Annotated in this window: 106 protein-coding genes and 3 tRNA genes (1 of these 109 cut by a window edge); 52 read left to right on the top strand and 57 right to left on the bottom strand. The window is 69.7% G+C overall.

From position 1 onward, the window contains the following. On the top strand, nt 1-1,252 hold the 3' portion of the coding sequence (locus tag MICNX66_RS00535; RefSeq protein WP_187662868.1) for a long-chain-fatty-acid--CoA ligase. Its footprint begins 455 nt before the window's first position; the window shows 1,252 of its 1,707 coding nt (coding positions 456-1,707); its start codon lies beyond the left edge, outside the window; it ends in the stop codon at nt 1,250-1,252. Nucleotides 1,253-1,261: 9 nt separating this feature from the next. On the opposite strand, the gene MICNX66_RS00530 is transcribed toward MICNX66_RS00535, so the two are convergent. Continuing rightward, nucleotides 1,262-1,561, bottom strand: coding sequence for a chorismate mutase (locus MICNX66_RS00530; RefSeq protein ID WP_025104206.1), 300 nt, complete (start codon nt 1,559-1,561; stop codon nt 1,262-1,264). Nucleotides 1,562-1,623: 62 nt separating this feature from the next. Here MICNX66_RS00530 and MICNX66_RS00525 point away from each other — a divergent pair, with 62 nt between their 5' ends. Beyond that, the gene (locus MICNX66_RS00525; protein WP_187662867.1) at nt 1,624-2,853 is read left to right on the top strand and encodes an AI-2E family transporter; all 1,230 of its coding nucleotides are present in this window, start codon (nt 1,624-1,626) and stop codon (nt 2,851-2,853) included. A 159-nt stretch (nt 2,854-3,012) separates the two neighbouring features. Here MICNX66_RS00525 and MICNX66_RS00520 read toward each other — a convergent pair whose 3' ends face one another. The 11 genes from MICNX66_RS00520 to MICNX66_RS00470 all read right to left on the bottom strand — a co-directional run bounded on the left by MICNX66_RS00520 (nt 3,013) and on the right by MICNX66_RS00470 (nt 14,981). After that, the gene (locus tag MICNX66_RS00520; RefSeq protein WP_187662866.1) at nt 3,013-3,933 is read right to left on the bottom strand and encodes an ABC transporter substrate-binding protein; all 921 of its coding nucleotides are present in this window, start codon (nt 3,931-3,933) and stop codon (nt 3,013-3,015) included. 34 nt (nt 3,934-3,967) lie between these two features. Continuing rightward, nucleotides 3,968-4,687 (bottom strand): ABC transporter permease, encoded by a 720-nt coding sequence (locus MICNX66_RS00515; RefSeq protein WP_025104209.1) that lies wholly within the window; start codon nt 4,685-4,687, stop codon nt 3,968-3,970. Continuing rightward, nucleotides 4,684-5,367: an ABC transporter permease gene (locus MICNX66_RS00510; protein WP_025104210.1), complete on the bottom strand. Its 684-nt coding sequence runs from the start codon at nt 5,365-5,367 to the stop codon at nt 4,684-4,686. Before MICNX66_RS00510 ends, MICNX66_RS00515 begins: the two co-directional genes overlap by 4 nt. Then, the gene (locus MICNX66_RS00505; RefSeq protein ID WP_187662865.1) at nt 5,364-6,224 is read right to left on the bottom strand and encodes an ABC transporter ATP-binding protein; all 861 of its coding nucleotides are present in this window, start codon (nt 6,222-6,224) and stop codon (nt 5,364-5,366) included. Before MICNX66_RS00505 ends, MICNX66_RS00510 begins: the two co-directional genes overlap by 4 nt. A gap of 52 nt (nt 6,225-6,276) precedes the next feature. Continuing rightward, nucleotides 6,277-6,579, bottom strand: coding sequence for a DUF427 domain-containing protein (locus tag MICNX66_RS00500; protein ID WP_187662864.1), 303 nt, complete (start codon nt 6,577-6,579; stop codon nt 6,277-6,279). Between the two features lie 135 nt (nt 6,580-6,714). Continuing rightward, a complete protein-coding gene (locus MICNX66_RS00495) occupies nt 6,715-8,151 on the bottom strand; it encodes a dihydrolipoyl dehydrogenase family protein (RefSeq protein ID WP_187662863.1) in 1,437 nt (478 codons plus the stop codon). 478 nt (nt 8,152-8,629) lie between these two features. Then, nucleotides 8,630-9,208, bottom strand: coding sequence for a biotin transporter BioY (locus tag MICNX66_RS00490; protein ID WP_187662862.1), 579 nt, complete (start codon nt 9,206-9,208; stop codon nt 8,630-8,632). A 75-nt stretch (nt 9,209-9,283) separates the two neighbouring features. After that, a complete protein-coding gene (locus MICNX66_RS00485; RefSeq protein ID WP_187662861.1) occupies nt 9,284-10,675 on the bottom strand; it encodes an MFS transporter in 1,392 nt (463 codons plus the stop codon). Between the two features lie 66 nt (nt 10,676-10,741). Further along, entirely contained in the window at nt 10,742-11,845 is a 1,104-nt protein-coding gene (locus MICNX66_RS00480) for a lactonase family protein (protein WP_187662860.1), read from the bottom strand. A gap of 5 nt (nt 11,846-11,850) precedes the next feature. Next, nucleotides 11,851-13,137: an adenylosuccinate synthase gene (locus MICNX66_RS00475; protein WP_060922320.1), complete on the bottom strand. Its 1,287-nt coding sequence runs from the start codon at nt 13,135-13,137 to the stop codon at nt 11,851-11,853. A gap of 704 nt (nt 13,138-13,841) precedes the next feature. Beyond that, the gene (locus MICNX66_RS00470; RefSeq protein WP_187662859.1) at nt 13,842-14,981 is read right to left on the bottom strand and encodes a hypothetical protein; all 1,140 of its coding nucleotides are present in this window, start codon (nt 14,979-14,981) and stop codon (nt 13,842-13,844) included. A gap of 221 nt (nt 14,982-15,202) precedes the next feature. Between MICNX66_RS00470 and MICNX66_RS00465 the strand changes: the two genes are divergently transcribed. Further along, the gene (locus MICNX66_RS00465; protein WP_187662858.1) at nt 15,203-15,886 is read left to right on the top strand and encodes a Pr6Pr family membrane protein; all 684 of its coding nucleotides are present in this window, start codon (nt 15,203-15,205) and stop codon (nt 15,884-15,886) included. A 79-nt stretch (nt 15,887-15,965) separates the two neighbouring features. On the opposite strand, the gene MICNX66_RS00460 is transcribed toward MICNX66_RS00465, so the two are convergent. After that, the gene (locus MICNX66_RS00460) at nt 15,966-17,327 is read right to left on the bottom strand and encodes an NAD(P)-binding domain-containing protein (RefSeq protein WP_187662857.1); all 1,362 of its coding nucleotides are present in this window, start codon (nt 17,325-17,327) and stop codon (nt 15,966-15,968) included. Nucleotides 17,328-17,541: 214 nt separating this feature from the next. On the opposite strand from MICNX66_RS00460, the gene MICNX66_RS00455 reads away from it, so the two are divergent. After that, nucleotides 17,542-18,516 (top strand): DMT family transporter, encoded by a 975-nt coding sequence (locus MICNX66_RS00455; RefSeq protein ID WP_232089140.1) that lies wholly within the window; start codon nt 17,542-17,544, stop codon nt 18,514-18,516. On the opposite strand, the gene MICNX66_RS00450 is transcribed toward MICNX66_RS00455, so the two are convergent. Further along, complete coding sequence (locus MICNX66_RS00450; protein ID WP_105948988.1) at nt 18,443-19,708, bottom strand: MFS transporter; 1,266 nt, start codon at nt 19,706-19,708, stop codon at nt 18,443-18,445. The two genes, MICNX66_RS00455 and MICNX66_RS00450, sit on opposite strands and share 74 nt — an antisense overlap. Further along, a complete protein-coding gene (locus MICNX66_RS00445; protein ID WP_187662855.1) occupies nt 19,705-20,823 on the bottom strand; it encodes a HesA/MoeB/ThiF family protein in 1,119 nt (372 codons plus the stop codon). The genes MICNX66_RS00450 and MICNX66_RS00445 overlap by 4 nt, the downstream gene beginning before the upstream one ends. A 391-nt stretch (nt 20,824-21,214) precedes the next feature. Between MICNX66_RS00445 and MICNX66_RS00440 the strand changes: the two genes are divergently transcribed. The 10 genes from MICNX66_RS00440 (at nt 21,215) to MICNX66_RS00395 (ending at nt 32,594) form a co-directional block, all read left to right on the top strand. Further along, nucleotides 21,215-22,222: an AAA family ATPase gene (locus tag MICNX66_RS00440; RefSeq protein WP_370428279.1), complete on the top strand. Its 1,008-nt coding sequence runs from the start codon at nt 21,215-21,217 to the stop codon at nt 22,220-22,222. A 31-nt stretch (nt 22,223-22,253) separates the two neighbouring features. Next, a complete protein-coding gene (locus MICNX66_RS00435; protein WP_187662854.1) occupies nt 22,254-23,141 on the top strand; it encodes a DUF58 domain-containing protein in 888 nt (295 codons plus the stop codon). Continuing rightward, complete coding sequence (locus MICNX66_RS00430; RefSeq protein WP_187662853.1) at nt 23,128-23,616, top strand: hypothetical protein; 489 nt, start codon at nt 23,128-23,130, stop codon at nt 23,614-23,616. The genes MICNX66_RS00435 and MICNX66_RS00430 overlap by 14 nt, the downstream gene beginning before the upstream one ends. Beyond that, complete coding sequence (locus MICNX66_RS00425; protein WP_232089139.1) at nt 23,607-24,593, top strand: VWA domain-containing protein; 987 nt, start codon at nt 23,607-23,609, stop codon at nt 24,591-24,593. Before MICNX66_RS00430 ends, MICNX66_RS00425 begins: the two co-directional genes overlap by 10 nt. Beyond that, entirely contained in the window at nt 24,590-25,642 is a 1,053-nt protein-coding gene (locus MICNX66_RS00420) for a vWA domain-containing protein (RefSeq protein WP_187662852.1), read from the top strand. The genes MICNX66_RS00425 and MICNX66_RS00420 overlap by 4 nt, the downstream gene beginning before the upstream one ends. A 216-nt stretch (nt 25,643-25,858) precedes the next feature. Continuing rightward, the gene (locus tag MICNX66_RS00415) at nt 25,859-29,398 is read left to right on the top strand and encodes a PKD domain-containing protein (RefSeq protein ID WP_232089138.1); all 3,540 of its coding nucleotides are present in this window, start codon (nt 25,859-25,861) and stop codon (nt 29,396-29,398) included. A gap of 131 nt (nt 29,399-29,529) precedes the next feature. Next, entirely contained in the window at nt 29,530-30,279 is a 750-nt protein-coding gene (locus MICNX66_RS00410; RefSeq protein ID WP_187664061.1) for a hypothetical protein, read from the top strand. Continuing rightward, entirely contained in the window at nt 30,273-31,376 is a 1,104-nt protein-coding gene (locus MICNX66_RS00405) for a DUF4064 domain-containing protein (protein WP_187662851.1), read from the top strand. The genes MICNX66_RS00410 and MICNX66_RS00405 overlap by 7 nt, the downstream gene beginning before the upstream one ends. 24 nt (nt 31,377-31,400) lie before the next feature. Next, nucleotides 31,401-32,099 (top strand): phosphotransferase family protein, encoded by a 699-nt coding sequence (locus tag MICNX66_RS00400; RefSeq protein WP_187662850.1) that lies wholly within the window; start codon nt 31,401-31,403, stop codon nt 32,097-32,099. 87 nt (nt 32,100-32,186) lie between these two features. After that, on the top strand, nt 32,187-32,594 hold the full coding sequence (locus tag MICNX66_RS00395) for a pyridoxamine 5'-phosphate oxidase family protein (protein ID WP_187662849.1): 408 nt from the start codon (nt 32,187-32,189) through the stop codon (nt 32,592-32,594). An 18-nt stretch (nt 32,595-32,612) separates the two neighbouring features. On the opposite strand, the gene MICNX66_RS00390 is transcribed toward MICNX66_RS00395, so the two are convergent. Then, on the bottom strand, nt 32,613-33,320 hold the full coding sequence (locus MICNX66_RS00390) for a ZIP family metal transporter (protein WP_187662848.1): 708 nt from the start codon (nt 33,318-33,320) through the stop codon (nt 32,613-32,615). 116 nt (nt 33,321-33,436) lie between these two features. Here MICNX66_RS00390 and argG point away from each other — a divergent pair, with 116 nt between their 5' ends. Beyond that, nucleotides 33,437-34,882: an argininosuccinate synthase gene (gene argG, locus MICNX66_RS00385; RefSeq protein ID WP_187662847.1), complete on the top strand. Its 1,446-nt coding sequence runs from the start codon at nt 33,437-33,439 to the stop codon at nt 34,880-34,882. Between the two features lie 42 nt (nt 34,883-34,924). On the opposite strand, the gene MICNX66_RS00380 is transcribed toward argG, so the two are convergent. Continuing rightward, nucleotides 34,925-35,632 (bottom strand): GntR family transcriptional regulator, encoded by a 708-nt coding sequence (locus MICNX66_RS00380; RefSeq protein WP_187662846.1) that lies wholly within the window; start codon nt 35,630-35,632, stop codon nt 34,925-34,927. 202 nt (nt 35,633-35,834) lie between these two features. On the opposite strand from MICNX66_RS00380, the gene MICNX66_RS00375 reads away from it, so the two are divergent. The 5 genes from MICNX66_RS00375 (at nt 35,835) to MICNX66_RS00355 (ending at nt 42,641) form a co-directional block, all read left to right on the top strand. After that, the gene (locus MICNX66_RS00375; protein WP_187662845.1) at nt 35,835-36,461 is read left to right on the top strand and encodes a TetR/AcrR family transcriptional regulator; all 627 of its coding nucleotides are present in this window, start codon (nt 35,835-35,837) and stop codon (nt 36,459-36,461) included. After that, the gene (locus MICNX66_RS00370; protein ID WP_187662844.1) at nt 36,458-37,237 is read left to right on the top strand and encodes a hypothetical protein; all 780 of its coding nucleotides are present in this window, start codon (nt 36,458-36,460) and stop codon (nt 37,235-37,237) included. The genes MICNX66_RS00375 and MICNX66_RS00370 overlap by 4 nt, the downstream gene beginning before the upstream one ends. After that, nucleotides 37,234-39,069, top strand: a complete 1,836-nt coding sequence (locus MICNX66_RS00365) for a YhgE/Pip family protein (protein ID WP_187662843.1) — start codon at nt 37,234-37,236, stop codon at nt 39,067-39,069. The genes MICNX66_RS00370 and MICNX66_RS00365 overlap by 4 nt, the downstream gene beginning before the upstream one ends. Before the next feature lie 135 nt (nt 39,070-39,204). Beyond that, nucleotides 39,205-41,844 (top strand): penicillin acylase family protein, encoded by a 2,640-nt coding sequence (locus tag MICNX66_RS00360; protein ID WP_442922895.1) that lies wholly within the window; start codon nt 39,205-39,207, stop codon nt 41,842-41,844. A 35-nt stretch (nt 41,845-41,879) separates the two neighbouring features. Beyond that, nucleotides 41,880-42,641 carry an alpha/beta fold hydrolase gene (locus tag MICNX66_RS00355; protein ID WP_187662841.1) on the top strand — a complete coding sequence of 254 codons (762 nt, stop codon included), beginning with the start codon at nt 41,880-41,882 and terminating at the stop codon, nt 42,639-42,641. A 42-nt stretch (nt 42,642-42,683) separates the two neighbouring features. Here MICNX66_RS00355 and MICNX66_RS00350 read toward each other — a convergent pair whose 3' ends face one another. The 7 genes from MICNX66_RS00350 to MICNX66_RS00320 all read right to left on the bottom strand — a co-directional run bounded on the left by MICNX66_RS00350 (nt 42,684) and on the right by MICNX66_RS00320 (nt 50,219). Then, nucleotides 42,684-43,163: an endonuclease domain-containing protein gene (locus tag MICNX66_RS00350; RefSeq protein WP_187662840.1), complete on the bottom strand. Its 480-nt coding sequence runs from the start codon at nt 43,161-43,163 to the stop codon at nt 42,684-42,686. 701 nt (nt 43,164-43,864) lie between these two features. Beyond that, on the bottom strand, nt 43,865-44,254 hold the full coding sequence (mnhG, locus tag MICNX66_RS00345; protein ID WP_071328007.1) for a monovalent cation/H(+) antiporter subunit G: 390 nt from the start codon (nt 44,252-44,254) through the stop codon (nt 43,865-43,867). Then, nucleotides 44,251-44,520: a monovalent cation/H+ antiporter complex subunit F gene (locus tag MICNX66_RS00340; RefSeq protein WP_187662839.1), complete on the bottom strand. Its 270-nt coding sequence runs from the start codon at nt 44,518-44,520 to the stop codon at nt 44,251-44,253. The genes mnhG and MICNX66_RS00340 overlap by 4 nt, the downstream gene beginning before the upstream one ends. Further along, nucleotides 44,517-45,110, bottom strand: coding sequence for a Na+/H+ antiporter subunit E (locus tag MICNX66_RS00335; RefSeq protein ID WP_187662838.1), 594 nt, complete (start codon nt 45,108-45,110; stop codon nt 44,517-44,519). The genes MICNX66_RS00340 and MICNX66_RS00335 overlap by 4 nt, the downstream gene beginning before the upstream one ends. Further along, nucleotides 45,107-46,660, bottom strand: coding sequence for a Na+/H+ antiporter subunit D (locus MICNX66_RS00330; protein ID WP_187662837.1), 1,554 nt, complete (start codon nt 46,658-46,660; stop codon nt 45,107-45,109). Before MICNX66_RS00330 ends, MICNX66_RS00335 begins: the two co-directional genes overlap by 4 nt. Then, nucleotides 46,657-47,247, bottom strand: a complete 591-nt coding sequence (locus MICNX66_RS00325) for a Na(+)/H(+) antiporter subunit C (RefSeq protein ID WP_232089137.1) — start codon at nt 47,245-47,247, stop codon at nt 46,657-46,659. Before MICNX66_RS00325 ends, MICNX66_RS00330 begins: the two co-directional genes overlap by 4 nt. Then, on the bottom strand, nt 47,247-50,219 hold the full coding sequence (locus MICNX66_RS00320; RefSeq protein WP_187662836.1) for a Na+/H+ antiporter subunit A: 2,973 nt from the start codon (nt 50,217-50,219) through the stop codon (nt 47,247-47,249). Before MICNX66_RS00320 ends, MICNX66_RS00325 begins: the two co-directional genes overlap by 1 nt. A 120-nt stretch (nt 50,220-50,339) precedes the next feature. Here MICNX66_RS00320 and MICNX66_RS00315 point away from each other — a divergent pair, with 120 nt between their 5' ends. Further along, nucleotides 50,340-51,842: a hypothetical protein gene (locus MICNX66_RS00315; RefSeq protein ID WP_187662835.1), complete on the top strand. Its 1,503-nt coding sequence runs from the start codon at nt 50,340-50,342 to the stop codon at nt 51,840-51,842. A 13-nt stretch (nt 51,843-51,855) separates the two neighbouring features. Here MICNX66_RS00315 and MICNX66_RS00310 read toward each other — a convergent pair whose 3' ends face one another. Continuing rightward, complete coding sequence (locus tag MICNX66_RS00310; RefSeq protein WP_187662834.1) at nt 51,856-52,917, bottom strand: LacI family DNA-binding transcriptional regulator; 1,062 nt, start codon at nt 52,915-52,917, stop codon at nt 51,856-51,858. A gap of 60 nt (nt 52,918-52,977) precedes the next feature. Here MICNX66_RS00310 and MICNX66_RS00305 point away from each other — a divergent pair, with 60 nt between their 5' ends. The 4 genes from MICNX66_RS00305 to MICNX66_RS16965 all read left to right on the top strand — a co-directional run bounded on the left by MICNX66_RS00305 (nt 52,978) and on the right by MICNX66_RS16965 (nt 55,744). Beyond that, complete coding sequence (locus MICNX66_RS00305; protein ID WP_187662833.1) at nt 52,978-54,216, top strand: MFS transporter; 1,239 nt, start codon at nt 52,978-52,980, stop codon at nt 54,214-54,216. A gap of 346 nt (nt 54,217-54,562) precedes the next feature. Continuing rightward, a complete protein-coding gene (locus MICNX66_RS00300; RefSeq protein WP_187662832.1) occupies nt 54,563-55,183 on the top strand; it encodes a hypothetical protein in 621 nt (206 codons plus the stop codon). A gap of 14 nt (nt 55,184-55,197) precedes the next feature. Continuing rightward, nucleotides 55,198-55,557: a hypothetical protein gene (locus tag MICNX66_RS00295; RefSeq protein WP_187662831.1), complete on the top strand. Its 360-nt coding sequence runs from the start codon at nt 55,198-55,200 to the stop codon at nt 55,555-55,557. A gap of 58 nt (nt 55,558-55,615) precedes the next feature. Beyond that, nucleotides 55,616-55,744, top strand: coding sequence for a hypothetical protein (locus tag MICNX66_RS16965; protein ID WP_269474808.1), 129 nt, complete (start codon nt 55,616-55,618; stop codon nt 55,742-55,744). Nucleotides 55,745-55,746: 2 nt separating this feature from the next. Here the strand turns inward: MICNX66_RS16965 and MICNX66_RS00290 are convergent, their stop codons facing one another. Together MICNX66_RS00290 and MICNX66_RS00285 are read right to left on the bottom strand one after the other, a co-directional pair. After that, nucleotides 55,747-56,391, bottom strand: coding sequence for a response regulator (locus MICNX66_RS00290; protein WP_187662830.1), 645 nt, complete (start codon nt 56,389-56,391; stop codon nt 55,747-55,749). Next, nucleotides 56,388-57,584 carry a sensor histidine kinase gene (locus MICNX66_RS00285; protein WP_187662829.1) on the bottom strand — a complete coding sequence of 399 codons (1,197 nt, stop codon included), beginning with the start codon at nt 57,582-57,584 and terminating at the stop codon, nt 56,388-56,390. Before MICNX66_RS00285 ends, MICNX66_RS00290 begins: the two co-directional genes overlap by 4 nt. 115 nt (nt 57,585-57,699) lie before the next feature. Between MICNX66_RS00285 and MICNX66_RS00280 the strand changes: the two genes are divergently transcribed. After that, nucleotides 57,700-58,551 (top strand): GAP family protein, encoded by an 852-nt coding sequence (locus tag MICNX66_RS00280; protein WP_187662828.1) that lies wholly within the window; start codon nt 57,700-57,702, stop codon nt 58,549-58,551. 35 nt (nt 58,552-58,586) lie between these two features. After that, on the top strand, nt 58,587-59,282 hold the full coding sequence (gene nucS / locus MICNX66_RS00275) for an endonuclease NucS (RefSeq protein WP_187662827.1): 696 nt from the start codon (nt 58,587-58,589) through the stop codon (nt 59,280-59,282). A gap of 2 nt (nt 59,283-59,284) precedes the next feature. Here nucS and MICNX66_RS00270 read toward each other — a convergent pair whose 3' ends face one another. Further along, on the bottom strand, nt 59,285-59,521 hold the full coding sequence (locus MICNX66_RS00270) for a hypothetical protein (protein WP_062637647.1): 237 nt from the start codon (nt 59,519-59,521) through the stop codon (nt 59,285-59,287). Between the two features lie 144 nt (nt 59,522-59,665). Between MICNX66_RS00270 and MICNX66_RS00265 the strand changes: the two genes are divergently transcribed. Further along, on the top strand, nt 59,666-60,331 hold the full coding sequence (locus MICNX66_RS00265) for an HAD hydrolase-like protein (RefSeq protein ID WP_187662826.1): 666 nt from the start codon (nt 59,666-59,668) through the stop codon (nt 60,329-60,331). A gap of 91 nt (nt 60,332-60,422) precedes the next feature. Here the strand turns inward: MICNX66_RS00265 and MICNX66_RS00260 are convergent, their stop codons facing one another. Continuing rightward, nucleotides 60,423-60,629: a cold-shock protein gene (locus tag MICNX66_RS00260; protein WP_017203899.1), complete on the bottom strand. Its 207-nt coding sequence runs from the start codon at nt 60,627-60,629 to the stop codon at nt 60,423-60,425. Nucleotides 60,630-61,110: 481 nt separating this feature from the next. Between MICNX66_RS00260 and MICNX66_RS00255 the strand changes: the two genes are divergently transcribed. Further along, the gene (locus MICNX66_RS00255) at nt 61,111-61,932 is read left to right on the top strand and encodes a shikimate 5-dehydrogenase (protein ID WP_187662825.1); all 822 of its coding nucleotides are present in this window, start codon (nt 61,111-61,113) and stop codon (nt 61,930-61,932) included. A 15-nt stretch (nt 61,933-61,947) separates the two neighbouring features. On the opposite strand, the gene MICNX66_RS00250 is transcribed toward MICNX66_RS00255, so the two are convergent. Beyond that, nucleotides 61,948-62,385 carry an SRPBCC family protein gene (locus tag MICNX66_RS00250; protein ID WP_187662824.1) on the bottom strand — a complete coding sequence of 146 codons (438 nt, stop codon included), beginning with the start codon at nt 62,383-62,385 and terminating at the stop codon, nt 61,948-61,950. A 148-nt stretch (nt 62,386-62,533) separates the two neighbouring features. Here MICNX66_RS00250 and MICNX66_RS00245 point away from each other — a divergent pair, with 148 nt between their 5' ends. From MICNX66_RS00245 to MICNX66_RS00230, 4 genes are all read left to right on the top strand, one after another. Next, complete coding sequence (locus tag MICNX66_RS00245; protein WP_187662823.1) at nt 62,534-63,862, top strand: cytochrome P450; 1,329 nt, start codon at nt 62,534-62,536, stop codon at nt 63,860-63,862. A gap of 103 nt (nt 63,863-63,965) precedes the next feature. Then, complete coding sequence (locus tag MICNX66_RS00240) at nt 63,966-65,150, top strand: zinc-dependent alcohol dehydrogenase (RefSeq protein WP_187664060.1); 1,185 nt, start codon at nt 63,966-63,968, stop codon at nt 65,148-65,150. 69 nt (nt 65,151-65,219) lie between these two features. After that, entirely contained in the window at nt 65,220-65,465 is a 246-nt protein-coding gene (locus MICNX66_RS00235) for a hypothetical protein (RefSeq protein ID WP_187662822.1), read from the top strand. Next, complete coding sequence (locus MICNX66_RS00230) at nt 65,462-66,439, top strand: SRPBCC family protein (RefSeq protein ID WP_187662821.1); 978 nt, start codon at nt 65,462-65,464, stop codon at nt 66,437-66,439. The genes MICNX66_RS00235 and MICNX66_RS00230 overlap by 4 nt, the downstream gene beginning before the upstream one ends. Nucleotides 66,440-66,447: 8 nt before the next feature. Here MICNX66_RS00230 and MICNX66_RS00225 read toward each other — a convergent pair whose 3' ends face one another. Both MICNX66_RS00225 and MICNX66_RS16960 read right to left on the bottom strand, forming a co-directional pair. Continuing rightward, nucleotides 66,448-66,759 carry a hypothetical protein gene (locus tag MICNX66_RS00225; RefSeq protein WP_187662820.1) on the bottom strand — a complete coding sequence of 104 codons (312 nt, stop codon included), beginning with the start codon at nt 66,757-66,759 and terminating at the stop codon, nt 66,448-66,450. Nucleotides 66,760-66,908: 149 nt separating this feature from the next. Further along, nucleotides 66,909-67,043, bottom strand: a complete 135-nt coding sequence (locus MICNX66_RS16960) for a hypothetical protein (protein ID WP_255218720.1) — start codon at nt 67,041-67,043, stop codon at nt 66,909-66,911. 361 nt (nt 67,044-67,404) lie between these two features. Here MICNX66_RS16960 and MICNX66_RS00220 point away from each other — a divergent pair, with 361 nt between their 5' ends. The 5 genes from MICNX66_RS00220 (at nt 67,405) to MICNX66_RS00200 (ending at nt 70,542) form a co-directional block, all read left to right on the top strand. Continuing rightward, nucleotides 67,405-67,671: a hypothetical protein gene (locus MICNX66_RS00220; RefSeq protein ID WP_187662819.1), complete on the top strand. Its 267-nt coding sequence runs from the start codon at nt 67,405-67,407 to the stop codon at nt 67,669-67,671. Further along, on the top strand, nt 67,668-67,982 hold the full coding sequence (locus tag MICNX66_RS00215) for a hypothetical protein (protein WP_187662818.1): 315 nt from the start codon (nt 67,668-67,670) through the stop codon (nt 67,980-67,982). Before MICNX66_RS00220 ends, MICNX66_RS00215 begins: the two co-directional genes overlap by 4 nt. A 27-nt stretch (nt 67,983-68,009) precedes the next feature. Then, nucleotides 68,010-68,483: a MarR family winged helix-turn-helix transcriptional regulator gene (locus MICNX66_RS00210; RefSeq protein WP_187662817.1), complete on the top strand. Its 474-nt coding sequence runs from the start codon at nt 68,010-68,012 to the stop codon at nt 68,481-68,483. Further along, the gene (locus MICNX66_RS00205) at nt 68,480-69,283 is read left to right on the top strand and encodes an SDR family oxidoreductase (protein WP_187662816.1); all 804 of its coding nucleotides are present in this window, start codon (nt 68,480-68,482) and stop codon (nt 69,281-69,283) included. Before MICNX66_RS00210 ends, MICNX66_RS00205 begins: the two co-directional genes overlap by 4 nt. Before the next feature lie 122 nt (nt 69,284-69,405). Beyond that, nucleotides 69,406-70,542, top strand: coding sequence for a calcium:proton antiporter (locus tag MICNX66_RS00200; protein ID WP_232089136.1), 1,137 nt, complete (start codon nt 69,406-69,408; stop codon nt 70,540-70,542). 6 nt (nt 70,543-70,548) lie between these two features. On the opposite strand, the gene uriT is transcribed toward MICNX66_RS00200, so the two are convergent. Next, nucleotides 70,549-71,958, bottom strand: a complete 1,410-nt coding sequence (uriT, locus tag MICNX66_RS00195) for a uridine transporter UriT (protein WP_187662814.1) — start codon at nt 71,956-71,958, stop codon at nt 70,549-70,551. Nucleotides 71,959-72,089: 131 nt separating this feature from the next. On the opposite strand from uriT, the gene MICNX66_RS00190 reads away from it, so the two are divergent. Next, nucleotides 72,090-73,091 (top strand): LacI family DNA-binding transcriptional regulator, encoded by a 1,002-nt coding sequence (locus MICNX66_RS00190; protein WP_187662813.1) that lies wholly within the window; start codon nt 72,090-72,092, stop codon nt 73,089-73,091. A 3-nt stretch (nt 73,092-73,094) separates the two neighbouring features. On the opposite strand, the gene MICNX66_RS00185 is transcribed toward MICNX66_RS00190, so the two are convergent. Beyond that, nucleotides 73,095-74,027, bottom strand: a complete 933-nt coding sequence (locus MICNX66_RS00185; RefSeq protein WP_187662812.1) for a nucleoside hydrolase — start codon at nt 74,025-74,027, stop codon at nt 73,095-73,097. Nucleotides 74,028-74,076: 49 nt separating this feature from the next. Here MICNX66_RS00185 and MICNX66_RS00180 point away from each other — a divergent pair, with 49 nt between their 5' ends. Continuing rightward, complete coding sequence (locus tag MICNX66_RS00180; RefSeq protein ID WP_187662811.1) at nt 74,077-74,937, top strand: ribokinase; 861 nt, start codon at nt 74,077-74,079, stop codon at nt 74,935-74,937. Between the two features lie 24 nt (nt 74,938-74,961). Here MICNX66_RS00180 and MICNX66_RS00175 read toward each other — a convergent pair whose 3' ends face one another. From MICNX66_RS00175 to MICNX66_RS00155, 5 genes are all read right to left on the bottom strand, one after another. Further along, a complete protein-coding gene (locus MICNX66_RS00175) occupies nt 74,962-75,429 on the bottom strand; it encodes a hypothetical protein (RefSeq protein ID WP_187662810.1) in 468 nt (155 codons plus the stop codon). Nucleotides 75,430-75,494: 65 nt separating this feature from the next. Then, nucleotides 75,495-75,842: a DUF7507 domain-containing protein gene (locus tag MICNX66_RS00170; protein ID WP_442922889.1), complete on the bottom strand. Its 348-nt coding sequence runs from the start codon at nt 75,840-75,842 to the stop codon at nt 75,495-75,497. Next, complete coding sequence (locus MICNX66_RS00165; protein ID WP_187662808.1) at nt 75,776-82,228, bottom strand: DUF7507 domain-containing protein; 6,453 nt, start codon at nt 82,226-82,228, stop codon at nt 75,776-75,778. Before MICNX66_RS00165 ends, MICNX66_RS00170 begins: the two co-directional genes overlap by 67 nt. Nucleotides 82,229-82,349: 121 nt before the next feature. Then, a complete protein-coding gene (locus MICNX66_RS00160; protein WP_187662807.1) occupies nt 82,350-82,811 on the bottom strand; it encodes a hypothetical protein in 462 nt (153 codons plus the stop codon). 87 nt (nt 82,812-82,898) lie between these two features. Next, nucleotides 82,899-82,981, bottom strand: a tRNA-Leu gene (locus MICNX66_RS00155). 145 nt (nt 82,982-83,126) lie between these two features. On the opposite strand from MICNX66_RS00155, the gene MICNX66_RS00150 reads away from it, so the two are divergent. Genes MICNX66_RS00150 through pknB form a run of 7 tightly spaced genes read left to right on the top strand, consistent with a single transcriptional unit; the run spans nt 83,127 to nt 92,002 of the window. Then, nucleotides 83,127-83,852, top strand: coding sequence for an FhaA domain-containing protein (locus MICNX66_RS00150; protein ID WP_025102897.1), 726 nt, complete (start codon nt 83,127-83,129; stop codon nt 83,850-83,852). Then, a complete protein-coding gene (locus tag MICNX66_RS00145; protein ID WP_187662806.1) occupies nt 83,849-84,367 on the top strand; it encodes an FHA domain-containing protein FhaB/FipA in 519 nt (172 codons plus the stop codon). Before MICNX66_RS00150 ends, MICNX66_RS00145 begins: the two co-directional genes overlap by 4 nt. A 7-nt stretch (nt 84,368-84,374) precedes the next feature. Then, nucleotides 84,375-85,679, top strand: coding sequence for a PP2C family protein-serine/threonine phosphatase (locus MICNX66_RS00140; protein ID WP_060922719.1), 1,305 nt, complete (start codon nt 84,375-84,377; stop codon nt 85,677-85,679). Further along, the gene (locus MICNX66_RS00135; protein WP_187662805.1) at nt 85,676-87,061 is read left to right on the top strand and encodes an FtsW/RodA/SpoVE family cell cycle protein; all 1,386 of its coding nucleotides are present in this window, start codon (nt 85,676-85,678) and stop codon (nt 87,059-87,061) included. The genes MICNX66_RS00140 and MICNX66_RS00135 overlap by 4 nt, the downstream gene beginning before the upstream one ends. A 1-nt stretch (nt 87,062) precedes the next feature. Next, entirely contained in the window at nt 87,063-88,517 is a 1,455-nt protein-coding gene (locus tag MICNX66_RS00130; protein WP_187662804.1) for a peptidoglycan D,D-transpeptidase FtsI family protein, read from the top strand. Further along, a complete protein-coding gene (locus MICNX66_RS00125; RefSeq protein WP_232089135.1) occupies nt 88,514-90,265 on the top strand; it encodes a serine/threonine-protein kinase in 1,752 nt (583 codons plus the stop codon). The genes MICNX66_RS00130 and MICNX66_RS00125 overlap by 4 nt, the downstream gene beginning before the upstream one ends. Before the next feature lie 45 nt (nt 90,266-90,310). Further along, nucleotides 90,311-92,002, top strand: coding sequence for a Stk1 family PASTA domain-containing Ser/Thr kinase (gene pknB / locus MICNX66_RS00120; RefSeq protein ID WP_187662803.1), 1,692 nt, complete (start codon nt 90,311-90,313; stop codon nt 92,000-92,002). A 19-nt stretch (nt 92,003-92,021) separates the two neighbouring features. On the opposite strand, the gene MICNX66_RS00115 is transcribed toward pknB, so the two are convergent. The 3 genes from MICNX66_RS00115 to MICNX66_RS00105 are packed head-to-tail and all read right to left on the bottom strand — an operon-like array spanning nt 92,022 to nt 93,626. After that, entirely contained in the window at nt 92,022-92,654 is a 633-nt protein-coding gene (locus tag MICNX66_RS00115; RefSeq protein ID WP_187662802.1) for an anthranilate synthase component II, read from the bottom strand. After that, nucleotides 92,651-92,806 carry a DUF4175 domain-containing protein gene (locus MICNX66_RS00110; RefSeq protein ID WP_136051341.1) on the bottom strand — a complete coding sequence of 52 codons (156 nt, stop codon included), beginning with the start codon at nt 92,804-92,806 and terminating at the stop codon, nt 92,651-92,653. The genes MICNX66_RS00115 and MICNX66_RS00110 overlap by 4 nt, the downstream gene beginning before the upstream one ends. Before the next feature lie 25 nt (nt 92,807-92,831). Further along, nucleotides 92,832-93,626 carry a class E sortase gene (locus MICNX66_RS00105; protein ID WP_187662801.1) on the bottom strand — a complete coding sequence of 265 codons (795 nt, stop codon included), beginning with the start codon at nt 93,624-93,626 and terminating at the stop codon, nt 92,832-92,834. Between the two features lie 104 nt (nt 93,627-93,730). Between MICNX66_RS00105 and MICNX66_RS00100 the strand changes: the two genes are divergently transcribed. Beyond that, entirely contained in the window at nt 93,731-93,970 is a 240-nt protein-coding gene (locus MICNX66_RS00100) for a cell division protein CrgA (RefSeq protein WP_025102888.1), read from the top strand. 151 nt (nt 93,971-94,121) lie between these two features. Here MICNX66_RS00100 and MICNX66_RS00095 read toward each other — a convergent pair whose 3' ends face one another. Next, a complete protein-coding gene (locus tag MICNX66_RS00095) occupies nt 94,122-95,015 on the bottom strand; it encodes a rhomboid family intramembrane serine protease (protein ID WP_187662800.1) in 894 nt (297 codons plus the stop codon). 21 nt (nt 95,016-95,036) lie between these two features. Continuing rightward, nucleotides 95,037-95,594, bottom strand: a complete 558-nt coding sequence (locus MICNX66_RS00090; RefSeq protein ID WP_187662799.1) for a peptidylprolyl isomerase — start codon at nt 95,592-95,594, stop codon at nt 95,037-95,039. A 146-nt stretch (nt 95,595-95,740) separates the two neighbouring features. Between MICNX66_RS00090 and MICNX66_RS00085 the strand changes: the two genes are divergently transcribed. Continuing rightward, nucleotides 95,741-96,238 (top strand): hypothetical protein, encoded by a 498-nt coding sequence (locus tag MICNX66_RS00085; RefSeq protein ID WP_025102885.1) that lies wholly within the window; start codon nt 95,741-95,743, stop codon nt 96,236-96,238. After that, nucleotides 96,235-96,717 carry an aminoacyl-tRNA deacylase gene (locus tag MICNX66_RS00080; RefSeq protein WP_232089133.1) on the top strand — a complete coding sequence of 161 codons (483 nt, stop codon included), beginning with the start codon at nt 96,235-96,237 and terminating at the stop codon, nt 96,715-96,717. Before MICNX66_RS00085 ends, MICNX66_RS00080 begins: the two co-directional genes overlap by 4 nt. A gap of 11 nt (nt 96,718-96,728) precedes the next feature. On the opposite strand, the gene MICNX66_RS00075 is transcribed toward MICNX66_RS00080, so the two are convergent. Beyond that, nucleotides 96,729-97,151 (bottom strand): NUDIX hydrolase, encoded by a 423-nt coding sequence (locus MICNX66_RS00075; RefSeq protein ID WP_187662798.1) that lies wholly within the window; start codon nt 97,149-97,151, stop codon nt 96,729-96,731. Nucleotides 97,152-97,287: 136 nt separating this feature from the next. On the opposite strand from MICNX66_RS00075, the gene MICNX66_RS00070 reads away from it, so the two are divergent. Next, a complete protein-coding gene (locus MICNX66_RS00070; protein WP_187662797.1) occupies nt 97,288-97,734 on the top strand; it encodes a DUF1801 domain-containing protein in 447 nt (148 codons plus the stop codon). 51 nt (nt 97,735-97,785) lie between these two features. Further along, nucleotides 97,786-98,907 (top strand): M24 family metallopeptidase, encoded by a 1,122-nt coding sequence (locus MICNX66_RS00065; protein WP_187662796.1) that lies wholly within the window; start codon nt 97,786-97,788, stop codon nt 98,905-98,907. Nucleotides 98,908-98,925: 18 nt separating this feature from the next. Here the strand turns inward: MICNX66_RS00065 and MICNX66_RS00060 are convergent. The 12 genes from MICNX66_RS00060 to dnaA all read right to left on the bottom strand — a co-directional run bounded on the left by MICNX66_RS00060 (nt 98,926) and on the right by dnaA (nt 112,297). After that, nucleotides 98,926-99,001: transfer RNA gene (locus MICNX66_RS00060), tRNA-Ala, on the bottom strand. Between the two features lie 26 nt (nt 99,002-99,027). Beyond that, nucleotides 99,028-99,101: transfer RNA gene (locus MICNX66_RS00055), tRNA-Ile, on the bottom strand. 86 nt (nt 99,102-99,187) lie between these two features. Further along, on the bottom strand, nt 99,188-100,093 hold the full coding sequence (locus MICNX66_RS00050; protein WP_187662795.1) for a DUF4097 family beta strand repeat-containing protein: 906 nt from the start codon (nt 100,091-100,093) through the stop codon (nt 99,188-99,190). After that, entirely contained in the window at nt 100,090-100,779 is a 690-nt protein-coding gene (locus tag MICNX66_RS00045; RefSeq protein WP_187662794.1) for a LuxR C-terminal-related transcriptional regulator, read from the bottom strand. The genes MICNX66_RS00050 and MICNX66_RS00045 overlap by 4 nt, the downstream gene beginning before the upstream one ends. Beyond that, complete coding sequence (locus tag MICNX66_RS00040) at nt 100,767-102,119, bottom strand: sensor histidine kinase (protein WP_187662793.1); 1,353 nt, start codon at nt 102,117-102,119, stop codon at nt 100,767-100,769. Before MICNX66_RS00040 ends, MICNX66_RS00045 begins: the two co-directional genes overlap by 13 nt. A gap of 163 nt (nt 102,120-102,282) precedes the next feature. Next, entirely contained in the window at nt 102,283-102,687 is a 405-nt protein-coding gene (locus tag MICNX66_RS00035; RefSeq protein WP_025102877.1) for a DUF3566 domain-containing protein, read from the bottom strand. Next, nucleotides 102,684-105,239: a DNA gyrase subunit A gene (gene gyrA / locus MICNX66_RS00030; protein ID WP_187662792.1), complete on the bottom strand. Its 2,556-nt coding sequence runs from the start codon at nt 105,237-105,239 to the stop codon at nt 102,684-102,686. The genes MICNX66_RS00035 and gyrA overlap by 4 nt, the downstream gene beginning before the upstream one ends. Nucleotides 105,240-105,311: 72 nt before the next feature. Next, nucleotides 105,312-107,393, bottom strand: coding sequence for a DNA topoisomerase (ATP-hydrolyzing) subunit B (gene gyrB / locus MICNX66_RS00025; RefSeq protein WP_187662791.1), 2,082 nt, complete (start codon nt 107,391-107,393; stop codon nt 105,312-105,314). Between the two features lie 118 nt (nt 107,394-107,511). Then, on the bottom strand, nt 107,512-108,021 hold the full coding sequence (locus MICNX66_RS00020) for a DUF721 domain-containing protein (protein WP_187662790.1): 510 nt from the start codon (nt 108,019-108,021) through the stop codon (nt 107,512-107,514). Further along, a complete protein-coding gene (recF, locus tag MICNX66_RS00015) occupies nt 108,014-109,228 on the bottom strand; it encodes a DNA replication/repair protein RecF (RefSeq protein WP_187662789.1) in 1,215 nt (404 codons plus the stop codon). The genes MICNX66_RS00020 and recF overlap by 8 nt, the downstream gene beginning before the upstream one ends. Nucleotides 109,229-109,277: 49 nt before the next feature. Continuing rightward, the gene (dnaN, locus tag MICNX66_RS00010) at nt 109,278-110,420 is read right to left on the bottom strand and encodes a DNA polymerase III subunit beta (protein ID WP_187662788.1); all 1,143 of its coding nucleotides are present in this window, start codon (nt 110,418-110,420) and stop codon (nt 109,278-109,280) included. A 485-nt stretch (nt 110,421-110,905) separates the two neighbouring features. After that, complete coding sequence (dnaA, locus tag MICNX66_RS00005) at nt 110,906-112,297, bottom strand: chromosomal replication initiator protein DnaA (protein WP_187662787.1); 1,392 nt, start codon at nt 112,295-112,297, stop codon at nt 110,906-110,908.

Below are 112,297 nucleotides of genomic sequence, written 5' to 3'. Positions count from 1 at the left end.
GAGCGTCGACCTCACGGCGGCGATGCCCCTGTCGAAGCGCCTCCTGCTGCGACTCCCGGTCCCGAAGGCCCGGGCGTCCCGGGCGAAGCTGACCGGCACGCCGCGCGCGCGGCACCTGACGCCGTGGAAGAAGCTCGTGTCCCACCGGCGGCTTCCCCGACGGACGCCCGCGCCGTCGCTCGGCGACACCGCCGTCCTGCAGTACACGAGCGGCACGACAGGGATTCCCAAGGGGGCCATCCTCACCCATGCGAACCTGCGGGCCAACGCGATGCAGGGGCGGGCCTGGGTGCCCGGGCTCCGCGACGGCGAGGAGACCTTCTACGCCGTGCTTCCGCTCTTCCACGCGTACGGCCTCACCCTGTGCCTCACGTTCGCCCTGAGCATCGGGGCCAAGGTCGTGCTGTTCCCGACGTTCGACCTGGGCCTCGTGACCGACGCCGCCCGCACGAGCCCGCCGACCTTCCTCCCCGCCGTCCCGCCGATCTACGATCAGCTGGCGCGGGCGGCGGGACGCGGCACCGTCGACCTGGCGAGCGTCCGGTTCGCGATCTCCGGGGCCATGAGCCTCCCCGTCGAGACCGTGCGGCGCTGGGAGGAGGCGACCGGGGGGCTGCTCGTCGAAGGCTATGGGATGACCGAGGCCTCCCCCGTCGCGCTCGGCAACCCGATGGGTCCGACCCGGCGGCCCGGCACGGTGGGAGTGCCGTTCCCGAGCACCGAGATCCGCGTCGTCGATCCCGACGACCCCGACGCCGACGTGCCCACGGGCGAGCCCGGCGAGCTGCTGCTGCGCGGACCGCAGGTTTTCCAGGGCTACTGGGGTCGGCCGGGGGAGACGGCCGAGGCCCTGTTGCCGGACGGCTGGCTCCGTACCGGCGACATCGCGGAGGTCTCACCGGACGGATTCGTCACCATCGTCGACCGCCGGAAGGAGCTCATCATCACCGGCGGCTTCAACGTCGCGCCCAGCGAGGTGGAGAACGCGCTCGAAGCCCACCCGGACGTCGTGGCGGCGGCCGTCGTCGGGCTGCCCCGGTCGAGCGGCGGCGAAGAGGTCGCGGCGGCCGTGGTGCTCCGTGAGGGCGCCGCCGAGGACATGGAGGGGCTCCGCGACTTCTGCCGTACGCGGCTGACCGCCTACAAGGTGCCGCGGCACATCACCGCCGTCGACGACCTCCCGCGGTCGCTCATCGGCAAGGTGCTGCGGCGCGAGGTGCGCGATCGGCTGCTCGCGGCGCGCGGGGCCTGACGAGCGGAGTCAGCGTCCCTCGGCGGCCTCGGTGTGGTGCCGGATGACCTCGGCGACGACGAAGTTGAACCACTTCTCCGCGAACTCCGGGTCGAGGTGGGCGTCTTCGGCGAGCGCCCGGAGCCGGGCGACCTGCTGCTCCTCGCGGTTCGGGTCGGACGGCGGCATCGCGTGCTCGGCCTTCAGGTGTCCCACCTGCTGTGTGGCGCGGAACCGCTCCGCGAGCAGGAAGATCAGGGCCGCGTCGATGTTGTCGATGCTCGCACGCAGCCGGAGCAGTTCGGCCTTCGGATCCTCAGCGGCAGTCATGCCCCTACTCTAGAGCCGCAGATCACCCTGCCCTCGACGAGGGGCACCGCTATCGTGTGCTCATGAGCAACGACCAGTCGCCGGCCTCCGCTCCGCAGGACGACCAGGGCAGCCGCGCCCCGGAATCCGCCCCCGTCGATGCCGCGCTCGTCGGCGCCGCGGTGGAGGCGCCGGGAAACACGCCGATGGCGCCCAGCCCGCCCCGGCCCGTGGTGATCGAGCCGACCACGCCGAGCCGCTCGTTCTGGACGCGGATCGATCGGCCGTTCGTCTTCGGGTTCCTCGTGACGCTCGGCGGCCTCGGGGCGCTCGTGATCGGCAGCGCGCTCTACAACCTCTCCACCGTGCTCATCTACATCGCGCTCGCGCTGTTCGCCGCGCTCGGCCTCGACCCGGCCGTCCGCTTCCTGGAACGCCGCGGGCTGTCCCGCGCGCTCTCCGTCGTGGTGACGATCCTCGCCCTCATCGTCGTCGTCGGCCTCGTCCTCTGGATGATCGTTCCCATCGTCGTCGAGCAGATCGCGGGCTTCGTGAAGTCGGTCCCCGGCATGATCCGGGACTTCACGAAGTCCGACATCTACGCCACTCTCAACGACCAGTTCGGCGACCAGTTCCAGGACCTCGTATCGGAGGTGGAGAAGTTCCTGTCGGACTTCGGCAACCTCGCGACGATCGGCGGAGGCGCGCTGCAGGTCGGTGCGTCCATCGCGAGCGGCATCTCGGGCGCGATCGTCGTGCTCGTACTGACCCTGTACTTCGTCGCGACGCTCCCGGCCATGCGCCAGGGGCTGCTGCGCCTCGTCCCGGCCCGCGACCGCGGCCGCGCGGACGACATCTCCCAGCAGATCACCGACTCCGTGGGTGGTTACGTGATGGGGATGGTGGTCCTCGCCTTCTGCAACGCGACCCTCGCCCTCATCCTCTACACCGTCCTCGGACTGCCGTTCCCGCCGCTCATGGCCGCCATCGCCTTCTGCGTCACGCTCATCCCGCTGGTCGGCTCGGTGCTGTTCTGGATGATCGGCACCATCCTCGCGCTGTTCACGAACCCGATCGCCGCCCTGATCTTCGCCGCGATCTACCTCGTCTACATGCAGATCGAGGCGTATGTGCTCACGCCGCGGGTCATGAACAAGGCCGTCGCGGTGCCGGGCTCGCTCGTCGTCATCGGCGCTCTCGCCGGCGGCACGCTCCTCGGCCTGCTCGGCGCCCTGGTGGCGGTGCCCGTCACCGCCTCGATCCTCATCATCGTCAAGCAGGTGGTCGTGCCGAAGCAGGACTCTCGCACCTGACCCCGCCCCGTGCACAACTCCGGAGATTCGGGGCGACACGCCGTCAGCCGGGGGTCCTCCGCGGCGTGTCGGGCGAGATCTCCGGAGCTATGCACGCCGGCGGTCGAGAACGACGAAGCGCCCGGACCCTGAGGGCCGGGCGCTTCGCGGGGAGACGACTCAGATGAGGTCGTTGTCCGTGAGCCACTGCTTCGCGATGTCCTCCGCCGACTTCTGGTCGACCGTGCTCTGCACGTTGAGGGCGACGAGCTCCTCGGCGGTCAGCTTGGCGCTGATGCCGTTGATGACGTCGGCGATCTCGTCGGCCACGTCGCTGGACGCGATCGGCACGACGTTGGAGGCCAGGATGATGTTCTCCGGGTCCTCCAGCGCCACGATGTCCTCGGTCTGGAATGCGGGGTCGGCGGAGTAGATGTCCGCCACCTGGATCTCGCCGGCGAGCAGCGACTCCAGCGTCGTGGGACCGGTGGCCGAGAACGCCAGGTCGACGCCGTAGACCTCCTTGGCCGCAGCCGGACCGTACGGACGCTGCTCGAACTCGGGCGCCGCACCGATCGTGACCGGGGTGGTCACGTCCGCGAGGTCGGCGATCGAGGTGAGGTCGTTCTCCTTGGCGAAGCTCTTGAGCACCGTGTAGGTGTCCTGGTCGGACGCCTCGGCGTAGTCGAGCGCGGTGAGGCCGTCCGGGAGCGCGTCCTTCAGCGCGGCGTAGACGTCGTCCGGGCTCGTGGCGGTCGCATCCTTGTCCAGGTACTCGAGCAGGTTGCCCGTGTACTCCGGGAACAGGTCGATCGCCCCGGACTCGACATCCGGCATGTAGGCGTCGCGCTGGCCGATGCTGAACTGACGGTCGACGTCGAAGTCGGCGGCCTCGAGCGCCTGCGCGTAGATCTCGGCGATGATCTCGTTCGAGTAGTAGGCCTGCGAGCCGATGACGATGGTGTCGCTGCCCCCACCGTCGCCGGAGTCGTCGGTGGGCGCGTCCAGGGGGTTGCTGTTGGCGCAGCCCGAGAGGGCGAGGGCGGCGGCGAGCGCGATGCCGCCGGCAAGGGCGAGGCGGGACTTTCGTGCGGTGAACATGGACTTCCTCTTCTCTGGGGGACGATGCTGTGGGTCAGGCGGGTGCGGCCGCGGGGGCGGTCGCCCGAGCGCGGCGGCGTTGCGGACGGGTGCGCACACCGCGGGGCACCGCGGCGTGCTGGGCGAGCGCGAGCAGGAGGTCGACGAGGAGCGCGAGCACCGCGACGAGGATCGCGCCGCCGAGCACCTGGTCGAAACGGCGGAGCGGGATGCCCTGGATGATCGGCCAGCCGAGGCCGCCGAGGTTCACGTAGGCCGCGATCGTCACCGTGGCGATCACCTGCAGCAGCGCCGAACGGAGGCCGCCGACCAGCAGCGGCATGCCGAGCGGCACCTCGACCTTCCAGAACACCTGCCAGCCGGTCATCCCCATCGCCCGCGCCGCATCGATGGTTCGGCGATCGACTGCCTCCAGGCCCGTGTAGGCGCCGGCCAGCAGGGACGGGATCGCCAGGACGACGAAGGTGATGATCGCCGCCAGCGGCGTGCGCAGCACGCCCAACAGAAGCACCAGGAGGACCATGAGTCCGAAGGACGGGATGGCGCGGGCCGCTCCGGAGACGGCGACCGCGATCTCCCGCCCCTTCCCGGTGTGCCCGATGAGCCAGCCGAGCGGTACGGCGATCACCGCGGCGATCAGCACGGAGACCACCGTGTAGAAGACATGCTGGCCGAACAGGACGGGGAGGGAGTACGTCCCGACCCAGCGGTCGGGGGAGAACAGCCAGGCGAAGGCCTCGGTGAACACGTTCATGCGGCCGTCCTCAACGTGATCGTCCGACGCGCGGCGGCGGGGGTGGCCGCCGCCCGCGTCCACGGCATGAGGGCACGCCCGAGGAGCACGAGCAGGAGGTCGATGACCAGAGCGATGACGACGACGGCGACGATGCCGGTGAAGACCTCGGCGAGGATGCGGCGCTGGAGGCCGTTCGTGAACAGGTAGCCGAGGTTCGTGACGCCGACGAGGATGCCGACCGTCGCGAGCGAGATGGTGCTCACCGCCGCCACGCGGAGGCCCGCGAGGATGACCGGCCCGGCGAGCGGGAAGTCGACCGTCCAGAAGCGGCGGAACCCGCCGTAGCCCATCGCGACCGCGGACTGCCGGATCGCGGGGTCGACCGAGTCCAGGCCGTCGGACACAGCGCGGACGAGGATCGCGATCGCGTAGATCGTCAGGCCGATGACGAGGTTGGCCGGGCTGCGCGCCGGGTAGCCCGCCACAGACGGCAGCAAGATCAGGAGGGCGAGGGAGGGGATCGTGTAGAGCAGCCCTGTCAGGACGATGACCGGACCCTTCACGAGTTGATATCGCCAGGCCACCCACCCCAGTGGGAGCGCCAGCACGAAACCGAGCACGATCGCGATCGCGCTCTGCTGCAGGTGCACCGCGGTGAGCTCGAGGATCAGCCCGAGGTTGTCGCCGACCCAGTTCACGGGGCCGCCTTCATCGCATCTGCTCCGTCGACCACGCCCTCCGGCGCATCGACGATCGCTCCCTGCGTGCGGCCCTCGGAGTCGACGACCACGGTCCCGCGCGGGGTCTGCTTGAGATGCAGCGCGCGGCGGCCGCGGTCGGCTCCGATGAACGAGGAGACGAAGTCGTCGGCCGGGTTCTCGATGATCTCGCTCGGGCTGCCGACCTGCACGATCCGGGCGCCCTTGTCGAGGATGACGACCTGGTCGCCGAGGAGGAACGCCTCGTCGATGTCGTGCGTGACGAACACGACCGTCTTGTCGAGCTCGTGCTGCAGCCGCAGGGTCTCCTGCTGGAGGTCGGCGCGCACGATGGGGTCGACCGCTCCGAACGGCTCGTCCATGAGGAGGATGTTCGGATCGGCGGCGAGCCCGCGGGCCACCCCGACGCGCTGCTGCTGACCGCCTGACAACTGGCTCGGGTACCGCTCGGCGAGCGCCTGGTCGAGGCCGACGGTCGTGAGCAGCTCGCGAGCACGCTCATGCGCCTGTGTGCGCTTCACCCCGTTCAGCCGCAGCACGGTGGCCACGTTGTCGATGACGGTGAAGTGCGGCATGAGCCCGGAGTTCTGCATCACATAGCCGATGCGCCGGCGCAGGACGACCGGGTCGCCCGAGAGCACGCTCTCCCCGTCGATCTCGACCTCCCCCGACGTCGGCTCGACCATGCGGTTGATCATCCGCAGCAGGGTGGTCTTCCCGCAGCCGGAGGATCCGACGAACACGGTGGTCTTGCGGGAGGGCAGCACGAGGCTGAAGTCGTCCACGGCGAGCGTCCCGTCGGGGAAGCGCTTCGTGACGTTGCGGAACTCGATCATGAGGGTGTCTCTCCGACGGTCGTTCGGACGTGCGGTCGTGCGTCGTGCGGGACTAGGCCGAGACCTCGACGCCAGGGGCGAAGGCGACGTAGCCGGAGAAGTCCTTGCCGACCCGGTCGAACGCCGACGGGTACGGATGCGGGTACGACCACGCGAGATCCTTGTGCAGCTCTCCGCCGACCTGGACGGAGTAGTACTGGCACTCGCCCTTCCACGGACACGTGTACGGGGTGGGGCTCTCGACGAGGGCGTCCGGCGCGACGGATGCCGGCGGGAAGTACCAGTTCCCCTCGATGCGGATGAGGTCGTCCTGGTCGGCCTCGGCGATGACGTTTCCTGCGAGTACAGCCTTCATGGTCCTGCCTCCTCGGATGTGGGTTCGAGCGTATAAGACGGGTGCGACATCCGGCACCGGGTTGCGCGCGGGGTCGTCAATCTGGGACATATTGCGCGTTCTGTTCGTCACGCGTCCGGAATCGGATTGCCCGGATCAGGCCGAGTCGCGGCCGTAGCCCTCCAGCAGCCGCAGCCAGATCTCGCTGATCGTGGGGTAGGAGGGCACCGCGTGCCAGAGTCGGGCGATCGGAACCTCCCCGACGATCGCGATGGTCGCGGCGTGGACGAGCTCGGCGACCTCCGGGCCGACGAAGGTCGCCCCGATCACGACGTCGCGGTCGGTGTCGACGACCAGGCGCGCCTGCCCGGCGAAGCCGTCCTCGTACAGGCTCGCGCCCGCCACCCAGCCGAGGTCGTAGTCGACGGCCCGGACGGCGGTGCCGGCCTCGCGGGCCGCCGCCTCGGTGAGTCCGACCGATCCGACCTCCGGGATCGAGAAGGTGACCTGCGGCACCGCGGCGTGATCGGCCGTGGCGGCGTGACGCCCCCAGGGGGCGTCGTCGACGGCGTCGCCCTTCGCGCGGGCGGCGATGACGTCGCCCGCCGCGCGCGCCTGGTACTTGCCCTGGTGGGTCAGCAGCACACGGCCGTTGACGTCGCCCACGGCGTAGAGCCAGTCGTGTCCGGGGACGCGGAGGGTGTCGTCGGTCTCGATCCAGCGGCCCGGTTCGAGTCCGACAACGTCGAGGCCGATGTCGGCGCTGCGCGGGGAGCGTCCGGTCGCCACGAGCACCTCGGCGGCGGTCACGGTCTCCCCGCCGTCGAGCGTGATCGTCACCCGGTCGCCGTCGCGGTGCACTGCGGTCGTGCCGGTGTCGGTGCGGACGTCGACGCCGAGCTCACGCAGGCCGTCGGCCACCCGCTCCCCGGCGAAGGGCTCCATCCCGCCCAGCAGCCCGCTGCGCGCGAGGAGCGTCACCGACGAGCCGAGCGCGGCGTACGCGGTGGCCATCTCGACCGCGACCACGCCGCCGCCGATCACCGCGAGGCTCTCGGGCAGCTCCTCGGCACTGGTCGCCTCGCGACTCGTCCACGGCGAAGCCTCTCGCAGACCCTCGATCGGCGGGATGACCGCGTCCGAGCCGGTGCTGATGGCGACCGCGTGACGGGCGCGCAGCACGCGGGTGCCGCCGTCCTGGTCGGTCACGGTCACCTCGCGCTCCCCGGTCAGCCGGCCGTGGCCTCGGGCGAGGTCGATGTGGGCGGACTCGAGCCACTTCACCTGTCCGTCGTCGGACCAGTTGCTCGTGAAGGAGTCGCGGCGCTCGAACACCGCCCGCACGTCGAGGCTCCCGGTGACGGCCTGCGCGGCGCCGGCGACGTGCTGCGCGGCACGGAGCGCCTGGGCCGAACGGAGCAGGGCCTTCGACGGCATGCAGGCCCAGTACGAGCACTCCCCGCCGACGAGCTCGCTCTCCACGATGATCGCACTGAGACCGCCCTGCACCGCCCGGTCCGCCACGTTCTCCCCGACCGGACCACCGCCCAGCACGATGAGGTCGTATTCGTCGGTCTTCTCGGCAGCAGTCATGCTCGCCCCTCTCGTGGCCGCATCGGTCCGTGGCCCAGTCTCGCTCATGAGGAACGTCGAGTCACGGGTGAGTTGTTCCCGTCGGCCGATATGCCCGTCTTCCCCGCGTGTTCCCGTTCCGGATCCACGACGTTCCTTCCGACGACGTTCCGGGTGCACGACCCGAGTGCGGCTGCACGGCTCGGACGGGACCGATCCGCCGGCAGACGTGACCTGGTCGTGCATCCGGACCAGGAACCACGGACTCGTCACGGCGGGCTACGGGTCCGGATCCGGGTCGGCGAGCCCGGTCCGAGGTTCCGGATGCACGACGTGGGGACGGTCGCACAGGCCGGACGGGGCGATCCGCCGGCAGACGTGTCACGGTCGTGCATCTGGAACAGGACGGACGGAGTCGACGGGACGGACGGAGTCGACGGAACGGACGGAGTCGACGGAACGGACGGAGTCGACGGGACCGGAAAGGACGGCCCGATAGTCAGGCGACGACGGAGGGGACGCGGCGGGGGTCGGCGAAGGCCCGGGGATAGGCGCGACGGAGGGCCATGACGATGAGGGTGGCCGCGGTCACCTTGATGAGGTCGCCGGGAAGGAAGGCCAGGGTCGAGAGGGCCGTGAGGTCGAGCGGGACGCCGGTGACGAGGGCCTGCACGGGGATGCCGAAGGCGTAGACGACGAGGACGCCGCCGACGAACGCCGCGATCGCGGCGCGCCACCAGGTCGGGCGGCCGGTGCGCATCAGGAGTCCGATGACGACGACACCGGCGACCCACCCGAGCAGATATCCCGCCGTGGGGCCGACGAAGACCCCGAGTCCGCCACGCCCGCCCGCGAGCACCGGGAGACCGATCGCCGCGAGCACGAGGACGAGTGCGACCGACCACGGCGCGACACGCGGTCCGAGGACGAGACCCGCCAGCATGACGGCGAGCGTCTGTCCGGTGATGGGCACCCCGCCGGGCAGCGGGACGACGACCGTGCCGAGCACGATGATGAGCGCGGCGAAGACGGCGACGCGGCCGAGGGTCGCCGAGGTGTCGCGGCTCGTGGGGGTCATCGGTCCATCCTTCCTGAACGGTGTTCACCTGAACACCGTTCATCAGGCTAGAGGGCGGGCCACGCGGGGCGCAAATCACCCCGCGGCGGCCGGGTCGACACCCCTCGTCCGCGGAGCGAGGACGGCCGCTCCCGCCCCGACCACGGCGGCGAGGGCGAACACCGCGGCGAACGGATCCACCCCTGCCGCAGCCCCGAGGGCGACGAAGAGCGAGCCCGTGACGGCGAGGGCGAGCGCACTGCCGAACGAGTCGGCCACGGTCATGGCGCCACTGTTGAACCCCTGTTCCGCGGGGGACGACATCGCCAGGACGAGAGCGCTCGTGCGCGGGCTCATCAACCCCATCCCGGCGCCGGCGACGATCCAGGCGAACGCGGCGAGCAGCGCGGGCGCCTGCATCACGGTGATCACCAGGACGAGCGCAACCCCGACGACCACGAGGATCGTCCCCACCCGCACGGCCGTCACGCTCGACAGGCGCTCGCCCATCCGCCCTTGGACGGTCGCCGCCGCCGACCAGGCGAGCGCACCCCCGGTCAGCGCGAGCCCGGCGAGGGTCGGCGACAGCAGGTATCGATCCGTGAGCAGGTACGGCAGGTAGATCTGCGCCCCGAAGAACGCCGCCGCCCCCAGACCGCGGACCAGGATCACCGACGGCAGCCCCCGACGGGCGACGAGGGTGCCCCGAGGAACGAGTGGGCGCACTGCCGCGACCGCGACCACCACCGCCACCGCCGAAAGGAACGGACCGGCGACCGGGACCTCTCCCACGAGGTCGAGGGCGAGCACCGCGACGGCGGCGAGCACCGACCATCCCAGCCGTCCGAGCGCCCAGGGCGTGTTCGCGTCCCCGCTGCGGGCGAGTCCCCGGAGAGCCGGGACGACCATCAGCAGTGCGAGCACGACGAGGACCACGACGCCGAGGAAGACCCAGTGCCAGCTCCACACCTCCGTGACCGCTCCTGCGATCGTCGGACCGATGAGGGAGGGGATGACCCACGCGGCGGCGAACCCCGCGAAGATCGCCGGGTGCAGCGACGTCGGATACACCCGGGCGACCACGACGTAGAGCGCCACCATGAGCCCGCCGTTGCCGAGCCCCTGGGCGAAGCGCCCGGCGACGAGCACCTCCATGCTCGACGCAAGCCCCGCGACGAGCAGCCCTACCGTGAACAGGACGACGGACGCATACAACGGCACCACGGGACCCCGCCGGTCCGACCAGTTTCCGGCCACGACCATGCCGATCACGCTCGTCGCGAGCGGCCCGGCGAAGGCGAGCGCGTACAGCCGCTCTCCGTCGAGGTCGGCGCTGACCGCGGGCATCACCGTGGTGACCGCCAGTGATTCGAAGGCGCCGAGGAACACGAGGGCGCACGCGCCGATCGTGATCCAGACGTACTCGCCACCGAGGATGCGGGGCGGGGCGGGCGTGGACGGCGCAGCGCGCCCGGTCTCGGTCGTCATGAGGACGACGCTAGAACCTCAAGAATGGTTGAGGTCAAGCCCGGGGTACGCGCAGCCCGCACAGGCTCAGCGGAGCGGGAGGATGCTCGTCGGTGCGGGAGCCTGCGCCTCGTGCCGAACTCCGAGCGGGGCTCCCGTGCGGTCATCGAGGTCGAGCAGCGTCACGGTGTCGGAACGTTGCCCTGCGACGAGGAGCTTGCCCTGGTAGACGAGGTGATGCCGCGGCCAGTCGACACCGGAATCGGCGAGCGCGACGGGCTCCAGAGCCTCGCCGCTGCCACGCACCCGCAGCGCCGCGATGGTGTTGCTGCCGCGCAGAGCGGTGTAGAGGAACTGACCGTCCTTGGTGCGAGCGAGCTCGGCGGGGAAGTCCACGCCGACCTGTGCGATGGGGCTCGCCGGAGCCGAGGAGACGACGCTCCAGGTGCCGTCGGCGGCCGCTGCGAGCGTGAAGACCTCGCACGAGTACTCCGTCACGATGTGCAGGTGGCCACTCGGATGCACGACCATGTGCCGCGGGCCGGTGCCGCGCGGGAGCACGACCTCCTGATCGAGGGCGAGCCCACCACCCTGCAGGCGCCAGAACCGGACGAGATCGAACCCGAGATCGGTCGTCACCACGCGGCCGTCCGGGAGGAAGGCGGCGGCGTGCGCGTGGGATGCGCGGTCCGCGGCGCCGTACGGATCGACCGCGGCGATACCATCACCGGCGGGAGTGACGGGAGCCGCATCCGGGTCGCCGTCGCCGAACAGGGCGGCACGCAGGGCCGCGGCTGCATCCTCCTTCGCCGGGACAAGCTGGCCATCGGCGGCGAGCCCGAAGCGGACGACCCGCCCGTCGCCGTAACAGCTGACGACGAGCGTCTGGCCGTTCGGCGACACCGCGAGATGGCAGACGCCGTCCCCCGTCGGCACCGGATCGCCCAGCGGGGACAGCGCCATCTCGCCCGTGCGCACGAACGCCTGCACCGCGGCATCGCCCTCCAGCGCCGCGTACACGACGTCGAGGGACGGATGCGCCGCCAACCACGACGGCGACGGCGTCTGCGTCACGGGTCCGCGGTAGGCGAGCGTCGTGGCCTCACGGCCCTCGTCACCGGCCAGCACGCCGATCCCCTCGGCGGAGCCTTCCATCGCCGGGCCGTAGCCCCCGAGCCAGAACCGTGTCATGCCGATCAGTCGAGCAGGTCGTGACGCACGATCACCTGATCGCGCTCCGGGCCGACGCCGATCACCGAGATGCGGGTGTTGCTCATCTCCTCCAGCGCGAGCACGTAGTCCTGCGCCGTCTGCGGAAGATCCTCGAAGGTGCGCGCGGTCGAGATGTCCTCGCTCCACCCGGGGAAGTACTCCAGGATCGGCTTCGCGTGGTGGAAGTCGGTCTGGTTCACCGGCACCTCGTCGAAGCGCTCCCCGTCGACGTCGTAGGCCACGCACACCGGGATCTTCTCGAGCCCGGTGAGGATGTCGAGCTTGGTCAGCACGAGGTCGGTGATGCCGTTGATGCGCGTGGCGTACCGGGTGATGGGGGCGTCGTACCAGCCCACGCGGCGGGGACGCCCGGTCGTGGTGCCGAACTCGAAGCCCTGCTTGCGCAGCCAGTCGCCCTGCTCGTCGAACAGCTCGGTCGGGAACGGGCCGGAGCCGACGCGGGTCGTGTAGGCCTTGACGATGCCGACGATGCGGTCGAGTGCGCCGGGGCCGACGCCGGACCCGGTCGAGGCGCCGCCGGCCGTGGCCGAGGACGACGTGACGAACGGGTAGGTGCCGTGGTCGATGTCGAGCATCGTGGCCTGGCCACCCTCGAACACGACGACCTCGCCGCGGCTCAGTGCCTGGTCGATGAGGTAGCCGGTGTCGGCGACCATCGGACGCAGACGCTCGGCGTAGGAGAGCAGGTCGTCGACGATCTCGTCGCAGGTGACGGCGCGGCGGTTGAAGACCTTCACCAGGAGGTGGTTCTTCTGGTCGAGAGCGCCCTCGACCTTCTGGCGCAGGATGTTCTCGTCGAAGAGGTCCTGCACGCGGATGCCGACGCGGTTGATCTTGTCGGCGTAGGCCGGACCGATGCCGCGGCCGGTCGTGCCGATGTTGCGCTTGCCGAGGAAGCGCTCGGTGACCTTGTCGAGCGTGCGGTGGTACTGGGTGATGATGTGCGCGTTGGCGCTGACCTTGAGCCGCGAGACGTCGATGCCGCGGGCGGACAGGGCCTCCAGCTCGGAGAAGAGGACTTCGAGGTCGATGACCACGCCGTTGCCGATGACCGGGTTCACGCCGGGCGACAGGATGCCGGAGGGCAGCAGGTGCAGGGCGTACTTCTCGTCGCCGACGACGACGGTGTGCCCGGCGTTGTTGCCGCCGTTGAACTTCACCACCCAGTCGGTGCGCTCACCGAGCAGATCGGTGGCCTTGCCCTTTCCTTCGTCGCCCCACTGCACGCCGACGATCACGATTCCTGGCATGGGTAACCCCCTGGATGATGCCTCTCGCCGGGATTCCACCGGCGGATGAGCTGGCCCGATCGGGCTCTCCCATCCTATCGGCAGGCCTCCGACAGCCCTCGGAAGCGCGATACGGGACGGAATACACACCGGCCCGAGGCCCTGGAGGCGCGGTTTCGATCCCGTATCAGGCGGTGGCGCGCGTTCGTCGACGAAGGCTCACCGAGGACCAGCACTTCCGCTCACGAGGAAGGGACTCGTAGCGATTCCGGCACGACCTTCGCCTGTGCGATCCCACGGGGACCGCCTGGTGCGGTGTGGACCGAGCCCACGAGATCGGGTGGCGGCCATGTGGTGCTGAGCCCCCGGCGTATCGCGTCTGCCCTTGCCGGTGTGGTGGACCATCGGTGCATGAGCCCCTCCGGGAACTCCTGGATCTCGCCACCTCGGAGACGGGGCCGGACCAGCGTGGAGTACTCCGCGTCGTACCAGGTGGCCCACTGAGGGTCGACCGGCAGCCCTCCCCACGCTCCGTCGAAACCGCGCGGACGCGCCGTCGCGAACCGAGTGTCGTTGAGCTCGGCGAAGGCGAAGAAGCTGCCGACGCGACGTGCCACATCCACGAGGAACCCCGCGACTGCGCCTAACGCGTCCGACTCCACCAAGTGGTCGAGCTCGAAATCGATCGAGATCGTCTGATAGTCGCCACCGATCGGGGTCCACAGTCACCGGACCTTGACGAAGTAGTCCGATGACAGGAGCGCGACGGGCATCTCGCTCGCGCGAGCCGTCGATTTGCGGTGATTGTCAGGATCCGCCTGAACAGGAACGAACTCGGAGGGGACCCAGGCCCCCGGCTCCGTCCATGAAGCGCTGACGCTCGTCGCGGGCATGTTCGAGCGATAGAGCATGCCGCCGCTCAGCTCGCGATGCGCACCCGCGGTCAGATGCGGGCGGACGAGGTCGGCGTACTCCGTGGAGAACCAGCTCAGCCACGGAGGGCTCTGCGGCAGGCCTGGCCACTCACCCCGTTGCGGCAGCGCCATCGTCGGGGAGAAGCGGGACTGCGTGACCTCGGCGAATGAGAAGAAGCTGCTCGAACGCTGTGCGAGATCGACGAAGAAGCTCTCGAAGGCGCTGACGAACCGAGGCTTGGAGAGCGCCGACGCGTCGAAGACGAGCCGGACGCGCTGCTGTTCAGCGATGGACTGATCGGACCACCCACTGACAAATCCCGAGATGAGCGGCTTTCGCCCCCGGAGGACCAGTCTGCTGCGGTCACCATCTTCTCGGTAGATGCGGTCGACCCCTTCCGCCCCCTCCTCTGCGAGCTTTCCTCGTAGTGGCTCGCTGAACCCGAACACGGTGGGCAGTGCGGCCGGAAGATGCTCCTTCGCCGACTCGAGATACATCTGGGCAAACGAAGGGCTTTCCTCGTCGAAGCGCCGGAACCACTCGACGTGCAGGAACTTCTCGCGGCTGGGCCCGGTCCTCCGTGACACGTATCGAGGGTCGGACGTCTCCTCCACGGCGACCTGTGGGTCGTGCACGACCCCTCCCACCACCCCGGCCAGATCATCCGCGAAACGCAGCGCATGTCCGATATGGGGCTGCGCAGAGCCTTCGACGACGACTGCGTACCGGAAGCGCACGTTGTCGGGGAGGCCGGTGGGAACACTGTCCATGTCCTCGCCGCCGACGTCGTGCGGCCCGTCGACGATGAAGCAGTACTCCCCTGAATCATGAGTGAAGGCCTGAACGAGCCCCTCGCCAGCGATCTCGCTCGCTGTGACTGGACCCGTCCCGGTCTGCACCTCGGACGGTGCGAGCCGGAGCTTTCCATACACTTCGATGTCGTACGACATGACTACCTCCGGCGGGTCCGTGGCCTTCGTGACGCCATCTCGACCATCATTGCCGAAGCTTGTCCGCCGGGGAAGCGCGATACGGGACGGAATACGCTCCTTCCGGGGTCGCCGGAGGCACGATTTCGATCCCACACCCGGACGGAGGCACGTTCTCGATCCCGCACCGCGCCGGGCGGAGGCACGGTTTCGATCCCGCTACAGTGGCGACGGAGGTGGCGATGACGCGGTGGTGGCCTTACATCCGACTCGTGGCGGCGGCGCTCGCGGTGGCGGCGATCGTCGCGCAGCTCGTGCGCACCCTGGAGATCGCCCTCACCGCAGACACCGCGTGGGGCGCGCATCTGCCCACCGTGTTCGCGAACTTCTTCAGCTTCTTCACGATCCTCTCCAACGTGCTTGCAGCGGTGGTGCTGGCCGTCGGCGGGGTCTGGGGGCTGACGCACCGCGACGCGAGAGTCGAACCGACGTGGCTGGCGACGCTGCTCGTGTGCGCGAGCACCTACATGATCGTCACGGGCGTCGTCTACAACACGCTGCTCCGCGGGATCGCGCTGCCGCAGGGGGCCACGGTCGCCTGGTCCAACGAGGTGCTGCACGTCGTCATCCCGCTCGTCCTGCTCGCCGACGTGCTGTTCGCGCCGCGTCGTCGTGCGCTCGGCTGGGGCGCCGTGGGGATCGCCGCGATCTTCCCGATCGTGTGGGTGATATACACACTGCTCCGCGCGAACCTCGTGACCGCACCCGCGACCGGGAACCCGTGGTGGTACCCGTACCCCTTCCTCGATCCCTCGTTGAACGGCGGCTACGGCGGTGTCGCACTCTGGGTGCTCCTCATCGCCGCGATCATCCTCGCCACTGCCACGGTCGTCGTGGGGATCGGGCGGCGTCGGGCCAGGCGGTGACCCACCCCTTCCCGTGCGCCCCACCCCCTTGCGAACGTACGAAAAGGGGTGGGACGGCCGGAAGGGGGTGGGTCGGCGATCAGACGAGGAGCGCGTCGGCCTCGAGATAGCGCTCGAGGGAGTCGTCGAGCTCGTCCAGCCACGGGGTGTGGTGTGCGGCGGCGAGCGTCCCGGTCATGACCGAGGGGTACACGCGGTCGCGGTAGCCCATGATGTCGGCCTTCTTGTCGTGCTTCCAGGCGAGGAAGATCTCCACGACGCGATCGAGGTCGAACGCCGGATAGTCGGTGCACTCCAACAGGTCGCGGATGTAGTCGGCCTGGAAGCGGATCTCCGTCGCCGTCGAGTCGATCTCGGCGAACCGCTTCCGCCACGCGGCGATGGACGCGGCGCGCTCGGCCTCGTCGGGGAGGGCGATCCGGCCGAGGATGACGTCGCGCACGAACCAGGCCTGCGCGTCGAACATGTTGAACGTGAACCACTGGTCCTGCGCGCCGAGGTAGGCCAGGCGCGGGTTGCCCTGCCAGAGCACGCCCCGGTACAGCCCGTCGGGGTAGACGTTGTTCGGCGAGGACAGGGCGAGCTCCGCGGGCAGGAACGGGTACTTGTGCAGGTAGCCGGTGCAGAGGATGACCGCGTCCACCTCCTTCGAGGTGCCGTCGGCGAAGTGCACGGTACGGCCCTCGAAGCGCTCGACGCACGGACGCTCCTCGAAGCCCTCCGGCCAGTCATAGCCCATCGGCGCGGTCCGGTAGCTCGCGGTGACCGAGCGAGCGCCCATCTTGAACGCCTGGCTGCCGATGTCCTCCGCCGAGTAGCTCGACCCGATCACGAGCACGTCCCGCCCGGCGAGGGCCTCCGCGCCCCGGAAGTCGTGCGCGTGGGCGACGGATCCGGGGAAGGTCTCGATGCCGTCGAAATGCGGCACGTTCGGGAAGGAGAAGTGTCCGCTGGCCACGACCACGCGGTCGAACTCCTCCGTGGTCGTGCGCCCGGTCGGCAGGTGCTCGCTGGTGAGACGGAACACCTCACGCTCCTCGTCGAACTCCACCCAGCGCACCGCCGTCTGGAAACGGATGAGGTCGCGCACCTGCGTCTTCGCGAGACGCCCCGCGATGTAGTCCCACAGCACCGGACGCGGCGGGTACGACGAGATCGGCCGTCCGAAGTGCTCGTCGAAGGTGTAGTCGGCGAACTCCAGGGCCTCCTTCGGGCCGTTCGACCACAGGTTGCGGTACATGCTGGAGTGCACGGGCTCGCCGTACTCGTCCAGCCCGGTGCGCCAGGTGTAGTTCCACTGGCCGCCCCAGTCGGCCTGCTTCTCGAAGCAGACCAGTTCGGGGATCTCCGCCCCCGCACGGGCCGCGGACTCGAAGGCCCGCAGCTGCGCCATCCCCGAGGGGCCGGCGCCGATGATCGCTACTCGTTCACTGTTCGTCACGTATCGTCCTCAAACTCTTCCGTCATGTATCGGGCGCAGCCGTATCCGGGAGAGGAGGACAGTTCTTCCCCGGTGGGAGCGGAACGCTCGACCCGCCCGGACAGTGGCTGCTCTTCGACGTTAGCAGTGCCTCAGCGCCACGCTGGCGGGAATGCGACGACGACTGTCGCTTCCCCGCATCGCCGATGTCGGCGGCCGGTGCCAGGATCGAACGGTGCGACAGGACATCAGGGCGTCAGAGCGGCTCGACCCACAGGGCTCGCCGGCGCGATCGCGCGGCGCCCTCGTGCTGCTCGCAGCCGGCGTGACCGTCGTACTCTGGGCGTCGGCTTTCATCGGGATCCGTGGCGCGGGGCCGCACTACGACGCCGGGGCCTTGGCGCTGCTGCGCATGGCCGTGGGCACCCTCGGGCTGACGATCATCGCGCTGCGGCACGGCATCAGGCTCCCGGAGCGCCGCCACTGGCTACTGATCGCCGTGTGGGGCGTCGGATGGTTCTGCATCTACAACCTGGCCCTCAACAGCGCCGAACGCACCCTCGACGCCGGGACCGCCGCGATGGTCGTGAACCTGGCGCCGCTCATGGTCGTCGTCTTCAGCGGTCTCTTCCTCCGGGAGGGATTCCCCCGCCCCCTCGTGATCGGCGCCCCCATCGCCTTCCTCGGGGTGGTCCTCATCGGCATGAACTCCACCAGCAGCACCGGCCCCGACCTCACGGGCCTCCTGCTGGCCCTTCTCGCCGCGGTCATGTACGCGGCGTGCACCCTGCTGCAGAAACACCTGCTCACCTCGGGGGCCGACGCCACCACGCTGACCTGGCTCGGGGCGGCCGCCGGCACGATCGCCCTGCTTCCCTGGCTCGGCGCGTTGATCGCCGACGTGCAGACGGCGCCCCTCGACGCAACGCTATGGGTGGTCTACCTCGGTATCTTCCCCACCGCGATCGCCTTCACCACCTGGGCGTACGTGCTGCAGCGCAGCACCGCGGGGAAGACCTCCGCGACGACGTACGTGGTCCCGGCCCTCGCGATCCTGCTGTCCTGGCTGATCCTCGGGGAGGTGCCCACCCCGCTCATGTTCGTGGGCGGCGCGCTGTGCCTGCTCGGCGTGCTCATCACGCGTCTGCGATGGCACCCGCGGACAGGGGAAGCGGTTCGACCTGGTCGAACTCGCTCCTCCGGGGAATAGCTCCGACCGCCCTGGAGAGCGCAGCGGCCACCGCCGTCCCCGCGAGGATGGCGAGAGGCACCCCGACCGCAAGGTAGTAACCGGCGTACTCCAGAAGCGCTCCGGCCAGCAGAGGCGCGGCACCGCCGGCGAGCGCTCCGAGCAAGGACGAAAGCGACAGCACGCGACCGCGGATCTGGTCGGGGATGATCAACGCGAGGTACGACCCCTGCACGGCGTTGAGAGGTATCAACGGCATCGAGGCGACGAAGCCGATGACCGCCACAGCGGGAACGCTCTGAGTAACGAGAAGAGCGGTGAACGCCAGAGTGATCATGCAGATCGATAGGCGCACGATCGCGCGCCCGCTGTATCGGCGGAGTATCCATCCCGCGACGGCTCCACCTGCGAGCACGCCTGCGCCCTGCATGGTCTGGATGGTTCCGATCTGCCACGCGGGGGTGCCTGTCTGTTGCTGGCTGAGCACGATGGTCATTCCACAGGCACCCAGGCAGAAGTTGACCAGCACGATCAGACCGATGAGGGTTCGCGGTTGACGCCACACCGCCAGCCAACGACGACCTGCGGCGAGCGATCGCACCCCCGCTTCGTCACCGAGGCCCTCGGGGCTGAGGTCCTTGCGTATCGCGAGGGCGGATCCGACTTCTCCGAGCCGAGCGACCGCCGAGACGATCAGCGGCAACGAAGGGTGCACACCGAAGAGCAGCCCCGATACCGGTGCCGCCGCAAGCCGGATGGCTGCGTCGCGAGACTGGTTGGCTGCGGATGCCTCGGCCAGGAATCGCTTCCCGACGATGCGCGGGAGCGCGACGTCCGTGACCGTGAAGAAGAGCCCCACGACGAGCCCCTCTCCTGCCGCGATCACGATGAGCGCAGCTGTCGTCAGCGTGCCCGTGACGTACATCGCCGACAGTCCTGCGTAGATTGCGAACGCGGACGCGCCCGACCAGATCATCAGCCTTCGGGCGTCGAACCTGTCGGCGAGAACGCCACCAGGAAGGGTCGACACCGCCCGCGCGACGGCCGAGACAGTGCCGATCAGCCCTGCGAGAAAGGCGTCGGATGTGACGTAGTAGCCGAGAAGAGTGAAGGCGAAGGCCCCGATGCTCAGGCCGACTTGGGTGAGCGTGTCACCGGCGAACCACGCCCGATAGTCGCGGACGCGCCAGAGACCCAGCCGAGGCGGATTCACAGCGGGTCGGCATCGAAGATGTAGTCGAACTGGGAGTCGCCCGATCCGCACGTCGGGCAGCCCGGGTGTCGATCCCAGTTCATGATGATGCGGAGCGCTCCTGAGATGTAGTTCACCTCGACCTGTCGGCCGAGACCCAAAGGGGCCGCGTATCCGGTGATCAGGCGCATCGCCTCGTCCACGCCGAAGGACGTGAGCCTCTGAATGTGCGGCGCAATCGCCGCGGTCGCCGCGTCTCTCGCCGGCGACATCAGTGCATGGAACTGCCGCAGGAAGCCATCCGTGTTGAGTTCGTCGAAGATGTGCAAGCAATCGAGGCAGCCGGACTCTCGCGGAACCACCGAGAAGAAGCGGCCGCTGGTGTGCTGAGTGAGCATGATGACGACGGGGATTCCGAGTCGCACCGCCGCGGCGTTCGCACGGCGTTGGGCAATGAACCGAGGCTCATCGATGGCGCAGATGATGACGTCGGCTCCCCGCGCGACCCGAACGATGTCGTCCACCGAGGCGACCTTCAGATCGAACACCTCGACATCGACGTCCGGAGCGAACGCTCGACAATACTCTGCGCTTACGTCGGTCTTCTTCCGCCCGATATCACTCGTCCGGAACAGAGTCTGCCGGTTGAGGTTGCTCTCATCTACGACGTCGTAGTCCAGGATGGTGAGCTTACGGAGGCCGCACGCCAGAAGCTGCGGGAGGCTTGCGCTTCCGCCCCCTCCGAGCCCGAGCAGAACGACATGAGACTCGCGGAGAACGTGCTGGGCACGATTCGCCGCTGCCTGCGTATTCCCGGCGGCGGCCGCAAAGAACGTCTGATTGGCCTCCAGCCGAACGGGCAGGCTGTCGTAAGAGCACGCGTCCTCGATGAGGCCGCTTGCGTCGAGATACTGGATCCCCTCGCGCACGTCGTCTTCAGACAGGTCGCCGAGGGCTTGGCACGCCTCTCGAAGGACGTCGCCGTACTCACGCCTGCCGTCGAGCAGCGGTAACAGGACGCGCAATTGGCCCTGCGGGTCGGTGAGCTCCTTCGTGATCCCCTGCTGCGCGCCGATGCGGACGACATCGTCAGCGAGCCAATAGATGGGTAGCGCTCTTTTGATCTGCGGTCGCATGAAGTTCCTTCCGGCCCCGTATCGCTCGACCGAGGAGGCCGAGCGATACGGGGTGGCGTGCGCGTTCTCAGAGAACACCCCAGCTGATGTCACGTTCCTTGGTTGCCCGAACTGTGAACGACATAGCTCCTCCTCTCGCATAGTCGGGTCGGTATCGAACGAGCCAAGTATCAGCGGGTAAAACGTTGCATGTCAATGGAGGCGTTGGAGCAGACTCATCCGGCCGCTTAGCGGCGACCTCCGCGCAGGTTGCGATTACGCTGGTCGGCGGAGGGGCGCGCCGTGCGGGCCCGCGTGTGACCGAGGGAGACGAAGACCGATGACCGACGCCGACGCGCCGACCCCGCCGACGATCTCCGCACCCCCGCCACCGCCCGCGTCCGCCGCGCCGATCGCCGCCGCGGCCCCCGCCGCCGCTCCGACCGACGCCGAGATGGCGCGCGCCGGTTCCGTGCTGCAGACGATCTCCGACGCGTACTCCGCGAAGATGGTGGGCCAGGAGCGCCTGCGCACCAGCCTGCTCGTGGCGCTCATCGCCGGCGGTCACATCCTCCTCGAGAGCGTGCCCGGCCTCGCCAAGACCACTGCCGCCAGCACGCTCGCGGACACCGTGAAGGCGAAGTTCAAGCGCATCCAGTGCACGCCCGACCTCCTGCCGAGCGACATCACGGGCAACCAGATCTACGACGCCGCGACGGGCAGCTTCCGGACGGTGCTCGGCCCCGTGCACGCGAACTTCGTGCTGCTCGACGAGATCAACCGCTCCAGCGCCAAGACCCAGAGCGCCATGCTCGAGGCGATGCAGGAGCACCAGACCACCATCGGCGGCGAGATCCACCCGCTGCCGAAGCCGTTCCTCGTGATCGCGACGCAGAACCCCATCGAGCAGGAGGGCACGTACGAGCTGCCCGAAGCGCAGATGGACCGGTTCCTCCTCAAGGAGATCGTGGAGTACCCGAGCCCGGCGGAGGAGTTCGAGATCCTCAGCCGCATCGACTCGGGCGTGCTCGACCCCGACCGGCACGTGCACAGCGCCGTCACGCTGGACGACGTGCACCTGCTGCAGGACGTCGCGAGCCGCATCTACGTCGACCCCGCGATCCGCAACTACATCGTGTCGATCGCGTACGTGACCCGGAATCCCGCGCCGTACATCGGGGACGAGCGCGCCCGCTTCATCAAGTACGGCGCGAGCCCGCGGGCCAGCATCGCCTTCCTCCAGGCCTCGCGCGCCCTCGCCCTCCTCAGCGGCCGGACCCACGTCCTTCCCGAGGACATCCGCGCCCTGCGACACCTCGTGCTGCGGCACCGCGTGCTGCTGACGTTCGAGGCCGACGCCGAGGGCATCCGCAGCGAGGAGATCATCGACCAGATCTTCGCCGCCGTGCCCACCCCCTGACCCGTCGACACGTTCACGGATCCCGCGCCAGATGCCCAGCCTCATCACGCAGGTGAAGAGCAAGCTCTTCATCCACTCGAACCGCAAGTCGCTGCACGCGCTCGACGGCGCCTACGCGTCGTTGCTGCACGGGCGGAGCCTCGACTTCGAGGACCTGCGCAAGTACGAGTACGGCGACCAGGTGCGCGACATCGACTGGCGCGCGACCGCCCGCCTCGGCACCCCGTTGGTCAAGCGGTCACGGGCCACGCGCATGCACACGGTGATGTTCGTCGTCGACACGGGACGCTCGATGACCGCTCTCGCCGCGGACGAGCGCTCGAAGAAGGACCTGGCGATCCTGGCGACCGGAGCCCTCGGCGTGCTGACGCTCCGGCACGGCGACGACTTCACGGTCGTCTACGGCGACGCCTCCCGCGTCCGTCGCCTGGCACCGGGGCGCAGCGAGGGCGCCCTCGAACACGCGCTGCGGACGATCGACCGCGCGGTCGACGACGCGGCGGCCCCCAGCGATCGCGACGCCCTGCTGTCCTTCGTCACGCGGACGATCGCACGGCGCATGATCGTCGTCGTCGTCACCGACGAGGCCCCGGTGACGACGGAGACCGAGCGGCTGCTGCGCCGACTGCGCGTGCAGCACGACGTGCTCTGGCTCACCCTGCGCGACGCCGAACCGGTGCTCGACCACCGGTCCGCCCGGCTGCGCGCCGACGTCGACAGCCTCTGGGAGGTCCCCGATTTCATCCAGGGCGACCGCACGATCGTGAACGAGCTCAGCGCGCAGCGGGCGGCGGATGCCGCCCGGCTCGCCGACCTGCTCACACGGATGGAGATCAGCCACACCGCGCTCGACGGTCAGGACCACGCCGTTCCGCAGCTGCTGCACCTGTTGAACCGGAGGTCCGATGCCCGGTTCTGACGAGCTCTACCCCCCGGCGCAGTACGGGTGGGGATGGATGCTGCTCGCTCTCGGCGTCCTGGCGCTGCTGATCGTGGGCACCTGGCTGCTGTTCCGGCTCACCCGCCCCCGCACCGCCGCCTCCGGAGGGTCCGCGGATGCCGGGCAGCCGTCCACGCTCGATGTGCTGTCCGCTCTGCGCTCGGAGTACCTCGACCGCATCGACCGCGTCGAGCACGACTACCGGGACCGCCGACTCTCCGCACGGCAGGCGAACCTGGAGCTGAGCCGCGTCGTACGCACGTTCGTCAACGAGTACAGCGGTCTGGAGGCACCGGTGCTCGCCCTCGACGATCTCGTGTCCCGCGGCGTCCACCCGGCGCTCATCGACGCGATGGGTCGTCACTACTATCCGAGCATCTTCCGGCAGGGGCCCGCGATCGACCCGGTCGCCGGAGCCGAAGCCGCCAGGACGGTGGTGCGCGCATGGCACTAGCGAACGTCTGGATGCTGGTCCTCGCCGCCGCTGTCGTCGTCGCCGCGGTGGTGATCGGTCTCGTGGTGGGGCTGCGCCGCCATCGGGACCGGCGTGCGGCGGACACGGCCCGCGTGGCCAGGGCGGAGCGGCTGCGGGCGCTCCCGTCCTTCCGTCAGGCGCTGTCCCGTCGCGCCGTCGCCCTGACCGGCCTGCTCGCTCTCGGCGCGGGAGCGGCACTGGCCGCCGGCGTCGTGGCCGCACGGCCGATGTCCGCCCAGACGGTGCAGCCCGTCGACACCAGCCGAGACATCATGCTGTGTCTGGACGTGTCGGGCTCGATGTCCGAGGTCGACGTCGAGGTGCTCTCCGTGTTCGACGAGCTGCTCGACGGCTTCGAGGGGGAGCGCATCGGCCTGACGATCTTCAACAGCTCGCCCGTGCAGATCTTCCCCCTCACCGACGACTACGACTTCATCCGCGAGCACCTCGCGAGCATGATGTCGAGCTTCGACTACGTGGACGAGATCCCGGAGCACTGGCTCGGCACCCTCAACGGCGACGGCGCCTCCCTCATCGGCGACGGGCTCGCGGCGTGCACCATGGGCTTCGACCACCCGGACGACGACCGGTCGCGGTCGGTGATCTTCGCGACGGACAACGAGATCAACGGCGCCTCGATCGTGACGCTCGACGAGGCCGCGGCGTATGCGGCCTCGAAGGATGTGCGGGTGTTCGCGATCAACCCGGTCGAGGGCAAGGACGCCGACGTCAGCGCCGAGCTCGCGGCCGCCGCCGAGGCCACGGGAGGCGCCGCGTACGGACTCCGTGACACGACCACGGTCGGCGACATCATCGACGAGGTGCAGAAGCAGGAGGCCACGGCGCTGCGCGGCGAGGCGCAGGTGGTCTGGACGGACACCCCGAACCTGTGGATCGCCGTTCTCTCGGTCCTCGCGCTCGGCTTCGTCGTCCTGGTGTGGAGGGTGCGCCTGTGATCTTCCAGCCCGTCCTCCCCGTGTTCCTCATCCTGCTGCTGTGCGCCGGCGTCGCCGCGGTGGGCGTCTGGATGCTCGTCCGCGCCCCGCGGGTCGGCGGCGAGGTCGTGACCGATCGACGCGCTCTCGCCGTGCACCGGTCGCTGTGGGCCCTGCGGCTCGTGATGGTCCTCGCCTGCGCCGTGATGCTGCTGCGGCCGGGGCTCCCCGGAGGATCCACGCAGACGCTGGCGACCGACACCGACATCGTGCTGGTCGTCGACACCACCGCGAGCATCGTCGCCGAGGACTGGGACGACGGCTCTCCCCGGCTCGATGGCGTCCGCGCGGACGTGCGGGCCCTCGTGGAGGAGTACCCCGGAGCCCGTTTCGCCCTGGTCACCTCGGATGCGGCGGCCGAGCTGCGGATTCCGCTGACCACCGACACCACCGCCCTCCTCGGATCGCTGGACGTGCTGCGCCCCGAGGTCACGAGCCAGTCGCGCGGCAGCTCGATCGGCGTGGCCGCACCGCTGTTGAGCGAGACCCTCGCCGCCGCGGCGGAGTCGTCGCCGGACCGTTCGCGCATGGTCTTCTACTTCGGCGACGGCGAGCAGACGACGGGTTCCGCGCCGGAGTCCTTCGCCGACAGCGCGCGCTACACCGACGCCGGAGCCGTCTTCGGGTACGGGACGGCCGAGGGCGGTCCGATGCGCGTGACGACGGGCGGCCTCGATCAGATCGGCTCCGAGTACATCCAGTACCAGGGTGCCGATGCACTCTCCGTCATCGACGAGGGGAACCTCGAGACGATCGCCGGACAGCTCGGCGTCGAGTACGAGCACCGGGAGGCGGGCGTCGCCCCGTCGCTCCCCGCCGCACCGTCGAGTACCACCGCCTATTCCGACGCCGGCGAGGTGGGGAACGTGATCGAGCTGTACTGGGTCGCCGCACTGGTCATCCTCGCCGCGCTCGCGGTGGAGCTCACCCGCGCGACGATCCTGGTCGCCCGGCTCCGCGGTCTCCGCGTCCCTCGCGCCGGACGGTCGGTTCCACCCCACACCCCCTGACGGCGCCCGAGGCCCCGGGCTTCCCTGCAGATACGGCGTGTGTGCCGCGCCTTTCGATGGTATTGTGTTACCCGTCGCAGGCTCTTATGCCTTCGACGGGGGTTCGCCGAGGCGGACGACTGCGATACGAGCATCTCTGGGGGAAGCTCTCGCGGCCGGTCGTCCGGCGATGTCGTGCCGACGTGGGGTCGGCCATCAGAAGACTGGGGAACACACATGGGGAACAGTGCTGTCTGGAAGCGCGCGCGCACCGGCGTGGCCGGAGCGATCGCGGGGGTGATGGTCGCCGCGGGGCTGGTCGCCCTCGGTGGGGGTGCTGCCGTGGCCGCCGAAGCCCCGGGCGGCCTGCCTCCGCTGTTGCAGCGGGATCAGAACGTGGTCACGTCCGATCCGATCCCGACCGTGCAGATCGACAACGGGTATGTCTGGGCGCAGACGACGATCGGCTCGATCGTGTACGCGGTCGGCAAGTTCGACAACGCGCGCGAGCCGAAGGCCGCTCCGGGGACGGCGCTGACGGCGCGCTCCAACGTGCTCGCCTACAACATCGACACGGGCGCGCTCCTGCCGTTCGCGCCGAAGGTCAACGGCGTGATCAAGGCCGTCGCCGCCTCGCCCGACGGCACCCGGATCTACATCGGCGGCTCGTTCAACAAGGTCAACGGCAAGGACCGCTGGAACATCGCCGCGATCGACGCCAAGAGCGGCGAGCTCGTCCCCGGATTCGTGCCTTCCATCGGCGGATCCGGCGTCTACGCGCTGGCGACGTCGGGGACGACCGTCTACGCCGGCGGCCTCTTCACCCAGGCCAACGGCACGCCGCGGAAGAACCTGGCCGCCTTCGACACCACCAACGGTGCCCTCCGACCGTGGGCTCCGCAGACCGACCTCCAGGTCGATGCCATGGTCATGGACCCGGCCGGCGCGGACACGATCGTCGGCGGACGCTTCTCCCAGGTCAACGGCAACACCGAGATGCGCGGCAGCGCCTCCGTGGACAAGACCACCGGAGCACTGAACACGGACTGGGGGCTGGCCAAGACCGTCAAGAACGGCGCCGGATCCGGCATCTACGCCGGCAAGGCCGGGACGTTCGGTCTCGCCACCGACGCGACGGGTGTCTACGGCACCGGCTGGGGCTTCGCCGACGCCGCGACCGGCAGCCTCGAAGGTACCTTCGCCGCCGAGGCCGGCACAGGCAAGGTGCGCTGGATCGCGGATTGCCTCGGCGACCACTACGGCGTGTACTCGACCGGCAAGGTCGTCTACACCACCAGTCACACGCATTCATGCGAAACTCTGGGACTCCACCCGGAGCAGGCTCCGCGCGTACACCGCTATTCCGAGGCATACACGGCGGATGCTCGCGGAACGCTGGCACCCGCGCCGACCGCGCCCGGTCGCAAGGACTGGGGCGGCACGCCCGCCCCGTCGCCGTACGCGTGGTCACCCGATTGGGCGGTCGGGACCACCACAGGACTCGGTCAGGCCGGGTTGTCGATCACCGGCACCGGCACCATGATCTCCATCGGCGGCGAGTTCCGCTCCGTCAACAACGGACGGTTCGAAGGACTCGTCCGCTTCTCGACCACCCCTCCAGAGGGCCCGAAGGACGGCCCCCGCCTCTCCGGCGACAAGTGGGTGCCGACCGCGACTTCGCTCACCCCCGGGCGCGTGAAGGTCACCATTCCCGCCAACTGGGACCGTGACGATCTCACGCTCACATACGAGTTGCGCCGCGCCGACTCGACCACCCCTTTGTTCACCACGAAGGTGGACTCCACGTGGTGGAACCTGCCCGCAGTCAGCTTCGAGGACACGACGGCTCCGGTCGGCGCACAGCAGCAGTACACCTTCACGGCCACGGACAGCGACGGCCACACGGTTTCGAGCAAGACGACGACCGCCACGGCGGCCGCGTCCACACCTGCGTACTCCAACGCCGTGCTCGCTGACGGCCCCCAGTTGTACTACCCGTTGGGAACCGTCGCGCAGGATGTGGCAGGTACGAACAGCCCGCTCATCCGCTCAGGAGCGACGCCTCGGTCATCAGGCGTGCCGAAGGGCGTGGCCGGGGCGACAGCCCTCGACGGGACAGAGACCGGACGAGTCGACACGACCACGAAGGCCGCGGCGCCGTCATCGTTTTCGGCCGAGATGTGGTTCCAGACCTCGACGACCGCGGGCGGCGTGTTGTTCGACTTCGAGAGTTCGGCCGCTGGCTTCTACTCGAAGAACTACGACCGAACCGTCTACATGTCAGACAACGGCCGCCTGAACTTCGGGGTATACAACGACGGCACCAAAGTGCTCACGACCGCGACGGCATACAACGACAACCGCTGGCATCATGTCGTCGCGTCGGTGAGCCCCGAGGGAATGAAGCTCTTCATCGACGGAAAGCTCGACGGCCAGCTCCCTAACGTCACCACAGCGCAGGACTTCAACGGGTTCTGGAAGATTGGCGGTGGCAGGCTGAAGGGTTGGGCGAATGAGCCGACCAAGACTCTTGCCGCCCCTGCCAACCTTGCCGGCGATGCCCACCTCGTCGGCACTGTCGATGAGTTCGCGGTCTACCCGTATGGCCTGACCGCGGGACAGATCAAGACCCACTACAGCGTGGGGAATGGCTCCACAGCCCCCGTCGCCGCTTATACGGCCGCGGCAAGCGGCCTCACCGCGGCCTTCGACGCGAGCACCTCCGTGCCGCCGGGGACGACCACGATCTCGGACTATCGCTGGGACTTCGGGGACGGTACGACCGGTACGGGCAAGACGCCGTCGCATGCCTACGCGAAGCCCGGCACGTACGCGGTCAAGCTCACGGTCACCGACAGCCAGAACCTCGTGGGCTCGGTCACGAAATCGGTCGTCGTCCAGGGCGCCGACACGCCGCCCACAGCCTCGTTCACCCTCTCCGCCTCGGGGTTGACGGTGTCGGCGGACGCGTCGGCATCGACCGATGCCGACGGCAGCATCCGCAGCTACCGCTGGGACTGGGGTGACGGCACGACGGGTGAAGGCGCGACGGCGACGCACACGTACCCGACGGCCGGGACGCGGACGGTCACCCTCACGGTGACGGACGACGTCGGGGGCGCGGCGACCACCACCCGGGAGGCCGTGGTGGCGGAGCCCGCGCCGCTCGCGAGCGACGAGTTCGACCGGACCGCCGGCCCCGGCTGGGGCGAAGCCCTCGCCGGCGGCGCCTGGAAGATCGCCGGCGGGTCCGCGGCCGCGGCCAGCGTCGCCGACGGCTCCGGGCAGCTGAAGCTGGCCGCGGGAGACACCCGCCACGCGACGCTGAACGCCCCGTCGGTTCCGGATCCGGCATTGGAGACGACCTTCCGCATCGATCAGCCGTCGAGCACAGGAGGCTCCTACATCGGGGTCATCGCCCGCGACTCGTCCGCTGGTCGGTATCTCGTCCGCGCCTGGCTTCGCCCTGACGGCACGGTCTGGCTCGTGGCGCACCGCGACGGCACCGTCCTCGCGACCCGGGCACTGAACGGCGTCACGGTCACCCCTGGCACCACGTACACGCTGAAGGCGTCCGTGACCGGAACGGACAAGACGTCGCTCGTCGCGAAGCTCTGGGTCACAGACGCCGCGGAGCCCGCCGATTGGCAGCTGCGGGCGAGCGACCCCACCCCGCTGCCGGCGGGTGGTGTGGGCCTGAGCGGCAGCCGCTCCGCGAGCGCGACCGCGCCGCTCGGCGTGTCCTTCGACACGTTCCGCGTCAGGGCAGCGGAGTAATCGGACCGCACGCGACGGACGCCGACCTCGATCAGCCGGGGTCGGCGTCCGTCGCATCGCCGTATCCGTCGCGCCTGATCGTCGCGGATAGGATGTTCAGACGCCGACGACAGGGGAGGAGGTGGGTCGTGATGCCTGCGCAGGACGACCCCGCCGCAGCCCTCCTCCGCTCGAACCGCCGTCGCCGGCTCATCCGCCGGTGGGTCGCGATCGGGACGATCCCGCTCACCCTCGCCGCCCTGCTCTTCGTGGGCAAACTGCTGAGCATGTACGCGTTCGCCCACCAGGCCATCACCGCCTACGTCGTCGACGACTTCGCGGGTTCCGAAGCCTCGGCGCGTGGACAGGACGTCCTGAACTGGTTCGAGCCGTATAAGGCCCCCTACAACATCGGCACCGCACTGGCCGGTGCCGACGAGCTCCCCGCCTCCCGTGCGGAGCTGGAGCGCTCCCTCGACCTCGCGACCGGCCTGGAGGTCTGCCCGGTCCGGATCAACCTCGCTCTCGTCATCGAGCGGATGGGCGACGCCGCCAGGGCCGACGGCGACGGCGCCGGGGCGACCGCCCTCTACGGCGAGGCGCTGACCGTCACGGTCGAGACCCCGGAGGAGTGCCGCAGCGACGAGGCGCAGCAGCAGTCCCCCGACCCCGAGCGCGACATGTCGGACACCCTGGACAACACCGAGGACCGCCTCAAGCAGAAGCAGCAGGAGCAGGAGCAGGAACAGCAGCCGCAGGAGCCGCAAGAGGATCAGGAGGAACCGCAGCCGTCCGAGGACAAGCTGCAGGACCTCCAGGACAAGCTCGAGCAGGGGACGCAGGAGCGCGACCAGCAACAGGGGGACGACCCCGGCGGCACCGGGACGGACAGGCCATGGTGAGTGATCACGAGAGGCAGCGCGCCCGCTACGTCGGCGGTACCGAGGGCGCCCCGCCCGTCCCGCCGCCCGGGGGCTACCGCGGTGCCCGGCGGCAGCAGCCGATCGACCTCACGCCACCGGTCGATCCACAGCTGCCCACGGGGGAGAAGAAGACCTCCACGACTGCGCTCGGCTGGATCGCTCTGGTCGCCGCGATCCTCTTCACGCTGATCCTGTTCGGCACGCTCGTGGTCGGCGGCACCGACCTGCTGTACGGAGTGACGATGATCACGCTGCAGCTCGTGGTGCTCGGAGTGATCGTGGCCGCGCTCTTCACCCCCGGCGGACGACGGCTCGGTGTCATCGCGCTCGTCCTCACCGTCCTGTTCAACGTCGCGACCGTGGGGGCACTCAGCGCTCTGCGCACCTCGGCATCCGGGAACTACGAAGGCGTGAAGACCGCGGAACAGCGGCACGCGGAGGCCTACCCCGGGATCAAGGGCACCTCCCCGCAGGAGGCGCTCACCCAGCAGTCCATGGAGGAGGTGCGCGCGGAGGCTGATTCCCTCTTCACCGACATCCGTGAACGGCTCACCGCGGACTTCGGGTTCACGTGGGTCCAGGTCGGCGACGAGGATGTCCGGCCGGAGCGGAACGGCTACGGCGGCGAGTCGATGCTGTCGGAGTACACGTCGGCGGCCTGGGCGACCGAGCAGCCCGTGCAGGGCTACGCGCGCAAGCTCGACGTGATGGCGGCGATCGATGAGGTCGTGGCGTCCCACGGCCTGTGGAACCTGTACTCGTTCAACGATCCGACGAACTCCGGCATCGACCCGTCCATGATCGCCAAGCTCTACGGCAGCGATGACCCTCGCACGCAGACGACGTGGGAGTACTACACGGAGAACTACCCCGACCCGCTGCGCTTCTACGCGAACATCTACGACCTGTCGAACGATGCCGACGGCGGCTTCCGCAGCTCGCGCGAGGCGCAGAGCGCGCGCACCGGCGAACCGATCGAGGGGCTCCAGCTCGTCGTGATCGCCGGCAAGGTGCTGAGCGAGGGCGACCGCGCGGAGTTCGAGGAGCGGCTGCAGGACTACCCCGGCTTCGAGTGACCGGCCCGGTGCGAGGATGACGGGATGAGGCAGGGAGCGGTCGGCGCGGTGCGGCTCGTCGAGCACGGCGGGCGGCGGCTGGTCGAGAAGCGCCTCTCCGATCCGGCGCGGCACCTCAACGAAGTGCGGGCCCTTCGCGGGCTTGTCGGCTCCGGGCTCCCCGTGCCCGAGGTGGTCGAGGAGCGGCCTGGCGTGATCCTCATGACCGCCCTCCCCGGTGCCCGTCTCGACGACGCCGACGCCGACGTCCGGATCGCGGATCTCCGGGCCTCGGCACCCCTGCTGCGCGCCCTGCACCGGCTCGAACCGCCGGACGACCTGCTTCCCGCGCCGGACGACGCGGCCATCATCGAGCGGTATCGCGCCGCCGAAGCGCCGCGCCTGCCCCTGCACATCCCGCCCCCGTCCGGAAGCGTCTTCTGCCACGGCGACTGGACGGACGGCAACCTGCTCGCGCGGCACGGACGCATCTCCGGGATCGTGGACTGGGAGGCCGCACACCGCGGCGATCCGCTGCGGGAGCTGGCACGAGCCGCGTGGGGAGCCGCCCGAAAGGATCCGCGCTCGGAGCGGGCGCTCATCGACGGGTACGGTGCGGATCCCGCCCGCGTCCGTGCGTGGTACCCCGTGCACGCCGCCGAGTTGTGGCTGTGGTTCGCGGAAGCCGGCCCTCCGGAGTACCTCGCCGCGCTCACCGCGGACCTGGAGAGGTGGTCGGCCTGACACCTCACCCGGTGATTCCCGGTCCATCCCCTCGATGATCGGCAGCGGCGTGGCTACACTGGCCGCACAGGGGGAGGGAGTGTCCGCATGATCAACGAACTCGATGAGCAGCAGTCCTACGAGTTGCTGGCGACCACCACGGTGGGCCGGATCGGATTCGTCGACGACGGCCTGGTGCAGATCCATCCGGTGAACTTCGTCGTCTCGGGGCACGAGCTGCTCCTGCGCACCTCACCGGACGGCCACCTGGCGGCGCTGTCCCGCGAGGCGGCCACGGTCTCCTTCGAGGTCGACTACCACGATCCGATCGGCGGCCTGGGGTGGAGTGTGCTGATGCACGGGGTCCTGTCGCCGGTTCCGGAGGATCAGGCGGCCGGGGCGGCGGCGCGGGTGCACCCGTGGGCCGGAGACGACCGTGATCTCCCGCTGTCGTTCCGCATCGAGCGCATCACCGGACGCAGCGTCCGCCGCGACCCCCGCACCAGCGGGGTCTGAACGCGCCCGCCGTCCCGTTCAGGAGGCGAAGGCGAGACCCGCGGCGAGCGCGAATCCGAGGACGGTCGCCAGCCCCGTGGACTCCTTCGCCTTCGACTGCGCCTCCGGGACCATCGAATCCACCAGCATGACGAGCAGCGCGCCCGCGGCGAATCCGCTCGCCCCGGAGCGGAAGACCTCGCCGGTCACGCTCGCCAGGGCGAACCCGGCGACGGTGGCCGCCGCGCACACCACGGCGACCCCGGCCCACAGCAGCAGCACCCTGCTCCGCCGCATGCCGCCGTCGAGCAGGTCGGCGGCGGAGCCGATGGACTCCGGGAGGTTCGAGACGAGGATGGCGACGACGAGCGCGATGCTCACCGGCTCCCCCGAGGCGAGACCGATGCCGAGCACGAGCTGCTCCGGGATCCCGTCGAGGAGCGCCCCCACTGCGAGCTGGCCTCCCCCGGCCTCGCCCTTCTTCCTGGCGGCTCTGGCGTCGAGGATGCGGGCGGCGATGTAGTAGCTGAGGGCTCCGAGCGCGACGCCGGTGACGAGGGGGATCGGACCACCGCGGTCGAGCCCCTCCTCCCAGAGCTCGAAGGCGATGGAGGCCATCAGGGCTCCGGCGCCGAAGCCCAGCACGATGCCCAGCCACCGCGGCGGCCACGTGCGCAGCATCGCGAGCACCGCGCCGACGAACAGCGGAGCCGCCGCGACGGCTCCCCACAGAATCGCTCCACCCATGCGCCCATCTTCCCGCCGACCCACCCCTTTCTGCGCGAGCCACCCCTCTGCGTGCGTCCGAAAGGGGCCGGAACACACGAAAGGGGGTGGGGTCGCGCGCCGATAGACTGGGGGCCATGTCCAAGGTCCTCCAGTCCCTGCCCGTCGGCGAGCGCGTCGGCATCGCCTTCTCCGGAGGACTCGACACCTCCGTCGCCGTCGCCTGGATGCGCGACAAGGGCGCTGTCCCCTTCACCTACACGGGCGACCTCGGCCAGTACGACGAGGACGACATCGCCTCCATCCCCGGCCGCGCGCTGGAGTACGGCGCCGAGGCCTCTCGTCTCATCGACTGCAAGACGGCGCTCGTCGAAGAGGGCTTCGTCGCGCTCTCCTGCGGCGCCTTCCACATCCGATCCGGCGGCAAGACCTACTTCAACACCACTCCCCTCGGCCGCGCGGTCACCGGCACGCTGCTCGTGCGTGCGATGCGCGAGGACGGCGTCGACATCTGGGGCGACGGCTCGACCTACAAGGGCAACGACATCGAGCGCTTCTACCGCTACGGCCTGCTCGCCAACCCCCGCCTGCGCATCTACAAGCCCTGGCTCGACGCGGACTTCGTCACCGAGCTCGGCGGTCGCCAGGAGATGAGCGAGTGGCTCGTCGCGCACGGCTTCCCGTACCGCGACTCGGCCGAGAAGGCGTACTCGACGGACGCCAACATCTGGGGCGCGACCCACGAGGCGAAGACGCTCGAGCACCTCGACGTCTCGCTGGAGACCGTCGACCCGATCATGGGCGTGAAGTTCTGGGACCCCTCCATCGCCATCGAGACCGAGGATGTCTCGGTGACGTTCGAGGGCGGCCGTCCGGTCGCGATCAACGGCGTCGAGTTCAGCGACCCGGTGGCCCTGGTGCAGGAGGCGAACGCGATCGGCGGGCGCCACGGCCTCGGCATGAGCGACCAGATCGAGAACCGCATCATCGAGGCGAAGTCGCGCGGCATCTACGAGGCCCCGGCCATGGCGCTGCTCTTCATCGCGTACGAGCGCCTCGTCAACGGCATCCTCAACGAGGACACCCTCGCCACGTACCACGAGCAGGGTCGCCGCCTCGGTCGCCTCATGTACGAGGGCCGCTGGCTCGAGCCGCAGTCGCTCATGCTCCGCGAGTCCATCCAGCGCTGGGTCGGCTCGACGATCTCGGGCACCGTGACGATCCGCCTGCGCCGCGGCGACGACTGGACGATCCTCGACACGGTCTCCCCGAACCTGTCGTACGGGCCGGAGAAGCTGTCGATGGAGCGCGTCGGCGACGCCGCGTTCGGCCCGGTGGACCGGATCGGCCAGCTCACGATGCGCAACCTCGACATCGCCGACTCCCGCGCGCGCCTGGAGCAGTACGCGGGTCTCGGCCTCGTCGGCGGCGCGACCGGCGAGCTCGTCGGCCGTGTGACCGCCGGCGAGTCCGCCGAGATCACCGAGTCCGTGCACGGCTCGATCTCGGAGGCTGACGAGAACCTCGCCGACGCGGTCGACACGGCCTCCGAGCGCGCGGCCTTCGACTCCGGCACCGACTGAGCGCACGGGGCGCCGCGGGCGACCGTGCACCCGCCCCCGTGATCAGGACGCCGCGGCGAGCGGATGCGCCGGCGCCACGGCGCGGTCGACGATCCCCGGCAGCACGTCGTCGAACAGCGCGATGAGGGCGGTGCGCATCGCCGCCGCGTCGCGTCCCGGCAGCACGACGGCGATCCGTACGACCGCGGCGCGCACGTCCGACCAGTCGAAGACACTCCCCGCGCGACGGGCGACGCACGCGAGAAGCGTCCCCAGGCTCCCGACGAGCTCGGCCCGCTCCGCGTTGCCCTCGATCCGCGCGAAGGCGACCGCGAGAGCGCGCAGGCCGTCGCCGAAGGCGGAACCGTCCCGCCACCGCACCGCCAGTGCCACGTCCTCGACGAGCTCGTCCAGGTAGTCGAGGTCGTCCGCGTGGAGCACTGCCATCGTGCGTCGGACGGAGCCGATCCAGACGTCGCCGAACAGGGCCACCACGTCGCGCGCGCGGTCGCCGTCGAAGGCGGTCACCCACCGGGTGCCGTCGCGGCGCACCGCGATGAGTCCGACAGCGGCGAGGCCGTCCAGGGCACGGAGGACATCCGCCGGCGCGGCACCGAGGGCGGCTGCGAGCCCCCGCTCGTCCACCCGCGTGCCCGGCGCGAGCGCCCCCGAGACGATCGCATCCGTCAGTCTGCCCTGCAGGCCGCCGTGCCGATCCCCTCCCGCCGATGTCCCGCTCACCGCGCGTGCATCATCCTTCTTCTCGATCATGGCGTCCCCCCGCCGTTGCATGGACCGATCCCGCCGGAGCCCCGGTCCGGACCGGTCTCTCCACTGAGAATGCGCCGAAGCGCGACGCGTAACATAACACGACCTTCCCCGGAGGAGCCTCGGCGCCCTGCCTCGCGGTCGGTACGCTGCGAGGTTGCTGAGTTATCTTGCACAGTGCTGTGCATGTTATTACCATGGAGGGATGACCACTCGCGCCCTCCGTCGCGACGCTGCAGAGAACCGCGCCGGCATCCTGTCCGCGGCTCGCAGCGCCCTTGCCTCCGACCCGCACGCCTCCCTCGACGCGATCGCCCGGACCGCCGGCCTGTCGCGCCGCACCCTCTACGGACACTTCGAGGATCGGGACACCCTGATCCGCGAACTCGTCTCCACCGGCGCCCAGCGCTTCAATGCCATCGCCGCCTCCATCGACGACCCCGACGCCCGCCTCGCCCTCGCCCGACTGGCCGCCCGGCTCTGGGAGGAGGCGGCGCACATCCAGGTCGCCGCCGCGCTCGCCCTCGACGAGGCGCACGTCGAGCACACCGCCGCCGCCCTCGCGCCGTTGCGCCGGAGCGTCGCCGCCCTCGTGCGGAGGGGACAGGAGGACGGCAGCTTCCGCACGGATCTCGCCGCCCCCACGCTCGCCCGACTGATCGAGGAGATGGCGCGCACGGTCGTCTCCCGCACCGACGCGCAGAGCAGTGGCGCCGGAGACGTCGCCGTCCGGGCCGTGCTCAGCATCGCGGGACTCTCCTGGCGCGAGGCGGACGAGCTGCTCTCCTCTCACCCGGACATCACCGCCGACGACCAGGAGGTCCGCGCATGAGGATCACACTGCACGATGTCAGCAAGGGTCGCGCCGGACAGGCCCTTCCCTCCATGAGCCTCGAGTTCCACTCGGGCGCGGTCCGCTACGCGCTCGCGGAGACCGAGCAGCGGCCGACCGTGCTCGGCCTCATCGCGAGCGGGCGGATGCGCCCGGACACGGGCCGCGTCACCATCGATGCGGCGGCGAGCCCGAAGGAACTGCGTCGCCGGGTCGCCCTCGTCGACGCCCCGGACGTCAGCGACCCGCATCCGGACATCACCCTCGCCGGGGTGGTCGGTGAGGAGTTGATGTTCGCCGGGCGCGGTGCGACCCCGCTCCACGCCCGACGCTGGCTCGGCCGGGTGGGATACCAGGAGCTCGCCTCCGTCCCCATCGGCTCGGTCGACCCGGCCGCCCGCGTGCGCATCCTGTGCGAGCTCGCCGTGCTCCGCGAGGGCGTCGAGGGCATCGTCCTCGTCGCCCCGGATCGCCACGGCGGCAGCCCGGACGGATGGTGGCGCATCGCGGCCGAGTTCGCGGACCGCGGGTACGCGATGCTCGTGATCGTCGGCGGTTCCGCCGCCGTCGCCCTCGAGCGCATGCACGAGTTCGACGCGATCAACGCGTCCGGTCCCGTCGAGCCGCTGGTCCTCGAGCGTCCCGACGACGGGGCCGTGACCGACGACGAGGCCGTGACCGACGACGACCCGCTGGCCGAAGACGAACCGCTGGCCGAAGACGAAGTACCGTCCGAAGACGAAGCCCCGTCCGACGAGGAAGGAGAAGCGCGATGAAGGTCCCCGCCATGATCGCCGCCGAACTCCGCCGCCTGACCGCGAGCCGGATGGGCATCCTCGCCCTCGTGGCCCTCATCTGCGTGCCGATCCTCTACGGCGGCCTCTACCTCTGGGCGAACCAGGATCCGTACGCGAAGTTCTCCGAGGTCCCCGTGGCCCTGGTGGTCGACGACGAGGGCGCTCCCGCCCCCACGACCGGCACCGAACCGGCGAGCGACGAGACGGTCAACTACGGGGAGGACGTGGCGGAGAACCTGATCGAGGGGAACGCGTTCGACTGGCAGCGCATGACCGAGGACGAAGCCGCCGACGCCCTGCGCCACGGCGCGGTCGACTTCACCGTGACGATCCCGGCCGACTTCTCCACCGCCCTCACCTCCGCGGCGGGCGACGACCCGCACCAGGCCAGGATCGAGCTGGAGACCAACGACGCGAACAACTACCTCGCGTCGTCGATGGGATCGCAGGCCGTCGAGAAGATCCGCAGCTCCGTCGCCGAGATGGTCGGCAGCGAGGCCGCGGAGCGACTGCTGACCGGCCTCAGCGACGTGCGCGACAACCTGGTCTCCGCGACCGACGGCGCCACGCAGCTCGTCGACGGCGCGCGCAGCGCCGCCTCCGGGAGTACGACGCTCGCCGACGGGACGGCGAAGCTCGCCGACGGCTCCGCGCAGCTCGCCTCCGGGGCCCGGACGCTCGCCGACGGCGCGCAGCAGGTGAGCGCGGGCAACCGCCAGCTCGCCGACGTCGCCGACCGGGCCGGAGCCGCGGTACAGGAGGCGACGGACGCGCTGCCGCAGGTGCGCTCGGACATCGCCGACCTCCTGACGGAGCAGGGACTCGCGCCCGAGGAGATCGACGAGGTGCTCGCCCGCCTGGATCCGCTCGGAACCCGGATCGAGGAGGGCAACGCGCAGGTGCAGGACGCCGTCGGCAAGGTCGACCAGCTCGCCGCCGGTTCCGCCTCGCTGGCATCGGGGGCGAGCGAGCTCGCCGGCGGCGCCGGCACCCTCGCGACGGGCGCAGCCGCGGCGAACTCGGGCGCGGCCCAGCTCCGCGATGGCCTGAAGACACTGTCCTCCGGGACCGCGGAGCTGCGGGACGGGCTCGCCGACGGGGTGCAGGCGATCCCCGCCTCCACCCCCGACCTGCGCTCCCTGCAGGCCGACACGATCGCGGACCCGGTGAAGGTCTCCAGCGACAAGGTCGCCTCCGCGGAGGACTACGGCGCCGGCCTCGCCCCGTTCTTCGCCGCCCTCTCCGCGTGGATCGGCATCTACGCGCTGTTCCTCATCGTGAAGCCGATCTCCCGCCGGGCCGTCACGGCGCTGCACTCCCCGATCCGGATCACGCTCGCGGGCTGGCTGACGCCGGCGATGCTCGGCGCGGTGCAGATGCTCGGCCTCATGGGGATCCTGGCACTCACGCTGGGCTTCACGTTTGATCATCCGCTCGGCACGCTCGGGGTGATGATGTTCGCCTCGGCCACGTTCGCCGCGATCATCCTCGCCCTCAACGTCTGGCTCGGGTCCGTGGGGCAGTTCCTCGGCCTCGTGCTCATGGTGCTCCAGCTCGTCACAGCGGGCGGGACGTTCCCCTGGCAGACACTGCCCGCTCCCCTCGCCGCGCTGCACCACGTGCTGCCCCTCGGCTACGTCGTCGATGCCATGCGCCAGCTCATGTACGGCGGGGACTACGCGAGAGCCGGCTGGGACCTGGCTGTGCTGGGCGCCTGGCTCGTCGGGGCCCTGCTGCTGGCGATGATCGGTGTCACCCGCATGACGCACCGCCGCACGCTGCGCGATCTGCAGCCCAGCCTCATCGGCTGACCCTCCCGCTCGCCGCGGACCATCCCGCGGCGAGCGCGGGGCGGCTATGATGCGAGAGCGCGTACCCGTGAAACGCGCACTGGGGCTCGGTGGGACTGAGTCTCACCTGGCTACCCGAAAGAGTTCTCGACGATGATGACCGATTCGACGGCGTCCGCCGTTTCCCCGCGCCCCTCTCTCGGCGCTCGCATCGGACGCATCGCGTTCCTCGTGGTCGCCGCCCTCGTGGTGGTGGCCGTCGCGGGCGCGTTCTTCGTGACCTGGACGATCCAGCGCTCCTTCCCGCAGACCTCCGGCTCGACGACGCTCGAGGGGCTGAAAGCGGAGGTCACCGTGCAGCGCGACGCCAGCGGGGTGCCCACGATCACCGCCGACTCCTCGGACGACCTCTTCTTCGCCGAAGGCTTCGTGCACGCGCAGGACCGGTTCTTCGAGATGGACTTCCGCCGGCACGTCACCTCCGGCCGAGTCGCCGAGCTGTTCGGCGCCTCCCAGGCCGGCACCGACGCGTTCCTGCGCACGCTGGGCTGGCGCACGACCGCCGAGGCCGAGGTCGAGGCGATGGACGACGTCACCCGCGGCTACTACGAGGCCTACGCGGACGGCGTCAACGCCTACCTGTCCTCCCGCTCGGGCGCAGAGCTCTCCCTCGAGTACGCGGTCCTCGGACTGCAGAACCCCGACTACGAGCCGGAGCCGTGGGAACCCGCGGACTCGGTGGCGTGGCTGAAGGCGATGGCCTGGGACCTCCGCACCAACGTCGAGGACGAGACCGAGCGGGCACTCCTCGCGGGGCAGCTCGCCGAGGACCCGCAGGTCGATGTGGAGGCTCTGCTCGGCACGCTCTATCCGGACTACCCGTTCGACCGGAACCCCGTGATCGTGCCCACCATCTCCACGGTCCCGCCGCTGGAGACCGGCGCCGAGCCCGCCGCCTTCACCGTGCCCGAGGGCGACGGCGAGGCACAGCAGGCGCTCACGACCGTGGAGTGGGAGGAGACCTCGTCCGTCATCGAGGCGGCGAGCGTGCTCGTCGGCGACGTCGGCGAGGGGATCGGCTCCAACTCCTGGGTCGTCTCCGGGGACCTCACCGCATCCGGGATGCCGCTGCTGGCCAACGACCCGCACCTCGGCGCCTCGCTCCCGTCGGTCTGGTACCAGGTGCAGCTGAAGTGCGCGACGGTGGACGAGGACTGCCCGTTCGACGTCGGCGGATTCTCCTTCTCCGGACTGCCCGGCATCGTCATCGGACACAACCAGCGCGTGGCGTGGGGCTTCACGAACCTCACCACCGACGTCACCGACCTGTACGTCGAGCGCATCGAGGGCGACTCCTACTGGCGCGACGGCGAGCTCGTGCCGCTGGAGGAGAGCACGGAGACCATCGAGGTCGCCGGCGGGGACGACATCGAGTTCACCATCCGCTCCACCGTGCACGGACCGATCATCTCCGGCCTCACGGATGACTTCACGGCGATCGCGGACGACCCGACGCCAGGGCTCACCGCGGAGGGCGCCGTTCCGGCCGCTCCCGGCTCGGATGCCGCCGAGTACGCCGTGAGCCTGCGGTGGACGGCGCTCGACCCCGGCACCACCGCGACGGCGATCTTCGCGCTGTCGACCGCCCAGGACTTCGACGACTTCCGCCGCGCGGCCTCCCTGTTCGACGTCCCGGCGCAGAACCTCATCTACGCCGACGTCGACGGCAACATCGGCTACCAGACCCCCGGCCGGCTCCCGATCCGCGGTGCCGGCGACGGCTGGATGCCGCAGCCCGGGTGGGACAGCAGCTACGACTGGACCGGGTACATCCCGTTCGAGGAGCTGCCGGTGTCGTACAACCCCAGCTCCGGATACATCGTCACGGCCAACAACGCCATTGTGACCGACGACTACGAGCACTTCCTCTCCCGAGACTGGGACCAGGGATACCGCGCCGCCCGCATCGCCCACCTCATCGAGCGCCGGGCCGCGGCCGGGCCCCTGACGGCCGACGACATGCGGGACATTCAGATGGACGGCGAGATGTGGATCGGCACGCAGCTCGTCGCCGCGATGAAGGACATCGAGGTCGAGGGAGCGGGTCCGCAGCAGGCCGTCGAGCTGCTCCGCGGCTGGGACGCGCAGAACAGCGCCTCGTCGGCGGGCGCCGCGTACGCGAACGTGCTCTGGTCGAACCTCGTGCAGAACATCTTCGCCGAGCGCGAGCAGCCGCTGCCGATCGACGGTCAGGGCCGGCTGTTCACCGTCGTCGGAGCGATGCTGGAGAACCCGGCGGACCCGCTGTGGAGCAACCCCCAGCTCGATGTCGAGGGCCGGGACGAGATGCTCGCACTGTCGGCCGAGGAGGCGTACGACGAGCTGTCCGCGCTTCAGGGCACGGACGTCGCGCGGTGGAACTGGGGCGATCTGCATGCCCTCACCCTCACGAGCGACACGTTCGGCTCGTCAGGCATCGCCCCGATCGAGGCCCTCTTCAACCGTGGTCCGTATCCGGTCGGCGGCGGCGCCTCCGTGGTCGATGCGACCGGGTGGCAGCTCGGCGTCTCGTACGCCACAACCACCGTGCCCTCCATGCGGATGGTCGTCGATCTCGCCGACTTCGACGACTCGACGTGGATCCACCTCACCGGAGCCTCAGGGCACGCCTTCCACGAGCACTACGTCGATCAGACCACGGACTGGTCGACGGGGGTGCAGCGGTCGTGGGCGTTCACACCGAAGGCCGTCAAGGCGGCAGCGGTCGACACCCTGACGCTCACGCCCGCCGGCTGAGAGGAGCGTGGAGGGTGCTCGGCTAGCGTGGACAGGTGCCCACCAGCTACCTCGCCCCGAAGGGGACGCCGGCCACCCTCCTGGAGTTCGAGCACGGAGGCGCGACCCTGATCGCCGAGACCTTCGGCGACGGACCGCCCACCTACCTCCTGCTGCACGGCATCGGCATGGGGCGCAGCGTCTACCTCGACCTCACCCAGCGGCTGCAGGGGCGGGTGATCGCGCTCGACCTCCCCGGCTTCGGTGAAGCGCCCGAGCCCACCCGCACGCTGACCATGCAGCGGCACGCCGACCTGGTGGCCGCCTACCTCCGGCACGTCGACGCGGACCCGGTGGTGGTGATCGGGCACTCGATGGGGAGTCAGATCGCCGCGGAGCTCGCCGCCCGGCATCCCACCCGCGTCGCCGGAGTCGTGCTGGCGGGTCCGACCGTCGACAAGGCCGCCCGGAACGTGGGCGCCCAGGCGCGATACCTGCTGCAGGACCTCGTGGGCGAACGACCGCTCGTCATCTGGCGCGGTGCCCGGGAGTACCTTCGCGGCGGCCCGCATCTGATCCGCAAGATGCGCGCGACCATCGTGCACAAGCCCGAGAAGGCCTTCGTGCGCATCCAGTGCCCGGTGCTGGTGCTGCGCGGGGAAGACGACCCGCTGGCGCCGATGAGCTGGTGCCAGGTCATCCTCGACGCGATCCCCGGCGCGGAGCTCACCGTCATCCCCGACCACGGCCACGGCACCCTCATCAGCGACTCGGAGCCCGCCGCCCGCCTGATCGAGGCCTTCGCCGCCCGCACCTGACCCTTCGAATCGCTGCCCGCGCCCCTCGGGTCCGTCGACCGTTCATAACTCAGGAGATCGCGGCGCGTTGGGGCGGTTCGGCGGCCGAGGCAGGCTGCGGCTGCCCTTTCTCCTGAGTTGTGAACGGCGAGCGCCGACGAGCCGGGGTCCGAGCGCCTCCAGAACCTCCCGCAGCGCCTCTCGCGTGCCTGCGGGGTCGGAGAGGATGTCAGCGGCGAGCGGCCGGATCGTGACATAGCCGAGACGAGCGGCCGCCATGTCCCGCGCACGATCCCGCTGCTGCTTCGCCCAACCCTCGTGAAAAGCGCGGCTGTCGCACTCGACGATCAGCCATCCATCGACGACGAAGTCGACTCGACCCACGCCGGGGATGTGGACCTGTGTCTCGAATGAGGCACCGAGCGACCGGAGGAGGAGCCGCACGAAGGTCTCCGGCCCCGACTCGGATGACGCGTCGGCCAGGGCGAGCACCGCGCCGAACCGCGGCGGCAGCCGAGCGAAGATCGCGCGCAGTTCGTCCATCGTGACGAGGCGCTGATGGAGGAGGCTGTCCAGGGTGGCCACCGACGCCCGAGGCGACTGGCATCGGACGGCATGCCGTACGGCCGCATCCAGGGACGTGACGTGCAGCGTACTCGCTGCGCCGTCCTCTGCCCAGTGCACCCTGTGAGCCTCCGCGTCTCGACGCCCCAACCGCGAGCGATGGGGCTCGACCTGCACGTGCACACCGTGGGCCGCGAGCACGAACACCCCGAGCATCTGGAGAAGGGAGACGCAGGTGACGCGACCTCCGATCCGCACGGCCTCCGCGACGACAGGATCCACATCCGGGCGGGCGTATCGGTCCCGGCGCAGTCGCAGAAGCCGCCCGCTCCGCACCAGGGCGGTCAGCTCGCGCCCCCTCAGCCCCGCGGAGCGAAGATCCGCTCGAGTGAAGACCGTGGAGTCGAAGACCTCTGTTGCGCGCTGGAGTCCGGAGTGGGCGATCACATCCCGGAGGATGCCCGGCGCGACACGGCGGGACGGGGAATGAGACCGAATGTGGAGTGGCCGCTCCGGATCGCGAGGCGGTGGAGGAGAAGTGGGGGCCGCGCACGGCGTTCACAATTCAGGAGCATCCGTCCCCCATCCGACCTGAGCGCACGCGCGGCACGATGACGCCGCGGATCTCCTGAGTTGTGAACCGACGGCGGGCGGAACCGGCTACGTCGGCGCCGAGGCGGTCAGCCGGCGGCGGGAGGGGTCTGCTTCGACTCGGCGAGCTCGTCGACGACGAGCCCCCGCTGCTCGATGGTGCCGTTGCGGTAGGCCTGGCGACCGACCATGTGCGCGGACAGGGGGGCGGTCGCGAACTGCATGAGTACCACGGGCGCCACGAGCACGAGACCGAACAGCACGCCGCCGATCGACCGCTGCGACAGAGCGATCGCGACGCAGATCAGCAGCAGCCCGAGCACCTGGGGCTTCGTTGCGGCGTGCAGTCGCGTCGGCACATCGCGGAAGTGCAGGAGCCCCACGGAGGCGGAGAGGCAGAGGATCGCCCCGAGCAGGATGAGGACGAGCACCGCCACGTCGACGACGGCATCAGGGATCATCAGACCGAACACGTTCATGGTGTCGTGTTGTCCCTTCTCGCGACGAACCGGGCGACCGCGATCGACCCGAACACGCCGACCGCCGCGATGATGAGGAGCACGGGGATGTTGCGGGTGTGGCCGTTGATGGCCATCTCGGCGCCGAGCACGCACATGACCTCGGTCAGCAGCACGTCGGCAGCGACGGCGCGGTCGAGGATCGAGGGGCCGCGGACGATGCGGATGACGGCGAGGATCGCAGCCACGGCGAACACGGCGAGGATGATGAGGAGCAGGGTGTTCATCGGGCACCGCCGATCGTCGCGGGGTCGATGCGGCCGGCGCGCTCGTCGGCCTTGAGCGCGCGGTACTGGGTCGGGTTGCCGAGCGCCCGGACGATGCGCTTCTCCCAGCCGAGGACGCCCTGCCGCTGCTTCTCGACGTCCTCCTTGCTGCGCACGCCGATCACGTGCAGATAGAGGATCCCGCGGTCGCGGTCGGCCTCGACGACGAGGGAGCCCGGGATGAGCGACGACACGACGGCGACGTGGGTCATGACGAGGTCGTCGGCGTAGCGGAGGGGTACCGCGACGATGGCGGTACCCGGCTGGCGGCGGAAGTCGAACACCTGCGCCGTCACGGAGAGCGCGCCGCGGAGTATCGCGAACAGGAACTGCACGACGAACAGGGCCCCGTACCAGAGGTTGACGCGCCCCGAGAGCTCGACCGTGGGGAGGCGGAACACCCGCGTCACGAAGATCGCCACCACGAGTCCCGTGAGGAAGGACAGCACCGTGAACTGGGCCCACAGCAGCATCCACAGCACGATCAGCCAGGCGAGGAACGGCAGCTGCATGCCGATGTCCCGCCAGACGCGCTTGGTGTCCGGGCTCATCCCTCCACCTCGTCTTCCAGCTGTACGAGGTTGACCGGCTGCAGCAGGCCCGCCCCGATACGGTCGCACAGAGCGTACAGCGGTCCGGCGAAGATCGTCAGGGCCAGTGTGACGGTGACCATGCCGGCGGTGGCCATGGTCATGATCCTCGGAATGTGTCGGCGCTCCTGCTGCTCATCCGCGGCGGGGGCTCCGGTGAGGTAGGAGATGCGGCCCTCGGTCTCGGTCGAGTCCTCCTCCTCGCGCCAGAAGGCGAGGTTCCAGGCGCGCATGAGCGCATACAGGGTGAGCAGCGAGGTGATGATGCCGCCGAAGATGAGCACGATCATCAGCGGCGTGCCCACGGAGGCCGCGGCCTCGAACAGGGCGAACTTGCCGATGAACCCGGAGAACGGCGGCAGACCGCCCAGGTTGATGGCGGGGATGAAGTACAGCAGCGCGATGACGGGGGCGATCTTCAGCAGGCCCTTGACCCTCAGGATCGACGTGCTGCCCGCCCGACGTTCGATGAGTCCCACCGCCAGGAACAGGGTGGTCTGCACGACGATGTGGTGGACGATGTAGTACACGGTCGCGCCGATGGCGGCCGGGGTCGCGATCGCCAGACCGAAGATCATGTAGCCGACGTGGCTGACGAGCGTGAACGACAGGATCCGCTTGAGCTCGGCCTGCGCGACGGCGCCGAGGACACCGACGACCATGGTCGCCAGCGCGATGATGAGCAGCAGGGTGTCGATGCTGTTCGAGGCGAACAGCTGCGTCTCGGTCCGGATCAGCGCGTACACGCCGACCTTGGTCAGCAGGCCGGCGAACACGGCGGTGACCGGCGCGGGGGCCGTCGGGTAGGAGTCGGGCAGCCAGAACGACACGGGGAAGATCGCGGCCTTGATCCCGAAGGCGACCACGAGCATGAGGTGCAGGACGAGCTGCGTGTCCTGTGGGAGCTCCGACATGCGCTCGGCGATCTGGGCCATGTTCACCGTGCCGAGGGCACCGTAGATCATCGCGATCGACGCGAGGAACAGGATCGACGACACGAGCGAGACGACGATGTAGACCGCCCCGGTGCGGATGCGGGACTCGGTGCCGCCCAGGGTGATGAGCACGTACGAGGCGACCAGGAGGATCTCGAACCCGACGTACAGGTTGAACAGGTCGCCGGCGATGAAGGCGTTGAAGATGCCGGCGGCGAGGATCAGGTACGAGGGGTTGAAGATCGAGATCGGGGTCTCGTCCGCCCCGTCGGCCACACCCTGACCGATGGAGAAGAGGAGGACCGCGAGCAGCACGACGCTGGAGACGAGCACCAGGAGTGCGGCGAGACGGTCGACGTAGAGGACGATGCCGAAGGGCACCGGCCACCCGCCCACGGAGACCGCGAGGGGGGATCCCGCGTCGACGACGACGAGCAGCACGGCCGCGATGACGGACACGACCGCGAGCGTGGCGACCGTGACGAACACCTGCAGGCGCGCGTTGCGACCGAAGACGAGGGTGACCGCGGCACCGAGGAGCGGCAGGGCGACGAGGAGGGGGACGAGCGTGGTCATGGCCTGCCCTCCCCGTCTGTCGTGTCGTCGTCCCGGTCCGCGTCGGCCTCGTCCGCGCCGTCGGGTTCCGGCTCCGGCTCGGGCACGTACGGCGCGTCGTACGGCGCGTCATCGTGGATCGCCGGGTTGTCGCGCATGTGCAGGACGGTGATGGGCGCGGTCTGCACGCCCACGAAGTCGGTCGTGGCGTCGTCGTCGTCCGTCTCGGACTCGTCGTCCATGAGGTCTTCGTCTTCGTCGGTGCGCTCCCGCAGCGCGATGTCGGCCTCGTCGTCCTCGACCGTGTCCGCCTGACCGAGCTGCCAGGAGCGGTAGATGAGCGCCAGCAGGAAGGCCGAGACGGCGAACGTGATGACGATCGCGGTGAGCGTCAGCGCCTGGGGCAGCGGGTCGCTCAGGTCGCCCTCCGTGCCGAAGAACGGCGCGTTCCCCGGTACGCCCATGACGATGAGCAGGAGCAGGTTCGTGGCGTTCCCGAGCAGGAGGAAGCCGATGAGGACGCGGGTGAGGCTGCGCTCCAGCATCGCGTAGACGCCGCAGGCGAAGAGCACGGCCATGATCGCGATGAGGGCGAGCGAGACGTCCATCAGCCGTTCCCCCCGGTCCTCGAGGAGAAGTCGACGGCGGTGCTCTCACCGGGGCGGAGCGCCGCCTGCCGGTCGACCTCGGCGCCGAGGCTGCGGAGCACGTCGAGGACGAGTCCGATCACGACGAGGTAGACGCCGATGTCGAAGATGGTCGAGGTGACGAACTCCATGTGTCCGATACCGGGGATCTCCCACTCCCAGAAGGTGCTGGTGAGCGGCGCCATGCCGAAGAACAGCGGCACGACGGCGGTGCCCACGGCGAGGATGAGGCCCGCGCCGAGGAGTCTTCCGGCATCGGTCGGCGCGGCGGCGCCCAGCTCCCAGCGGCCTCCCGCGATGTAGCGCATCACGAGGGCCATGCCCGCGACGAGCCCGCCCGCGAAGCCGCCGCCGGGGAGGTTGTGCCCGGCGAAGAGCAGGAAGATCGACACGACGATGATCGTGTGGAACAGGATCCGGACGATCACCTCGAGCAGGATCGACCGGTTCTCCGGCTTCATCTTCTGGCCGCCCACGAGCCAGGCGCGCGGTGCCGAGCGGTTCTCCGCGGTCTGGAAGCGCACGCCGTCCGTGGTCTCCACCAGCGGCCGGCTCCGAGCCGACTTCCGCACCGAGCGGGGCAGGGTCTTCGTGGCGGCGAGCAGGTCGGCGCGGTGGGTCACGAAAACGAGAGAGGCGACACCGGTCGCGGCGAGCACGAGCACGGACAGCTCGCCCATCGTGTCCCAACCGCGGAGGTCGACCAGCGCCACGTTCACGACGTTCTTGCCGTGGCCGATCTCGTACGCGATCTCCGGGAAGATCGCCGAGATGGGGTCGGCCACGCGGGACTGGGTCGCGACGACGGCGACGAAGGCCATGGTCAGGCCGACGCCGATCCCGAGCAGGGCGCGCGGGATGCGGCTGACGGAGGCGTTGTGCTCGCCCATCCGCGCAGGAAGGCGGCGCAGCACCAGGGCGAAGGTCACCATGGTCACCGTCTCGACGAGGATCTGGGTGAGCGCGAGGTCCGGTGCTCCGCTGGTCGCGAAGAGGACGACCATGCCCAGGCCCGTGACGGAGGCGAGCACGACGCCGGTGTAGCGCTTGCGGGCCCGCACGGCCACGACGCCGGCGACGGCCATGATCGGGGCCACGGCGAGCTGAGCCGGCGTGTGCCAGAGCGAGAGCTGATAGCGGTCGATGTCGCTCGCCACCAGCGCGGTGACCTCGGCGGCGACGAAGACGACGAAGATCGTCCCCACGTAGACGGGCAGCGAACCCCGCTGGGTGAGCGTGGTGCTCAGCACCGAGAGCCGGTCGATGCCGCGCATCACCACGTAGTAGGCGTCGGCGGCCGTGAACGGCAGCAGTCGCGGACGACGGTCCCACCCGGTCCGGCGGGTGAGGAGGAAGAGGCCGATGCCGAGCAGGATCGACAGGATCGAGATGCCGAGAGCGGGTTCGAGGCCGTGCCAGAGCGCGAGGTGTCCCGGGCCCTCGACGGCCGCGCCCTCGTGGTCGAGTCCGGGGGTGGCGGTCAGCGCATAGGGCTGCAGGGCGACGTCGAGGGCCGGGGCGCCGATGCCCGCGGCGAGCGTCACCCCGGCGAGGATGATCGGTGCCGAGAGGAAGCCGACCGGCGGATCGGGCCAGACCGTGTCGGGCTGCCGCTGTCCGTCGGCGTCGCGCTTGGTCCAGAACGCGCCCCAGAGGAAGCGGACACCATATGCCGCGGTGAGCATGGATCCGAGCGCGACGCCGATCAGGGCGACCAGACCCCACACGGAGCCGCCCAGCGCATCATCCAGCAGCGCCGTGAGCGTCGACTCCTTCGCCACGAATCCGATGGTCGGAGCCACCCCGGCCATCGAGGCCACGGCGATGAACGCGGCCGTGGCCATGACCGGCGCCTGCCGGCCGACGCCGGAGAGTTCGGTCACGTCACGGGTGGAGAGCTGGCGGTCGATGACGCCGACGATGAGGAACAGCGCCGACTTGAACAGCGCGTGCCCGATCACCAGCGCGATGCCGGCGAGGGCGGCCGCCTGCGTGCCGTAGCCGACGACGACCGCGAAGAAACCGAGCTGGCTCACCGTGCCGAACGCGAGCACACGCTTGAGGTCGGTCTCCCGCAGCGCCTGGATGCCCCCGAGGAGCATCGTGAGGATGCCGAGTGTGAGCACGATCGGCCGCCACGTCGGGCTGAACGCGAAGATGGGTGCGAAGCGGGCGATGAGGTAGATGCCGGCCTTCACCATGGCCGCGGCGTGCAGGTAGGCGCTGACCGGCGTCGGGGCCGCCATGGCGCCCGGGAGCCAGAAGTGGAAGGGGAAGAGCGCCGATTTGCTGATGGCGCCGATCAGGAGCATGACGATCGCCGCATCGACGATCGGACCGGTCGGCGCGATCGCGAGGATCTCCCGGATGCTCGATGTCCCCGCGTCGACGACGAGGAGCACGACGCCGACGAACATGACGAGTCCGCCGAGCGTGGTCACCAGGAGCGCCTGGAGCGCGGCACGTCGGCTGGCGGCGCGGCGTCGGTAGTGGCCGATGAGGAGGTAGGAGAGGATGCTCGTGGCCTCCCAGAACATCACGAGCATCACGAGGTCGTCGGTGAGGACGAGACCGTACATCGCGCCGGCGAAGGCGAGGAGCACGCCCGCGAACTGCCCGATCCCGGCCGCCTCGTCGTGGAAGTACCAGCGGCAGTAGAGCAGCACGAGCGCGCCGACGCCGGTGACGATGAGCGTGAGCACCCACCCGAGGACGTCCATGTTCATGGACAGGTTCAGCCCGAGCTGCGGGATCCACGGCACCGAGACGAACGGGACCGGGCCGTCGAGCACCTGCGGCGTGAGCACGAGGGCGTGCACGAACGCGGCGGCCGGGACGAGGGCGGCGACGGCGAAAGCCTGAGCTCCCAACCAGCGCACCAGAACGGGCATCAAGAGCGACCCGAGAAGGAACACTGCGAGGAGCATCAGCATATACGCGGCTCCTCGGGGCTCGTCGGCCGTACGGCTCAGGCGGGCGGTGTCCGTCCAGTTTACCGGGCCGAGGCGCCTGTCGGCTCCGCGAGCTTCGAGATCGCGTGTCAGAGTGGTCGTATGCGGCGGGTCCGGGGGCGGGAGCTGGCGGGGTGGGCGGCCGCGCTGGGACTCGCGCTGATCGTCGTCGGATACCTGGCGTCGTCACCCCGGTCGACGCTGATGTTCGACGACGGGGACTCGCTGATCGTGGCTCTGGTCGCCCGATCGATCCTGGACGGCGGCGGGGGCGACTGGGCGATGTCCAGTGTGCTGTTCTTTCCCGAGATCGCGGTGTTCACGGCCCTCGACGCCGTGCTGCCCTTCGACGTGGACGGCGTGCTGGCGGCCAACGCGGTGGTGAACGTGCTCGCGCTCTACGGGACGATCCGCCTCGCCGCCGGTCGGCGCGTCGAGGGTCGGGCGCCGGTCGCCTGGTCGGTCGCGGCCCTCGCGACGTTCTGTCTCCTCATCCTCACCGAGTCGTCGACGTCGCGCGACGCGCTCGAGCTCGCGTCGCTGATGCTGACGACCACGTACTACTCGGCCACGGTCGTGGGCGTGCTCCTCGCCGTGGCTCTGTGTCGGCGCGTCCTCGACGACACCTCTGGAGGCGTGACGCCGGTGATCGCCCTCGGTGCGGTCGCGGCGGTCGCGACCATGAGCAATCCGCTGTTCGCCGCATGGGCCACGGTGCCGCTCTCCCTGATCCTCGGCGCTGTCTCCCTCGCTGCGCCCCCGGTCCGGCGTCACGCGCCGGCCCTGATCGGGGCCCTGGTCGCGGGCAGCGCCCTGGGCTTCCTCGGTCGCATTCCGTTCTCGGCATGGATCGCGAACTCCGGCGCGGGCTACGTGCAGCCCTCGGAGTGGGCCCACGCCGTCGAGTACTACGCGGGACTCGCGATCGAGCGCCTGTCCACCCCCGGCGGCGTGCTGGCCGCGGTCGTCATCCTGACGCTGACGGTGCTCGCGGTCGTGCGGACGGCGCACGCGTCGGACAGCGGCATCCGCCTCGTGGCGATGGCAGCCTGGGTCCTCCCGCTCTTCGTGATCGTCGGCGGCATCGCGGCGGGAACCCACGCGGCCCGGTACCTGCAGCCGCTCGTGTTCGCCCCGATCCTCGCCCTCGTCGCACTCCCGCGCGTCCGGATGCCGCGAGCCGCGGTGACTCGCGTCGTCCCCACCGTCGTCGCCATCGCCCTCCTCGTCGGCAGCGCGGCGGCCGTGCCGCGCATCGTGCAGGCGGCGAGCGCGCCCGACCGCGATCTCGCCTGCGTGACCGACTGGGTGGACGCGTCGGGGCGCACCGGTGCGGGACAGTTCTGGACGATCCGACTGCCCAAGCTGCACGCGTCGGATCCCGCCCGGCTCGTGCAGGTCGACCACGAGCTGCACGGCTACGCCTGGCTCGTCGATCGTCGGGACTTCGCCGTGGGTGCGGTGTCGTTCCTCGTCGAGGACACGCAGACCGTGCCGTGGAACCTGCGGACCACCGCGGAGCCCACCGCCCTCGTCGAGTGCGGGCGGTACCGCATCCTCGACTACGCGCCGGCGACGCTTCCCCTCGGGCCCGCGCGTTCGTGACCGGTGCGCGCTGTCAGCGCGAGGGGGGCGGTGCGGTCGTCGTGCCGGCGCGGAACACGCAGTGCAGGTCCTGGGTCACGCCCGGCTCCCCGCGCAGCATCCGGGCGACCTGCTCCCCGGCGGCCCTGCCCTTCTCCACCGCGGGCTGCACGCTCGTGGTGAGGGTGAGATCGCCGAGGCCGTCGAGCGGGATCCCGTCGAAGCCGGCCACCGAGAGGTCTTCGGGGACACGGAGTCCGAGTTCCTCCGCGGCACGGATCACGCCGACGGCGAGCAGGTCGCTCTGCGCGAGCACGGCGGTCGGCCGGGTGGCGGGATCGGCCAGCAGCATCCGGCCGACGAGGATGCCCTCGTCGATGAGGCTTCCGGAGGCCGAGATCGCCGGGGCGTCGGGGAAGATCTCACGCATCCCGGCGAGACGGTCGACCGTCACGTCGACGGTCGCGTTCGCCAACCGCTCCGGCGTGATGAGGCTGCGCTCGCGCTCCGCGTCCAGCGAGAGGGTGACGAGCGCGACGTCCTGATGACCGAGGTCGCGCACGTGACGGGCGATGTCCGCGGAGGCGGCGACGTTGTCCAGCGTGATGCGCGGCACATCGAGCCCCGCATCGCCCTCGATGACGACGACCGGGAGACCGCGTCCGAGCACGATCTCCAGGGACGCGCGGGTGCGCCCGGAGCATCCGATGAGCACCACGGCGTCGACGGGAGCGCTCGCGATGGCAGAGCCGTCCTCGCCCGGCTCGTCGCGCATGAGGAGGATCCCGGCGCTGAGGTCGGCCAGGCCGTCGGTGAGGCCGTCCATCATCGCGGTCGTGACCGGATCGAGGAACGCCGCGCGCAGATGTCCCTCCAGGACCACCGCCACGATGCCGCTGCGCCCGCGCCGGAGGGAGGCGGCGCGGGGATCGGGGCCGGTGTAGCCGAGGTCGGTCGCGGCGGCGAGCACCCGGTCCCGGGTGGCGGGTGCGACCTTGGCCTTGCCGCTGAAGACGACGGACGCGGTCGAGGTGGCGACCCCCGCCTCGCGAGCCACATCGGCGATCGTGGGCCGTCGCGGCGTCTCCCTGGTCATACTCCGAGGATAGCCCGGTTCCGTCACCGAAGGTCGAATCGATTCGATAGGCTGTCCGCCATGGACACCGCCCTCACCCGCTCGCAGTTCGTGCGCTGGCGCACCGCGATCTTCGCCATCTTCCTCGCCAGCGGCCTCTCGATCGCGACCTGGGCCTCCCGCGTGCCGGGGATCAAAGAGGCGCTCGACCTCGACAACGCGCAGGTCGGCCTCATCCTGCTCGGCATGGGCGTCGCGTCCATCCTCGGCATCTCCACCAGCCCCGCGGTGATGGCGCGGACCGGCGCGCGACGCGGCATGCTCCTGGCGATGCTCACGTTCGCGACCGGCATCGCGCTCGTCGGCCTCGGCGCCACCGTCTTCGGGTCGGTGCCTGTCGTGCTCGTCGGCATGGTGCTCTTCGGTTTCGGCAACGGCTGCGTGGACGTGATGATGAACGTCGAGGCCACCGCCATCGAACAGCAGATGGGCCGCACCATCCTGCCGGTCTTCCACGCGTTCTTCAGCTTCGGCACCGTGCTCGGCGCCGGTATCGGCGCCCTCGCCGCGGCGCTCAAGGTCGACGTCGGCACGCACGCCGTCTCGATGGGCGCCCTCATCGCCGCGATCGCCGTCGTCTGCTTCTTCCAGGTGCCGGTGCGCGAGGCCGCGCTCGACCCCGAGGACCACGAGAAGCCCCCGTTCCGTCAGCGGATGCACACCGCCCTCGAGGCCTGGCGCGAACCCCGCACCTACCTGCTGGGAACCGTCATGCTCGGCATGTCCTTCGCGGAGGGCGGGGCCAACGACTGGATCGCCCTGGGCACCGAGCAGGGGCACGGGTTCGCGGAGGGCACGGGGGCCGTCGCCCTGGCGGTGTTCTCCGTCGGGATGACGGTGGTGCGCCTCTTCGGCGGACCGCTGGTCGACCGGTTCGGCCGGGTGCTGGTGCTGCGCATCCTGGCCGCGACGGCCGCCACCGGAATCCTGCTGTTCATCCTCGCGCCCACACTGCCGCTGGTCCTCGTCGGCGCAGCCCTGTGGGGCATCGGCGCGTCGCTCGGCTTCCCCCTCGGCATGTCGGCGGCGGCGGACGACCCGGCCAAGGCCGCCGCACGGGTGAGTGCGGCGGCGACGATCGGCTACGTGGCGTTCCTCGGCGGCCCTCCCGTGCTCGGCGTCATCAGCGAGCACATCGGGCTGCTCAACACGCTCTTCATCCTCGTCGCGCTCGTGGTGCTCTCCGGCCTGTTCTCCGGCGCCGCCCGGCCGCTCCGCACGGAGGAGAAGGCTCCGGCGGTTCCGACCACCGAGCGCTGACCTCAGTCCTCGACACCGCGCTCCAACGCGGCCGCGTGTGACCGGCTACGCGCCCCGAGCTTGTCCGCGTTGGGGCCGTATTCCAGTTCTGTATCTGCTTCATATTGGTGACGAAGCGCGTCCTTTCAGGGGCTCAAGAGGCTGTCCCCCGAATGGTGGACAGACAGTGCCCTTGGGGGCTGCTTACCGTGGCTCCGCGCCAGCCTTCGCGTTGGCGCCAGAAAGGAATGCGATGTTGCGAAGGAAGCTGGGGATTGTTGGCGCTCTCACGGCGGTTGCTGCGCTTGCGGTGCCGATGGTCTCACCGGCCTATGGGGCGGATGACTCAGTGGATGACGCTGAAGTGGTGGCTGCGACGATCGAAGCCGCTGCGCCATCGACGGAGTTGTCCAGCCCGGGCGAGGTTGTTGCTGGTCAGCTTGTGACGACTGTTGGTGATGTTGAGTCTTCCGTGCCGCTGTCATCAGAAGATGAGGTCATCGTGACAAGGGCAACCGCGGACGGAGAGCAGGCGGCGAGTATCGCGCTTCCTGACGAGCTTCCGGTTGATGCTGGTGTTGTTGCTGCCGACGGGACCGTCGTATATGCCGCCGATGACGGCTCGAATGATGCTGTCACCGTTCAGACGCTCGAAGACGGGTCTACACGTATTCAAACGGTGATCGGAAGCGCGGATAGTGCTCACGAGTTCGGCTACCGGATGGACGGGTATCAGCCCTATCAATCCGATACCGGGGAAGTGATCTTCATCGACGGTCAGAATGACGCGGTCCCGGTGGCGGCTCCTTGGGCTACTGATGCGGACGGGCGTGCCGTCCCCACTCGGTACGAGGTCCGCGGGGACGAGCTGTTTCAGATGGTCTTTCCTGTGGCGCAGGCGAATCTTGCGCAGGGGGAGAATCCCAAGACTTGTCTGTTCTTCACTGCTGCCCCGATCCCCGGCGTAATCTGGAGGGTCAAGTGTTGAACGGAGAACCGCTGATGGTGAACGAACCGATCATCTATCTCCTCACCGTTCTTCTCGGAGCGAGCGTGGGTATCAGTTTCGCGTCGACCGCGGTGGGACCGTTTCGCTGGCCGGGTCGGGTGGCGGGGCTCCTGGTCCTGAGCGTTGTCGTCATCGCTGGCTTCATCATCGGCGCGCGGGCTGTGTGGATCGGGCCCATCTTCGTGCTCGCGCTGTTCGTTACGAACGTGATGGTAGGGGCTTCCCTACGGCGAGACGACCCCGTGTTCCTCGCCCAGTCGTACTGGCGGCGTGTCCTCCTTGTGAGTAGGGGCTACAAGAGCGAGCCGAGCGCCGCTGCGGGAGAACCTGACCGTTCCAACGCTCAGACTTAGGTGGTCATAGCTCAGCGCCACGTTGCTTCCACGCGATAGACCCCGTGGGTGCCGCCCTGTGGGCATCGGCGCCTCGCTGCTCTTCATCCTCGTCGCGCTCGTGGTGCTCTCCGGCCTGTTCTCCGGCGCCGCCCGGCCGCTCCGCACGGAGGAGAAGGCTCCAGCGGTTCCGACCACCGAGCGCTGACCTCAGTCCTCGACACCGCGCACCAACGCGGCCGCGTGTGACCGGCTACGCGCCCCGAGCTTGGTGAGCACGTTCGACACGTGGGTCTTCACGGTCGGCACCGAGATCTTCAGGCGCGCGGCGAGCTGGGCGTTCGACCACCCCTGCAGGATCCCGTCGAGGACGTCCCGCTCCCGCGGCGTCAGTTCCGGGAGCACGAACGTCGTCATCGGCGGCGGCTCCGAGGCGGACGCCGCCACCGCGGCGAGCGCACGCCGGGTGACTCGCGGGTCCAGCGCCCCCTCTCCGGCAGCGACAGCACGCACGGCCTGGACGAGGGTCGGCGCGTCGACGGTCTTCAGGAGGAAGCCGACGGCCCCGGCGCGGATCGCCGCGAGCACGAGCTCATCCTCGTCGAAGCTCGTCAGCACGAGGACATCTCCCAGTCCGCGCTCCACGATCTCGCGGGTGGCCGAGACCCCGTCACGTCCCGGCATGCGCAGGTCCATGAGGACCACGTCCGGCCGGAGCGCCGCCGCGTTGCGGACCGCGACCTCCCCGTCGGCCGCCTCGCCCACCACGGCGATGTCGTGCGTCTCCAGCATGATGCGCAGGCCCGCCCTGATCGCGCCGTGGTCGTCGGCGAGCAGCACGGTCGGCGCGGTCATGCCCGCACCTCCACCGGCAGTCGTGCCTCGACCAGCCAGCCGTCGGGCTCCGGTCCGGCCCGGAACGTCCCGCCCAGGGCGGTGATGCGCTCCCGCAGCATCTGCAGCCCCCACCCGTCGCCGCCCTGCCCGGCGGTCGCGGTCGGCGCCCCGCCTCGCGACCGCACCGCGACGCTGGCCGCCCCGTCGGCCGGGCCTATCGTGACCTCGACCACCGCCCCGTTGGCATGGCGGACGCAGTTTCCCAGCGCCTCGCGCACCACCCGCACCACCGCCTGCTCCCCGCCCCCGCCGAGCGCGCCCGGATCGTCGACGGCGAGCCGCACGTCCAGCCCCGAGCGCCGGGCCTCGGCGGCGAGGCGGTCGAGGTCGGCCCACCCCGGCGTCGGAGCGAGCGCGCCGTCGCCGCGGCGCAGCACCCCGATCATCGTGCGCAGGGCTCCGTGCGCGTCCAGCCCGGCATCCCGCACGGCCTGCAGCGCGGCACGGTCGTCGGACCGGTCCGGCGGAGCAGCGAGCGCCGCCTCGGCCCGGATGGCCATCGCCATCACGTGCCCCGCCACCACGTCGTGCAACTCCCTGGCCATGGTCTCCCGCTCGCGCTGCACCGCCTGCACCCGGTCTTTGGCGGCGGTCGCCGCGGCGTCTTCCGCCCGCTGACGGTGCAGCTCGGCCAGCTCGTGCGCCTGCGACACCGCCACCGCCCACCAGTAGTCGGTGCCGAAGATCGCTCCGAACTGCACGCCGAACAGCAGCGCGACCGGTGGTTCTGCCCCCGAGAAGAGCAGGGCGGCGAGGAAGAGCGCGATGGTCGCCGTGCCCAGCAGCACCAGCAGCACGCGGCGCCCACGCGGGCCGGCGAGGAAGGCCGCCGTCCACAGCACGTCCAGCAGCACCACCAGCGTCCCGACGCCGCCGACGGTGACAAGGTCGGCGACGAAGAGCACGGTGACGAGGGCCAGCACGGTCCACGGGTGCCGACGCTTGCCGAGGGCCAGAGCGCAGGCCGGGATGGCGAGCACCAGCGCCCCCCACGGCGAGACGTCCTCGGGCAGCAGCGAGAAGGGGCCCCAGATCCCGTGGAACCCGAGAGCAGCCATGATCGTCGCGAGGACGGCCATGCCGACGGGGTCCACCCACCATCGGTGCCGCCGGTACCAGGCGGCGGGCCCTCCGTCGGCCGGATCGTGCATGCCCTCATGCAACCACGGCCCGCACTCCGTCGCATCCGACCAAAGGATGAGGGGGTCTGAACGACCCCGACTTTCGCCCGATCCGCGTCCGCCCAGGGGTCGGGATCGTAAAGGCATGGAACTCTTCGGTGGGCTGCCGCTGCCCCTCTCCCTCGCCGTGCTCGCGCTCATCGACGGTCTGAGCGTCGGGACACTGCTCATCCCGGTCTTCCTGCTGCTGCACCCCGGGCGTGTGCGCGCCGGGCGGATCCTCCTCTATCTCGCGACGATCGCCGTGTTCTATCTCGTGGTCGGACTCCTCTTCCTGTGGGGGCTGGTGAACCTCGTCGACGTCGCCTCCGACTTCCTGAGCTCCCCGGCGGGAATGATCACCCGCCTCGTCGTCGGCGCCGCCCTCCTCGTCACGGCGTTCGTGATGCCGACGAAGCCCGCCGAAGCAGCGCCGGGCGGGGCGCCCACGGCCGCCGTCGCGACGCCGGATCCCGGCATGCCGGGCAGAGACCCCGTGTCGGCATCGGGCGCGCAGATGCAACCTCCCGCTCCGTCCGCCGCCGCCGCGACGGCCGCGCCCCGGCCCGGACGGATCACCCGCTGGCGGGAACGGCTGCTCGACCCGAAGACGCGCGGGTTCGCGGTCATGGCCGTCGCCATCGCCGCCGGCCTCGTGGAGGTCGTGACGATGCTCCCCTACATCGTGGCGATGACGATGCTGGCGGACGCCGGCGTCGACACCTCGCTGCGGATCCTGTCCCTGGCCGGATACTGTGCGCTCATGATCGCCCCGGCCGTCGTGCTCCTCGTGCTGCGGCTGGTGGCGGCCCCGCTCGTGCAGCGGCCGCTGGAGCGCTTCGCCGCCTGGATGGAGCGGACGGGCGCGGAGAACACCGCCTGGATCATCGGCATCATCGGCTTCCTCATCGCCCGGTCGGCCGCCACCGAGCTCGGGCTCTTCGGCGCGATCTTCTGACCGCGACCACGGCGACGACGAAGTAGGCTCGTCGGGTGCGTCTCGTCATCGCCCGCTGCTCGGTCGACTACACCGGTCGGCTCAACGCCCATCTTCCGCTCGCCACCCGCCTGCTCGTGCACAAGGGTGACGGGAGTCTGCTCGTGCACTCCGACGGCGGCAGCTACAAGCCGTTGAACTGGATGAGCCCGCCGTGCGTGCTCGCCACCGAGGACCCGGGCGAGGAAGAAGCCGGCGCCGGCGTCGTCGAAGTGTGGCGCGTGACCCACAAGAAGACCGGCGATGCCCTCCGCGTGCAGATCTACGAGGTCATCCACGACTCCAGCCACGAGCTCGGGATCGACCCCGGGCTGCAGAAGGACGGCGTCGAGGCGGACCTGCAGCGCCTGCTCGCGGAGCAGGTGGACCGCGTCGCCGAGGGTGCCACCCTGGTGCGTCGCGAGTACCCCACGGCCATCGGCCCGGTCGACCTGCTGGTGCGCGACGCCGACGGCGTGGCGATCGCGGTCGAGGTCAAGCGCCGCGGCGACATCGACGGCGTCGAGCAGCTCACCCGCTACCTCGAGCTCCTGGGTCGCGACCCCCACCTCGCCCCGGTGCAGGGCGTGTTCGCCGCCCAGGAGATCAAGCCGCAGGCCCGCGTCCTCGCCGAGGATCGCGGAATCCGCTGCCTCGTGCTCGACTACGACGACATGAAGGGCATCGAGTCGGGCATCCCCCGCCTCTTCTGACCTCAGCGCGTCGAGACCAGACGCGGCTGCGGACCCTCGAGCCGCGCGATCGCGATCTTCACCTCGGTGAGCTCGTGCTCGATCCGGTCGAACTTCGCGTCCTGGATCGCGAACCTCGCGTCAATCGCGGCGAACCGCGTGTCCATCCGACCGATCATCCAGCCGAATCCGCTGATGATCGCGACGAGAGTCGTCGCGGCCGTCGCCAGCATCGTGATGACTTCCACCGACACGTACATGCCCCCATTCTCACCCGTGATCCCGCCGCTGTCACGACTATAGGTCGACGTGAAGGGTGTTCACGTGTTCGGTGGATAAACCCGTTTCGTGCACACCTGTGCAGGACGGGCGGGCACCCGTTCGCGGGACCCTAGGCTGGAGGCATGCCCTCTTCGCCTTACTCGTGTGTGCTGTGGGACGTCGACGGGACCATCGTCGACGCCTCGGTCGGGATCCTGCGTCGCCTGAACATCGCCCTGACACACTTCGGCCACCCGGCGCCGACGCGGGAAGAGCTCGTGCACTGGATCGGTCCTCCCATGTTCCAGTCCTTCCAGGACCAGGCGGGGATGACGCCGGAGCAGTCGGCCGAGGCCGTGGCGTTCTACCGCACCCTCGGCAAGGCCGACGGGTACACGACCGACGTGCAGACGTATCCGGGCGTCGCCGAGCTGATCCACGACCTGCACGCGGCGGGTGTCCCCCAGGCGACGGCGAGCTCGAAGCCCGAGAACCAGGTCGACGCCCTGGTCGATCACTTCGGACTCCGGCCGTCGTTCCTCACGACCGTGGGCGCCACGCCGGACGAGGCCACGCTCGCCTCCAAGACCGACATCGTCGCCGAGGCGCTGCGACGGCTGCGCGAACTCGGCGCCGACACCTCCCGCCCGGTCCTCGTCGGCGACCGGCATCATGACGTCGAGGGCGGTCTCGCCAACGGCGTGCCCGTGATCTTCGTGGGCTGGGGATTCAGCGACCCGCACGAGGGCGACGACGCGGCGTTCCGCGTCGCGACCGTCGACGAGCTGCGCGCACTCCTCCTGCCCTGACCGGCCCGAGGCCGCCAGGGAAGACGAAACTCCCCGCCGGGTCAGCGCCTGCGCGTGATTCCGACGGGGAGTTCCCGGTGTTGCTTCCGCCTCAGACGGGGCGGATGTTCTCTGCCTGCAGGCCCTTGGGGCCCTGCGCCACATCGAACTCGACCCGCTGGTTCTCTTCGAGAGAGCGGTAGCCGGATGACTGGATGGCGGAGTAGTGCGCGAAGACGTCAGCGCCTCCGTCGTCGGGGGAGATGAAGCCGAAGCCCTTCTCCGAGTTGAACCACTTGACCGTGCCCTGGGTGCTCATGTACTGCCTGTTCTGCTGATGTAGAAGCCGACGCAGGGGTGCACCGACATCGCTAACGCTAGTGGAGGGGACCCCCAGCGGAATAGTCGTTGCGAGAAGGTAATCCAAATGTTGCATGAGCGGACGCGCCCGGAAAATGGTGTGGCCCTCACCGCGGGGGGAGCGATGAGGGCCGAAGACGACCGGAGGGTGCGTCAGAAACAGCCTAACCCCTCCACGCGCTTCTTGTCCCCCTTTTGGGGGACAAATCTGAAAAATCTTCGTGGCGACCGGCCGGAGAGCGGCCCTCTCGAGGAGTTCATTGGGGACTGAACTACTCGAGAGGGCCCAATCGCATGCACGGATCGTCCGGCCCGTGGGGAGGGCCTCCGCCTCCTGGGGAGAGGCGTAGACGATCGATCCCCTTGCATGCACTTTCACCCTAGGGGAGGACGCGATCTCCCGCCATGGACCTTGACAGACGCAGGGGTAGCCTGAATCGGTGACCATGCTGAACAAGGACATGACGCTCTGCATCTCGCTGTCGGCACGGCCGAGCAACAACGGCACGCGCTTCCACAACCATCTGTACGAAGCCCTCGGTCTGAACTGGATCTACAAGGCCTTCGCTCCGACCGATCTGAGGCAGGCGATCGAGGGGGTGCGCGGCCTCGGCATCCGCGGGTGCGCCATCTCGATGCCCTACAAAGAGGACGTCATCGCCCTCGTCGACCGCATGGACCCCTCAGCGCAGGCCATCGATTCCGTCAACACGATCGTGAACGATGACGGCGTGCTCACGGCCCACAACACCGACTACTCGGCGATCGCGCAGCTGATCGCGGAGAACGACCTCGACCCCGCGTCCTCGGTCCTCCTCCTCGGCTCGGGCGGCATGGCGAAGGCGACGGCGGCCGCGTTCCGCGATGCCGGCTTCACGGACGTGACCATCGTCGCCCGGAACGCATCCGCGGGCCGTGCCCTCGCCGAGCTGTACGGCTTCGCCTGGCGCGCGGAGGCCGGAGACACCACCGCCGACGTGATCGTGAACGTCACCCCGATCGGCATGGCCGGGGGTGCGGAGGCGGACGCACTCGCCTTCCCCGAGTCCACGGTGGACGCCGCTGGAGTCGTGTTCGACGTCGTCGCCCTGCCCGCCGAGACCCCGCTCATCGCCGCCGGTCGGGCCGCGGGCAAGACGGTGATCACGGGCGCCGAGGTCGCGACGCGACAGGCGCTCGAGCAGTTCGTCCTCTACACCGGGATCCGTCCGTCCGCAGAGCAGGTGCGCGCCGCCGAGGAGTTCATGCGGGCGGGAGCGTGAGGCGATGAGCCCGGGTCAGGACGCGCGACCCTCGGCCAGGTAGCCGAGGCGGTGCAGCGTCTCGGCGTTCCGCCAGCGGAGCATCGGCGTCGTCAGGAACCGGGGCACCATCGTCGCCGGGCCCTTCACCGGCTCCTCATCGATGCGCACCTGGCATCCGGTCGGAGTCGACCGCGCGCGGATCGTCACCTGCGCCTCGCCGACCGGCCAGCCGCGTGCCCGCATCACGGCGCGGTGCGGAGGGTGCCACTCGACCAGCTCCGTCGTGTCGTCGAGGAGCGCGGGCCACGTGCCGACCGAATGGTGCAGCTGGGCCCCGGCCGCCGGCCAGGAGTCGTCCACGTCACGCATGCGGGACGCGCCGACCACCCACGCGGGGTAGAGCCAGCCGTTCGCCAGCACGCGGAACACGTCATGAGTGGTGCACGTCAGGTCGCGGGTGTTGGTGGCCATGGTTCCTCCGTTCCCTGCCATCCTGGGTGCTTCGAGCGTCGGTCGGACAGGTGCTTGACATCGGCGGCACCGACAGCCCGGCTAGCACAATCGATCCGAAGTCGCCTCCCCCTTGGGCCCCCTCGCGGCCACGTGACAGGGTCGGATCATGCTTCAGCGACTGACTTCCCGACTGTCCGACGGCCTCGACGCGGTCCTGCAGGAGGACTCGCCGTCGCTGCTCACCCGGGGCTACGACTTCGGCGAGCGCATCTGGCGCCGAGCCCGCCCCGGCGCCCGCTCCGCCCCGATGCGCCTCCTCGGGCACCCCGCCGCCTTCGTCCGCGGAGCCGAGGGGGTGGAGCTGTTCTACGACGAGAGCCGCATCGCCCGCGCCGGCGCCATGCCGGGGGTCATCCGCGAACCGCTCTTCGGGCACGGCTCGGTGCACGCGCTCGACGGCGCGGCGCACCGCCACCGCAAAGCCACCTTCGTGGAGGCCGCGTACGAGGATGCCCAGGTCGAGCGGCTCACGCCCTTCCTCGAACGGGAGTGGGCAGCGGAGCTCGAGGACTGGCGCGCCGGCGGCACCCGGACCGCGTACGACGCCGCCGTCGGTGCGTTCGGTCGCGCCATGATGCGGTGGGCGGGATTGCCCGGCACGGCCGCGGCGCACACCCGATGGGCAGCCCGACTCGCGCAGATCGTCGACGGATTCGGTGCTCCCTACTCCCCCGCCTATGTCGAGGCCTTCGCGAACCGCATCTTCTCCGACCGCCATGCGCGACGCCTCATCGAAGCCGTCCGCGCCGGCGATCTGTCGGCCCCCGAGGGCACGGCACTCGCCCTGTGGGCCGCGCACCGCGACGAGACCGGGGCGCTCCTGCCCACCCAGGTCGCCGGCGTGGAGCTGCAGAACAGCATCCGCCCGATGATCGCCGCCGCGCGGTTCGTGGCTTTCGCCGCGAAGCAGTTGCACGATCACCCCGAATGGCGCACTCGGATCGCCGCCGAGACCTCCGAGCGCGGGGCCCTGGTCGGGGGGACCCTGGCGACGATGTTCGCGCAGGAGGTGCGGCGGACGGGGCTGTTCGTGCCGATGCTGCCTGGTCGCACCACCACCGAGGTCGAGATCGAGGGGGTGACCGTCCCGGAGGGCGGCCGGGTCGTGCTCGACATCCTCGGCACGAACACGGATGGGCGGTCGTGGTCCCACCCCGAGCGCTTCGCCCCCGAGCGCTTCACCGACGTGGACGACTACGAGGACCTCGTGACCTTCGTCCCGCAGGGCGGGGGCGACGTCGCCACCGGACACCGCTGCCCTGGGGAGAAGCTCGTCATCGCCGGCCTCTCCGCCGCCGTCGCGGTGCTGAGCGACCCGGAGCTGACGGTGCTCGACGAGGGACTCGACGTGAACCGTCGCCGCCTTCCCACCAAGCCCTCCTCGGGTGGGCGGGTGCGTGCCACCGGTTCCGGGAGCGGCTGCCCGTTCCACTGAGTCCTGGGATCGCACGTCGTCCACGACCTGTCAACCGGGTGGCCATGCTGTCGCTCGCCCGAGAGCGTGGAGGGACGACGGACATCGAGACGTGGAGGACATGATGAAGGCACTCACCTGGCAGGGCAAGCGGAACGTGACGGTGGAGGAGGTCGCCGACCCGGTCATCCAGCAGCCGGCGGACGCCATCGTCCGGATCACCTCGTCGGCCATCTGCGGATCCGACCTGCACCTCTACGAACTGCTGGGCCCGTTCCTCGACCGCGGGGACATCCTCGGGCACGAGCCCATGGGCGTCGTGGTGGAGGTCGGCGCGAACGTCACGAAGCTGAAGCCCGGCGACCGCGTCGTGATCCCGTTCAACATCTCCTGCGGGGCGTGCTTCTTCTGCCTCCGCGGGCTGCAGTCGCAGTGCGAGACGACCCAGGTGCGCAAGTACGGCAGCGGCGCGGCACTCTTCGGCTACACCAAGCTCTACGGCCAGGTCCCCGGCGGGCAGGCCGCGTACCTCCGCGTGCCGCTGGCCGACTACAACCACATCCCGGTCGGGCCGGACCTGCCGGATGAGCGCTACCTCTTCCTCAGCGACATCCTGCCGACCGCATGGCAGGGCGTGGAGTACGCGCAGCTTCCCGAAGGCGGGACGCTCGCGGTGATGGGACTCGGCCCCGTCGGGCAGTTCGTCAGCCGGATCGCCCGGCACCGCGGCCACCGCGTCATCGCGGTCGAGCCGGTGGCGGAGCGGCGCGCGATGGCGGAGCGGCAGGGCATCGAGACGCTCGACCTCACGGACACGGCCGTCGAGGAGATCCGCGATGCCACCGAGGGTCGTGGTGCCGACGCGGTCGTGGACGCGGTGGGCCTGGAGGCACACGGCAACAGCGGCGTGGAGTTCCTGCAGAAGGCGGTCGGACTGCTGCCCGATCCCGCGGCACGGCAGATGCTCGACAAGGCCGGGATCGATCGTCTCGCCGCCGTGTACGCCTCGATCGACGCCGTCCGTCGTGGGGGCACGGTCTCGCTGAGCGGTGTGTACGCGGGCGACGCCGACATCCTGCCGATGAAGACCCTGTTCGACAAGCAGATCAGCATGCGCATGGGACAGTGCAACGTGAAGAACTGGATCGACGACATCCTCCCGCTTGTGGAGGACCCGTCCGACCCGCTCGGCGTGATGGATCTGACGACGCACCACGCGGCCCTGGAAGACGCCCCGGACCTGTACCGGACGTTCCAGGAGAAGAAGGACGGCTGCATCAAGGTCGTGCTGCACCCCTCCGCCGCCTGACGGATCGTCGAGGGGCTCTAGAAGCAACCCGGGTTGACAGCATCGCTGCCAGCAACCTAGGTTGACATCATGGAGTCCCTCGACATCGCCCGCGCCGCCGCGGACACGACCGATCCCCGTGCCGGGCTTCGCGCAGTGGCCTCGTTGCGGACGCTCGCCGACGCTCTCGAACTGCGCCAGGTGGAGGCCGCGCTCCGCGCCGGGATGAGCTGGCAGGCCGTCGCCGACGCCCTCGGGGTCACGCGGCAGGCCGTGCACAAGAAGCACAGTCGTCGCATCGATCCGACGATCCCGGTTCCGCGGCGGAACGCATGAGCCGGTTCACGCAGGCCGCTGCGACCATGCACACCCTCTCGCTCGCGGCGATGGAGGAGGCGTCACGCCTGGGTGTCCGCGATGCCGACATCGATCACCTGCTGCTCGCACTCACGCTCGATGCCGACACCGGCGGACAGGTCCTGCGGCGTGCGGGCGTCGATCTCGACGCCACCCGGACGGCGGTCGAGGCGCAGCACGCCGGACAGCTCCAGGCCGTGGGCGTGGACGCTCCTTCGATCGGCCCCGGTCGCATCGTCTTCCACGAGACCGAGGGCTACGACTGGACGGACCGCGCCCTCGCGGTGCTCCGCGCCGCCACAGGGGGCGGCCGACAGGGCGACTCGGCCGCCGTGCTCCGCGCCCTTCTCGAGGAGCCCAGCGGCCTGATCACCGCCATCCTCGACCGGCTCGCCGTGACGGCGGACGACATCACGGTGCAACTGGATGAGGTCGAAGCCGCAGCCCGCCCGCTGCAGCGACGGCGGGAGATCTCCGGGATCTCCGGGTCACGCTCGATGTTCATCCCGGCGACCATGACGGATGTCTGGACATTGCTCTCGACCGCCGACCGTCTCCCGGACTGGGATCAGAGCGTCGCCACCATCCTCCCCGGACCCGAGGACGGACCCTGGGAGGCGTTCGCCCCCACGACGGCCCCCGATGGACGACCACTCCGGCGCAAGCCGGCATTCCATCGCCTCCGGGTGACCCGTTCGGGGCCGGAGGATCCCACACACGTGGCCTGGCGCTTCGAGCATCCCGACGCCCCGAACGCGAACCCGCGCCTCCTCGCCCTCGCGCTCGAACCGGCGGCGGGCGGCACACAGCTCCGGGCGACGCTGACATGGGAGACCAGGCGACGCGGACCGATCCGACGAGCGCTGCGGTCCCCCTTCGCGCCCCTCCTGCGCGGGCTGGTGTTCATCCAACTCGTACAGGTCGAGAGTGGAATCAGTCGGGTCTTCCGCTGATCGGTCGCTCAGCCCTCTTCATGCCGCGGACCGACGCCGGGCTCCTTGCTGTGGGTCGACTCATAGGCGGGCTCCGGCGGATTCTTCGACGCAGGGTCCACGCGGGCCGCGTTCCCCGCGCCGGCGTCGGCTCCGGCCCCGCCGGCCGGCACGTCCTGAAGAGCGTCCGGATCGTCGCCTCCGCGCTCGGCGAGGTGTGCCGCGATGCCTTCTCGCGAAGGCTCCTCATCGGACTCGACGACGTCCTCCTCCTCGGGTCGCAGAGGCTCCTCCGGCTGCAGCGGCTCATCCGGGTACATGAAGGCTTCCGGGTTCGACATGACGCGCTCCTCTCGTGACGGAGACTCCAGCGTGCGTCGGATCGGCGCTCAGGACAGGCCCGTTGACACAACGGTGGCACCCCGGTAGCCCATCGCCCGGGTACCGGCGGGTGCCACGATCGAGCGCCGCACCCGCCGGGCCGGAGTCCTCAGCTCTTCGCGCCCTTGCGAGGCTTGAGGAACTCGTCCGGGGCGTTCTTCGCGCGCTTCGCCGCCCGCTTCTCCTTGAGAGAGAGCTGCGGCGCCTTCTTTCCGGCGCGACCCGGTGTGGACTTTCCTGACATGGCGCTTCCCCTTTGTGACTGGCTGGCGTAACCCCCGACCATACCCGGAAGCACAGGGAAGTCAAATTTCCCGCTGAACGGGAGAAAAACGCCTGAGCGAATCGCTCTGCAACCCTGTACGGAACCGTGATCGTCTCTCACTTCTTTTGAATGACTCAAAATAACGTGGTACGGTCGGAGGACAGCAACCGGTCAGGCAGACCGCTCCGCACGCCACTCAGAGGGCCGCCTGCGGAGGCGCGCCGCCGCAGCCCGTGCGCCGGAGTCGGGGAGAGCACCCCCCGCGGTCCGACGTGCGCAGCGCGAGGGACACACGTCCCTCGGCGCGAGCCTGCCCATCCGCCCCGAGAGAGGAATCCCCATGCCAGAGACACGACCCACCGACCATCGCCGCACGGGGTTCACCTCGATGCCGCATTCCTTGGGTCGCGGCGGCCGCGAGGACATCGTCTGGGAGGCGCTCGAGCGGGTGGATGGGAAGCCCGCGCCCGCGATCGGCGTCATGCAGGCGGCGATGGGCACGGAGGCGCAGATCCGCCTGACCCAGGACGTGATCCGCGCCTACCTCGATGCGCAGGGCGTCCGCGACACCCGCGAGTGGGCGGCACGCCGAGGCGGTGTCGCATGAGGCGTCGACTCCGCTCCGACGTCCGGGAGCACTCCGACACCGTCCTCCGCCTGCAGCCGGCAGAGCTCCACGAGACCGCACCCTTCGCACCCGGCGACGACCGCTTCGTCGCCGAACTCGCCTCCCCCGGCCTCGGGGCGTGCTCATTCGTCCTCGGTCCGCAGGGCACACCTCCACCCGCGTGGATCGTGCTCGATTATGCCGACGGGCAGCAGCGCCGGTGGCGGCGTGCGCGGCGGGCAGGCGATCGGCATTTCTTCACCCTCGCGGAGGACACCGCGAGCGCGGGATACATCACAACTGTTGCCTGAGGCAACTTTGAGGCGTACCCTGGACACATGACCACCGGCGAAGACGTCGCCGGCATCCACCTGGCCCTCGTCCGCGTGGTGTCGGAATGGAGTGAGAGCGATCTGCAACGCCAGGTCGCCGAGGCCGTCGACGTCGCCCTCGATCCGTCCGCCATCCGCGCGCTCTACCTGCTCGGGATGAACGGCGGTGCGATGGGCTTCGGCGACCTGGCCGCGCACGCGACACTGTCGCGGCCGACCACGTCGAAGCTCGTCGCCCGCATGGCGACGCAGGGCGTCGTCGACCCCGTGCGCTCGGGACGCACGGTCGAGGTGCGCCTGACGGACGCGGGCCGGACGGCCTATACGCGCCTGGTCGAGGCCGGCCATCGCATGGTCGGCGATGCGGTCGCAGGCTGGTCACCGGACGAGATCGACGGATTCCGCCGCCAGCTCGGCCGCTTCGTCACCGCACTGTCCGGCACGCCGCCGGTCGTGTCCATCAAGGAGGAAACCCCATGACCCGCACCTATGTCGTCACCGGATCCGCATCCGGCATCGGCGCCGCCACCGCCGAGCTGCTCCGCTCTCAGGGCCACACCGTCATCGGCGTCGACCTCGCCGGCGTCGAGGTCGACGGAGATCTGTCCACCCACGAGGGGCGTCTGGCCGCGGCGAGCGCCGTGGTCGAGGCGGCCGACGACGGGATCGACGCCGTCATCGCCTGCGCCGGCATCTCGGCTCCGATCTCGAAGACGATGTCCATCAATTTCTTCGGCGTGACCGAGTTCCTGACCGCGCTGCAGCCCACGCTGAGCCTGGCCGATGCGCCGCGCGCCGCCGTGGTGTCGTCGATGGCCTCGCTGCAGCCGGTGTCGCCCGAGCTCGTCGACGCGGCCCTCGCCGGCGACGAGGCGCGCGCGATCGAGATCGGCGACCGTCTGGCCGCGACACCCGAGGCCGGGTTCCTCAACTACTCGTCCAGCAAGCGCGCCCTGTCGCGGTGGGTCCGTCGCGAGAGCATCGCCCCGGCGTGGGCGGGAGCGGGCATCCCGCTGAACGCCGTCGCCCCCGGCACCGTCATCACGGCGATGACCGCGGGCCTGCTCGACTCGCCCGAGGGTCTGGCCATGGTGGACGCCGCCGTGCCGATGCCCCTGAACTACCACCAGCCGGCGTCCTCCATCGCCGAGCTCCTCGTCTGGCTCACCAGCCCGGTCAACACCCACATGGCGGGTCAGACGATCTACTGCGACGGCGGAGCCGACGCCGTCCTGCGCGGCGACGACATCTGGTCCTGGAACGACGCCCCCCAGAGCTGAGACCTGCACTGCTCAGCCGCTGTTCCGGGAGCGCGGGTATCCTGAGGGTGTCTCCGGCACCCGGAGCAGCGGACGAGGGAGCAGTACCCGCACACGACGACTGACTCATGAAGGAGTCCGTCATGATCCGGTCGTTCATCACCCGCACCGACCTGCTGCGTGTGGCCCTGGGCTGGGGCGCGGTCGTCGCCCTGCTCGCCCTGCACCCGTTGCTCGCGCCTCCCGTGCCGGGACCACTCCTGGTCGTCGCCCTCCTCGCGATCGTCGCCGTGATCCTCGTGTGCGCGTTCGGCGTCGTGAAGCAGGCCGAGGCCCTCGCCCACCGGCTGGGCGATCCCTACGGATCCCTGGTGCTGACCCTGTCGATCGTGCTCATCGAGGTGATCCTCATCTCGGCGGTCATGCTCGGGCCGGGCGAGCACGCCACCATCGCGCGCGACTCGGTCATGGCCGTCTCCATGATCATCCTCAACCTCGTCATCGGCCTGGCCCTCCTCCTCGGCGGACTCCGCCATCGGGGCATGGCGCACAACCGCACCGGCACATCCGCGTACCTGTCGATGCTCGTGGTCCTCGTCGCTCTGGCGTTCGGACTTCCGGGGCTCATCGGCCACGGCGGTGCGTACACGGTCGGCCAGGAGATCCCGATCATCGTGCTCACACTCGTCCTGTACGCATTCTTCCTGTTCCGGCAGATGGGTGCGCAGGCCGATGACTTCACCGAGGTGGACGAGAGGCTGCGGCCAGCCCACACGGCGGCGAACGCGGCACCGCGGACCCCCATCCGCGCGGTGCTCGCGGCCCACCGCGTCGAGGTGCTGACCCGCCTCGTCCTCCTCGTCATCACCGTCGCCCCCATCGTGCTGCTCTCGCACGACATGGCGGCCCTGCTCGACGACGGTCTCGGCCGGCTCGGCGCTCCCGTCGCCCTGGCGGGGCTGCTGATCGCCGGCATCGTGTTCCTCCCGGAGTCGATCACCTCGATCCGCGCGGCCCTGAACGGCGAGGCCCAGCGCGTGAACAACCTCTGCCACGGGGCGCTCGTGTCGACGGTCGGCCTGACCATTCCGGCGGTCCTCCTGATCGGCATGCTCACCGGGCAGCAGGTGGTGCTCGCCGAGTCGCCGGCCAACCTCCTCATGCTCGCCGTCACCCTGCTGCTGTCGGTGACGACGTTCGCGGCGAAGCGGGTCACCGCGATGCACGGGGCCGCGCACCTGGCGACCTTCGCCGTCTACGTGCTCATCCTCTTCAGCTGAGCCGCCTCAGCGGGTCAGCTCGGCGTGGACGGGCTTCGGGATGAAGAGGGAGAAGGTCAGCGCGCCTGCGAGCACGACGGCGCCGGTGAGGAGCGCGGCGACGTAGCCGCCCGCCGCATCCCCGCTGCCGCCGAACGAGGTCTGGGCCGCGTAGATCACGACGAAGCTCAGTCCCGCCCCGAGGTTGATCGCGCCGGTGTCCAACCCGGGGAGCGATCCCGGCCGCTCCTTCGGCGACAGCACGACGCCGAGGCCGTTCAGCATGATGTTGCCGATGCCGGCGTACGTGACGCCGGCCGCGACCGAGAGCAGCAGCAGGGTGACCCGGGAGGACGTCCCGACGTTCGCCACCATCAGCACGAGCACGACGATCGTGCCGATCAGTCCCACCCGGAGCATCGCGCGGTAGCCCACGGTCGCCGCGAGCCGTCCGGTCAGCGGTCCCATCAGCAGGCCGGCGAGCGCGTACGGCATCAGGATCCAGAACGACACCTCCTCGGCGCTCATGGACAGACCCATGCCGGTGTCCTGCGCCAGAGCGGGGACCACGCCGTTCATCACCGCGAAGATGCCGGAGAGGGTCAGCAACGAGGTCGCGGAGAGCGCCCAGGTGGAGCGCTGCTTCAGCTGAGCGGGCGAGACCAGCGGGTCCCGCAGCGCGCCCTCCAGCTTCCAGAGGGCGAGGAACGACACCACGGCCACGACAGCCAGCACGATCACCAGGAGCACGTCCGCCTCGGCGAGCTTCCCGAGCTCGTTCAGGGCGACGAGCATCGACCCGACGGAGACGACCAGGAGCAGCGACCCCCACCAGTCCATGCGCGGACGGTCCTCCGCCATCGTCTCCGGGGCGAGCAGGCGCACGACGAGTGCCGCGGCCACCGCGACTCCGGCCATGGTCCAGAAGATCGAGGCGAAACCGTGATTCGTGGCGAGGTAGCCGCCGAGCAGCGCGTCGCCGCCCGCGATCCCGCCGTTGACGGCCGTGACGACGCCGAGCAGCGTGCCGTACATCTTCGGGTCCGCGACGGCCGCGCGCAGCATGATCAGGCACAGCGGTACGACGGGACCGGAGACGCCCTGGATGAGGCGGCCGACGAAGAGCATCGGGACGTTCGTCGCGAGCGCCGCGACCACGCAGCCGACGGCCATCACCACGAGCATGCCGACGAGCACCCGGCGCCGTCCGATGAGGTCGCCCAGCCGCGGGAGGAACAGGGTGAAGAGGGCGGCGGCGGTGAAGAACACCGTCTGGGTCGCCGCGATCTCCGATGCCGTCGCGTCGAGCTCGCGCTCCATCGTGACCAGGGCCGGGCTGAGCATGCTCGCGTTCAGCTGGAACGCGAGGCACGCCGCGAGGAGGGCGACCATCAGGGGGGCGACGGCCGTCCGGGGCCGGAGGGCGGTGGTGTGCATGTCGTTCTCACTTCTTCGTGTCAGTGCGGGGGCGCCGGAATGCGTAATCCTTTACGCGCGGCTTATCTTGGGAGTCGAGGCGCCGGTGTCGGCGCCCGACGGGAGTCGAGGTGCGGATGAGGAAGCCGTCGGTGACGCTGCATGATGTGGCAGCCGCGGCCGGGGTGTCGATCGCCACGGTGTCCCGCGCGCTGAACGGCAAGGAGCGCGTCTCCGGAGCCACCGCCGAGCATGTGGCCCGGGTGGCCGAGCAGCTCGGCTATCGGGTCAACCTCATCGGCCGCGGTCTGCGCGAAGGCACCGGCGCGACCATCGGCGTGGTCGTCCCGGTGATCAGCAACCCGTTCTACGGTGAGCTCGTCCATCGCCTCGAGGACCATCTGCAGCGGCGGGGATTCGACCTCGTCATCGCGGACTCGCACGGCGAGGTCGACCGCGAGCGCGCCCGCCTGCGCATGCTCGTCGAGCGCCGCGTCGAGGGGGTCTTCGTGGTCCCGTCCGATGCGGAGCTGTCGTTCGACGCCGTCGCCGATACCGCCCAGCGCCTTCCCCTGGTCCAGGTGGACCGGAGGGTGCTGGACCTGGATGCCGACTTCGTGGGGGTGGACAACGATCATGGCATCGGGCTCGCCGTCGACCATCTGGTCTCGCGCGGCGCCTCTCGCATCGTCCTCGTGTCGGGCAACGACGTCACGTCGGTCGGCCGCGAGCGCCGCGCCGCGTTCGAGGCGATCGTCCGCGCGCGGTCGCTGCCGGTCGAGGAGAACGTGTTCGGCGAATACCTGCTCGCCTTCGGCGAGTCCGCCGTCACCGAGCTGCGAGCGCGCGGTCCGCTCCCGGACGCGATCGTCGCGGGCGACGACCTCGTCGCCGCCGGTGCCGTCGCCGCGCTGAAGCGCGCCGGCCTGCGCGTCCCGGGCGACATCCTCATCACGGGATTCGACGGCACCATGCTGGCGGACGTGTGCGAGCCGCGTCTGACGACCGTGGTCCAGCCGTTCGACGAGCTCGCCGCGGAGGCGGTGGAGGCTCTCGTGCAGCGGAGGGAGGATCCGGACGCCCCGTACGCCCTGCGCCGCGTGGCCCCGACCCTGCGCGTGGCCGAGTCGACGTCTCCCGCGCCGGGCGCGTGACCCTCAGGCGAGTGCTGCGACGGCATCCGTCACCAGGTTCCAGAAGGCCGGCACGTCGAGGGTCAGCGCGACGTCGGCGTTCGGCTCCTTGCCGAGCATGTCGTGGAGGTCGACACACGTCGCCCCTGCCGTGAACTCGCCGGCCGTCTCGATGTCGACATGGCAGCGCTGCACCGTGGCGACGGCGCGATCGATCGCGATGGCGACGGTGATGGGGTCGTGCAGCGGTCCCTCCGGCATCCCCTCGGCCTTGTCGTACGACGCGGAGAAGAAGCGCAGCAGTTCCACGCCGAACGCCGCCGTGCGGTTGCCGACCGCCGCGATCCGCTGCACGACCTCTTCGGTGATGAGCGCCTGGTGGGAGATGTTGAGGCCGACCATGGTGAGCGGCAGACCGGAGGCGAACACGACCGCCGCGGCCTCGGGGTCGGCCCAGGCGTTGAACTCGGGATAGGCGCCGACGTTGCCGCGTCCGGTCGATCCGCCCATCCAGATGATCTCCTTGATGTTGCGAGCCGCCTCCGGGTGCTGCTGGAGGAGCAGGGCGATGTTCGTCAGCGGGCCCGTGGGGATCACCGTGATCGGCTCCGCGGAGGCCTTCAGGGTCTCCGCGAGGAAGTCGACGGCGTGCCGCGGGTCGAGCGGGACCGTGGGCTCGGGGAGGACGGGTCCACCGAGGGCGTTGTCCCCGTGGATCCAGGCCCCCGGGGTGAGCTCGCGGCGGAGCGGCTTGTCGGCTCCCGCAGCTACGGGGACGCCGGTCACGCCCGCGACCGTGAGGGCGATCTGCGCGTTCCTGGTGGTGTGTTCCAGGTAGCCGTTGCCGCCGACGGTCGTGACGCCGCGGAGGTCGATGCGCTCGTCTCCCGCCGCCAGCCAGATGGCGAAGACGTCGTCGTGGCCGGGGTCGCAGTCGAGGAGGACGGGGACGGGCATGGGGTGCTCCTTTGCAATCGGGTGTGCGTAAACGTTTACACTCTTTCTCATGAACGTCAAGCCGGACGCTGTCCTCGCCCCTTCCCTCGTCGTCGTCGGGAGCGCCAATGTCGACCTCACCGCCTTCGTCGATCGGCTGCCGACCGCCGGCGAGACCGTCGCCGGGGGCCGGCTCTCGCGCGATCTCGGCGGCAAGGGTGCCAACCAGGCCGTCGCGGCGGCCAAGCTGGGCGGCCGGGTCCGGATGGTGGGGGCCGTCGGGGCCGACGCCGACGGCGCCTGGATGCGCGATGAGCTCGGCCACGCCGGCGTCGACACCGCGGACCTGCGCACGGTCGCCGCGCCCACCGGGACGGCCCTCATCGTCGTGGGTGCCGACGCCGAGAACCAGATCGCGGTGTGCCCCGGCGCGAACGAGCTCGTCTCCCTCGAGGACGTCGCCGTCGGGCCGAACGAGGCCGTCCTGCTGCAACTGGAGATCGCGATGTCCGTCGTCGAGAGCGTCGTCGCCCGCGCCGAGGGGTTCGTCGCCGTCAACGCCGCCCCCGCACAGCCCCTTCCCGACGCGCTGCTCCAGCGGGTGGATCTGTTCATCGTGAACGAGACCGAGCGCGAGCTGATGCCGGAGCTGGCCGATGCCGCCCTCGTCGCCGTGACCTACGGCGCCGCGGGGGCTGCCCTTTTCCGCGGCGGCGAGGAGATCGCACGGGCGGACGGCGTGCCCACCCGCGCGCTCAACACCGTGGGGGCGGGAGACGCCTTCTGCGCCGCGCTCGTGCTCGCCCTGCAGAGCGGACTGTCAGCGCAGTCGGCCCTGCAGACGGCCTGCGCGGTGGGCGCTGCCGCCGTCGCGCACCTCTCCTCGCAGCCTCCCTTCGACCCGCTCGCGCGCTACGTCCCCGCGCCGTAGCGGCGCCCGTCGACGGCGGTCGGTTCAGGACGCGGCGCCGGCCCCGCGCAGCGCGCAGCGAAGATCGCTCGGCGGCACGAAGTCCGCGGTGAGGGACCAGTCGGCTTCCTCCCCGGCGGGGACCTCCACCGTCGCCTGACCGGACCCGACGACCGTGGCCGCGTCGGTGGTGAAGAACACGGTCACGACGTACGTCGCATCCTCGTCCGTGGGATTGCCGACCACGCCTTCCGCCGTCCCGCCGTCGTCCTCCGTGGTGCAGGTCGTGATCTGAGTGCCGGCGCGCACCTCCGGAGCGTCCGGCACGTCCTCCGGTACGCTCGTCGCTCCGACGACCCCTTCTTCTTCACCGGGGATCTGCGGCGCTCCGTCCGCGGCGGTCGGGGTAGGGGTCGGCTCCTCCTCGGCCGCGGAGCAGGCGCTGAGCAGGAACACGGAGATCAGGAGCGGCGCCGTGAGACGGGCGATCCTGCGGTGGCGTGCGGACATCATGGGCTCCTCCTTCGACCCGACCGTCCGTGGCGGGTGATTCGCACCCGCCACGGACCACTTCTCGGTCAGCGCTGCTCCTGCTCTTCCTCTCGCCGGCGCACCCGGGTGAGGCCGAGACCCAGCCCGGCGAGGACCATCACTCCCCCGAGGAGGAGCCCTCCGGCCATCAGCGTGCCGCCCGTGACCGCGAGACCGGTCGGCGGGGTGGGGACCACTCGGGTGATCGTCTGCGAGGTCGGCGGATCGATGGGCCCGTCCGGCGTGTTCCCCGTCACCGTCGCGACGTTTCGCACCTCGCCGCGACGCACGTCCGCGGCGTCGATGGTGTGCGGGGGCACCGTGCATGTCATCTGCTCCCCGGAGGCGAGGCTCGTCGCCGGGCAGGTGACCGCACCGGCCGTCGGGTCCGACACGGCGATGTCGGAACCGTCTGTGCCCCGGTGTTGGTGACGATGATCGTCCACTCCACGCGATCGCCGAGGTCGATGATCCGGTTGGCGTTGACGTCGACGGTCGTCGCCCGCTTCTCGATCGCGAGGGAGTTGGTCCCGTCGAACGGCACCTCCACGGTCGACGGCGGTGACACCGGCGGCGTGCCCGTGGGCGGTGTCGCCGTGGCCGTCGCGGTGTTCGTCAGCCGTCCGGAGTCCACGTCGGCCTGAGTGGTCGTGTACGTCGCCGTACAGGTCACCGTCTGCCCCGGGATGATGCGGGCCGCTTCATCCGGGCATGTGACCGCCGACAGCTCGCCCTCCCCGGAGAAGTCGGTGTCGTCGACGGCCACGTCCGCCAGCGTCACGTTGCCCGTGTTGGTGACCACGAAGGAGTACTCCAGAGTCTCCCCCACGGTGGTCATCACGGCCGGGGTCGCGGACTTCACGATGTTCAGGCCGGGGGCGGGAAGCGCCGGGACGCGCGTCTCCGACGGCGGCGACACGGGAGGCTGCAGATCCCCGGGCGGGACGCCGGTCGCCGTGGCGGAGTTCGTCACCTGACCGGCGTCGATGTCCGCCTGCGTCAGCACGTACGACGCGGTGCAGACGAGCTGCGCCCCGGGGGCCATCGATGCGGTGCCTGCCGGGCAGTCGATCGCCGACAGCGTCCCCGTCCCCGAGAACGCCCCCTCGTTCACCACGACATCCGTCAGCGTGACGTTGCCGCTGTTGGTCACGACGAACGAGTACGTGACCTCCTGGCCCACCACATAGGAGTCCGGAGCATTCGGGGTGGCCGACTTCACGACCGTGATCGCCGGGTTCCGGTCGCCGGGGACCTCGACCGTCGACGGCGGCGTGACCGGCGGCTCGCTGGTCGGCGGTCCCGTCGGGGGCTCCCCCGTCGCGACAGCCGTGTTCGTCAGTCGCCCGGCGTCCACATCGGCCTGGGTGACCACGTACGGCGCGGTGCAGGTCACCGTCGCTCCCGGGGCCACCGATGCCGCCTCGGCAGGACACGTGACCACCGGCGCGGTTCCCGTCCCCGAGAACGACACCTCCTCGACACCGACGTCCGTCATCGTCAGATTGCCCGTGTTGGTGATGAGGAACGAGTACGTGATCGTCTGCCCTGCGGCCGAGATCTCGGTGAGGTCCGCCGTCTTGGCGACCGTGAGGGCCGGCGACCCGTCTGACGGCACCCTGACCGTCGACGGCGGCGACACCGGCGGCTCCCCGGACGGCGGCGTTCCCGTGCCCGTGGCCGTGTTGGTCACACCGCCCGCATCGATGTCGGCCTGCGTCACGACGTACGGTGCGGTGCACGTCACCTCCGCCCCCGGGGCGAGCGATTCTGCTCCCGCGGGGCAGGTCACCACCGGCGCGGTGCCGGTACCGGTGAACGAGACCTCGTCCACGCCCACCTCCGTGAGCGTGACGTTTCCGGTGTTGGTGACGAGGAACGAATAGGTGATCGTCTGCCCGGCGGCGGTGATCTCCGTCCGGTCGGCCGTCTTCGCCACGGTCAGCGCGGGTGCCGGGTCGCCGGGGACCAGCACGGTCGACGGCGGTGAGACCGGGGGTTCGCCCGTGGGCGGCGTGCCGGTCACGGTCGCGGTGTTCGTCACCCCGCCGCCATCCAGGTCAGCCTGGGTGACCACGTAGGGCGCGGTACAGGTGACCTGGGCTCCCGGCGCGAGCGATGCGGCTGCGGCGGGACACGTCACGACCGGAGCCGTGCCGGTTCCGGTGAAGGTCGTCTCGTCCACCGTCACGTCGGCGATCGTCATGTTCCCCGTGTTGGTCACGAGGAAGGAATACGTGATCGTCTGGCCCGCTGCGGTGATCGTGGTGCGGTCGGACGACTTCACCACCGACAGTCCCGGTGCCGGAGTCGACGGCACCTCGGCCTCGGACGGCGGGGACTCCGGCGGCTCCCCCGACGGCGGAGTGCCCGTCACGGTCGCGGTGTTCGTCACCCCGCCCGCATCGATGTCCGCCTGGGTGACGACGTATTCCGCCGTACAGGTCGCCTCGGCTCCCGGAGCGAGCGACGCCACCGCGGCCGGGCACTCGATGAGGGGTGCCGTCCCTGTGCCGGTGAACGAGGCCTCCGTCACCTCGACATCCGTCAGCGTCACGTTGCCGGTGTTCACGACGAGGAAGGAATAGGTGATCGTCTGCCCGGCGGCCGTGATCTCCGTCCGGTCCGCCGTCTTCGAGACCGACAGGCCGGGCGACGGCTCCGACGGCACCTCGACCTCGGACGGCGGCGACACCGGCGGCTCCCCCGACGGCGGCGTGCCCGTCACGGTCGCGGTGTTCGTCACCCCGCCCGCATCGATGTCCGCCTGCGTGACGACGTACTCGGCGGTGCACGTGACCTGGGCCCCGGGTGCCATGGTGGCCGCACCCGCCGGACAGGTCACGACGGGAGCCGTCCCTGTGCCCGTGAAGGTGCCCTCGTCCACGGTCATGTCGCGCACCGTGACGTTACCGGTGTTGGTCACCAGGAACGAATAGGTGATCGTCTGCCCCGCCGCCGTGATCTCGGTTCGATCCGCGGTCTTCGCCACGGTCAGCGCCGGCGCCGGGTCACCCGGGATCTCCACCGTCGACGGCGGCGACACCGGCGGCGTGCCGGAAGGCGGCGTTCCGGTCGCCGTCGCCGTGTTCGACAGCTGCCCCGAGTCGACGTCGGTCTGCGTCAGCGTGTACGTGGCGGTGCAGGCGATCTGCGCCCCCGGCGCGAGCGCCGCGGCCCCCGCCGGACAGGTGATCGCCGACAGCTCGCCCGAGCCCGTGAAGGCCGTCTCATCCACCGTCACGTCGGTGAGGGTCACGTTGCCGGTGTTCGTGACGACGAAGGTGTAGGTGATCTCCGTTCCGACCGTGTAGCCGGCGGCGGTCGAAGGATCGGCCGACTTCACGACGGTGATCCCGGGCGTCTCGATCGACGGGACCTCGACCTCGGAGGGCGGCGACACCGGCGGCTCGAGGGTTCCGGGCGGGTCACCGGTCACGGTGGCGGTGTTCGTCACGCCGCCCGCGTCGATGTCGGCCTGTGTCACCTCATAGGTCGCAGTGCAGGTGACCTGGGCCCCGGGCGCGAGCGATGCCGCGCCCGCGGGGCAGGTGACGACCGGAGCCGCGCCGGTCCCGGTGAACGACACCTCGTCGACGGTCACGTCCGCGATGGTCACGTTGCCGGTGTTGGTGACGAGGAAGGCGTAGGTGATGGTCTGGCCCGCGGCCGTGATCTCCGTCCGGTCGGCCGACTTCGCGACCGTGAGGGCGGGGCTGCTCGGCACGGTGACGATCGCGGTGGAGGGGGTGGAGACCGGGGGCTCGAGGTCGCGGGGCGGCGTGCCCGTCGCGGTGGCGGTGTTGGTCACCTGACCCGCGTCGACGTCCGCCTGCGTCGCATCGTAGGACGCGGTGCAGGTGACCTGGGCGGCCGGAGCGAGTGTGGCGGCGGCGGCCGGACAGGTGATGACAGGGGCCGTGCCCGTGCCGGAGAACGCGGTCTCGGCCACGGAGATGTCGGTCAGGGTCACGTTGCCGGTGTTGGTCACGAGGAACGCGTAGTCGACGGTCGCGCCGGCGGCGGTGATCGACGTCGGGTCGGCGGTCTTGACGAGGCTGATCGCGGGCGTCTCGTCCGCAGGGACCACCACGGTCGAGGGCGGTGACACCGGCGGTTCGCCCGTGGGCGGCTCCCCGGTCACGGTCGCGGTGTTGGTCACCCCGCCCGCGTCGATGTCGGCTTGGGTCACCACGTAGGGAGCGGTGCACGTCACCTGCGCACCCGGAGCCAGCGATGCGGCGGCCGCGGGGCAGGTGATGACAGGAGCCGTACCCGTGCCGGTGAAGGTGGTCTCCGTCACCCCGACGTCGGCGATCGGCACGTTTCCGGTGTTGGTGATGAGGAAGGAGTAGGTGATGGTCTGACCCGCGGCGGTGATCTCCGTGCGGTCCGCCGACTTCGTCACCGTGAGCGCCGGAGCGGAGGTGACGGGGATCTCGACGGTGGACGGCGAGGACACCGGTGCCGTGCCGGTCGGCGGCGTGCCCGTCGCGGTGGCCGTGTTCGTGAGCGCGGACGTGTTGTAGTCCGCGGCGGTCACGGTGTAGCTCGCGGTGCAGGTGACCTCGGCTCCCGGGGCGAGGGATCCGGCGCCGGCCGGGCAGCTCACGTCCAGCGCCCCGGTGCCCGAGAAGGCCTCCTCATCGATGCCCACGTCGGTCAGGGTCACGTTCCCGGTGTTCGTGACGAGGAAGGAGTAGTCGATCGTCTGTCCGGCGCCGGTGATCGCGGTCGTCTCGGAGCTCTTCTCCAGCGAGATCGCCGGAGCCGGGTCCACCGGCACGCGCACGGTCGACGGCGGCGACACCGGTGGCGTCAGCGACCCCGGCGGCACACCGGTGGCGGTCGCGGTGTTGCTGACCGATCCCCCGTCCACGTCCGTCTGCGTCAGGGTGTACCTCGCGCTACAGGTCGTCTGCGCACCCGGGGCGAGGGGGGCGACCGGGCACTCGATCGTCGACAGGGAGCCGGAACCCGTGAACGCCGTCTCGTTCACCGCGATGTTCGAGACGGTCACGGTGCCCGTGTTGGTCACGATGAACGAGTAGTCGATCACCTGTCCGACCGTGAAGTCGTCCGGTCCGGACGGGGTCGCCGACTTCACGACCGTGAGCGCCGGGGTGCGGGTCGTCGTGACCGTCGCGGTGCTCGGGTTGCTCTCCACACCGGTGTTCGCTTCAGAGGTACCGGTCGCGAGCGCGGTGTTCGTCACCGTGCCCGCATCGATGTCCGCCTGCGTCAGCGTGTATGCCGCCGTACAGGTGGTGTTCTGCCCCACGGCGAGCGTCGTCGCCGCGCAGCTCACCGCCCCGAGCGTCCCGGTGCCGCTGAACGCGGACTCGCGGATGCCGAGACCCGAGACGGCGACGTTGCCGGTGTTGGAGACCGCGAACGAGTAGGTCACCGTGTCCCCCGCCGCACTGGCGGTGGTCGGCGTGACCGTCTTCGTCAACGCCAGAGACGGCGCCGGAGCCGTGATCGCGAGGGCATAGTCCTCCACCTCACCCGGGCCGCCGGTCCCCGTCGGGGTCGCCGTGGTCAGACCCGTCCCGCTCTGGATGCGGAACCGCGCGAACGTCTGCCCGCCCACCGTCTGGGAGGCGATGCCGGACCAGTTCAGCGTCACCGACGAGCCGTCCGCCGTCCCTGCGGGCACCGCCGCGGTGGCACCCTCGTTCGCGTCGAACACGCCGTTGCGGTTGAAGTCGATCCAGCCGACCAAAGTCGCCGGCACGCCGGGCACCTTGTTCGAGGCCAGCACCGACACGGAATAGGTGTTGGTCACGCTGGCCATGATCGGCCCGAACGACGCCACGCCCGTCTCGTCGTTGATGGTCTGGTTGGGGGCCGTGCCGCCGACCGCGTTGTCGCCCGTGGCGGTCGCGCTGTACTGCATGGCGCCTTCGGCATCGGCCGACCACCCCAGATACGTCGCCGCATTGAGCTCCTGGGAGACCGATCCGTAGCTGGCCGGCGCATCGCCGAAGTCGTCGGGGATGGTCGTACAGGAGGGATTGAAGCCGTCGATGCCCTCGCCACCGCTCTGAGCCCGGTAGCCGCGCACGACGACGTCGCTCGTTCCGGTCGTCCCGGCGGGGCCGCATCGGGGTGTCGGCGTGTCGAGACCGCCGTTGGTGTTGAAGTTCTGGCCTGCGGTGAGGACGGTGGGGGTCGCCGCGAGGTTGACCCGCAGCTCGCCGGTCGCCGTGAAGGTCATCGGACGACACGTGATCTGCACCGAGGAGGGCCAGCGCGCCCCGTTGTCGCCGACGAAGGTCGTGCCGGTGATGCGGTGCACGAAAGTGTTCGCGGGGCACGTCGCGGTCTGCACGTTGCCGCGACTCTGGTCGTAGACCGGTCCGGTGATCCAGGTGGGGTTCACCGTCGCGGTGACGACGCCCGCGTTGCTCACGGTGATCGTGGAGCACTGCAGGCTGAAGCGCGTGAGGATCGAGTTGCCGGTCGCGCCGGGGGCCTCCGCCGTCCGGTTCTCCGTCTGCACCGCGGTGAGGACCGAGTTCGCCGGACACTCCGTGGGTGCCGTGAGGTCCTTGTCGGAGCCGACGATCGGACCTTCGTACGAGACGCCGAGGTACAGCTGCGCCGGGTCACCAGGGGCTGCCGTCGCGGGCAGCACGGGCGCGACGAGCGACCCGAGCACGAGGGCCAGCATCGTCGCCACCGCCCACGGTCGTCGCGGCGACAGCAGGCGTCGTCGCGTTCTCCGGTCCTTGTTCTTCTGTTCGCGTTCGGAATTCGTATGCAGAGAGAACTGCATGGACACTCCCCTGTTCCGTGCCCAGTTCACCCACCCCTCCGAACTGGGATACGGCTGAGAGTAGGGGGAGCGATCAGGGAACTCCAGGGTGACTTTCGTCCCTCCAGGATGAGGACGTGAGTCAGTTCTCCTGCTCGGCGGACAGGCCGAGTCGGTGGCGCAGAACCGCGGCGCGCTCCTCGAGTTCCGCACGGATCTCGTGGGCGGCGAGCGAGCCGCCGGAGAGGAAACCCGCCTCCAGTGCCTCTCGCCACCGGCGGTTCACCTCGGCCAGTTCACGGGTGAGGCGCTCCCTGTCCTCGTCCGAGAGCGGCTCCGGCGGGGCGGCCTCCTCCACCTCGCCCTCCGGCACGACGTACCACCGGAAATCCTCGCGACCGCGCGCGTTGTTGAGTCGCCAGAGCACGGCGAGGGACACCAGGACCCCTGCTCCCCCTGTCGCGATCATCACCCAGGCGAACCCGGGCGCGTCGTCCCGTTCGAGCATGCCCAACCAGAGCAGCAGCCCACTGATGAGGCCCAGGACGCCGGGGAAGACGATGCGGACGAGGATGAGTCCGACGGTGTGCATCCAAGGGGTCATGCGTGAGACCGATCGATGGGCGTTCGCGGCGGAGAAGAAGAAAGAGCCGGTCAGACTCTGACCGACTCTTTCATGAATGTCTCGCTGTGCGCGAGGGGGGACTTGAACCCCCACGTCCATAAGGACACTGGCACCTGAAGCCAGCGCGTCTACCATTCCGCCACTCGCGCGAGCGTCTCGTTCCGAAGAACTCAACTTTCCGAGGATATCACGCGTTTTCGGCCTCGTTGCACACCCCCGGGAGGGGCGTCGGCGGCGTTCCCCCAGGTCACCTGGCTACGATGTCCCTACCGGTCGGCATGCCAGAGGAGCCCAGTGGGACTACTTGACAGCTTTGAGAAGGGTCTCGAGCGCGCAGTGAACAGCGCGTTCGCGAAGACCTTCCGCAGCGGCATCCAGCCCGTGGAGATCGCTTCGGCGCTGCGACGCGAGGCGGATACCACTGCGGCCGTGGTGAGCCGTGACCGCATCATCGCGCCCAACAACTACGTCGTGCGTCTGAGCCCCGACGACGCGGAGCGCATGCGCGGGCTCGGCGGCGCGCTGACGGACGAGCTGCACGCCCTCCTCACGAAGCACGCGAAGTCGCAGGGCTACAGCTTCGCCGGCCCGCTGTCCCTCACACTCGAGGCGGACGACAAGGTCGCCACCGGCACCGTGCGCGTCACCTCGGGCACCGTCGAAGGACGCGTGAGCTGGCAGGCCGTGGTCGACGTCGACGGACGCCGGCACACCCTCACCCGTGCCCGCACCGTGATCGGCCGCGGCTCCGACGCCGACATCACCATCGCCGATGCGGGATCGAGCCGTCGGCACGCCGAGATCCTCTGGGACGGCGAGCGCGCCATGCTCCGCGACATGGGATCCACCAACGGCACGAAGGTCGACGGGCAGAAGCTCCGCGAAGCCGCCCTCCCCTCCGACACCACGATCACGATCGGTCGCACCGACCTCGTGTTCCGCATCGTCCCCGTCGCCACCCCGTCGCGGTCGTCTCGCCCCGACGATGACGCGACCCGCGTGTTCGGAGCCCTCGGATGAGCGAACTGGTCCTGCTCCTGCTCCGCATCGGCTTCCTCGTGCTGATGTGGTTCTTCGTGTTCGGGGTCGTCTACTCCCTGCGCGCCGACCTGTTCGGAGTGCGTGCTCGCAAGCTCCCCGCCGAGGCCACCGCGGGAGCACCCGCTGCTGCCGCTCCGGCACCGACCGCTCCGCCCCGTCCCTCGTCGGCGCGACCCTCGACCGGCCCCGCTACCGTGGCGACGGCGAAGCGCCTCGTGATCACGTCCGGGCCGAAGGCCGGTCTCGAGCTCCCCCTCGGCTCCGACGCGATGACGATCGGCCGCTCCAGCGAATCCGCCCTCGTGATCCGCGACGACTACACGTCCAGCCATCACGCCCGACTCATACTCCGCGGTGACACCTGGGCGATCCAGGACCTCGACTCGACGAACGGCACGTTCGTGGCCGGCCAGCGGGTGACGGGCGGCCCGGTCTCCCTGAGCCTCGGCACCCCGGTCAAGGTCGGCGCGACGACGTTCGAGTTGAGGGCCTGACGCCGGCATGGTCTTCGAAGGCTCGAGCGCCGCGATCTCCCACACCGGGAAGGTCCGCTCCAACAACCAGGACTCCGGGTACTCCGGGGCGAACCTGTTCGTCGTCGCCGACGGCATGGGCGGGCACGCGGGCGGCGACGTCGCCTCCAGCATCGCGATCCAGCGCATGGAGCCGCTGGACCAGCCGTACTCCTCCACGGAGGATGCGCAGGCCGCCCTCCAGGCCGCCGCCACGACCGCCGCGGGCGACCTCATCCGCGCCGCCAAGGATCGTCCGGAGCTCGCCGGGCTCGGCACCACGCTCAGCGCCATCATCATGGTGGACGAGTATGCCGTCATCGGTCACATCGGCGACTCCCGCATCTACCTCTACCGCGACGACGCGCTGACGCAGATCACGGCCGACCACACCTTCGTGCAGCGCCTGGTCGACTCCGGCCGCATCACGCCGGAAGAGGCCAGGTACCACCCGCGGCGCTCCGTGCTCATGCGCGTGCTCAGCGACATGGACGCCGACCCCGAGCTGGACATGTTCGTCATGCACGCGCAGCCCGGCGACCGCTGGCTGCTGTGCTCCGACGGCCTCTCCGGTGTCGTGGACGAGGCCCGCATCCTCAAGGCCATGCAGCTCGGGCTCGCCCCCGGCCGCACGGCGGACAACCTCCTCAAGCAGGCCCTCGACGGCGGCGCCCCGGACAATGTCACGATCGTGATCGTCGACGTCGGCGGTCAGCACCCCGTCCACTCCGGCACCGCCACGATCGTCGGAGCGGCATCGAACCCGTCGGGTGTCTACGTGCCGCCGGTGCGGGCCCCGCGGAGCAACTGGCTGCACCCGGTGCGGCAGGCCGCGAATGAACCGAGCCACTTCGAGCCGGCACCCGAGTACCTCGAGGAGCTGATCGAGGAGGACCGCCGTCGCGCCAAGCGCCGCCGGCTGGGCTGGATCGCCGGCACCCTCGTCGTCCTCGCGATGCTGGGCTTCGCCGCGTTCGCCGCCTACAGCTGGACGCAGACGCGCTACTTCATCGGCGCCGATGAGGACAGTGTCGTGATCTTCCAAGGTGTGCAGCAGAACATCGGTCCGATCACGCTGTCGACGCCGGTGGAGGACACCGAGATCCTCCTCGCCGACCTGCCCCCGTATCAGCGGGCCTCGGTCGAGCGCACGATCAGCGCACGCTCGCTCTCCGACGCGATGGCCATCGTCGACCGTCTCCGCACGGGCGCCGAGGCGAACATCATCGAGCAGACCCCGCTGCCCACACCGCTCCCCTCCCCGAGCGCCACACCGTCGGGAGGTGCCGGGTGAGCACCGACGTCCAGGCCGACACCACGGTCATCAAGGCGCTGCGCCGGCTGCGCATGCCGCAGACGCAGCGCAACCGCGAGTTCTGGCTGCTCCTCTTCGCCTGTGCGATCAGCGGCGCCGCCCTCACCCTCGTCCAGCTCGGCGCCCTCGGCACCATCGACCCGATGATCCTGGCGATCGGCGGCGGCCTGGCAGCTCTGGCGTTCGCGCTGCACATCGTGCTCCGCTTCGTCGCCGCCGACGCCGATCCCTTCGTCGTCCCGATCGCGACGCTGCTCACCGGACTCGGCGTCGCGATGATCTATCGGATCGACATCGCCTTCGCGAACACCGGGTGGAACGCGTACTCCACCAAACAGCTCGCCTGGACCGCCATCTCGCTGGCCGGGGCGATCACGGTGGTCATCCTGCTGCGTAACTACCGGATCCTGTTCCGGTACACCTACATCTTCGGCCTCGCCGGAATCCTCCTCCTGCTCCTGCCGTTCGTCCCCGGTCTGCGGATCCCCGACGCCAACGCACAGGTGTGGGTCTCGCTCGGCGGCATGTTCGCCTTCCAGCCGGGAGAGCTCGCCAAGATCTGTCTCGCGATCTTCTTCGCCGGCTACCTCGTGCGCACGCGGGAGAGCCTGACGTCGGTGGGCAAGCGGGTGCTCGGGATCACCTGGCCGCGGATGCGCGAGCTCGGTCCGGTGCTGGTCGTCTGGCTCGTCTCGCTCGGCATCATCGTCGTCCAGCGCGACCTCGGTACCGGAACGCTCATCTTCGGCATGTTCGTGGCCATGCTCTACGTCGCGACAGGCAAGACGAGCTGGGTGCTCATCGGTCTCGGCCTCGTGGTCGCCGGCGTCGCCGTCGCCTCCCAGATCCTCAGCTACGTGCAGGGCCGCTTCGTCAACTGGCTCTTCCTGTTCGACTCCTCGAAGGTCGACCCCGACGGCGCCGGATACCAGCCCATGCAGGGTTTGTTCGGGCTCGCCCGCGGCGGCCTCATCGGCACCGGCTGGGGGCAGGGCCGCCCGGAGATCACGCCGCTCGCGCACAGCGACTACATCATCACGAGCCTGGGCGAGGAGCTCGGCCTCATCGGCCTGTTCGCGATCCTCTGCCTCTACATGGTGTTCGTCAGCCGCGGCGTCCGCATCGGTCTCGCCGGTCAGGACGATTTCGGCAAGCTGCTCGCCACGGGCCTGTCGTTCACCATCGCGCTGCAGGTGTTCATCATGGTCGGCGGCGTCACCCGGGTCATCCCGCTGACCGGTCTGACCACCCCGTTCCTCGCCGCCGGTGGCTCGTCGCTCGTCGCGAACTGGCTCATCGTGGCACTCCTCCTCCGCATCTCCGACGGCGTCCGCCGTCAGCCCCGGGTGGTGATCGGCTGACATGACACGAGAACTCCGCAGACTCAGCATCGTCATGCTGTTCATGTTCATCGCGCTGTTCGCCGCAACGAGCTGGATCCAGGTCGTCGAGACCGACGGGCTGTCGCAGAATCCGCACAACAAGCGCACCCGGCTGGACAGCTACGAGATCCAGCGCGGCGCGATCATCGTCGACGGCACCGCGATCGCCAACTCGGTCCCCAGCGACGACACGTACCGGTTCCAGCGCGTCTACACCGACGCCGAGATGTGGGAGCCCGTCACCGGCTATTTCAACCCCGCGCTCGGCTCCAGCACCGGCATCGAGGAGGCGATGAACGCCGATCTCTCGGGCACCGGCTCGAACGCGTTCTTCGCGGAGATTGAGCGGATCCTCTCCGGTCAGCCCCAGCGCGGGTTCAGCGTCGAGCTGTCCTTGAACACGGCTGCGCAGCGCGCCGCCACCGAGGCACTGGACGGCCTGCAGGGCGCCGTCGTGGCGATGGATCCGAAGACCGGACGCATCCTCGCACTGGCGTCCACCCCCGGCTTCGACACGAACAGCATGGCGACCCACGACGCGAACGCCGCCAACGCGACCTATGACCAGCTCGTGGCCGACCCCGGCAAACCGCTGTCGAACCGGGCGATCGCCGGCGACCTCAATCCCCCGGGGTCGACCTTCAAGATCGTCGTGGCGGCGGCCGCCTACGCCAGCGGAGAGTGGACGCCGGAGTCGACCCTCCCCAACCCCGCCTCGTACACGCTGCCGGGCTCGAACAGTCGCGTCTCCAACGCGTGGGGCGGCACCTGCGGCTCCGGCGCGACGGTCACGATCGCCGAGGCGATCCGTCTCAGCTGCAACATCCCCATGGCCGAGCTCGCGGTCGAGCTCGGCGATGACACGATCCGGGAGATGGCGGAGAAGTTCGGGTTCAACCGCAGCTTCGACATCCCGCTCACCTCGACGCCCTCGAGCTACCCCCAGGGGCTCGACGACGCGCAGACCGCCCTCACCGGATTCGGGCAGGGGCAGGTGACCGCGACGCCATTGCAGATCGCCGTGGTCTCCGCGGGCATCGCCAACGACGGCGTCGTCATGAACCCGCAGATGGTCGACGCCGTGATCGGCAACGACCTCTCGGTGATCCGGTCGTTCGACAGCACCGAGTTCGGTCGCGCGATGGAGCCGGACGTCGCCGACGAGGTGACCTCCGCCATGGTCGCGAGCGTCTCAAACGGCGCGGCGCAGGGTGCAAGAATAGACGGGGTCGACGTGGCCGGTAAGACCGGAACGGCGGAGAACGGAAACAGGCCGCACACGCTGTGGTTCACGGGGTTCGCCCCCGCGGACGACCCCGCGGTCGCGGTAGCGGTCGTCGTCGAGAACGGCGGCGGACAGGGTCAATCAGGAAGCGGGGACACCATCGCCGCTCCGATTGCGAAGAAGGTCATAGAGGCGGTGCTGGGCAGATGAGGCCGACGCAGGGTGTGTCGTTCGGTGGTCGCTACGAGCTGCAGTCGCGGATTGCGATCGGCGGCATGGGCGAGGTGTGGGAGGCGACGGATCACGTCATCGGACGCACCGTCGCCATCAAGATCCTCAAGGACGAGTACATGGGGGACCCCGGGTTCCTCGAGCGGTTCCGCGCGGAAGCGCGTCATGCTGCGCTCGTCAACCACGAGGGCATCGCCAGCGTGTTCGATTACGGCGAGGAGAACGGCAGCGCCTACCTCGTCATGGAGCTCGTGCCGGGTGAGGCCCTGTCGACGATCCTGGAGCGGGACGGCGCACTGAGTGCCGACAAGACGCTCGACATCGTCGCGCAGACCGCTTCGGCCCTCCAGGCCGCGCACGCCGCGGGTCTCGTGCACCGCGACATCAAGCCCGGGAACCTCCTCATCACGCCCGACGGCCGTGTGAAGATCACCGACTTCGGCATCGCCCGGATCGCCGATCAGGTACCGCTCACCGCGACCGGTCAGGTCATGGGCACGGTGCAGTACCTGTCGCCGGAGCAGGCGTCGGGTCACCCGGCCTCCCCCGCGACCGACACGTACTCGCTCGGCATCGTCGCGTACGAGTGCCTCGCCGGCAAGCGCCCCTTCACGGGCGAGTCGCAGGTCGCGATCGCCATGGCGCAGATCAACGAGCAGCCGCCGCCGCTGCCGCCGACGGTCCCGATCCCGGTGCAGAACCTCGTCATGGCGATGATCGCGAAGAAGCCGGCGGACCGCCCGTCCTCCTCGGCCACGGTCGCTCGTGCGGCCCAGGCCCTGCGTCGCGGAGACCTGAACTCCGCGGCCATCGCCGTGCCCGCCATCGCGACGGGCGGCATCGCCGGCGACGACGACGCCACGCGCATGCTCACCGCGACCGGTGACGACGGCACGACACGCATCCTCCCCACCACCGCGCAGCTTCCCACCGACGAGGCCGCCGCGGAGGAGCAGGAGAAGAAAAAGAAGAAGAAGAGCGCCTGGACCTGGCCGCTCATCGCGCTGCTGGTCCTGCTGCTCATCGTCGTCGCCGGCACGCTGTGGGCGCTGTTCGGCAACCAGGGCAAGGATGCCGACCCCGACCCCACCGGGTCCGCGAGCCGCACCCCCACGCAGACCCAGACGCAGACGCCCTCGCAGGAGCCCACGCCCGACGAGACCCGCGTCGACGTGACCGCCCTCGGTCTCAACGGCATGGACTGCGGCACCGCGACCGCGACGCTCAAGGAGGCCGGGTTCTCCGACATCGCCTGCGGTGAGGGCGACCCCGCCCCGAGCGACGGCGACGTCGGCAAGGTCTACCGGGTGCAGCCGGAGGGGAACGTCGCCACGACGACCCCGATCGCGCTCACGGTCTACGCCGGCCGCACGCCGCTGCCGACGCCGACCGACCAGCCGACGATCACCGGCGACCCGGTGGCGGGCAGCACCGTGACGATCTCCTGGGGCACCGGTTTCACCTGCCCCAGTGGCACGACGCTGTCCGGCTACGTCGTCTCGCTGCAGAACGGCACCTTCGCCTCCGGCGGCCCGAACTTCCAGCCGACGCAGCGCAACGCGCAGGTGACCGTCGGCGACGCCGTGGGACAGCAGCTCATCGCGACGTATCAAGGCCTGTGCTCCGGTGGCGACCAGCGCACGTCGAACGCCTCTCCCCCGCTCTCCGTCACGATCGTGGCACCGGAGGACGGCGAGGGTGACGGCGGCGACGGCGCCCAAGGGTAGCCTGAGTATCCAGTCCAGCCGCAGTCGTTTCCAGGGGGGTCATCCGTGTCCACAGAGCCACAAGTCATCGCGGGCCGGTACCGCGTCGACGAGCTCATCGGACACGGCGGGATGGCGAAGGTGTACCGCGGGTACGACCTGACCCTCGGCCGCGAGATCGCGATCAAGATCCTCGATCCCGATCTCGCCCGCGACACCAGTTTCCGCACGCGGTTCCGCCTGGAGGCGCAGTCGGCGTCGCGCATGTCGCACCCGTCGATCGTCCGTGTGTACGACGCCGGTGATCCGTCGACGGTCGACAGTTCCTCGGACGAGCCGCCGTACATCGTGATGGAGCTGGTCAAGGGCACCCTGCTCAAGAAGATCATCGCCGACGGTCCGGTTCCCGTCGAGGACGCGGTGCGCTACGTCGACGGCATCCTCGAAGCGCTGGACTACTCGCATCGCGCGGGCGTCGTGCACCGCGACATCAAGCCCGGCAACGTCATGGTCACCGACAAGGGCCAGGTGAAGGTCATGGACTTCGGCATCGCGCGCGCGGTGTCCGACTCGTCCTCGACGGTGGCCGAGACCACTCAGATCATCGGCACCGCCGCGTACTTCTCCCCCGAGCAGGCCAAGGGCGAACCGGTCGACGCCCGTGCCGACCTCTACTCCACAGGGGTCGTGCTCTACGAACTGCTGACGGGACGACAGCCGTTCCGTGGCGAGTCGCCGGTCGCCGTGGCCTACCAGCACGTCAGCGAGACGCCGGTCCCGCCCTCCGAGGTCAACGAGGAGTCGCCCGCCGCCCTCGACCCGATCGTGCTGCGTGCCCTCGCCAAGGACCCGTACCAGCGGTATCCGGATGCCGCGCACTTCCGCGCCGCTCTGGATGCCGCGGTGACGGGCGCCGCACCCACCCGCAAGCAGATCGGCGCGCTGACCAGCGAGCTCTACGGCCCGAGCCCCCGCCAGGCGCAGGAGACGGCGCGGTCGCTGCGTCAGCTCAGCACCGACACCACGATGGCACGCACGCAGTCGGGACCGCCCGTCGCCTGGATCTGGGCGGGAGTCGCCCTGCTGGCGGTGCTCCTGGCCTCGGTGCTGTTCTGGGTCTGGACCATCAGCATGCGTCCCGCCGACGTGCCCAGCACCTCGCGAGTCGTCCCCGACCTGACGAACGTCGCCTCCGAGCGCGCACAGGACGATCTCGCTGAGCTGGATCTCTCCTCCAAGATCGTCATCGAGTCGAGCCCGTCGATCGCCGAGGGCAACGTGATCCGCACCGACCCCGAGGGCGGCGTCTCCGTGGAGCAGGGTTCGACCGTCACCCTCTACGTGTCCTCCGGCGAAGAGACAGTGGTCGTGCCGAAGCTCGAGGGGATGTCCCTCGATGCCGCGACGAAGGCGTTGAAGGCCGCCGGCCTCGAACTCGGCACCGTGACGCAGCGCAACGACAAGGGCCTCGCCGCCAACACCGTCATGACGGCGAGCGAGGAGGCGGATGCCGAGGTCGCTCCCGGCACCGTCGTGAACCTCGAGGTGGCCAGCGGGAAGGTCACTCTGAACAACGTCGTCGGCTGGTCCCTGGACTCGGCCACGCAGGCGCTCGAGGACCTGGGGCTCACCCCGGTGCCGACCGAGGCGCCGGAGTGCCCGGCGACGGATCCGGAGACCGTGCACTCGATGTCCGTCGCGCCGGGCGACGTCCCCGTCGGGTCGTCGGTCGAACTCCGCTACTGCACCGGATCCTGACGCGACACTCCGCGGCGGTTCAGCGTGCGAGCGGGTCGAGGCGGACGGAGCGGGTGACGGCCTCCTCGTCGCCGCACAGCCGGAGCCAGTTGGCGAGGAGCCGGTAGCCCCCTGGGGTGAGGACGCTCTCCGGGTGGAACTGCACCCCGTGCACCGGCAGTGTCCGGTGCGCGAGCGCCATGACGGTGCCGTCGGGGGCGGTCGCGGTCACGATGAGGTCGGCGGGAAGGTCACCCGCCGCGAGAGCGAGCGAGTGGTAGCGCCCGACGTCGAAGGGTGAGGGCAGACCCGCGAACAGCTCGGAGCCGTCATGCCGGACGGCCGAGACCATGCCGTGCATCACCTCGGGGGCGGAACCGACGGCCGTGCCGAATGCGGCCCCGATGACCTGGTGCCCGAGACATACTCCGAGGGTGGGCACTCCCCGCCGCATCGCGATGCGTGCCGCGTCGACCGAGACGCCGGCATCGGCGGGCGCCCCCGGCCCCGGAGAGAGCAGGAGGGCGTCATGCGCGCCGAGAAGCGCGTCGATCCCGGCCGGGTCGGTCGCGTCCGACTCCACCAGCGTGGTGTCGGCGCCGAGTTCCCGGAGGTAGCCCACGAGGGTGTGCACGAAGCTGTCGTGGTTGTCGACCACGAGCACCCTGGTCATTCGACGTCGACTTCGCCCGGCGCGATGAGCGGGCTGACCCACGGGAACACGTACCAGAACAACGCGTAGAGCACCGCGGCGATCACCACGAGCAGGATGAGGACGCGCAGCCACCACGGGCCGGGCAGCAGGCGCCAGAGTGCGGCGTACATGGGTCTTCTCTCTCCTGGTGGCGGGTCAGACGGACGGCGCGGCCGGCGGGGGCGGTGGGTCGGTGAGGGCGGACGGAGGCCCCTCGGCCCGAGGCTGGAAGCTCTCGAACACCCCGTAGGCGACGATGCGCTCGGCGAGCGAGTACAGCGGCGAGCACGCCGTCAGTGTGATGTACTGCTCGCCGGTCTGCTGCTCCGGCATCTGCGGCACGTCGGCGAGCACGTCGGTCTGCGTCGGCTTCACATACTCCAGGGTGCGGAACCGGTAGGTGTACCAGCCGTCGGGCGTCTCCACCACGATCGCGTCGCCCACGTGCAGCTTGTCGAGCTGGTTGAACGGCTTCCCCCAGGTCGTCCGGTGGCCGGCGAGCGAGAAGTTCCCCACCTCTCCGGGCATCTTCGACTGCGTGTAGACGCCGATGCCCTTCTGGTCGAGGGTGCGCGCGCGACTCGTGCCCCCGTAGATGCCGAAGTTGTAGTCGGCCCCGAATCGGGGGATGTGCATCTGACCGAACCACTCCCCGTCGGCCGGCGCCGTGGGGACGGGCGCCTCGTACACGGTCTCGCCGTCGTCCGTCTCGACCAGCGGCGGCAGTTCCGGTGCCTCCCCCGCGGCGAGCTGCTGCGAGATCGCGGCACCTTCCTCGTTCTTCTGGGCCGCGATGATGATGTCGCCGATCCACATCTGCCAGGCGACGAAGAGGAGGACGACGACGCCCGCGGTCAGGAGCAGTTCGCCGAGCACGCTAGCGAACGTGGCTCGCGACCGTGGCCGCTGCCGCCGTTCGCGCCGCCCCCCAGGCGCGACAGATGCAGTCATGGGCGTGATCATATCCGTCCGACCTGTGCAGCAGGAGACGGGGCATCGCCGATCCGCGCCCTGACGGCTCGTCGGCGCCGAGGTCTCCCGGGTACAATGACGGCATGGCACGTGACCGCAAGACCGAAGAACCCGCCGTCGAGCGCGCCGAAGGCGACGCCGCTCCCAACGCCGTCTGGTTCAAGCCGGTGATGATCGGCTTCATGCTCCTCGGCCTCGCGTGGATCCTCGTCTTCTACATCTCGGGCATGCAGTTCCCCATCCCCGGTCTCGACAACTGGAATCTGGCCATCGGCCTGGGCATCGCCCTCATCGGCTTCCTCATGACCACACGCTGGCGCTGACCGCGCAGAACGACGGAAAACCCCTCGCCTCTTCGGCGGGGGGTTTTCGTCTGTGGAGCGAAGCGGAAGTTATCCACAGGTTATCCCCACATTGGGGAGAATTACAACGATGTTATTCACAGGGGTTAACAACCCTGTTAACAACTCGGGATCAGGCCAAAAGGATCAGCGGCGGTACCACGGCGACCACGACGATCAACAGCACCACCAGGGCTGCGAGCGACACGATCTGCCAGGTCCGCTGATCGCGGCGCTTCGTGCGGACGTAGATCAGCGCCACGAGAGCACCCGTGATCGCGCCGCCGAGGTGCGCCTGCCAGGAGATGCCGCCCGCGAAGAATCCGAAGGCGAAGTTGATGCCGAGGATGACGAGGATGCCGGTGACGTTCGCCCCGATGTGCCGTCCGATGATCAGGAGCGACGCCAGGAGTCCGAAGATCGCCCCCGAGGCGCCGACCGTCCACGTCTCCGGCGCGAGAACGGCCACCATGACCGAACCGCCGAGACCGCTGATGAGATACAGCGCGAGGTAGCGGACGCGACCGAGCATCGGTTCGAGATTCTGTCCGAGCATCCACAGCGCGAGCATGTTCAGGGCGAGATGCACGAAGCCGCCGTGCACGAAAAGCACCGTCAGCAACCGCCACGGCTCGAACGGCAGGAGGGAGAGGTTCGGGTACAGGAACGGCGCGTAGAAGCCGAGGGCCTGGATGATCGGGGCGTTGAGCCCGGGGATGAGCTGCACGAGGCCGATGAACGACGTCACCGCGAGCAGCGCGTACGTGACCACGGGCTTGCCGCTGCGCACGGCACCCATGGTGGCGGCCCCACCGCCACGCCACCGACGCGCGGCCTTCTTCTGCGCAGGGGTGCGGTTCTTGCGCTCCGCGTTCATGCACTCCGGGCAGATGACGCCGACCGGGGCAGGCGTCTGGCACTCCGGGCAGATCGTCCGAAGGCACCGCTGGCAGAGCACGAAGCTCTGCCGATCCGGATGCCGGTAGCAGAAGTTCTCACGGTTGTTCGTGAACTCGGGCGTCGTCATCCGGATCGGCCGTCGCTGTCGTCAGGCGGCGACGATGTCGATCGACTGCAGCACGACCGGCTCGATCGGGCGATCGCCCGCCGCGGTCGGAACGGCGGAGATCGCGTCGACGACCTTGCGCGACGCGTCGTCGGCGACCTCGCCGAAGATCGTGTGCTTGCCCTGCAGCCACGGCGTCGGGTCGGTCGTGATGAAGAACTGCGAGCCGTTCGTGCCCTCGACCTTGCCGGTGATGGCGTTGCGGCGAAGACCCGCGTTGGCCATCGCGAGGATGTAGGGCTCGTTGAAGTTGAGCTCGTTGTTGATCTCGTCGTCGAAGTTGTACCCCGGACCGCCGACGCCCTGACCGAGCGGGTCGCCGCCCTGGATCATGAAGTTCGGGATGATGCGGTGGAAGACGACGTCCTTGTAGAGGGGGCCCTCGCCCGGCTTGCCGGTGGCGGGGTGCGTCCACTCCTGGGACCCGTCGGCGAGGCCGACGAAGTTCTTGACCGTCTTCGGGGCGTGGTCGCCGAAGAGGTTGATGACGATGTCACCGTGGTTGGTGTGCAGAGTTGCGACGTGGGAAGCGTGAACCATGCGTTCATTCTCGCAGAGCTTCCGGTGAGCGGGCCGGGTGCGTACAGGCCCGGCGCCGATGATGCAAGGGGCGGGCGATTCCCTCGCCGCATCCAGCCTCTCGTGGCAAGATGGGGAACCCGTACTCCAATGGACAGGAGAGCATCGTGAGCCTCAGCCGCAAGCGGAAGAAGCAGCTTCGTCGTCTTCAGAAGGACGCGAACCAGCTGTGGGAAGACCAGCAGGTGCTCGTCGGCCACGCTGCCGACGTCGCTCGTGAGGCAGGTCGCCAGCTCGGCAACTTCAATCGCGAGCAGATCGTCCCGGTCGTCCAGGACACCTACAACCGCCGCGTCGCCCCGGTCGTCGACCGTTCGGTGAAGGCCGGCAAGCACGTCGTGGACGACAAGGTCGTCCCGATCGTCGGCGGTGTCGTGGGTACGGCACTGACCGCCTGGGACGTCGCGAACGCCAAGCGTCACGGCGTCGAGTACAAGGCGCGCAAGGCCGTCTCGCAGAAGAAGGGTCCTGGTCTCGGATCCGTCATCGCCATCGTCCTGGGTGCCGCAGCCGCGGTCGGCGTGCTCTACGCCGCCTGGCAGGCGCTGCGGGCCGACGATGAGCTGTGGGTGGCCGACGACCCGCTGTCGGCTCCCGACGCGTGACCACTCCCGACCCGCACGCGCGGGTGCGGGATGCGGCGGCCGCCCGTGGACTCGACATCGAGATCCGCGAGCGGCCGCAGGCGCGTAGCCTCGTCGAGGCCGCCGAGATCCTCGGCATCCCGCCGTCGGGCATCGTGAAGACCCTCGTGGTGAAACGCTCGGACGACACGTATCTGTTCGCTCTCGTCCCCGGCGGACGATCCATCTCCTGGCCCAAGCTGCGCGCCCTCGTGGGCGTCAACAAGCTGCGCCTCCCGGAGCCCGAGCTGGCCCTCGCGGCGACCGGCTACGAGCGCGGGACTATCGTGCCGATCGGCAGCACCACCGACTGGCCGGTCTACGCCGACGCATCGATCGTCGGTCAGCGGGTGGCGATGGGCGCCGGCACGCACGGCTACAGCCTCTTCGTCGACGCCGACGACCTCATCGCCGCGTACGACGCCACCGTCGCCGACATCTCGGTTCCCGACGAACGCTGACGGCTCGACTCCTAGAGGATGCCGGCCATCCGCAACGCGATGTCGACCAGGCGAACACGCTGCAAACCCGCGACCGCGGGGAGCGGGAACCATTCCGCGCGATCGGTGGATCCCTCCGTCTCCCAGCGGAGTTTCCCGCCGGATACCTCCGCCCGGTAGACGATGCGCAGGGTGTGCAGCGGATCCGACGACTTCTGCACGCGCCGCCCGGCGGGGATGACACGGGAATGGATACCGAGCAGCGACCCGACCCTCACCGTGTAGCCCGTCTCCTCGCGGATCTCCCGGCGCACGGCATCCTCGGGCGCCTCGCCCGGCTCCAGCCCACCGCCGGGGAGGGTCCAGGCCACTCGCCGGCCCTCGGTCCATCGCGCCAGGAGGAGGCGCCCACCCTCATCGGTGACGACCCCGTATGCGGCGACGCGCAGGTCCATGGAGACACCCTATCCGGGTATCGAGCCATCGCGCGCCGCGTGACGGGACCGGCGGATCGATCACGAATCGAGAAGCACGGGAGCGGTCGGCGTCCCTACGCTGGGACCATCATCGAGGCCGCACGAGAGGACCATCATGGCCGACACCGAGAAGAACTTCACCCCCGAGGAGCGCGAGGCCATGCAGGCCGCCGCGAAGGAGGCGCGCACCCGACGCTCCCGAGCCAAGAAGTCGCCCGAGGAACTGCGCGCCGCCGGCGAGGCCGATCTCAAGGAAGCCGTCGCGAAGCTCACCGACGAGGACAGGCGGCTCGCCGAGAAGCTTCACGCGCTGGTGTCCGAGGTGGCGCCGGAGCTCGTGCCCCGCACGTACTACGGCATGCCGGCGTGGGGCCGAGACGGCAAGGTGCTGTGCTTCTTCCAGCCGGCGAGCAAGTTCAAGGTCCGCTACGGAACCTTCGGCTTCGAGCCGATCTCCCACCTCGACGACGGCACCGTCTGGCCGACCGCGTACGCGGTGACCGCGCTCACGGAGAAGGATCTCGAGTTCCTCGCCGCGCGCATCCGCCAGGCGATCAGCTGATTCGCGGTGAAGGCCTGACGCAGCGGTGTCGCTCGCGTTAGCGTGGTGGCTGTGAGCACCCTCCCCTTCTCCGCCGCCGTCTACGCCCGCCGCCTGGAGCGCGCGCAGGACCTCGCGCATGCTGCCGGTTTCGACGCGATCGTCGTCGGCCCCGGCCCCGACCTCCAGTACCTCCTCGGCGTCGAGGGCGACACCATCGAGCGGCTGACCGCGCTGGTCCTTCCTCCCCGCGGCGCGGCTACGGTGGTCGTCCCACGCATGGAGCTCGCCAAGGTGCGCAGTACGGCCATCGGCGAGCTGGGACTGACGGTCGCCGACTGGGTGGACGGCGAGGACCCGTACGCCCTCGTGGCTGCGGCGACGGGTTCCGTCTCCCGCGTCGGCGTCTCGGATGCGCTTCCCGCGCTGCACGTCGTGCCGATCGGGGAGCGGCTGCAGGCGCGGCTCGAACTCGCCACGCCCGTCCTCCGGGAGGGTCGGATGATCAAGGATGACGAGGAGATCGCCGAGCTGCGTCGCGCCGGCGCGGCGATCGATGCCGTGCACCGCCGCGTACCCGCCTGGTTGCGCGCGGGGCGCACCGAGCGAGAGGTCGCCGCCGACATCGCCGCCGCGATCGTCGAGGAAGGCCATCGGACGGTCGAGTTCGTCATCGTCGGCTCTGGGCCCAACGGCGCGGATCCGCACCACGAGGTCTCCGACCGGGTCATCGAGGAGGGCGACGTGGTGGTCGTCGACATCGGCGGCGCCGTGCCGAGCGGTTACAACTCGGACAGCACGAGGACCTATGTCGTCGGAACGCCTGATCCGGATGCTGCGGACCGCATCGCCACCCTCGTCCGCGCGCAGCAGGCGGCGGTGGATGCGGTGCGCCCTGGAGTCACGGCGGCGGAGGTCGACGCGGCCGCCCGTTCGGTGCTCGCGGAGGCCGGGCTGGGGGAGGCGTTCCTGCACCGCACGGGTCACGGGATCGGCGTCTCGGTGCACGAGGAGCCCTACATCGCCCCCGGCAACGACCTCGTGATCCGAGAGGGCATGGCCTTCAGCATCGAGCCTGGCATCTACTTCCCGGGAGAGTGGGGCGCCCGCATCGAGGACATCGTGGTCGTGACGGCGGACGGAGTCGAACGCCTGAACACGGCACCGCACGGACTCACGGCAACCGACGGGTGAAGTGAGTCGGGGGGAGGATGGTGGAGCCTAGGAGATTCGAACTCCTGACATCCTGCTTGCAAAGCAGGCGCTCTACCAACTGAGCTAAGGCCCCGTGAGGGAATTCTTGAATTGAAAGGGTGGGGCTACCAGGACTTGAACCTGGGACCTCTTCATTATCAGTGAAGCGCTCTAACCGCCTGAGCTATAGCCCCGTCAACCTCCAGAACTTTACCGGAGTTTCGCCGAAAATCCGAATCGAGGGCGGGGGCCCCGCACCGGAGCCCCGCCCTCGCCCGGTTCATCGTCCGGGGTCGACGTTCACACTGCCGGCCGACACGGACACATCGATCGTGCGACGGGCGCTGGGCGACTCGTCGACACGGGCATCGAACGATCCCGCGTTGATGTCCTGCGTGATCCGGTACTCCACATCCGGAAGCGTCAGGTTCAGGGATCCGGCGCTCACATCGATGGTGGTCGCCGTCGGCGCGTCGCCGGTGAGTTCGACCGTCAGGTCGCCTGCGGCGATGCCGAGATCCGCCTGGTCGACGCCGTCGAGGAGGACGTCCGCCCGCCCCGCGTTCATCTGCACATCGACGGCCGAGGCCGCTCCGGAGACATCGAGGGATCCGGCGTTGATCTGCACCTCGAGGGTGCCGAACTCGCCGGAGACGTCGAGAGCGCCGGCATCGAGCGTGAGGCTCGCGTCGAGGCCCGAGCTGCTGAGCTCCTTCGGAAGGGTGAGCACGGCGCGCTCGTCGTCACCGAACCAGTTGCCGAACCACCAGCCGAAGGCGGGCCGAGGGCTCCGGACGACGAGCTCGTCCGCTTCGCGCTCGAACGTCCACGAACCTCGACCGTTGGTCACGGAGAGCTCCGCCGCGTCCACATCTCCGAAGTCGATGCGGACCATGCTCGCATCGGCGTCGAGATCGATCGCAGTGACGCCGTCGACGTCCACCGTCTGCACCGAATCCGGTCGGCTGGAGGACAGAAGGGTGCCGGTCGCCGCGACGGCCGCCGTGCCTCCGGCTCCGAGCAGGGCGATCCCACCGACCACGGCGGTGACGATCATGACGGCGGTCGCTCCGGATGAACGCCGCGGTCCGGGCGCGCTCGGCGACGGCGTGGGGGAAGCCGCGGACGGCGGCGGGGGAGTGATCGGGGTGTGCCCGCCCTGTGCTCCGGTGTTCTCGGTGGTCATCGTGAGACTCCTGTCTGGCCGTTCGACGGCGTCGTGCCGCCCGTGTTCTCGAGGTGGGCCAGCGCGGCGAGCACGCGGCGGTTGCCCGCCTCGTCCTGTTCGAAGCCCAGCTTCTGGAAGATGGAGGTGATGTGCTTCTCGACGCTCGCTCCCGAGAGGAAGAGGAGGGCAGCGATCGCCTGGTTCGACTTGCCCTCGGCGAGCAGCGCCAGCACGGTGCGCTCCCGCTCGGTGAGCCGCATCATGCGATCGTCGCGGTTCCGGCGGGTCAGGAGCTGGGCCACGACCTCCGGGTCCAGCACCGTGGCGCCGTCGGCGATCCGCTGCACCGAATCGATGAACTCCGCGACATCCGCCACCCGGTCCTTCAGGAGGTAGCCGAGCGGACCGCCCTGCGCGGCGATGAGATCGGACGCGTAGCGCTCCTCCACATACTGGGACAGCACGAGGATGGCGAGCGACGGATGCACCGCCCGCAGATCGAGCGCCGCGCGGATGCCCTCGTCCGTGAAGGTCGGCGGCAGCCGCACATCGAGGATGCAGAGGTCCGGCGTCGTCGACGTCACGGCCTCGCGGAGACCGGTCGTGTCGGTGAGGGCCGCGACCACCTCGTGGCCGGCGTCCTCGAGCAGACGCACGAGCCCCTCGCGCAGGAGGACGGAATCCTCGCAGATCAGGATGCGCATGGCACGTTCACCTCCAGGCTGGTCGGGCCGCCCTGCGGACTGTCGAGACGGAAGGTCCCGCCCGCGGCGAGGATCCGGTTCGCGATGCCGTCGAGGCCCCCGCCCGGGATGACCTGGGCGCCGCCCATGCCGTTGTCCTCGACCCGCGCCCAGAGGACGTTTCCCTCGCGGAGCCGGACGGTGACCCGCGCTTCGCTCGCTCGGGAGTGCTTCGCCGCGTTGGTCAGCGATTCGGCGATGGAGAAGTACACCGCCGCCTCCGCATCGCGTCCGGGCCGGCTTGCCCCGGCGCCGCCACTCTGGGTCCCTGAGCCGTACCCCTGGGTCCCTGCCCCGCCACCCTGGGTCCCTGAGCTTGTCGAAGGGTCCATCCGCACGTCCAACTGCACGGGGATGGGGGAGCGGCTGGCGAGCGCGGACAACGCGGCGTCGAGTCCGCGGTCGTCGAGCACGGAGGCGTGGATCCCGCGGGCGAGCTGCCGCAGTTCGGTGATGGCGGCCTTCGTCGACGTGTGGGCCTCGGAGATGAGCTCTTTCGCGGCGTCGGGGTCGGTGTCGATCTTCTGCTGGGCGAGCCCGAGGGTCATCCCGACGGAGACGAGCCGCGGCTGGACGCCGTCGTGCAGATCGCGCTCGATCCGCGTCCGTTCCACATCGGCCGCACGGACGGCACCCTCACGCTGGGCGGTGGATGCGCGGACACGCTCGGTGAGCTCGACCTCACGAGCCCGGGCGACGATCGCCAGCGCGAGTGTCCGGGCCAGGAGCGCGAGGCCGATGATCCCGGCGGCGGAGGCGAGTGCGCCGAGGACGCCGATCACGGGCGCCCAGGACACCGGGATCTGCCCGCCACCGAAGGGGCCGACGATGGTCTCGGCCGAGGTCAGCGGTGCGAAGGCGATGATCATCGACCAGAGGAGTGCCCAGAACAGTCGGAGCACCACGAAGCCGAGGACCGCGGTGATGGCGAAGTTCGCCACCGCACGCCACATCCGCCCATCGATCGCCTGCCTCCCGAGCGCGCGGAGCCAGCCGCCGAAGCCGGGACGGTCCCGCGGCTGGAGCCGCAGCGGGGCGTTCGGTACCCGGTACAGGGCGGCGACGCGAGCGATCTCGAACCAGCCGACGCCGAAGAGCGCGTACACGAGGCCCACGAGCACCACGATGCCGACGCCGAAGACGAAGAGGAGGCCGAGTCCGGTGCCGAGGAGCCCGCCGAGCATGCCGAAGATGGCGCCCCCGATCACCCCGACACCGGCGAGATGCAGGATCGTGAGCGGGATGCGCAACGGCGGCTTCACCGCTGGCGCGGTGCCCGGGGTCGCAGTCTGTGTGGTCATGCTTCCACGGTAGGGCCGCCGCCGGACCTCGCCCACCGAGTCAACCGGACACTCCCGTTCGGGTTTTCCCTACCCCCACCCGCCGAGACCCCGCCCTATCGCCGAAACCCCGGCCTGCATCGCTGCGCAGGCCGGGGTTTCGGCGGAAAGACGGGGTTTCGGGTCAGTTCGACATGAAGCCGACGAGCAACCCGCCCGTGACCTTCACGGCCAGGTTGTAGATGCCCGCGACGACGGCGCCGAGCACCGTGAACACGATGAGGTTGAGGATCGCGACAACCGCCGCGAACGCCATGACCTGCGGCAGCCCCACGAGCTCGGACAGCGGGATCGCGCCGTCGGTGAAGCTCCGCACGAACTCGTCGGCCGTGGACATGATGCCGGTCGCCTGCAGCACGAGGAAGATCAGGAAGAACGACACCATCGTGACGACGGCCAGAGCGACCGCTCCCAGGAACGAGAGCTTCACCGCGGACCAGAAGTCGACGTAGACGAGCCGCAGCCGGACCTGCTTGCCACCGGTCTTGCGTGTCGACTTCTTCGCCAGCTTGTCAGCCACTGTGCTCATGCGTCTGTATCCTCGGGTGTCTCAGTCGTCTGGGGGGCCTCGGCGTCGGCATCCGGCTCGGTCTCCTCTTCGGTGAGACCACGTTCGCCGTTCCGGGCGATGGCGAGGATGCGGTCGGCCTCCGTCGTGCGGGCGAACACCACTCCCATGGTGTCGCGACCCTTGGCGGGGACCTCGGCCACGGCAGAGCGTACCACCTTGCCGCTGGACAGAACCACCAAGACCTCGTCGTCCTCGGACACGATCAGACCACCCGCGAGAGTGCCCCGATCGTCGTTCAACTTGGCGACCTTGATGCCGTATCCGCCACGCCCCTGGACGCGGTATTCCTCGACGGCGGTGCGCTTCGCATAGCCCCCGTCGGTGACCACGAAGACGTACTTCCCGGGTGCGGCGACGGAGGCGGACAGCAGGCTGTCACCCTCACGGAACTTCATGCCCTTCACCCCGGCGGTGGCACGGCCCATGGGGCGCAACGCCTCGTCGGTCGCCTGGAATCGCACCGACATGCCCCGGCGGCTGATGAGCAGGATGTCGTCCTCGGCGTTGACGAGGAGGGCGCTGACCAGCTCGTCCTCGTCGTTCAGACGGATCGCGATCACGCCGCCCTGGCGGTTCGTGTCGTAGTTGTCCAGACGGGTCTTCTTGACCAGGCCCTCGCGCGTGGCGAGGACGAGGTAGTCCGCCACCGCGTAGTCGCGGATGTCGAGGACCTGCGCGATGCTCTCGTCCGGCTGCAGCGCGAGGAGGTTCGCGACATGGGTGCCCTTCGCGTCACGCCCTGCTTCCGGCACCTCGTACGTCTTCGCGCGGTAGACCCGGCCCTTGTCGGTGAAGAACAGCAGCCAGTGATGCGTCGTCGTGACGAAGAAGTGCTCGACGATGTCGTCCGCGCGCAGCTGGGCGCCCTTGACACCCTTGCCGCCGCGGTGCTGCGAGCGGTAGTTGTCGCTGCGCGTGCGCTTGATGTAGCCCTCGCGCGTGACGGTGACGACCATCTCCTCCTCGGCGATGAGGTCTTCCATCGACACGTCGCCGTCGAAGCCGTGCAGGATGTGCGTCCGCCGCTCGTCGCCGAACCGCTCGACGATGCCCGTCAACTCCTCGCGGATGATCGAGCGCTGGCGGCCCTCGTCGGCCAGGATCGCCTTGTAGTCGGTGATCTGAGCCTCGAGCTCGTTGGCCTGATCGATGATCTTCTGACGCTCGAGAGCGGCGAGTCGACGCAGCTGCATCTGCAGGATCGCGTCGGCCTGGATCTCGTCGATGTCGAGGAGCTTCTGCAGTCCCTCGTTCGCATCCGCGGTGGTCTGCGAACGACGGATCAGGGCGATGACCTCGTCGAGCGCGTCGAGCGCCTTCAGGTAGCCGCGCAGGATGTGCATGCGCTTCTCGGCTTCGCGGAGGCGGAACTCCGTGCGTCGGACGATCACATCGATCTGGTGAGCGATCCAGTGCGAGATGAAGCCGTCGATCGCGAGCGTCCGGGGGACACCGTCGACGATCGCGAGCATGTTCGCGCCGAAGTTCTCCTGCAGCTGCGTGTGCTTGTACAGGTTGTTCAGCACGACCTTCGCGACCGCATCGCGCTTGAGCACCACGACCAGGCGCTGACCGGTGCGGTCCGACGACTCGTCACGGATGTCGGCGATGCCGGTGATCTTGCCGTCACGGGCGAGGTCGCCGATCTTCACCGCCACGTTGTCGGGGTTGACCTGGTAGGGCAGCTCGGTGATGACGAGGCAGGTGCGACCCTGGATCTCCTCCACGTTGACGACTGCGCGCATCGTGATCGAGCCGCGACCCGTGCGGTACGCCTCATGGATGCCCTTGGTGCCGAGGATCTGCGCGCCGGTCGGGAAGTCCGGGCCCGGAATGCGCTGGATCAGACCCTCGAGCAGTTCCTCGCGCGAGACCCCGGGGTTGTCGAGAGCCCAGAGCGCCGCGTCGGACACCTCGCGCAGATTGTGCGGCGGGATGTTGGTCGCCATCCCGACCGCGATGCCGACCGAGCCGTTGACGAGCAGGTTCGGGAAGCGGGCGGGCAGGACCGTGGGCTCCTGCGTCTGACCGTCGTAGTTGTCGGTGAAGTCGACGGTGTCTTCCTCGATGTCGCGCACCATCTCGAGCGCGAGCTGAGCCATCTTCGTCTCGGTGTATCGCGGGGCTGCGGCACCCATGTTGCCCGGGGAGCCGAAGTTCCCCTGGCCGAGGGCGAGCGGGTACCGGAGCGACCAGGGCTGCACCAGACGGACGAGGGCGTCGTAGATCGCCGAGTCGCCGTGCGGGTGGTACTGACCCATGACCTCGCCGACGACGCGGGCGCACTTGGAGAACGACTTGTCGGGGCGGAACCCACCGTCGTACATGCCGTAGATGACACGGCGGTGCACCGGCTTGAGGCCATCGCGGACGTCGGGGAGGGCGCGGCCGACGATGACCGCCATGGCGTAGTCGAGGTAGCTGCGCTGCATCTCCGACTGCAGATCGACCTGGTCGATCTTGCCGTGCTCGTGACCCTCGGTGATGTCGGGGCGTTCTTCGTCAGTCATGTGTCTTTCCTGGTGGGCTGAGCTGGTCGGAGCAGCGGGTCCCGTTCGACGGACTCAGGGACCCCGCGGTGATCAGATGTCGAGGAACCGGACGTCCTTGGCGTTGCGCTGGATGAAGCTCCGACGCGATTCCACGTCCTCGCCCATCAACACGCTGAAGATCTCGTCCGCGGCGGCGGCGTCCTCGATGGTCACCTGACGAAGCGTCCGGGTGGTGTGGTCCATCGTGGTCTCCCACAGTTCCTTGGCGTTCATCTCGCCGAGACCCTTGTAGCGCTGGATGCCCGCGTCCTTGGGGATGCGCTTGCCGTTCTCCAGGCCGTAGGCCAGCAGCGCATCGCGCTCGGCGTCGCTGAACACGTACTCGTGTGCCGCGTTCGACCACTTGAGGCGGTAGAGCGGCGGCATCGCGAGGTACACGAAGCCGGCCTCGATGAGTCCGCGCATGTAGCGGAACAGCAGGGTGAGCAGCAGGGTGGTGATGTGCTGACCGTCGACGTCGGCATCGGCCATCAGCACGATCTTGTGATACCGCGCCTTCTCGATGTCGAACTCCTCGCCGATGCCCGTGCCGAAGGCCTGGATCATCGCCTGGACTTCCTTGTTGCCGAGCGCCTTGTCGAGACGCGCGCGCTCGACGTTGAGGATCTTGCCGCGCAGCGCCAGGATCGCCTGCGTGTGCGGGTCCCGACCCTGCACCGCCGAACCGCCGGCCGAGTCGCCCTCCACGAGGAAGATCTCGCTGATCGACGGGTCCTTGCTCGTGCAGTCCTTGAGCTTGTCGGGCATCGCTGCGGATTCGAACACGCTCTTGCGACGCGCGGTCTCGCGTGCCTTGCGCGCGGCGAGGCGTGCCGTCGCCGCGTCGATGGCCTTGCGGATGACGTTCTTCGCCTGGTTCGGGTTGCGCTCGAACCAGTCGCCGAGCTGATCGCCGACGACCTTCTGCACGAAGGCCTTCGCCTCGGTGTTGCCGAGCTTCGTCTTGGTCTGACCCTCGAACTGGGGCTCGCCGAGCTTGATCGAGATGACGGCGGTCAGCCCCTCGCGCACGTCGTCTCCGGAGAGGTTGTCGTCCTTCTCCTTGAGGAGGTTGTTCGCACGGGCATAGCGGTTGACGAGCGTGGTGAGCGCCGCCCGGAAGCCCTCCTCGTGCGTGCCACCCTCGTGCGTGTTGATGGTGTTGGCGTAGGTGAACACGTTCTCCGTGTACGACGTCGTCCACTGCATCGCGACCTCGAGCGAGATCTTGCGCGCCGTGTCCTCGGACTCGAAGGCGATGATCTCCTCGTTGACGACCTCGGCGTGGCGCACCTTGTTCAGGTACTCGACGTAGTCGACGAGACCGCGCTCGTAGAAGAAGACGTCGCCCGGCTGCTTCGTGACCGCCTGGCCGTCTTCCTCGGTCTCGTACGCCGACTCCGGCCGCTCGTCGGAGAGCTCGATGCGCAGTCCCTTGTTGAGGAACGCCATCTGCTGGAACCGGGTGCGGAGCGTGTCGTAGTCGAACTCGACGGTCTCCTGGAAGATCTCCGCGTCCGGCCAGAACGTGATGCTGGTCCCGGTCTCCTCGGTGGCCTCGCCCTTTTCCAGCTTCTGCTGCGGGACGCCGCCGTCGGCGAAGCTGTGCCGCCAGACGAAGCCCTTCTGCTTGACCTCCACGTCGAAGCGGGTCGACAGGGCGTTCACCACCGAGGATCCGACGCCGTGCAGACCGCCGGAGACGGCGTAGGCGCCGCCACCGAACTTGCCGCCCGCGTGCAGGATCGTGAGCACGACCTCGACGGTCGACTTCGAGGGGTCCGACGAGTGCGGGTCGACGGGGATACCGCGACCGTTGTCGACCACGCGCACGCCGCCGTCGGCGAGGAGGGTGACGAAGATCGTGTCGGCATACCCGGCCAGCGCTTCATCCACCGAGTTGTCGACGATCTCGTAGACGAGGTGGTGCAGTCCGCGGGGACCGGTCGAGCCGATGTACATGCCGGGTCGCTTGCGGACCGCTTCGAGTCCTTCGAGGATCTGGATCGAGTCGGCGCCGTACTCACCGGGCTGCTGCTTCTTCGGTGCGGGTGCCGCCGATCCTCCGGCCTGTGAGCCCGACGAAGCGTCGTTGTTCGGTTCCGTCTCGTCAGCAGGGGATTCAGGCGTCATCAGAGGGCATTCTCCAGATCGATATCTCGAACTCCCATTCTAGCCGGGTTTCGAGTCGAAATGCCGCTCAACGGCCGCGTGTGGCCCTCTGAGCGTTTCGGACCCCTTGCATGGTGCCCTACCCGTAGGTATCGCGCGGGCCCCGCCCTGGAACGGCTCTGGGACCCCATTTCCACGAGGGGACGTCCGGTCCGATGAAGCGGAGGTTCTCCACTCCCGCCTCCGGGTACCGTCGTCCGATCTCCGTGAGGATCGTCGCGCGCATGAACTGGAGGTTCTTCGCCCACGCGGTGGAATCGCACTTGACGGTGAGCAGTCCGCGCTCGAGAGACACCGGCTCCGAGTGCTTCGCGGTGTCCGCCCCCGCGAGGTCAGCCCACTGGCGGACGAGGTCCTCCCGGGCGAGCGTCGTCTCCCAGCCGGATTCGCGGCTGAGCGTGTCGAGGACGGCGCCGAGGCTTCCCGGATCGCGGCCGGGGGTGAACGGCGCGTTGTCGTCGTCGACGGAGATCCGCCTTTTGCGCTTCCAGTTCTTGGCGCTCGGCTTGAGTCCCCGCAGTCGCAGGTAGGTGGCGACGGTCTCGGGAGCCTCCGCCGAGGCCGCGCTGTCGGTGACCACGTCAGTCATTCGGCGCACCGTCCTCTCCCTGCAGCCGGTCCCGCTCATCGGTGATGGTCCCCGCCGTGATGCGGACGACGTGAGCATGGAGCACGTCGGGGATATCCTCCTCCACCGCGGCCGTGACCACCACCTGCTCGTAGCCCGCGGTGAGCGCGGCGAGCCGCTGCCGCCGATCGGCGTCCAGCTCCGCGAAGACGTCGTCGAGGATCAGTACCGGGTCGCCGGCCGGGGACTCGCTGCGGAGCAGCTCGGCGGATGCCAGTCGCAGGGCGAGTGCGACCGACCAGGACTCGCCGTGGGAGGCGTACCCCTTCACCGGCAGGTCCCGGACCCGCAGCACCAGGTCGTCCCGATGGGGTCCGGTGAGGGTGAGGCCGCGGTCGAGTTCGTTCGAGCGTTTCGCCGCGAGGGAGGCGCGGAACATCTCGGCGATGCGACGGGCGTCCCCGCGCACGTCGTCGACGGGAGCGGCACCGTCCGCGTCATCGCGGTCGTCGTCATCCTCGGGATCGCTGCCGGCGACCGACAGCGCCCAGTCGAGCCGGGGACGGTGGTCCGCGCCGGCGATCGCCGCGTATGCATCGGCGACGGGCTGCTGCAGATCGGACGCCAGCCGCTGCCGTGCCGTGATGATCTCGGATCCGAGGGAGACGAGCTTGTCGTCCCAGACGTCGAGGGTGCTCAGCGCTTCACCGCGGATGCCCCGCGCCCGCGCCGACTTGAGCAGGGCGTTGCGCTGCCTGAGCACGCGGTCGTAGTCACCCAGCACGGCGGCGAGTCGCGGGGTGCGCTGGATGAGGAGCTGGTCGGCGAACCGGCGGCGGGCCGAGGGGTCGCCCCGCACGATCTGGAGATCCTCCGGCGCGAACAGCACGACATGTGCGTAGCGGGGGAGCTCGTTCGTCTTCGACGGGGAGCCGTTGATCCGCGCCTTGTTCGAACCCTGGCGATTGAGCTGCACCTCGACGAGCACGCGTCGCTCACCGTGCGCGAGCCGGGCCCGGATGACGGCGAACTCCTGCCCGTCCCGCACCATCGGCGCGTCCGAGGACACCCGATGCGATCCCAGCGTCGCGAGGAACACCACCGCCTCCGCGAGGTTCGTCTTGCCCTGGCCGTTCCGCCCGACGAGGACGTTCGGCCCGCGGTGCAAGGCGAGTTCCGCGGTCGCGTAATTGCGGAAATCGACCAGGCTGAGATGCTCCACAATCACGGAGGCAGCCTACCTTCCGGGTCGGACACTCCCTCGGGGCCGGGGGTGCTCAGCGCAGGAGGAGGTTGGGCTGGAGGAGGTACTTGAACGAGTCCAGACCGGCCTGGTCGACCGACGTCTGACTGGTGATGAGGACCGGGCTCAGCTTGTTGGCGTTGTCGCTGGAGGTGAAGGTCACCCGCACGAACTCGCTCTTGACCGCACCGAGGGCTTCGATGAGGTACTGCGGGTTGAGACCCAGCGTCACCTCGTCGCCGCCGGAGAGGATCGCGTCGACCGACTCGGACGCGCGGGCGTGCTCGCTGCCCGATGCATCCATCGTGACGCTGTCGGTCGAGAACGTGAAACGCAGTGGCGCCGCGCGGTCGAGCACGAGGGAGACACGGCGGACGGCCTCGATGAGATCGGCCGTGTTGACGACAGCGTAGTGGTCGGTCTGCTCGGGGAAGAGGCGGCGGACCGGGGGGAAGTTGCCCTTGATGAGCAGCGACGTCACGGTCTTGTTGCCGGCGGTGAACGCGATGATCTCGCGATCCCCGGCACCCGAGAAGGCGATCTGGATCGTGCCGGCGTGACCGAACGTCTTGCCGACCTCGACGAGGGTGCGGGCGGGAACGAGTGCGGTGGCCTCGACGGCCTCGCCGTCCCAGGGCACGTCGCGGAGCGAGACCCGATAGCGGTCGGTGGCGACGAGGCTGAGCGTCTGGCCGGTGACCTCGAGCTGGACACCCGTCAGCACGGGAGTCACGTCGTCACGGGACGCGGCGAAGCCGACCTGCGCGATCGCCGTGCCGAAATCGTCGGCCGGGACGACGCCGGAGGATCCGGACACCTCGGGAATGGACGGGTATTCCTCGACCGGCATGGCCGCGAGGGTGAAGCGAGCCGAGCCACAGGTCACGGCGATTCCGCCGTCATCCTCGACGGCGATCTCGATGGGAGCGTTCGGGAGGCGGCTCGCGATGTCGGAGAGCAGCCGCCCGTGGACGAGGATCGTGCCCGGTGTCTCGACCATCGCCTCGATGGTCGTCCGTGCGGATGCTTCGTAGTCGAAGGCCGAGAGCGTGAGTCCGGAGCCGTCCGCCTCGATAAGGACACCGGCGAGGATCGGCTGTGGATTGCGCTGGGGCAGCAGCTTGACGACGAAGGACACAGCCTCGCTGAAGACATCGCGGTTGACCTGAAACCTCACGGGTGCTCCCTTGTCGTCGAACATGACGGGTCGTCGTCGGGTCCTGCCACTGCAGGGAATCCCATGCTAGCCCCACAGTCCTGCGGTTCCCTACGCCGGAGGACTTGTCATGCCGCCGCCGGTTCTCCCCACCGTCTGGTGATCGGATCGCACCCTGAATGACTTAACTCCTTAACGGTGTTAACACCTGTGGATACTGTGGATAAGTCGGTGGAAAGCAGGCGCGAGTAGGGAACTACACACGTGTCACTTGTGGAGACCCTGAGGAATCCGCGGGTGGACAGGGGTCGGTCGTCGTTTCGCCGTCCCGGGGTTATCCACAGGTTTCCCCGATCGCCCCACATTCGAGACGGCGCGTTCCACGTTCATCCACAAGTTATCCACATGTGCATAGACGCATCTATCCGGCGGGTGCATGTCGCCGAAACGCCGACAGGGACGCCGTCCGATGTCGGATGCGGCGTCCCTCTCGTGGATGCAGGTCGTCAGCGACGACCGAGCTGCGTGGTGATCTCGGTCACCTGGTTGTAGATCGAGCGACGCTCCTTCATGAGTTCGCTGATCTTCTTGTAGGCGTACATGACCGTCGTGTGGTCCCGGTTGCCGAAGAGCTGACCGATCTTCGGGAGGGAGAGGCTGGTGCGCTCACGGCAGAGGTACATGGCGATCTGCCGTGCGGTGGCGATCTGCTGCGAACGGCTGGAACCGTAGAGGTCGTCGACGGTGAGCTTGAAGTACTGCGCGGTCGCGGTGATGATGTCGGTCGGCGAGATGATGTTGTCCTCGGCCGTGTCGATGATGTCCCGCAGCACGGTCTGAGCCAGGGAGATGTCGAGGGCAGAGCGGTTCAGGCTCGCGAACGCGGAGACGCGGATGAGTGCACCCTCCAGCTCGCGGATGTTCGAGGACACGACCGTGGCGATGTACTCGAGCACCTCGTCCGGGATGTGGAGGGCCTCGCTCTGCGCCTTCTTCCGCAGGATGGCGATACGGGTCTCGAGGTCGGGCGCCTGCACGTCGGTGATGAGGCCCCACTCGAACCGGCTGCGCATGCGGTCCTCGAAGCCGGTCAGGTGCTTCGGTGCGACATCGCTGGTGATGACGACCTGCTTGTTGTGGTCGTGCAGCGTGTTGAACGTGTGGAAGAACGCCTCCTGCGTCTCCGCCCGTCCCTGGAGGAACTGGATGTCGTCGATGAGGAGGATGTCCACGTCGCGGTACCGCGCTTGGAACGCGGCGCCGCGGTTGTTGGCGATGGAGTTGATGAAGTCGTTCGTGAACTCCTCGCTCGACACGTACCGCACCTTCACCCCGGCATAGAGGGACTGCGCGTAGTCACCGATGGCGTGGAGGAGGTGTGTCTTGCCCAGTCCGGAGTCGCCGTAGATGAAGAGCGGGTTGTAGGCCTTGGCCGGAGCTTCGGCCACGGCCACGGCGGCCGCGTGGGCGAACCGGTTGGACTGGCCGATCACGAAGTTGTCGAAGGTGTACTTCGGGTTGAGGCGGGACTCGTGGCGCAGCGCCGTCGGCTGCTCCATCGGCGACTCGGCGCGCACCGGCTCCTGGCGACCGAAGTCGGCAACCGCGATGGGGGCCGTGGGCTGGTCCGCGAGTTCGTGGTTCACGACCACCCGATAGGACGTGACCTCTTCGCCGACGTGAGCGAGCGCCTCCATGATGGGCAGGCGGAGACGCTTGTTGATCTGCGCGGCGGTGAGGTCGTTCGGCACCTCGAGGTACAGGGTCGCCGACATCACCCCGGCCGGCACCGCGAGGCTCAGGAAGCCCTGGAGCTGCGGCGTGACCCGATCGTCGGCTTCCAGCAGCTCCTGCACCGTGGTCCAGATCGGGACTTCGGGCTGGGCTGGTGAGGACAT

This window comes from Microbacterium sp. Nx66 (genome assembly GCF_904066215.1).
Lineage (GTDB): Bacteria > Actinomycetota > Actinomycetes > Actinomycetales > Microbacteriaceae > Microbacterium > Microbacterium meiriae.
This window is presented reverse-complemented; position numbering and strand designations above follow the sequence as displayed.

Bases quoted from the DNA above. Each gene is read 5' to 3' on its own strand.
- MICNX66_RS00530 (WP_025104206.1), bottom strand. From the start codon at position 1,561: ATGACTGCCGCTGAGGATCCGAAGGCCGAACTGCTCCGGCTGCGTGCG.
- MICNX66_RS00525 (WP_187662867.1), top strand. From the start codon at position 1,624: ATGAGCAACGACCAGTCGCCGGCCTCCGCTCCGCAGGACGACCAGGGC.
- MICNX66_RS00520 (WP_187662866.1), bottom strand. From the start codon at position 3,933: ATGTTCACCGCACGAAAGTCCCGCCTCGCCCTTGCCGGCGGCATCGCG.
- MICNX66_RS00515 (WP_025104209.1), bottom strand. From the start codon at position 4,687: ATGAACGTGTTCACCGAGGCCTTCGCCTGGCTGTTCTCCCCCGACCGC.
- MICNX66_RS00505 (WP_187662865.1), bottom strand. From the start codon at position 6,224: ATGATCGAGTTCCGCAACGTCACGAAGCGCTTCCCCGACGGGACGCTC.
- MICNX66_RS00500 (WP_187662864.1), bottom strand. From the start codon at position 6,579: ATGAAGGCTGTACTCGCAGGAAACGTCATCGCCGAGGCCGACCAGGAC.
- MICNX66_RS00495 (WP_187662863.1), bottom strand. From the start codon at position 8,151: ATGACTGCTGCCGAGAAGACCGACGAATACGACCTCATCGTGCTGGGC.
- MICNX66_RS00490 (WP_187662862.1), bottom strand. From the start codon at position 9,208: ATGACCCCCACGAGCCGCGACACCTCGGCGACCCTCGGCCGCGTCGCC.
- MICNX66_RS00485 (WP_187662861.1), bottom strand. From the start codon at position 10,675: ATGACGACCGAGACCGGGCGCGCTGCGCCGTCCACGCCCGCCCCGCCC.
- MICNX66_RS00480 (WP_187662860.1), bottom strand. From the start codon at position 11,845: ATGACACGGTTCTGGCTCGGGGGCTACGGCCCGGCGATGGAAGGCTCC.
- MICNX66_RS00475 (WP_060922320.1), bottom strand. From the start codon at position 13,137: ATGCCAGGAATCGTGATCGTCGGCGTGCAGTGGGGCGACGAAGGAAAG.
- MICNX66_RS00470 (WP_187662859.1), bottom strand. From the start codon at position 14,981: ATGTCGTACGACATCGAAGTGTATGGAAAGCTCCGGCTCGCACCGTCC.
- MICNX66_RS00465 (WP_187662858.1), top strand. From the start codon at position 15,203: ATGACGCGGTGGTGGCCTTACATCCGACTCGTGGCGGCGGCGCTCGCG.
- MICNX66_RS00445 (WP_187662855.1), bottom strand. From the start codon at position 20,823: ATGCGACCGCAGATCAAAAGAGCGCTACCCATCTATTGGCTCGCTGAC.
- MICNX66_RS00435 (WP_187662854.1), top strand. From the start codon at position 22,254: ATGCCCAGCCTCATCACGCAGGTGAAGAGCAAGCTCTTCATCCACTCG.
- MICNX66_RS00430 (WP_187662853.1), top strand. From the start codon at position 23,128: ATGCCCGGTTCTGACGAGCTCTACCCCCCGGCGCAGTACGGGTGGGGA.
- MICNX66_RS00425 (WP_232089139.1), top strand. From the start codon at position 23,607: ATGGCACTAGCGAACGTCTGGATGCTGGTCCTCGCCGCCGCTGTCGTC.
- MICNX66_RS00415 (WP_232089138.1), top strand. From the start codon at position 25,859: ATGGGGAACAGTGCTGTCTGGAAGCGCGCGCGCACCGGCGTGGCCGGA.
- MICNX66_RS00410 (WP_187664061.1), top strand. From the start codon at position 29,530: ATGCCTGCGCAGGACGACCCCGCCGCAGCCCTCCTCCGCTCGAACCGC.
- MICNX66_RS00405 (WP_187662851.1), top strand. From the start codon at position 30,273: ATGGTGAGTGATCACGAGAGGCAGCGCGCCCGCTACGTCGGCGGTACC.
- MICNX66_RS00400 (WP_187662850.1), top strand. From the start codon at position 31,401: ATGAGGCAGGGAGCGGTCGGCGCGGTGCGGCTCGTCGAGCACGGCGGG.
- MICNX66_RS00395 (WP_187662849.1), top strand. From the start codon at position 32,187: ATGATCAACGAACTCGATGAGCAGCAGTCCTACGAGTTGCTGGCGACC.
- MICNX66_RS00390 (WP_187662848.1), bottom strand. From the start codon at position 33,320: ATGGGTGGAGCGATTCTGTGGGGAGCCGTCGCGGCGGCTCCGCTGTTC.
- argG (WP_187662847.1), top strand. From the start codon at position 33,437: ATGTCCAAGGTCCTCCAGTCCCTGCCCGTCGGCGAGCGCGTCGGCATC.
- MICNX66_RS00380 (WP_187662846.1), bottom strand. From the start codon at position 35,632: ATGATCGAGAAGAAGGATGATGCACGCGCGGTGAGCGGGACATCGGCG.
- MICNX66_RS00375 (WP_187662845.1), top strand. From the start codon at position 35,835: ATGACCACTCGCGCCCTCCGTCGCGACGCTGCAGAGAACCGCGCCGGC.
- MICNX66_RS00370 (WP_187662844.1), top strand. From the start codon at position 36,458: ATGAGGATCACACTGCACGATGTCAGCAAGGGTCGCGCCGGACAGGCC.
- MICNX66_RS00365 (WP_187662843.1), top strand. From the start codon at position 37,234: ATGAAGGTCCCCGCCATGATCGCCGCCGAACTCCGCCGCCTGACCGCG.
- MICNX66_RS00360 (WP_442922895.1), top strand. From the start codon at position 39,205: ATGACCGATTCGACGGCGTCCGCCGTTTCCCCGCGCCCCTCTCTCGGC.
- MICNX66_RS00350 (WP_187662840.1), bottom strand. From the start codon at position 43,163: ATGGACGAACTGCGCGCGATCTTCGCTCGGCTGCCGCCGCGGTTCGGC.
- mnhG (WP_071328007.1), bottom strand. From the start codon at position 44,254: ATGAACGTGTTCGGTCTGATGATCCCTGATGCCGTCGTCGACGTGGCG.
- MICNX66_RS00340 (WP_187662839.1), bottom strand. From the start codon at position 44,520: ATGAACACCCTGCTCCTCATCATCCTCGCCGTGTTCGCCGTGGCTGCG.
- MICNX66_RS00335 (WP_187662838.1), bottom strand. From the start codon at position 45,110: ATGAGCCCGGACACCAAGCGCGTCTGGCGGGACATCGGCATGCAGCTG.
- MICNX66_RS00330 (WP_187662837.1), bottom strand. From the start codon at position 46,660: ATGACCACGCTCGTCCCCCTCCTCGTCGCCCTGCCGCTCCTCGGTGCC.
- MICNX66_RS00325 (WP_232089137.1), bottom strand. From the start codon at position 47,247: ATGGACGTCTCGCTCGCCCTCATCGCGATCATGGCCGTGCTCTTCGCC.
- MICNX66_RS00320 (WP_187662836.1), bottom strand. From the start codon at position 50,219: ATGCTGATGCTCCTCGCAGTGTTCCTTCTCGGGTCGCTCTTGATGCCC.
- MICNX66_RS00315 (WP_187662835.1), top strand. From the start codon at position 50,340: ATGCGGCGGGTCCGGGGGCGGGAGCTGGCGGGGTGGGCGGCCGCGCTG.
- MICNX66_RS00310 (WP_187662834.1), bottom strand. From the start codon at position 52,917: ATGACCAGGGAGACGCCGCGACGGCCCACGATCGCCGATGTGGCTCGC.
- MICNX66_RS00305 (WP_187662833.1), top strand. From the start codon at position 52,978: ATGGACACCGCCCTCACCCGCTCGCAGTTCGTGCGCTGGCGCACCGCG.
- MICNX66_RS00295 (WP_187662831.1), top strand. From the start codon at position 55,198: ATGGTGAACGAACCGATCATCTATCTCCTCACCGTTCTTCTCGGAGCG.
- MICNX66_RS00290 (WP_187662830.1), bottom strand. From the start codon at position 56,391: ATGACCGCGCCGACCGTGCTGCTCGCCGACGACCACGGCGCGATCAGG.
- MICNX66_RS00285 (WP_187662829.1), bottom strand. From the start codon at position 57,584: ATGCACGATCCGGCCGACGGAGGGCCCGCCGCCTGGTACCGGCGGCAC.
- MICNX66_RS00280 (WP_187662828.1), top strand. From the start codon at position 57,700: ATGGAACTCTTCGGTGGGCTGCCGCTGCCCCTCTCCCTCGCCGTGCTC.
- MICNX66_RS00270 (WP_062637647.1), bottom strand. From the start codon at position 59,521: ATGTACGTGTCGGTGGAAGTCATCACGATGCTGGCGACGGCCGCGACG.
- MICNX66_RS00265 (WP_187662826.1), top strand. From the start codon at position 59,666: ATGCCCTCTTCGCCTTACTCGTGTGTGCTGTGGGACGTCGACGGGACC.
- MICNX66_RS00260 (WP_017203899.1), bottom strand. From the start codon at position 60,629: ATGAGCACCCAGGGCACGGTCAAGTGGTTCAACTCGGAGAAGGGCTTC.
- MICNX66_RS00250 (WP_187662824.1), bottom strand. From the start codon at position 62,385: ATGGCCACCAACACCCGCGACCTGACGTGCACCACTCATGACGTGTTC.
- MICNX66_RS00245 (WP_187662823.1), top strand. From the start codon at position 62,534: ATGCTTCAGCGACTGACTTCCCGACTGTCCGACGGCCTCGACGCGGTC.
- MICNX66_RS00240 (WP_187664060.1), top strand. From the start codon at position 63,966: ATGAAGGCACTCACCTGGCAGGGCAAGCGGAACGTGACGGTGGAGGAG.
- MICNX66_RS00235 (WP_187662822.1), top strand. From the start codon at position 65,220: ATGGAGTCCCTCGACATCGCCCGCGCCGCCGCGGACACGACCGATCCC.
- MICNX66_RS00230 (WP_187662821.1), top strand. From the start codon at position 65,462: ATGAGCCGGTTCACGCAGGCCGCTGCGACCATGCACACCCTCTCGCTC.
- MICNX66_RS00225 (WP_187662820.1), bottom strand. From the start codon at position 66,759: ATGTCGAACCCGGAAGCCTTCATGTACCCGGATGAGCCGCTGCAGCCG.
- MICNX66_RS16960 (WP_255218720.1), bottom strand. From the start codon at position 67,043: ATGTCAGGAAAGTCCACACCGGGTCGCGCCGGAAAGAAGGCGCCGCAG.
- MICNX66_RS00220 (WP_187662819.1), top strand. From the start codon at position 67,405: ATGCCAGAGACACGACCCACCGACCATCGCCGCACGGGGTTCACCTCG.
- MICNX66_RS00215 (WP_187662818.1), top strand. From the start codon at position 67,668: ATGAGGCGTCGACTCCGCTCCGACGTCCGGGAGCACTCCGACACCGTC.
- MICNX66_RS00210 (WP_187662817.1), top strand. From the start codon at position 68,010: ATGACCACCGGCGAAGACGTCGCCGGCATCCACCTGGCCCTCGTCCGC.
- MICNX66_RS00205 (WP_187662816.1), top strand. From the start codon at position 68,480: ATGACCCGCACCTATGTCGTCACCGGATCCGCATCCGGCATCGGCGCC.
- MICNX66_RS00200 (WP_232089136.1), top strand. From the start codon at position 69,406: ATGATCCGGTCGTTCATCACCCGCACCGACCTGCTGCGTGTGGCCCTG.
- uriT (WP_187662814.1), bottom strand. From the start codon at position 71,958: ATGCACACCACCGCCCTCCGGCCCCGGACGGCCGTCGCCCCCCTGATG.
- MICNX66_RS00185 (WP_187662812.1), bottom strand. From the start codon at position 74,027: ATGCCCGTCCCCGTCCTCCTCGACTGCGACCCCGGCCACGACGACGTC.
- MICNX66_RS00180 (WP_187662811.1), top strand. From the start codon at position 74,077: ATGAACGTCAAGCCGGACGCTGTCCTCGCCCCTTCCCTCGTCGTCGTC.
- MICNX66_RS00175 (WP_187662810.1), bottom strand. From the start codon at position 75,429: ATGATGTCCGCACGCCACCGCAGGATCGCCCGTCTCACGGCGCCGCTC.
- MICNX66_RS00165 (WP_187662808.1), bottom strand. From the start codon at position 82,228: ATGCAGTTCTCTCTGCATACGAATTCCGAACGCGAACAGAAGAACAAG.
- MICNX66_RS00160 (WP_187662807.1), bottom strand. From the start codon at position 82,811: ATGACCCCTTGGATGCACACCGTCGGACTCATCCTCGTCCGCATCGTC.
- MICNX66_RS00145 (WP_187662806.1), top strand. From the start codon at position 83,849: ATGAGCGAACTGGTCCTGCTCCTGCTCCGCATCGGCTTCCTCGTGCTG.
- MICNX66_RS00140 (WP_060922719.1), top strand. From the start codon at position 84,375: ATGGTCTTCGAAGGCTCGAGCGCCGCGATCTCCCACACCGGGAAGGTC.
- MICNX66_RS00130 (WP_187662804.1), top strand. From the start codon at position 87,063: ATGACACGAGAACTCCGCAGACTCAGCATCGTCATGCTGTTCATGTTC.
- MICNX66_RS00125 (WP_232089135.1), top strand. From the start codon at position 88,514: ATGAGGCCGACGCAGGGTGTGTCGTTCGGTGGTCGCTACGAGCTGCAG.
- MICNX66_RS00115 (WP_187662802.1), bottom strand. From the start codon at position 92,654: ATGACCAGGGTGCTCGTGGTCGACAACCACGACAGCTTCGTGCACACC.
- MICNX66_RS00110 (WP_136051341.1), bottom strand. From the start codon at position 92,806: ATGTACGCCGCACTCTGGCGCCTGCTGCCCGGCCCGTGGTGGCTGCGC.
- MICNX66_RS00105 (WP_187662801.1), bottom strand. From the start codon at position 93,626: ATGACTGCATCTGTCGCGCCTGGGGGGCGGCGCGAACGGCGGCAGCGG.
- MICNX66_RS00100 (WP_025102888.1), top strand. From the start codon at position 93,731: ATGGCACGTGACCGCAAGACCGAAGAACCCGCCGTCGAGCGCGCCGAA.
- MICNX66_RS00095 (WP_187662800.1), bottom strand. From the start codon at position 95,015: ATGACGACGCCCGAGTTCACGAACAACCGTGAGAACTTCTGCTACCGG.
- MICNX66_RS00090 (WP_187662799.1), bottom strand. From the start codon at position 95,594: ATGGTTCACGCTTCCCACGTCGCAACTCTGCACACCAACCACGGTGAC.
- MICNX66_RS00075 (WP_187662798.1), bottom strand. From the start codon at position 97,151: ATGGACCTGCGCGTCGCCGCATACGGGGTCGTCACCGATGAGGGTGGG.
- MICNX66_RS00070 (WP_187662797.1), top strand. From the start codon at position 97,288: ATGGCCGACACCGAGAAGAACTTCACCCCCGAGGAGCGCGAGGCCATG.
- MICNX66_RS00050 (WP_187662795.1), bottom strand. From the start codon at position 100,093: ATGACCACCGAGAACACCGGAGCACAGGGCGGGCACACCCCGATCACT.
- MICNX66_RS00045 (WP_187662794.1), bottom strand. From the start codon at position 100,779: ATGCGCATCCTGATCTGCGAGGATTCCGTCCTCCTGCGCGAGGGGCTC.
- MICNX66_RS00040 (WP_187662793.1), bottom strand. From the start codon at position 102,119: ATGACCACACAGACTGCGACCCCGGGCACCGCGCCAGCGGTGAAGCCG.
- MICNX66_RS00035 (WP_025102877.1), bottom strand. From the start codon at position 102,687: ATGAGCACAGTGGCTGACAAGCTGGCGAAGAAGTCGACACGCAAGACC.
- gyrA (WP_187662792.1), bottom strand. From the start codon at position 105,239: ATGACTGACGAAGAACGCCCCGACATCACCGAGGGTCACGAGCACGGC.
- gyrB (WP_187662791.1), bottom strand. From the start codon at position 107,393: ATGACGCCTGAATCCCCTGCTGACGAGACGGAACCGAACAACGACGCT.
- MICNX66_RS00020 (WP_187662790.1), bottom strand. From the start codon at position 108,021: ATGACTGACGTGGTCACCGACAGCGCGGCCTCGGCGGAGGCTCCCGAG.
- dnaA (WP_187662787.1), bottom strand. From the start codon at position 112,297: ATGTCCTCACCAGCCCAGCCCGAAGTCCCGATCTGGACCACGGTGCAG.